At 33.8% G+C, this 115,343-nt stretch carries 113 protein-coding genes (1 of these 113 running past the window's edge); 69 read left to right on the top strand and 44 right to left on the bottom strand.

What is annotated here, in order from left to right; translation table 11 throughout:
• The 11 genes from JJQ60_RS16085 to JJQ60_RS16135 all read left to right on the top strand — a co-directional run.
• Nucleotides 1–584 (top strand): phosphopantetheine-binding protein (locus tag JJQ60_RS16085; protein WP_236669153.1); only part of this gene is annotated, 584 nt, incomplete at its 5' end.
• On the top strand, nt 581–6,211 hold the full coding sequence (locus tag JJQ60_RS16090; protein WP_201922614.1) for a non-ribosomal peptide synthetase: 5,631 nt from the start codon (nt 581–583) through the stop codon (nt 6,209–6,211). The genes JJQ60_RS16085 and JJQ60_RS16090, both read left to right, overlap by 4 nt.
• A 14-nt stretch (nt 6,212–6,225) precedes the next feature.
• A complete protein-coding gene (locus JJQ60_RS16095) occupies nt 6,226–6,963 on the top strand; it encodes a thioesterase II family protein (RefSeq protein WP_201922617.1) in 738 nt (245 codons plus the stop codon).
• 359 nt (nt 6,964–7,322) lie between these two features.
• Nucleotides 7,323–8,672, top strand: coding sequence for a TolC family protein (locus JJQ60_RS16100; RefSeq protein WP_201922621.1), 1,350 nt, complete (start codon nt 7,323–7,325; stop codon nt 8,670–8,672).
• Between the two features lie 8 nt (nt 8,673–8,680).
• Complete coding sequence (locus tag JJQ60_RS16105; RefSeq protein WP_201922624.1) at nt 8,681–9,931, top strand: efflux RND transporter periplasmic adaptor subunit; 1,251 nt, start codon at nt 8,681–8,683, stop codon at nt 9,929–9,931.
• A 13-nt stretch (nt 9,932–9,944) separates the two neighbouring features.
• A complete protein-coding gene (locus JJQ60_RS16110; RefSeq protein WP_201922627.1) occupies nt 9,945–10,667 on the top strand; it encodes an ABC transporter ATP-binding protein in 723 nt (240 codons plus the stop codon).
• 81 nt (nt 10,668–10,748) lie between these two features.
• A complete protein-coding gene (locus JJQ60_RS16115) occupies nt 10,749–13,073 on the top strand; it encodes an ABC transporter permease (RefSeq protein WP_201922630.1) in 2,325 nt (774 codons plus the stop codon).
• Nucleotides 13,074–13,263: 190 nt separating this feature from the next.
• On the top strand, nt 13,264–13,416 hold the full coding sequence (locus JJQ60_RS16120) for a hypothetical protein (RefSeq protein WP_201922633.1): 153 nt from the start codon (nt 13,264–13,266) through the stop codon (nt 13,414–13,416).
• Between the two features lie 461 nt (nt 13,417–13,877).
• Complete coding sequence (locus JJQ60_RS16125; protein WP_201922635.1) at nt 13,878–14,294, top strand: hypothetical protein; 417 nt, start codon at nt 13,878–13,880, stop codon at nt 14,292–14,294.
• 278 nt (nt 14,295–14,572) lie between these two features.
• Nucleotides 14,573–15,280: a 4'-phosphopantetheinyl transferase family protein gene (locus tag JJQ60_RS16130; protein ID WP_201922638.1), complete on the top strand. Its 708-nt coding sequence runs from the start codon at nt 14,573–14,575 to the stop codon at nt 15,278–15,280.
• Between the two features lie 190 nt (nt 15,281–15,470).
• Nucleotides 15,471–16,595: a DUF2652 domain-containing protein gene (locus JJQ60_RS16135; RefSeq protein WP_201922641.1), complete on the top strand. Its 1,125-nt coding sequence runs from the start codon at nt 15,471–15,473 to the stop codon at nt 16,593–16,595.
• Here JJQ60_RS16135 and JJQ60_RS16140 read toward each other — a convergent pair.
• On the bottom strand, nt 16,546–17,829 hold the full coding sequence (locus tag JJQ60_RS16140) for a UDP-N-acetylmuramoyl-tripeptide--D-alanyl-D-alanine ligase (protein WP_201922644.1): 1,284 nt from the start codon (nt 17,827–17,829) through the stop codon (nt 16,546–16,548). The two genes, JJQ60_RS16135 and JJQ60_RS16140, sit on opposite strands and share 50 nt — an antisense overlap.
• Nucleotides 17,830–17,910: 81 nt before the next feature.
• Entirely contained in the window at nt 17,911–19,587 is a 1,677-nt protein-coding gene (gldJ, locus tag JJQ60_RS16145) for a gliding motility lipoprotein GldJ (RefSeq protein WP_201922647.1), read from the bottom strand.
• A gap of 447 nt (nt 19,588–20,034) precedes the next feature.
• Here gldJ and porV point away from each other — a divergent pair, with 447 nt between their 5' ends.
• From porV to JJQ60_RS16175, 6 genes are all read left to right on the top strand, one after another.
• Nucleotides 20,035–21,192 carry a type IX secretion system outer membrane channel protein PorV gene (gene porV, locus JJQ60_RS16150; protein ID WP_201922650.1) on the top strand — a complete coding sequence of 386 codons (1,158 nt, stop codon included), beginning with the start codon at nt 20,035–20,037 and terminating at the stop codon, nt 21,190–21,192.
• 181 nt (nt 21,193–21,373) lie between these two features.
• Nucleotides 21,374–21,856 (top strand): cytidine deaminase, encoded by a 483-nt coding sequence (locus JJQ60_RS16155; RefSeq protein ID WP_201922653.1) that lies wholly within the window; start codon nt 21,374–21,376, stop codon nt 21,854–21,856.
• 150 nt (nt 21,857–22,006) lie between these two features.
• Nucleotides 22,007–23,008: a pyruvate dehydrogenase (acetyl-transferring) E1 component subunit alpha gene (pdhA, locus tag JJQ60_RS16160; RefSeq protein WP_201922656.1), complete on the top strand. Its 1,002-nt coding sequence runs from the start codon at nt 22,007–22,009 to the stop codon at nt 23,006–23,008.
• Nucleotides 23,009–23,011: 3 nt separating this feature from the next.
• Nucleotides 23,012–24,631: a pyruvate dehydrogenase complex dihydrolipoamide acetyltransferase gene (locus JJQ60_RS16165; protein ID WP_201922658.1), complete on the top strand. Its 1,620-nt coding sequence runs from the start codon at nt 23,012–23,014 to the stop codon at nt 24,629–24,631.
• Nucleotides 24,632–24,714: 83 nt separating this feature from the next.
• Nucleotides 24,715–25,689 carry a M20/M25/M40 family metallo-hydrolase gene (locus JJQ60_RS16170; RefSeq protein WP_201922662.1) on the top strand — a complete coding sequence of 325 codons (975 nt, stop codon included), beginning with the start codon at nt 24,715–24,717 and terminating at the stop codon, nt 25,687–25,689.
• Between the two features lie 20 nt (nt 25,690–25,709).
• Nucleotides 25,710–26,390 (top strand): SDR family NAD(P)-dependent oxidoreductase, encoded by a 681-nt coding sequence (locus JJQ60_RS16175; protein ID WP_201922665.1) that lies wholly within the window; start codon nt 25,710–25,712, stop codon nt 26,388–26,390.
• Nucleotides 26,391–26,421: 31 nt separating this feature from the next.
• On the opposite strand, the gene JJQ60_RS16180 is transcribed toward JJQ60_RS16175, so the two are convergent.
• The 3 genes from JJQ60_RS16180 to JJQ60_RS16190 all read right to left on the bottom strand — a co-directional run bounded on the left by JJQ60_RS16180 (nt 26,422) and on the right by JJQ60_RS16190 (nt 28,543).
• Nucleotides 26,422–26,796 (bottom strand): hypothetical protein, encoded by a 375-nt coding sequence (locus JJQ60_RS16180; protein ID WP_201922668.1) that lies wholly within the window; start codon nt 26,794–26,796, stop codon nt 26,422–26,424.
• Between the two features lie 188 nt (nt 26,797–26,984).
• Nucleotides 26,985–27,866 (bottom strand): hypothetical protein, encoded by an 882-nt coding sequence (locus JJQ60_RS16185; RefSeq protein WP_201922671.1) that lies wholly within the window; start codon nt 27,864–27,866, stop codon nt 26,985–26,987.
• Entirely contained in the window at nt 27,863–28,543 is a 681-nt protein-coding gene (locus tag JJQ60_RS16190) for a hypothetical protein (RefSeq protein ID WP_201922674.1), read from the bottom strand. The genes JJQ60_RS16185 and JJQ60_RS16190 overlap by 4 nt, the downstream gene beginning before the upstream one ends.
• A 359-nt stretch (nt 28,544–28,902) precedes the next feature.
• Here JJQ60_RS16190 and JJQ60_RS16195 point away from each other — a divergent pair, with 359 nt between their 5' ends.
• The 8 genes from JJQ60_RS16195 to JJQ60_RS16230 all read left to right on the top strand — a co-directional run bounded on the left by JJQ60_RS16195 (nt 28,903) and on the right by JJQ60_RS16230 (nt 37,107).
• Nucleotides 28,903–29,745 carry a DUF4349 domain-containing protein gene (locus tag JJQ60_RS16195; RefSeq protein WP_201922677.1) on the top strand — a complete coding sequence of 281 codons (843 nt, stop codon included), beginning with the start codon at nt 28,903–28,905 and terminating at the stop codon, nt 29,743–29,745.
• A 54-nt stretch (nt 29,746–29,799) separates the two neighbouring features.
• A complete protein-coding gene (locus JJQ60_RS16200; RefSeq protein WP_201922679.1) occupies nt 29,800–30,396 on the top strand; it encodes a SprT-like domain-containing protein in 597 nt (198 codons plus the stop codon).
• A 2-nt stretch (nt 30,397–30,398) separates the two neighbouring features.
• On the top strand, nt 30,399–31,475 hold the full coding sequence (locus JJQ60_RS16205; protein WP_201922681.1) for a mannose-1-phosphate guanylyltransferase: 1,077 nt from the start codon (nt 30,399–30,401) through the stop codon (nt 31,473–31,475).
• A 5-nt stretch (nt 31,476–31,480) separates the two neighbouring features.
• The gene (locus JJQ60_RS16210) at nt 31,481–32,923 is read left to right on the top strand and encodes a DUF389 domain-containing protein (RefSeq protein ID WP_201922686.1); all 1,443 of its coding nucleotides are present in this window, start codon (nt 31,481–31,483) and stop codon (nt 32,921–32,923) included.
• A 48-nt stretch (nt 32,924–32,971) separates the two neighbouring features.
• Nucleotides 32,972–33,586 (top strand): hypothetical protein, encoded by a 615-nt coding sequence (locus JJQ60_RS16215; RefSeq protein WP_201922688.1) that lies wholly within the window; start codon nt 32,972–32,974, stop codon nt 33,584–33,586.
• A 641-nt stretch (nt 33,587–34,227) separates the two neighbouring features.
• The gene (locus JJQ60_RS16220) at nt 34,228–35,754 is read left to right on the top strand and encodes a right-handed parallel beta-helix repeat-containing protein (protein WP_201922691.1); all 1,527 of its coding nucleotides are present in this window, start codon (nt 34,228–34,230) and stop codon (nt 35,752–35,754) included.
• 105 nt (nt 35,755–35,859) lie between these two features.
• On the top strand, nt 35,860–36,456 hold the full coding sequence (locus tag JJQ60_RS16225; protein WP_201922693.1) for an LURP-one-related/scramblase family protein: 597 nt from the start codon (nt 35,860–35,862) through the stop codon (nt 36,454–36,456).
• A gap of 123 nt (nt 36,457–36,579) precedes the next feature.
• Nucleotides 36,580–37,107 (top strand): hypothetical protein, encoded by a 528-nt coding sequence (locus tag JJQ60_RS16230; protein ID WP_236669155.1) that lies wholly within the window; start codon nt 36,580–36,582, stop codon nt 37,105–37,107.
• A 105-nt stretch (nt 37,108–37,212) separates the two neighbouring features.
• Here the strand turns inward: JJQ60_RS16230 and JJQ60_RS16235 are convergent, their stop codons facing one another.
• Both JJQ60_RS16235 and JJQ60_RS16240 read right to left on the bottom strand, forming a co-directional pair.
• Complete coding sequence (locus tag JJQ60_RS16235; RefSeq protein WP_201922698.1) at nt 37,213–37,977, bottom strand: ABC transporter ATP-binding protein; 765 nt, start codon at nt 37,975–37,977, stop codon at nt 37,213–37,215.
• Entirely contained in the window at nt 37,977–38,714 is a 738-nt protein-coding gene (locus tag JJQ60_RS16240) for an MlaE family ABC transporter permease (protein WP_201922702.1), read from the bottom strand. The genes JJQ60_RS16235 and JJQ60_RS16240 overlap by 1 nt, the downstream gene beginning before the upstream one ends.
• A gap of 115 nt (nt 38,715–38,829) precedes the next feature.
• On the opposite strand from JJQ60_RS16240, the gene pafA reads away from it, so the two are divergent.
• A complete protein-coding gene (pafA, locus tag JJQ60_RS16245) occupies nt 38,830–40,464 on the top strand; it encodes an alkaline phosphatase PafA (protein WP_201923131.1) in 1,635 nt (544 codons plus the stop codon).
• A gap of 114 nt (nt 40,465–40,578) precedes the next feature.
• Here the strand turns inward: pafA and JJQ60_RS16250 are convergent, their stop codons facing one another.
• The 7 genes from JJQ60_RS16250 to gcvP all read right to left on the bottom strand — a co-directional run bounded on the left by JJQ60_RS16250 (nt 40,579) and on the right by gcvP (nt 47,986).
• On the bottom strand, nt 40,579–41,325 hold the full coding sequence (locus JJQ60_RS16250; RefSeq protein WP_201922705.1) for an SDR family NAD(P)-dependent oxidoreductase: 747 nt from the start codon (nt 41,323–41,325) through the stop codon (nt 40,579–40,581).
• A 63-nt stretch (nt 41,326–41,388) separates the two neighbouring features.
• Entirely contained in the window at nt 41,389–41,952 is a 564-nt protein-coding gene (locus JJQ60_RS16255; protein ID WP_201922708.1) for a TetR/AcrR family transcriptional regulator, read from the bottom strand.
• A gap of 82 nt (nt 41,953–42,034) precedes the next feature.
• Nucleotides 42,035–42,886, bottom strand: a complete 852-nt coding sequence (locus JJQ60_RS16260; RefSeq protein ID WP_201922712.1) for a glycosyltransferase — start codon at nt 42,884–42,886, stop codon at nt 42,035–42,037.
• An 18-nt stretch (nt 42,887–42,904) separates the two neighbouring features.
• A complete protein-coding gene (locus JJQ60_RS16265) occupies nt 42,905–43,429 on the bottom strand; it encodes a class I SAM-dependent methyltransferase (RefSeq protein WP_201923133.1) in 525 nt (174 codons plus the stop codon).
• Nucleotides 43,430–43,515: 86 nt separating this feature from the next.
• The gene (locus tag JJQ60_RS16270) at nt 43,516–44,574 is read right to left on the bottom strand and encodes a 3-oxoacyl-ACP synthase III family protein (protein ID WP_201922715.1); all 1,059 of its coding nucleotides are present in this window, start codon (nt 44,572–44,574) and stop codon (nt 43,516–43,518) included.
• A 121-nt stretch (nt 44,575–44,695) separates the two neighbouring features.
• The gene (locus JJQ60_RS16275) at nt 44,696–45,061 is read right to left on the bottom strand and encodes a group III truncated hemoglobin (protein WP_201922719.1); all 366 of its coding nucleotides are present in this window, start codon (nt 45,059–45,061) and stop codon (nt 44,696–44,698) included.
• Nucleotides 45,062–45,130: 69 nt separating this feature from the next.
• Complete coding sequence (gcvP, locus tag JJQ60_RS16280) at nt 45,131–47,986, bottom strand: aminomethyl-transferring glycine dehydrogenase (protein ID WP_201922722.1); 2,856 nt, start codon at nt 47,984–47,986, stop codon at nt 45,131–45,133.
• A gap of 134 nt (nt 47,987–48,120) precedes the next feature.
• Here gcvP and JJQ60_RS16285 point away from each other — a divergent pair, with 134 nt between their 5' ends.
• Nucleotides 48,121–48,948, top strand: a complete 828-nt coding sequence (locus tag JJQ60_RS16285; protein WP_201922723.1) for a UbiA prenyltransferase family protein — start codon at nt 48,121–48,123, stop codon at nt 48,946–48,948.
• Here JJQ60_RS16285 and JJQ60_RS16290 read toward each other — a convergent pair.
• The 8 genes from JJQ60_RS16290 to JJQ60_RS16325 all read right to left on the bottom strand — a co-directional run bounded on the left by JJQ60_RS16290 (nt 48,941) and on the right by JJQ60_RS16325 (nt 53,489).
• The gene (locus JJQ60_RS16290) at nt 48,941–49,192 is read right to left on the bottom strand and encodes a hypothetical protein (protein WP_201922726.1); all 252 of its coding nucleotides are present in this window, start codon (nt 49,190–49,192) and stop codon (nt 48,941–48,943) included. The two genes, JJQ60_RS16285 and JJQ60_RS16290, sit on opposite strands and share 8 nt — an antisense overlap.
• 45 nt (nt 49,193–49,237) lie before the next feature.
• Nucleotides 49,238–49,495 carry a hypothetical protein gene (locus tag JJQ60_RS16295; protein ID WP_201922729.1) on the bottom strand — a complete coding sequence of 86 codons (258 nt, stop codon included), beginning with the start codon at nt 49,493–49,495 and terminating at the stop codon, nt 49,238–49,240.
• Nucleotides 49,496–49,501: 6 nt separating this feature from the next.
• Entirely contained in the window at nt 49,502–50,056 is a 555-nt protein-coding gene (locus JJQ60_RS16300) for a sigma-70 family RNA polymerase sigma factor (RefSeq protein ID WP_201923136.1), read from the bottom strand.
• 126 nt (nt 50,057–50,182) lie between these two features.
• Nucleotides 50,183–50,641, bottom strand: a complete 459-nt coding sequence (locus JJQ60_RS16305) for an SRPBCC family protein (RefSeq protein WP_201922731.1) — start codon at nt 50,639–50,641, stop codon at nt 50,183–50,185.
• A 5-nt stretch (nt 50,642–50,646) separates the two neighbouring features.
• Nucleotides 50,647–51,555, bottom strand: coding sequence for a TIGR01777 family oxidoreductase (locus tag JJQ60_RS16310; protein WP_201922733.1), 909 nt, complete (start codon nt 51,553–51,555; stop codon nt 50,647–50,649).
• A 7-nt stretch (nt 51,556–51,562) separates the two neighbouring features.
• Complete coding sequence (locus JJQ60_RS16315; protein ID WP_201922736.1) at nt 51,563–52,444, bottom strand: methyltransferase domain-containing protein; 882 nt, start codon at nt 52,442–52,444, stop codon at nt 51,563–51,565.
• A 12-nt stretch (nt 52,445–52,456) separates the two neighbouring features.
• A complete protein-coding gene (locus JJQ60_RS16320) occupies nt 52,457–52,897 on the bottom strand; it encodes a hypothetical protein (protein WP_201922739.1) in 441 nt (146 codons plus the stop codon).
• 88 nt (nt 52,898–52,985) lie between these two features.
• Nucleotides 52,986–53,489 (bottom strand): GbsR/MarR family transcriptional regulator, encoded by a 504-nt coding sequence (locus tag JJQ60_RS16325; RefSeq protein ID WP_201922742.1) that lies wholly within the window; start codon nt 53,487–53,489, stop codon nt 52,986–52,988.
• Nucleotides 53,490–53,655: 166 nt separating this feature from the next.
• Between JJQ60_RS16325 and JJQ60_RS16330 the strand changes: the two genes are divergently transcribed.
• Nucleotides 53,656–56,181, top strand: a complete 2,526-nt coding sequence (locus tag JJQ60_RS16330; RefSeq protein ID WP_201922745.1) for a M20/M25/M40 family metallo-hydrolase — start codon at nt 53,656–53,658, stop codon at nt 56,179–56,181.
• Between the two features lie 72 nt (nt 56,182–56,253).
• On the opposite strand, the gene JJQ60_RS16335 is transcribed toward JJQ60_RS16330, so the two are convergent.
• The 3 genes from JJQ60_RS16335 to JJQ60_RS16345 form a co-directional block, all read right to left on the bottom strand.
• Entirely contained in the window at nt 56,254–58,275 is a 2,022-nt protein-coding gene (locus JJQ60_RS16335; RefSeq protein ID WP_201922748.1) for a M3 family metallopeptidase, read from the bottom strand.
• Nucleotides 58,276–58,838: 563 nt separating this feature from the next.
• The gene (gene purE / locus JJQ60_RS16340; RefSeq protein ID WP_201922751.1) at nt 58,839–59,321 is read right to left on the bottom strand and encodes a 5-(carboxyamino)imidazole ribonucleotide mutase; all 483 of its coding nucleotides are present in this window, start codon (nt 59,319–59,321) and stop codon (nt 58,839–58,841) included.
• A gap of 74 nt (nt 59,322–59,395) precedes the next feature.
• Nucleotides 59,396–60,553, bottom strand: a complete 1,158-nt coding sequence (locus tag JJQ60_RS16345; RefSeq protein WP_201922754.1) for a 5-(carboxyamino)imidazole ribonucleotide synthase — start codon at nt 60,551–60,553, stop codon at nt 59,396–59,398.
• Nucleotides 60,554–60,721: 168 nt separating this feature from the next.
• Here JJQ60_RS16345 and JJQ60_RS16350 point away from each other — a divergent pair, with 168 nt between their 5' ends.
• Both JJQ60_RS16350 and obgE read left to right on the top strand, forming a co-directional pair.
• Complete coding sequence (locus JJQ60_RS16350; RefSeq protein WP_201922756.1) at nt 60,722–61,828, top strand: adenylate kinase; 1,107 nt, start codon at nt 60,722–60,724, stop codon at nt 61,826–61,828.
• Nucleotides 61,829–61,869: 41 nt separating this feature from the next.
• A complete protein-coding gene (obgE, locus tag JJQ60_RS16355; RefSeq protein ID WP_201922758.1) occupies nt 61,870–62,868 on the top strand; it encodes a GTPase ObgE in 999 nt (332 codons plus the stop codon).
• Nucleotides 62,869–62,886: 18 nt separating this feature from the next.
• Here obgE and JJQ60_RS16360 read toward each other — a convergent pair whose 3' ends face one another.
• The 5 genes from JJQ60_RS16360 to JJQ60_RS16380 form a co-directional block, all read right to left on the bottom strand.
• The gene (locus tag JJQ60_RS16360; protein WP_201922762.1) at nt 62,887–63,207 is read right to left on the bottom strand and encodes a GNAT family N-acetyltransferase; all 321 of its coding nucleotides are present in this window, start codon (nt 63,205–63,207) and stop codon (nt 62,887–62,889) included.
• Between the two features lie 66 nt (nt 63,208–63,273).
• Nucleotides 63,274–63,702 (bottom strand): DoxX family protein, encoded by a 429-nt coding sequence (locus JJQ60_RS16365; protein WP_201922765.1) that lies wholly within the window; start codon nt 63,700–63,702, stop codon nt 63,274–63,276.
• A 15-nt stretch (nt 63,703–63,717) separates the two neighbouring features.
• Nucleotides 63,718–64,170: a carboxymuconolactone decarboxylase family protein gene (locus tag JJQ60_RS16370; protein ID WP_201922768.1), complete on the bottom strand. Its 453-nt coding sequence runs from the start codon at nt 64,168–64,170 to the stop codon at nt 63,718–63,720.
• A 75-nt stretch (nt 64,171–64,245) separates the two neighbouring features.
• Nucleotides 64,246–64,821: a Crp/Fnr family transcriptional regulator gene (locus JJQ60_RS16375; protein WP_201922770.1), complete on the bottom strand. Its 576-nt coding sequence runs from the start codon at nt 64,819–64,821 to the stop codon at nt 64,246–64,248.
• A gap of 41 nt (nt 64,822–64,862) precedes the next feature.
• Complete coding sequence (locus JJQ60_RS16380) at nt 64,863–65,954, bottom strand: SMP-30/gluconolactonase/LRE family protein (RefSeq protein ID WP_201922773.1); 1,092 nt, start codon at nt 65,952–65,954, stop codon at nt 64,863–64,865.
• Nucleotides 65,955–66,087: 133 nt separating this feature from the next.
• On the opposite strand from JJQ60_RS16380, the gene JJQ60_RS16385 reads away from it, so the two are divergent.
• On the top strand, nt 66,088–66,699 hold the full coding sequence (locus JJQ60_RS16385; RefSeq protein WP_201922776.1) for a fasciclin domain-containing protein: 612 nt from the start codon (nt 66,088–66,090) through the stop codon (nt 66,697–66,699).
• A gap of 57 nt (nt 66,700–66,756) precedes the next feature.
• Here the strand turns inward: JJQ60_RS16385 and JJQ60_RS16390 are convergent, their stop codons facing one another.
• From JJQ60_RS16390 to JJQ60_RS16400, 3 genes are all read right to left on the bottom strand, one after another.
• The gene (locus JJQ60_RS16390) at nt 66,757–68,211 is read right to left on the bottom strand and encodes a hypothetical protein (protein ID WP_201922779.1); all 1,455 of its coding nucleotides are present in this window, start codon (nt 68,209–68,211) and stop codon (nt 66,757–66,759) included.
• 53 nt (nt 68,212–68,264) lie between these two features.
• Complete coding sequence (locus JJQ60_RS16395) at nt 68,265–68,915, bottom strand: TIGR02117 family protein (protein WP_201922784.1); 651 nt, start codon at nt 68,913–68,915, stop codon at nt 68,265–68,267.
• Nucleotides 68,916–69,399: 484 nt separating this feature from the next.
• Complete coding sequence (locus JJQ60_RS16400; protein ID WP_201922788.1) at nt 69,400–75,474, bottom strand: alpha-2-macroglobulin family protein; 6,075 nt, start codon at nt 75,472–75,474, stop codon at nt 69,400–69,402.
• 437 nt (nt 75,475–75,911) lie between these two features.
• Here JJQ60_RS16400 and JJQ60_RS16405 point away from each other — a divergent pair, with 437 nt between their 5' ends.
• Nucleotides 75,912–77,270: a UDP-N-acetylmuramate--L-alanine ligase gene (locus JJQ60_RS16405; RefSeq protein WP_201922791.1), complete on the top strand. Its 1,359-nt coding sequence runs from the start codon at nt 75,912–75,914 to the stop codon at nt 77,268–77,270.
• Here JJQ60_RS16405 and JJQ60_RS16410 read toward each other — a convergent pair.
• From JJQ60_RS16410 to JJQ60_RS16420, 3 genes are all read right to left on the bottom strand, one after another.
• Nucleotides 77,267–77,866: an FMN-binding negative transcriptional regulator gene (locus JJQ60_RS16410; RefSeq protein WP_201922794.1), complete on the bottom strand. Its 600-nt coding sequence runs from the start codon at nt 77,864–77,866 to the stop codon at nt 77,267–77,269. The two genes, JJQ60_RS16405 and JJQ60_RS16410, sit on opposite strands and share 4 nt — an antisense overlap.
• A 3-nt stretch (nt 77,867–77,869) precedes the next feature.
• Entirely contained in the window at nt 77,870–78,313 is a 444-nt protein-coding gene (locus JJQ60_RS16415; RefSeq protein WP_201922797.1) for a DUF1569 domain-containing protein, read from the bottom strand.
• 113 nt (nt 78,314–78,426) lie between these two features.
• Nucleotides 78,427–78,870: a hypothetical protein gene (locus tag JJQ60_RS16420; protein WP_201922800.1), complete on the bottom strand. Its 444-nt coding sequence runs from the start codon at nt 78,868–78,870 to the stop codon at nt 78,427–78,429.
• 228 nt (nt 78,871–79,098) lie between these two features.
• Here JJQ60_RS16420 and radC point away from each other — a divergent pair, with 228 nt between their 5' ends.
• The 4 genes from radC to JJQ60_RS16440 all read left to right on the top strand — a co-directional run bounded on the left by radC (nt 79,099) and on the right by JJQ60_RS16440 (nt 82,802).
• The gene (gene radC / locus JJQ60_RS16425) at nt 79,099–79,797 is read left to right on the top strand and encodes a RadC family protein (RefSeq protein ID WP_201922803.1); all 699 of its coding nucleotides are present in this window, start codon (nt 79,099–79,101) and stop codon (nt 79,795–79,797) included.
• 93 nt (nt 79,798–79,890) lie between these two features.
• Nucleotides 79,891–81,195 carry a polysaccharide deacetylase family protein gene (locus JJQ60_RS16430; RefSeq protein WP_201922806.1) on the top strand — a complete coding sequence of 435 codons (1,305 nt, stop codon included), beginning with the start codon at nt 79,891–79,893 and terminating at the stop codon, nt 81,193–81,195.
• Nucleotides 81,185–81,874: a YjjG family noncanonical pyrimidine nucleotidase gene (locus JJQ60_RS16435; RefSeq protein ID WP_201922808.1), complete on the top strand. Its 690-nt coding sequence runs from the start codon at nt 81,185–81,187 to the stop codon at nt 81,872–81,874. Before JJQ60_RS16430 ends, JJQ60_RS16435 begins: the two co-directional genes overlap by 11 nt.
• 184 nt (nt 81,875–82,058) lie before the next feature.
• Nucleotides 82,059–82,802, top strand: coding sequence for a hypothetical protein (locus JJQ60_RS16440; protein WP_201922812.1), 744 nt, complete (start codon nt 82,059–82,061; stop codon nt 82,800–82,802).
• Between the two features lie 60 nt (nt 82,803–82,862).
• Here the strand turns inward: JJQ60_RS16440 and JJQ60_RS16445 are convergent, their stop codons facing one another.
• Entirely contained in the window at nt 82,863–84,146 is a 1,284-nt protein-coding gene (locus JJQ60_RS16445) for a replication-associated recombination protein A (RefSeq protein ID WP_201922815.1), read from the bottom strand.
• Between the two features lie 141 nt (nt 84,147–84,287).
• On the opposite strand from JJQ60_RS16445, the gene JJQ60_RS16450 reads away from it, so the two are divergent.
• Nucleotides 84,288–85,046: a rhomboid family intramembrane serine protease gene (locus tag JJQ60_RS16450; RefSeq protein ID WP_201922817.1), complete on the top strand. Its 759-nt coding sequence runs from the start codon at nt 84,288–84,290 to the stop codon at nt 85,044–85,046.
• Here the strand turns inward: JJQ60_RS16450 and rlmB are convergent, their stop codons facing one another.
• From rlmB to JJQ60_RS16485, 7 genes are all read right to left on the bottom strand, one after another.
• Nucleotides 85,047–85,781 (bottom strand): 23S rRNA (guanosine(2251)-2'-O)-methyltransferase RlmB, encoded by a 735-nt coding sequence (gene rlmB / locus JJQ60_RS16455; RefSeq protein ID WP_201922820.1) that lies wholly within the window; start codon nt 85,779–85,781, stop codon nt 85,047–85,049. It abuts the gene before it with no gap.
• Between the two features lie 68 nt (nt 85,782–85,849).
• The gene (locus JJQ60_RS16460; RefSeq protein ID WP_201922823.1) at nt 85,850–86,797 is read right to left on the bottom strand and encodes a hypothetical protein; all 948 of its coding nucleotides are present in this window, start codon (nt 86,795–86,797) and stop codon (nt 85,850–85,852) included.
• A gap of 16 nt (nt 86,798–86,813) precedes the next feature.
• Nucleotides 86,814–88,454 (bottom strand): SusD/RagB family nutrient-binding outer membrane lipoprotein, encoded by a 1,641-nt coding sequence (locus JJQ60_RS16465; protein WP_201922826.1) that lies wholly within the window; start codon nt 88,452–88,454, stop codon nt 86,814–86,816.
• 18 nt (nt 88,455–88,472) lie between these two features.
• Nucleotides 88,473–91,694 carry a SusC/RagA family TonB-linked outer membrane protein gene (locus tag JJQ60_RS16470; RefSeq protein WP_201922828.1) on the bottom strand — a complete coding sequence of 1,074 codons (3,222 nt, stop codon included), beginning with the start codon at nt 91,692–91,694 and terminating at the stop codon, nt 88,473–88,475.
• A 330-nt stretch (nt 91,695–92,024) separates the two neighbouring features.
• Nucleotides 92,025–93,065, bottom strand: coding sequence for a hypothetical protein (locus JJQ60_RS16475; RefSeq protein WP_201922830.1), 1,041 nt, complete (start codon nt 93,063–93,065; stop codon nt 92,025–92,027).
• Between the two features lie 50 nt (nt 93,066–93,115).
• A complete protein-coding gene (locus JJQ60_RS16480; RefSeq protein ID WP_201922833.1) occupies nt 93,116–94,843 on the bottom strand; it encodes a SusD/RagB family nutrient-binding outer membrane lipoprotein in 1,728 nt (575 codons plus the stop codon).
• Nucleotides 94,844–94,857: 14 nt separating this feature from the next.
• On the bottom strand, nt 94,858–98,124 hold the full coding sequence (locus JJQ60_RS16485; RefSeq protein ID WP_201922836.1) for a SusC/RagA family TonB-linked outer membrane protein: 3,267 nt from the start codon (nt 98,122–98,124) through the stop codon (nt 94,858–94,860).
• 469 nt (nt 98,125–98,593) lie between these two features.
• Between JJQ60_RS16485 and rpsL the strand changes: the two genes are divergently transcribed.
• The 32 genes from rpsL to rplQ all read left to right on the top strand — a co-directional run.
• Complete coding sequence (gene rpsL, locus JJQ60_RS16490; protein ID WP_024770883.1) at nt 98,594–98,968, top strand: 30S ribosomal protein S12; 375 nt, start codon at nt 98,594–98,596, stop codon at nt 98,966–98,968.
• Between the two features lie 23 nt (nt 98,969–98,991).
• A complete protein-coding gene (gene rpsG / locus JJQ60_RS16495) occupies nt 98,992–99,468 on the top strand; it encodes a 30S ribosomal protein S7 (RefSeq protein WP_201922837.1) in 477 nt (158 codons plus the stop codon).
• A 12-nt stretch (nt 99,469–99,480) separates the two neighbouring features.
• Complete coding sequence (gene fusA / locus JJQ60_RS16500) at nt 99,481–101,607, top strand: elongation factor G (protein ID WP_201922841.1); 2,127 nt, start codon at nt 99,481–99,483, stop codon at nt 101,605–101,607.
• A gap of 11 nt (nt 101,608–101,618) precedes the next feature.
• On the top strand, nt 101,619–101,924 hold the full coding sequence (gene rpsJ, locus JJQ60_RS16505; protein WP_010181931.1) for a 30S ribosomal protein S10: 306 nt from the start codon (nt 101,619–101,621) through the stop codon (nt 101,922–101,924).
• 173 nt (nt 101,925–102,097) lie between these two features.
• Nucleotides 102,098–102,715 (top strand): 50S ribosomal protein L3, encoded by a 618-nt coding sequence (rplC, locus tag JJQ60_RS16510; RefSeq protein WP_201922844.1) that lies wholly within the window; start codon nt 102,098–102,100, stop codon nt 102,713–102,715.
• Entirely contained in the window at nt 102,715–103,344 is a 630-nt protein-coding gene (gene rplD / locus JJQ60_RS16515) for a 50S ribosomal protein L4 (RefSeq protein ID WP_201922847.1), read from the top strand. The genes rplC and rplD overlap by 1 nt, the downstream gene beginning before the upstream one ends.
• A gap of 6 nt (nt 103,345–103,350) precedes the next feature.
• Nucleotides 103,351–103,641, top strand: coding sequence for a 50S ribosomal protein L23 (rplW, locus tag JJQ60_RS16520; protein ID WP_201922850.1), 291 nt, complete (start codon nt 103,351–103,353; stop codon nt 103,639–103,641).
• A gap of 9 nt (nt 103,642–103,650) precedes the next feature.
• Nucleotides 103,651–104,475: a 50S ribosomal protein L2 gene (rplB, locus tag JJQ60_RS16525; protein WP_201922854.1), complete on the top strand. Its 825-nt coding sequence runs from the start codon at nt 103,651–103,653 to the stop codon at nt 104,473–104,475.
• A gap of 6 nt (nt 104,476–104,481) precedes the next feature.
• Entirely contained in the window at nt 104,482–104,760 is a 279-nt protein-coding gene (rpsS, locus tag JJQ60_RS16530; RefSeq protein ID WP_019386271.1) for a 30S ribosomal protein S19, read from the top strand.
• A gap of 8 nt (nt 104,761–104,768) precedes the next feature.
• Nucleotides 104,769–105,176 carry a 50S ribosomal protein L22 gene (gene rplV, locus JJQ60_RS16535; protein ID WP_201922866.1) on the top strand — a complete coding sequence of 136 codons (408 nt, stop codon included), beginning with the start codon at nt 104,769–104,771 and terminating at the stop codon, nt 105,174–105,176.
• Between the two features lie 8 nt (nt 105,177–105,184).
• Nucleotides 105,185–105,910: a 30S ribosomal protein S3 gene (gene rpsC / locus JJQ60_RS16540; RefSeq protein ID WP_201922868.1), complete on the top strand. Its 726-nt coding sequence runs from the start codon at nt 105,185–105,187 to the stop codon at nt 105,908–105,910.
• Nucleotides 105,911–105,930: 20 nt separating this feature from the next.
• Entirely contained in the window at nt 105,931–106,350 is a 420-nt protein-coding gene (rplP, locus tag JJQ60_RS16545; protein ID WP_025666451.1) for a 50S ribosomal protein L16, read from the top strand.
• An 11-nt stretch (nt 106,351–106,361) separates the two neighbouring features.
• The gene (gene rpmC, locus JJQ60_RS16550; protein WP_024770872.1) at nt 106,362–106,556 is read left to right on the top strand and encodes a 50S ribosomal protein L29; all 195 of its coding nucleotides are present in this window, start codon (nt 106,362–106,364) and stop codon (nt 106,554–106,556) included.
• A gap of 12 nt (nt 106,557–106,568) precedes the next feature.
• Nucleotides 106,569–106,826, top strand: coding sequence for a 30S ribosomal protein S17 (gene rpsQ / locus JJQ60_RS16555; protein ID WP_034243856.1), 258 nt, complete (start codon nt 106,569–106,571; stop codon nt 106,824–106,826).
• Between the two features lie 2 nt (nt 106,827–106,828).
• Nucleotides 106,829–107,197: a 50S ribosomal protein L14 gene (gene rplN, locus JJQ60_RS16560; RefSeq protein WP_027411971.1), complete on the top strand. Its 369-nt coding sequence runs from the start codon at nt 106,829–106,831 to the stop codon at nt 107,195–107,197.
• Between the two features lie 13 nt (nt 107,198–107,210).
• Nucleotides 107,211–107,522 (top strand): 50S ribosomal protein L24, encoded by a 312-nt coding sequence (gene rplX, locus JJQ60_RS16565; RefSeq protein WP_201922871.1) that lies wholly within the window; start codon nt 107,211–107,213, stop codon nt 107,520–107,522.
• Between the two features lie 2 nt (nt 107,523–107,524).
• Nucleotides 107,525–108,076 (top strand): 50S ribosomal protein L5, encoded by a 552-nt coding sequence (rplE, locus tag JJQ60_RS16570; protein ID WP_201922875.1) that lies wholly within the window; start codon nt 107,525–107,527, stop codon nt 108,074–108,076.
• Between the two features lie 2 nt (nt 108,077–108,078).
• Nucleotides 108,079–108,348: a 30S ribosomal protein S14 gene (rpsN, locus tag JJQ60_RS16575; protein WP_140597674.1), complete on the top strand. Its 270-nt coding sequence runs from the start codon at nt 108,079–108,081 to the stop codon at nt 108,346–108,348.
• Nucleotides 108,349–108,416: 68 nt separating this feature from the next.
• Nucleotides 108,417–108,815: a 30S ribosomal protein S8 gene (gene rpsH, locus JJQ60_RS16580; protein WP_201922878.1), complete on the top strand. Its 399-nt coding sequence runs from the start codon at nt 108,417–108,419 to the stop codon at nt 108,813–108,815.
• A gap of 20 nt (nt 108,816–108,835) precedes the next feature.
• The gene (gene rplF / locus JJQ60_RS16585) at nt 108,836–109,378 is read left to right on the top strand and encodes a 50S ribosomal protein L6 (RefSeq protein WP_201922880.1); all 543 of its coding nucleotides are present in this window, start codon (nt 108,836–108,838) and stop codon (nt 109,376–109,378) included.
• A gap of 10 nt (nt 109,379–109,388) precedes the next feature.
• Nucleotides 109,389–109,745 carry a 50S ribosomal protein L18 gene (rplR, locus tag JJQ60_RS16590; RefSeq protein WP_201922883.1) on the top strand — a complete coding sequence of 119 codons (357 nt, stop codon included), beginning with the start codon at nt 109,389–109,391 and terminating at the stop codon, nt 109,743–109,745.
• A gap of 6 nt (nt 109,746–109,751) precedes the next feature.
• Nucleotides 109,752–110,276, top strand: a complete 525-nt coding sequence (gene rpsE / locus JJQ60_RS16595) for a 30S ribosomal protein S5 (protein WP_201922886.1) — start codon at nt 109,752–109,754, stop codon at nt 110,274–110,276.
• 10 nt (nt 110,277–110,286) lie between these two features.
• Complete coding sequence (gene rpmD / locus JJQ60_RS16600) at nt 110,287–110,466, top strand: 50S ribosomal protein L30 (RefSeq protein WP_103863696.1); 180 nt, start codon at nt 110,287–110,289, stop codon at nt 110,464–110,466.
• Between the two features lie 9 nt (nt 110,467–110,475).
• A complete protein-coding gene (gene rplO, locus JJQ60_RS16605; protein WP_201922889.1) occupies nt 110,476–110,928 on the top strand; it encodes a 50S ribosomal protein L15 in 453 nt (150 codons plus the stop codon).
• 10 nt (nt 110,929–110,938) lie between these two features.
• Nucleotides 110,939–112,279 (top strand): preprotein translocase subunit SecY, encoded by a 1,341-nt coding sequence (secY, locus tag JJQ60_RS16610; protein ID WP_201922892.1) that lies wholly within the window; start codon nt 110,939–110,941, stop codon nt 112,277–112,279.
• The gene (gene infA, locus JJQ60_RS16615; RefSeq protein WP_008613577.1) at nt 112,279–112,494 is read left to right on the top strand and encodes a translation initiation factor IF-1; all 216 of its coding nucleotides are present in this window, start codon (nt 112,279–112,281) and stop codon (nt 112,492–112,494) included. Before secY ends, infA begins: the two co-directional genes overlap by 1 nt.
• 119 nt (nt 112,495–112,613) lie before the next feature.
• Nucleotides 112,614–112,730, top strand: a complete 117-nt coding sequence (gene ykgO, locus JJQ60_RS16620) for a type B 50S ribosomal protein L36 (RefSeq protein ID WP_073316873.1) — start codon at nt 112,614–112,616, stop codon at nt 112,728–112,730.
• 2 nt (nt 112,731–112,732) lie between these two features.
• Nucleotides 112,733–113,107 carry a 30S ribosomal protein S13 gene (rpsM, locus tag JJQ60_RS16625; protein WP_201922894.1) on the top strand — a complete coding sequence of 125 codons (375 nt, stop codon included), beginning with the start codon at nt 112,733–112,735 and terminating at the stop codon, nt 113,105–113,107.
• A gap of 8 nt (nt 113,108–113,115) precedes the next feature.
• Nucleotides 113,116–113,499 carry a 30S ribosomal protein S11 gene (rpsK, locus tag JJQ60_RS16630; protein ID WP_025666464.1) on the top strand — a complete coding sequence of 128 codons (384 nt, stop codon included), beginning with the start codon at nt 113,116–113,118 and terminating at the stop codon, nt 113,497–113,499.
• A 129-nt stretch (nt 113,500–113,628) separates the two neighbouring features.
• A complete protein-coding gene (gene rpsD / locus JJQ60_RS16635; RefSeq protein ID WP_201922904.1) occupies nt 113,629–114,234 on the top strand; it encodes a 30S ribosomal protein S4 in 606 nt (201 codons plus the stop codon).
• A gap of 24 nt (nt 114,235–114,258) precedes the next feature.
• Complete coding sequence (locus JJQ60_RS16640) at nt 114,259–115,251, top strand: DNA-directed RNA polymerase subunit alpha (RefSeq protein WP_024770856.1); 993 nt, start codon at nt 114,259–114,261, stop codon at nt 115,249–115,251.
• Nucleotides 115,252–115,311: 60 nt separating this feature from the next.
• Nucleotides 115,312–115,343: the start of a 50S ribosomal protein L17 gene (gene rplQ, locus JJQ60_RS16645; protein WP_201922907.1), read on the top strand. It continues 442 nt past the right edge of the window; 32 of the gene's 474 nt are visible here — the first part of the coding sequence; it begins with the start codon at nt 115,312–115,314; the stop codon falls past the right edge of the window.

Raw genomic sequence — 115,343 nt, forward strand, 5'->3', positions numbered from 1 at the left:
GAGGCTTTAGGATAGAGTTAGGAGAGATCGAGAATCAGTTACGCGGGTTTACGGATTTGGATGAGGCGATATTGACAGTTAATGAGAAAGAAGGAGATCAGTATTTAGTGTGTTACTATACAGCTTCAGAGGAGTTAGATACCAAAGATTTGAAGGGTTATTTATCCGATAAGTTACCCGACTATATGATTCCGAATTATTATGTGCACTTAAGCACTATTCCATGTAATTCAAGTGGGAAAATAGATAAAAAGAAGCTACCACAACCAGAGATAAAAGAAGAAAGTGCTTATGTCGCACCTTCTAATGAAGTAGAATATAAATTAACAAAAATATGGTCCAAAATACTAGCACTTAACGAAGAATTTATAAGTGTTGATAAGAGCTTTTTTGAACTCGGAGGTCACTCCCTAAAGGCCATTGCTTTGGTTAACAAAATAGCTAAAGAATTTGAGATAGAAATCACATTACGTGAAATATTTGATAATCCTAATATTATGAATTTGTCTGATTATATAATAACAGTCAAACAAATTGAAATCGGAATCGAAAAAAAAGAAAACATTGTAGAACTTACTATATGAGAATTGATAGATACATCTCCGATTTAAGGAATCATAAAAACATTATCATTAATGTTAAAGACGGAGAACTAAAAATTAAAGCTTCAGAAAATGACCTAACACCAAAGGTTATAAATGAAATAAAGGATCGAAAAGAAGAAATAATTTCTTTTTTTAAATCTGTTACTAAAGAAAGAGCTTTAATAACTCCGGTAAAAGAGCAAGAACATTATGCTATTTCTCATGCGCAAAGAAGATTGTGGATTACGGAGCAGATTAAAGCTGCAAATGGAGTATATAATGTACCATTAGTATATACATTTAAGACGATTGATATAACATCATTTCATAAGGCAGTTGATGCCCTATTAGAAAGACATGAAATATTGAGAACAACCATTCAAATGGTTGAAGGAGAACCTAGGCAATATATACATGAAAGCAAAGAGTTCGCTTTTAAGGTTAATGATAAAAAAGTAGACACTAATGAACTAGAAAGTATATTAGAACAAGAAGCTTTACTGCCGTTTGATTTATCTGTTTCTGCAATACGAGGAACGCTATTACGATCTAATGAAGGTATTACTTTAGTTTTAGTACTTCATCATATCATTACCGATGCCTGGTCGGTTAATGTATTATTGAAGGATTTCTTAGCTCTGTATAATCATTATAGTAATGGCACTGCTCTACATCTTTCAGAATTAAAAATTCAATATAAAGATTACTCTAATTGGCAACATTCGCAATTAAAACATGGAGAATTAAAAGCTTCTAAAGATTATTGGGTAAAAAAGCTATCAGGAGAGATAACAACGTTAAAATTACCACTTGATCATAAAAGGTATGATCATAAAACACATAAAGGCGCTACAGCTTCTTTTTTAATTGATAAAAATACGAGTAATCGACTTACAGCCTTAGGTCACCAACACCAAGCTTCATTGTTTATGGTTATGACCGCAATTGTCAAAGCATTACTATATAGATATACTGGACAAGAAGATATTATTGTAGGAACCCCAGTTAGTGGAAGGAATCATAGAGAGTTAGAAGATCAAGTGGGGTTTTATAGCAATACAATTGTCCTTCGTTCTCATGTAAAAGGAACCTTTGATATTAATCAATTACTGGAAGAAGTAAGCGGAGTGTTATTAGAAGCATACGATCATCAGTTTTATCCATACGACCTCTTAGTAGACGATTTAGGATACGAAAGGGATATAAATAGAAATCCATTGTTTGATGTAATGGTATCTATGGATGATAATAGTACATTAGAAAATGGAGAAAGAGCTTCAGAGATAGAGTATTCTGATAAAATAACTATTACAGATGGAGATGTAAGTAAGTTTGATATTACATTTTCATTTTTAAAACTACAGAATGGATGTTGCAGGGTTGAGATCAATTATAATACATCTTTATTTGAGAAAGAAAAAATTTCTAAAATGGCAGTGCATCTTAGAAACATGATTTCTTCGGTTGTAAAAAATGAAAATCAAAGAATCAACTCCATTGAATATTTATCCCAAGAAGAAAAAGACCAAATCTTATACGACTTCAATACCACAAGAAAGGATTATCATATCAATTCAAGTATTAAAGAGTATATAGAGATCAATGCAGAAAAAAATGCTAATTCGATTGGCGTAGTTTCTTCAAAAGAACAATTAACATTTGATGATATAAATAGTAGAGCTAATCGCCTATCAAATTACCTTAGCAAAACGTACAAAGTGCAAAAAGGTACTCGCATAGGTGTTATGATGGATCAAAAAGTAGATAGAATCATCACACTTTTAAGTATCATTAAGTCGGGAGCGGTTTATGTGCCAATAGACCCAAATGATTCTAATGAGAGAAAGAAATATTGTATTGATGATACTCAACTATCTCTTTTAGTAACAGATGAAAGTTGTGATTCGATAGCTAATGGAGACTTGAAAGTTTTATCTCTAAAAAGCATTGAAAACGATGTTAAGAAAGAATCCAATGCCAACCCAAAAGTATTAATAAGCCCAGAGGATGTATGTGCTGTTTTCTATACCTCGGGATCAACAAATACTCCAAAAGGAGCAAGGATTACGCACAAAAGTATACTTAACAGAGTACACTGGTTATGGCAGACGTATCAATTAAATAGTAAAGATGTTCTGTACCAAAGAACTCCTCTCGCATCTTATGCGTCTATTGAAGAGCTTTTTATACCTTTTTGTTTTTGCACAAAACTTTTGATAGCTAAAGATCGATCAAATACAGAACTTGTAGATATTATTAAAGAGTTCGGGGTTACTTATATTCATTTTTCTCCAACCAGATTGAACAAGTTTTTAGAAATAGAGAAAGAAAGTGCATCTAGGTTATCTTCCTTAAGATTTGTTTTTTGCGGAGGGGAAGAATTATTAAAAGAAACGGTTAATAGATATTATTCGAAGTTCAAAACACCCCTGATTAATCTTTATGGTTCTGCAGAAGTATCTGGAGTGGTGAGCGCTCATCAAATCAAACTTGATGACAAAGCAGTACCTCTAGGAAAACCAATTGCCAATACTAATGTATATATTCTGGATGAGAATAATAAACTTTTACCCTTAGGAGTTCCTGGTGAAATTTGTGTTAGCAGTGTGTGTTTACCTTATACTGATTTAGACCTAGAAGCAAAAGAACACAATTTCGATAACCTAAATAATCAAAGTTTTACCTCTGGAATATATAAAACAGGTGATATTGGGTGTTGGAATAGTAAAGGTGAAATAGAATTTTTAGGGAAGAAGACAGACCAACTTAAAGTTCAGGGAAATAGAATACAACTGAGTGATATTGAGAATGCAATTCTTGAACATCCAGAAATTCAGGATGCTGCGGTCGTAATTAATGAAGACAGCTATAAAAATAATCACTTAGTGGCGTATTATACTAAAAAAACAAAGGAGAAAGAGTTAATAGAGGAGCAATCCAAAGAATTATTAGTAAATTATTCTATAAAAACTCACAAAAGAGTAATACATAAGGAAGTTCATAATGAATCAATATCGCAGCTGACGATTAGTGAAATTTTCGAAAAATCAGTCAAAAAGCATTATGATGATATAGCGTTGATTTATGAAGGAAAAACAATGACTTATGCTGAATTAAGTAGTAAAGTCAATCATCTGGCATATATTCTTAAATCAGACTATCAAATCCAAAATGAAGATTTGGTGGGGATTATTATGAATAGATCAGAAAAGTTAATAATTACTATACTGGCCATCTTAAAAGCAGGAGCTGCATATGTGCCAATAGATGCAGAATATCCCGAAAGTAGAATAGAACAAATAGTAAATGATAGTCCATTAAACCTTTTCGTATTAGATGTAGAGAATCATAATAAAAGCGCAGATTTTAATACCTCTAGGCTTGTTTACGATAGTATTTTAGATTTAAATTTAAACGGAGAAAAGACTTTAGAGAATATCGGAAGTGCAAAGAACCTAGCCTATATCCTTTATACTTCTGGATCTACGGGTGCGCCAAAGGGTGTTATGGTAGAACAATATTCTGTAGTAGATTACATCAATACCTTTACTGAGTATTTTGAATTAAGTAGTGTAGATTCTGTAATTCAACAATCGTCTATTTCGTTTGATACCTCAGTAGAAGAAATTTTTCCTATTCTGTGTGCAGGAGGAAGATTGGTTCTTTTTCCAGAAGGTGGTAGAGATATAGATGCAATGATTGCATCAGTTAATACAAATAAAATAACGGTATTGAGTTCTACACCTTTGGTGATAAATGAACTGAACCAGAGAATCAACGAACTAACCTATCATCCGCGTATATTGATTAGTGGTGGGGATCAATTAAGAGATTCACACTATGATAAAATTCCAGAGAATATTAAACTCTATAATACATATGGTCCTACAGAAGCTACGGTATGTGCTTCGTTTGCCAGGATTACTAAGAACACGAAATGTAACTTAATAGGTACACCTCTAAAAAATCATCGAATTTATGTGCTGGATGATCAAATGAGAGAAGTACCGCCCGGAGCAATAGGTCAAATGTATATTGCAGGTTTAGGAGTTGCAAAGGGATATCTCAATAAAAAAGAAGAAACAAACAAGTGTTTCTTGTCAAATGTTTTGGGAGAACGTGTTTTGTATAAAACTGGGGATCTAGCAAAATGGAATGAACACGGATTACTAGAATTCTATGGTCGAAAAGATAGTCAGGTAAAAATCAGAGGGTACAGAGTTGAACCCGCTGAAGTTAATGCAATGGTACTGTCAAAAAAAGAAATCAAAGATGCTTATACCACAACTAAAACCGATGCCAACGGAAACAAACACCTGGTTACGTATTATACCTCTGAAATAAAAATTGATAACGAAAACTTACGTACTTTCTTAAAGGAAAAATTACCTCATTATATGGTTTCGAGTTATTTTATAAATGTAGAGCATTTTCCAATGACTACAAATGGCAAAGTAAATGTACAAGAACTTCCAATTCCATATATATTAAGTTCAGATAGAAAATTGAACCTGGAACTAGAAACGCTTTTGAAGTCTAAGTTACCTGTACATATGATACCTGATCAATTTACGGTGGTTCACGAATTACCATTAACTATTATGGGTAAGGTTGATAGAAAGATGTTAGCCAATAAAAAAATGTCTTTAACTAAGGATTTGGATATTGTACTTCCCGCAAATACCATTGAAAATAAGATGCTGAAAATATGGCAAGATTGTCTAAACCAAAGAAAAATTAGTACGGATAGTAATTTCTTTGAAATAGGAGGAAATTCATTAAAAGCTACACAAATAGTAAGTCAAGTATTCAAAGAGTTTGGAAAGACTATTACATTAAAAGATATTTACAATAATCTATCCATAATTGAACTTTCTAGATGTATTGAAAACAATGAAAAAGATGATAATTTAATTGTAAAATTAAAAAGTAGTAAAAAAGAATATGAAAATATATTTTTCATTCCACCTATCATAGGTTCTTCAACAATTTTTAAAGATTTAGCAAACTATATAACGGGATATAACTGCTATGGTCTTCAATGTAAAGGGTTTGATAAGGAGACTAATCTAGATACCAGTATCGAAGAAATGGCCACTACTTTTATATCTGAAATTTTAAAAATTCAAAACCATAACAGGCTAACACTAGTTGCCTATTCTATGGGGGTGCCTGTAGCATTTGAAATGTGTAAAATTTTAGAGAGAAAGTCCTACGATGTTAAGTTAGTGTTTATTGATCGAGGTGTAAACGATCATCCTGTTCAGCAAATTCAAGATGAAGAATCAGTTTTGGCAGAATTAGAATCAGAACTAGCATTTTGGTTTAATGACATACCAAACCAAGATAAAAAACGAATAAAAAATCTTGTTTTAAACAACTCTAAAATTCTAGATGCATATAAAGTAAATGGCACCATTAGAAGTAACATAGCTACAATTGAAGCCAGTTGGAACAAACACTTAGCCCAAATGCAGGACTGGAATCAATACACAACAAGACGCATCAGTCATTCTTATATAGAAGCATATCATTATGGTATTTTGAATGTTGAAAACTTAGACATTCTATCTAAGATGATTATGCACGAAATTAAGCATAAGGTAGCCCACAAAGAATTGATATAATAAAGTAAAGAATTATGAGTGAAATAAATTTATTCTGTTTACCCTATGCAGGAGGTTCTGCTGCGATATATAGTTCATGGAAAAGTTCTTTAATGCCCAATGTGGTATTAAAGCCTATTGAGTTATCTGGAAGAGGCAGACGATTTGATGAAGCATTATATAAAAATATTGATCATGCGGTTAATGATGTTTTAAAGATCATACGCAACGAAATATCAAAAACTCCATACGCATTATTCGGACATAGCATGGGAGGTATAATGGTATATGAATTGGCAAGAAAAATAAGAGAAGAGCAATTACGACCTCCTTCACACATTTTTATTTCTGGAAGAAGTGCTCCAAATATCCCAAAGGAAAGAAAAAAGTTTAGCCAAATGCCTATTCATGAATTCAGAAAAGAAGTTCTAAATCTTGGTGGAACTCCAAAAGAGTTTTTTGAACATCCAGAATTACTTGATCTGTTTTTGCCAATTTTGAAAAATGATTTTAGATTAGTAGAAACCTATAATTTTATTGAGCAAAATTCGATTTTAGATAATAACCTTTCAATCCTAATAGGAGAGCATGATGACTTGACAAAAGAACAAGGTGAAGGTTGGAGTATGTTGACGACCAATGCTTGTTCGATACACTACTTTGATGGAGGACATTTTTTTCTAAATGAAAAAACAGAGGAAGTTATCGCAATTCTCAACAAAAAATTAAAACAAAGTAAGCAACAAAGAGCATTCCAAACTGAATTATATTAAGCTCGAATTCAAAACTCCTTGTTGCACATATATTTATTCTTAGCAGAACATTTTTGACATTAAACTCAATCCTAGAATAGCTTTATAAATAATACACAGAAGCTACTAAATATTGGACTGTATTTCACCAAAGAATTAATTGTCATAGTTCCTTTTTTCAGATAAAAACTTATGATGGTTCACTTTAATACCATCTAGGTTATTACAATCAATTAACATAATTATATAGTAAGATCATTATCACAGGTAGTGCTATTCGTAATTGCATACAAGGGTATTAAATAAACACATCAATCAAAGCAAATCGATTGCTCCCTTTTTTTCTCATAACGAGAATAACAAAGTCAAATTAAATTATTATGAATCAAAATATTAAAATCTTAGGTGTCCTATTCTTAATTATGATGAATAGCTCTTTGTTTTCACAACAAAAATGGTCATTAGAAGATTGCATATCATACGCACTAAGTCATAACCTAGAGCTTAATAACTTACAGTATAACATCCAATCCAATAAAGAAACGCATAGACAATCTATGAGGAGTTTGCTGCCAAACATTAACGGTGCAGTAGATTATGGTATTCGTTATGGTAGATCAGCAGATCCAAATACTAATAGTATCGTTGATGCCGATTTTTTTTCGAATAATTATTTATTAGAGTTTGATATGGACTTGTTTAGAGGGTTCCAAAAATTAAATACCATAAAGGCAAGTAAACTAATATATCAAGCCTCCAAAGAAGAATCTGAACAACAAAAATACCTTTTGGGCTTCAGGGTTATGGCTGCTTTTTACGATATTCTTTTTTTTGAAGGAGCCTTAAAAATCTCTCAGGAGCAAGAGTCAATATCTCAATCAAATTATGACCTAGTAAGTAAAAAAGTTACACTAGGAATTAGTGCCAAGTCTGATCTTTATGACTCAGAATCATTATTGCTTGCTGATAAACTAGAGGTTACTAGAAGTGAGAACAATTTAAGAACAGCTAAACTGAAGTTAATTCAAGAAATGAATCTACTGGATAGGACCGATATAGAGATTCAATCTGAAATTCCAAAAAACGATAGTATAACAAATCCTTTAGAGGTACAAACAGATGATGTATACAATAAGGCAATGGATTTTCTACCGATCATTGAGGCCAATAAACTTAAAGTGGAAGCCGCAAAAAAGCAAGTACAAGTCTCCAAAGCGAATTATTATCCCTCATTAACTCTATTTGGTGGTGTTGGATCGGGATATTTCGAAACGAATACCGATGATCTGGGAAATACGATATCATTCAACCAACAATTTGAGAATAACATGTATAAATATGTTGGCCTTTCTCTAAAAATACCTATAACTAATGGATGGACTACAAGATCAGATGTAAAACAGAAAAAAATAGAGCTTTTAAGAGCTAAAAATGACTTAAAAGTACAGGAACAAGAACTTCTTAGAACAATTCAAGATCTGGTTTTAGAACTACAGTCATTAGAAGCCGAATACTCGCAAAGTAATCTGAAAGTAAAATCTCAAAATTTAGCATTCAATACTGCACAAAAAAAATACGAAAAAGGAATGGTAAGTGCCATAGAATTATTTACAGCTAAAAATACATTCGCTCAAGCACAAAACGAAAATTTACAAATAAAACTATCGCTTGAAGTAAATAAAAACACACTTGCCTTCTATCAAGGATTATCAATTTTTAATATAAAATAATAAAAAAAATGGACATACAAATTCAAAAGAAAAGAGGAATTCAAAAAAAGCACATTGGTTACATGGCCCTTGCAGCATTATTGCTGGTTGCTGGATGGAAAATGGTATATGGTAAATCGTCTGGATCATTCAAAACTGAAATGGATAGGATTTCTATAGGAGAAGTCGTTCATGGTAAATTTGATGATTACATAACGATCAATGGAAATGTAGCACCAATTATGACCATTTACATGGATGCTTATGTAGGAGGGCGCGTACAAGAAAAGTTAATAGAAGAGGGCGCGGCAGTAAAAAAAGGAGATGTGATTTTAAAACTCGAAAATCCAAATCTATACGAGCAAATCTTAGCAAGCGAAAGTAATCTAGCATTAAAGCAAAATGATTTACGATCGACAAAGTTAACTTTCGATTCAAGAAGAATAGATGGTCAAAAATCATTAGCAACTTCTGCACATGAACTGCAACGTAATAAACGAAAGTTTGAACAGAATGAAGAGCTGTATAAAGATGAATTGATTTCTAAAGAAACCTATCTAACATCTAAAGAAGATTATATCCTTTCAAAAAAGCAATATGAAATTGTGAAACTTCAAACAGACCAGGATGAACAATTGCGTAGAACATCATTATCAGGGCTTGATACAGATTTAAAGCGAATGAAGCAGGCATTATCGATGGTGTATGAGCGAATTGATCAATTAAATGTTAGAGCTCCGGCTGATGGACAATTAGGATTTTTAGACGCAGAAATAGGACAAAACATAGCTCAAGGAGAACGTATTGGTCAAATTAATGTGCTAACGAATTATAAAATTGAAGCTAGCATAGATGAACATTATATAGATCGTGTTAAAAGAAATTTAACGGCAATATTAGAAAGAAACGGAAAAAAATATGAACTACGATTAAGAAAAGTGTATCCTGAAGTAAGAAATGGAAACTTTAAAGTCGACCTCGTTTTTATAGATGAAAAACCAGAAACAATACGAACCGGTCAAAGTTACAACATTAAGTTACAGTTAGGAGAATCCTCTGAAGCCATTCTTTTACCAAAAGGCAGTCACTTTCAGAGTACAGGTGGGCAATGGATTTTTGTTGTTAATAATGATACACAAGAAGCCGAAAAAAGAAGCATACGTATAGGAAAGCAAAACTCTCAATATTATGAGGTTTTAGATGGATTACAAGCAGGCGAAAAAGTGATTACGTCTAGCTATAATAGTTTTGAAAAAGCAGATAAAATAGTATTAAAATAAAAACAATCTAGAAATGATAAAAATTCAAAATCTTAAAAAAAGTTTTAGAACTGAAGAGTTAGAAACATATGCACTAAATGGAGTGCATTTTGATGTGAAAGAAGGTGATTTTATAGCTATTATGGGGCCTTCGGGATGTGGTAAGTCAACGCTGTTAAATATTATAGGAATGCTAGATAATCCTAATGAAGGGAGTTATCTCTTTGCAGGACATGAAGTAGCTGGACTAACCGAGCGACAAAGAACAGAATTGCGTAAAGGGGTAGTAGGTTTTGTTTTTCAAAGCTTTAACCTTATAGATGAGCTCACTGTTTTTGAAAATGTAGAACTGCCATTAATTTATCTCAATTATAATAAGAGTGAACGAAAAGAACTAGTTCTAAAAGTATTAGAACGAATGGATATAGCACATAGAGAAAAGCACTTTCCTACACAATTATCCGGAGGTCAACAGCAACGTGTTGCTATTGCACGAGCTGTAGTGACAAATCCTAAACTAATTTTAGCGGATGAGCCTACAGGTAATTTAGATTCTAAAAATGGTATTGAAGTCATGAATCTTTTAACAGAATTAAATCAGGAAGGAACTACTATTGTTATGGTTACTCACTCTGATAGAGATTCGAAATATGCGAATAGAGTGATTCATTTACTTGACGGACAAATAGCTACTGAAATCAATAATGAACGAGTTGATATCAAAAGTAAGCTGGAAGAAGAAGTAGCACAATATTAATCTTTTAATAAATACAGCAAAATGTTTAAAAACAATTTAAAAATCTTCCTAAGAAGTATTAAAAAACATAAGGGGATCTTTTTGATAAATCTAATAGGTCTTTCTACTGGATTAGCTTGTGTATTATTAATTACTCTTTGGATTTTCGACGAATTACAATTTGATAAATTCCATGAAAACGATGACCGATTGTACCAGGTATGGAATCAGTTTGAAGAAGCCGATGGTATTTCAGTACGTTCATGGACACCCGACCTGTTAGCAGAAACTATGGTCGATAAGTTTCCTGAAGTTGAACAAGCAGTGGCTCAAACGTTGCCAGAATGGTTTAATAAAACTCCTTTGTTTTCAGATGGTAAAACAATAAAAGCTCCAGGAATATTTGCAAGCGAAGACTATTTTGAGGTCTTTTCGTATGAGATAGAACAGGGTAATAAAACCCAAGTGTTACAGGATGTAAACTCCATTGTAATTTCTAAATCTTTAGCAAACCGTCTTTTTGGTAATACCAGTAATGTTATTGGCAAAGTTATCGAATGCGACATCATGGGTATTAAAGACAAGCATCAAATAACAGGAGTGTTTAAGGATTTGCCTGCTAATTCTACCACGCAGTTTGATTTTGTATTGTCATTTAAGTCCTGGAAAAAGAAGTCAGCCGCAACAGGAAGAGAAATTAGTTGGGTCAATAATGCACCTTCAACATTTATCGTTTTAAGAGAAGGGACAGATGTGGATCAGTTTGCAGCTAAGATTAAGAACTTTTCTAAAATGCAAAGTAGTAATGTAGAGGCTGATTTAATTCTAACTCAGTATTCATCAAACTATTTGTACGGTAATTTTGAAAATGGTATACAAACCAGTGGTCGTATGGATTATGTTTACTTATTTGCGATTATAGCGTTTTTTATCCTATTAATTGCATGCATTAATTATATGAATCTATCTACGGCTAATGCTTCTAGAAGACTTAAAGAAATAGGAACAAAAAAGGCCCTAGGGTCTCAACGAGAAAAATTGATCGCACAATTTTTTGGAGAATCGGTGTTTACGGCCTTAGTAGCATTATTAGTGTCTGTCTTTTTAGTGCTTATCATCATTCCAGAATTTAATCAAATCACTGGAAAAGAATTGAGTCTTACCTTCAGAAATTCAATCATAGGGATTATACTATTGGTTGTCATTTTAACTGGGCTAATTGCAGGAAGTTATCCAGCTTTATATTTGTCACGTTTTAGTCCTACAGCTATATTACGAGGAAGAATGAAAAATTCGTTAAGTGAATTATGGATCCGTAAAGGATTGGTTGTTTTTCAATTTACATTATCGATTATTCTAATTGTAGTAGTATTTGTGGTTTCTCAACAAATAGATTTTATACAGTCTAAAGATTTAGGAATGAACAAAGATAATGTCGTTTATTTCTTAAAAGAAGGAGGGTTACAGGTCAATTCAGAATCTTTCTTAAATGAAATAAAGTCTGTTCCCGGCGTTGTAAATGCGGCAACTACCAACCAAAATATAGTTGGTACAGAAATAAGTACAACTAGTGGTTTATTATGGTCCGGAAACGAAGACGATGCAAACAAGGTTTTTCATAACATCCAGGTGGGCGCCGGTTTTATAGAAACAATGGATATTCAAGTCGAGGAAGGACGTTCCTTTTCGAAAGATTATTCAACAGATAATACTGCCATAGTTTTTAATGAAATGGCTGTAAAAACTATGGGGATTGATGATCCTATAGGAAAAACGGTCCAATATATTGGAAACTCGTATACCATTATAGGTGTACTTAAAGATTTTCACTTTCAATCTCTGCAAGAAGAAGTAAAACCAATGTTTTTTAGACTTAATGATAACCCAAAGATTTCCGAAATTTTAGTACGAATTGAGCAAGGTCGAGAGCGCGAAGTACTGGATAATCTGGAACGTGTCTATCAACGTTTTAATCCTGGATATTTATTTGAGTATACTTTTTTAGATAAAAACTTTCAGGCTCAGTATATAGCCGAGCAACGAGTAGGGGTTTTATCAAAATATTTTGCTGGATTGGCAATTATAGTTTCTTGTCTGGGATTATTTGGATTAGCAACATTTACTGCTGAAAGAAGAAGAAAAGAGATTAGTGTAAGAAAAGTGCTTGGTCAAAGTGCTAAGCAAATTGTAATTATGCTTTCTAGTGAATTTGCAAAACTTGTTCTTTTTGCTATTCTAATTGCACTTCCTGTTGCTTATATCTTAACAAACAACTGGCTCACAACCTTTGCGTATAGAATCCCTCTAAGTTTATTGTATTTCTTAGGTGCTGGTATAATAGCATTATTAGTGGCGTTAATAACCGTAGGTGGGCAAGCTATTATTACCGCTAATAATAACCCAATTAAAGCCCTCAGAGAAGAATAACTACAACTTCTATTATATCAACCCTCAGGTAGTATTATAAAAGGGATATAAACGATCAACATTTTTTAACAACCTATCAATAACATAGCTATTAGGTTATTGATAGATTTTGTATTGCTCAATCATAATTGTCAAGACAAAAATTAATTTAAATTTTAAATAATTAAGTAATCCATTAAAAACAAACAGTATGAAAAATTCACAAAGTAAAAAACAAGAATTAAGATTAGAAAAACTAAAAATTACAACTCTGGATAATCTAGAAACTATTAAAGGAGGAAAACACATGCGAGCATGCACATTTGTTTGGTGTTGTAATGATAAGACGGAGGTCGAAAAATAAGCACTATTTCTAATCAAAACATTGATATGATTCTTGGAATATGAAACCTATAAAAAGTATATGCCCATACTGATTTGACTAAAACAGTAAATCATAGGTGAACTACTCTTATTAACGATTCATGTTAAGTTAAAAAAGGCAAAAATAGATTACTCTTCTCATACCCAGGTATTGGGAAGAGTAACCTTTACTTCCTTAATTTCTGCTAAACGCAGAATATCTTTCAATTAAGATAAATCAAAAACACAACATAATGAGAAAAGAAAATATAAAAAACTCTAGCGCAACTAGGAAAGTTATTTGTAATAGAAAGTTAAACCAAATCAATGAGGCCAACATTACTTCTGAAGCCTTAAATAATAGATGTCCTTGTTATTCGAATAGTTGTTCTAATGGACATGTAGCACAATAAGAAAACTCCTTCCTAATTCCTTTATTAACAGCAATAAAACCTTTGAGATATGAATAGTAATTTAGAATTTTTATCACACCACGTTTTAGAAAAAAACACTTCTGAAATATTAACGATAGAGAAGAATTTGATAAATATTTTGGGTGTTGAGTTCCCAGTGTTGGTTAATGAAAAAGGAAGTTTTATAAAGATTAAGAACATCAAGTTAGACGAAGCTACGTCGTCAAGATTAACGTGCCAGATGTGGAGTTTGAATTTTTTAAATTGGACGCTTCAAAAGTCAAATAATTATTTTGGATTTTCTGATTTAAGGGAAAGAGTTATAAAGCTACTGGTTACAACAATGGGAAATCTTGAAAATAGCGATACATTAGACGATGTCGTTTCTTTAACGACGTATTTGGAAAAGGAAAGAAATTTTATGGAAGATGGTGTGATTAATCAATCTAAAGCAACAGCTAGTTAAGATATCTTCTTTACTATATAGCGATCTCACTTTAATTCTTTTTCATTTTAAATAGATACTCCCATGTTATTGTAAAACATAATAGAGAGTTCGGATAAAAAATAGTACAAAATTAATGATCGTAAATCTATGCTATGCATATACCGCAATATATGTTGATGGCTTAGATAAATTAGAATTTGATCTTTGATCAATATTTTCTAATTGATACATGTTTATTTCTAATTAAAGAAGTAAACACAGAATACTGCTTTCACAATGATTTTAAAACAGTATATATGATTATACAAGATACATATACAAAAGCAATACCTTTTTTGAGAATAGATGAATATCCTCAAATTAAGATACAGGATAAAGAATCTTTTTTATTCCATTATACATTTGACAAACAATTTGGTAATGATCTTTGGCATCATTATCTAAATTTTTTACCATATAATTTTCAGAATGAAGTCTTACGATTTCGAAGATGGCAGGATCGATACAATTGTTTATTGGGCAAGTTAATGGTGTATGTAGGGTTTAAGATTTTTTATAATTCAGAATTATCATTTGAAAATTTCCTGAAGGACTCCTATGGTAAACCATATATAAAGGATTGTAAAATGAACTTCAATATATCTCACAGCGGAAATACCGTAGTGTGTATATTTAGTAAAGAGCCCATTGGAATAGATGTAGAAGAAGCCAAAGATATTGAATATACACTATTCGAAAATGTATTTACAGATCAAGAAATGAAAGAAATTAGTAGCGTTGGTCTCTCTAAATTTTATGAATACTGGACTAAAAAAGAAGCTATTATAAAAGCTATAGGTAAAGGAATGTCAATACCTCTTCTGGATATAGAAGTTAAGGGTGATCATAGTATATATGACGGTATTAAATGGAACATAAAAAGTCTGAAATTAAACAATATGAATTGTGCAATTGCATCTAAATATAATACAAACAATGTCAATTTATTTGAAGTGGTTTTTTAATCAGGAATTTGATAGTTTTTTATGTTCTGATTAGAATATAATTTTAGTTAGAATTATTTTGTTTTTTTATTATTTTCTGTATTGAAAGTCTGTACTTAGTTGTACAGACTTTTTTGTTTTTAAATATATGAACTACAAGTATGAATTTTGTTTAAGCTGCTCTAACAAATTTATTTGCTACTTTTAGAGTATGCCAAATTCATTATTATTTATACCCGATATTTCTGGTTTTACTCATTTTGTACAAAATACAGAGGTCGAGCATAGTCAACATGTGATTTCTGAGTTGTTAGAAGTTCTGATTAATGCAAATACACAAAATCTTCAATTAGCAGAAATAGAAGGAGATGCATTGTTTTTTTATAAAGAAAATGAAGTTCCATCCCAAGAAAAACTTCTCGCTCAGATCGAAACGATGTTTACAGCATTTTATAGTCATCTTAAACTTTTGGAAAAAAACCGGATATGTCCTTGTAATGCCTGTGCTACAGCTCCTAATTTAAAATTAAAGATTATTGCCCACTGTGGAGATTTACAATTTATTACAGTACAAGAAGAACACAAACCTTTTGGTCAATCTGTTATAGAAATCCATAGACTTTTAAAAAATTCTATTGAAAGTGATAATTATGCATTGTTAAGCGAAGAGTTGTTAAAAATAATCGGTCTTTCTTCTACGTATAAGAGCAAACTATATAGTTTTCTTGACAGCAAGGATACATATGATGATAAAGAGATTAGGTATTCATTTTCTGAAATTGATAATAATAAATTGAAGCTTAATCCATTTGAGACGCCCAAGATTGTAGATTTCAATTGTTCGGCAAGTATTATATTACAAAAAAACTTTGAGACTTCGGCATCGCAATTATTAGAATATATCACCAATTATAGTTATAGACATTATTGGGTCAAAGGTGTAGATAAATTTGAATACAATCCAGATGAGGTAACGCGATTAGGAACTGGGCATGTTTGTGTGATCGATGGGAAAAGGTTAAATTTTACTACGGTTACAAAAAAAGCTAATATAGGCGAGATTGTGTATGGAGAGTATACTACCGATGTTCCGATAGATGCAATTTATCAGTTTTTTATAATGACCCCTATTTCTGAAAAAAAATGTAAACTTACAGTAGAAATATACCCTAAAGCAAAATCTTTGCTAAATAAACTTATATTATCTCTATTTATGAAAAGGGCAACTATAAAATCTTTACAAACATCAATTAATAACCTGGAAGCATTCATACTTCAAGGAGGGATTAAAGAAGGTCTAGAATCCGCTCAAGCTTCATCCCACGAGAACCCTTAATAAGAATTGCTCCTTTTTTGTTTTTTAAAGTCCAATTCTTTTCAAGCTCATCGTATGATTCATACTTGTGTACATGAGTATTCATATCATTACAAGTAGTCTTAAAAAAATTAGCTCCGATTAGATAGGCTTCCTGGACATTAACATTATTAATTCTATCTGTTATTTTTTGATGTTCAATAGATGCATCCGCTCCAAGTTCAAACATATCCCCCAAAAAAACAATTTTGGTGTCATAATTAGCTTGGTCAAAATTATCTATTGCGGCTTCCATACTTGTTGGATTGGCATTGTAGGCGTCTAAAACTATAGTATAGTCGCCTTTTTTTATGATTTGAGAACGATTATTCGTTGGAATATACGATTCTATTGCAGCCTTTATTTTTTCAGAGTGTATATTAAAATAGCTTCCAAAAGCTATTGCGGCGGCGATATTTGTAAAATTATATGATCCGATAAGATTACTCTTTATCGTATCGTTTTGATACAAGGTTATAACCGTTGGATTAGCATCCAATAATTGAACACAGACATCACTGGTGTTGGATTGTGAAAAACTGTAAGTATCTAGTCCAGAAGAGGCGTTAAGAAGCTTTTCATCTTCTAGATTAAGTATAATTTTTTTATTATGTTTTTTTAGGTGTCTATAAAGCTCAGTTTTTCCTTTTAACACACCATCAATGCCACCAAAACCTTCTAGGTGTGCTTTTCCTATATTTGTGATATACCCATAATCAGGATTGGCTATAGAGGATAGTAAGTCTATTTCTCCCAAATGGTTTGCGCCCATTTCTACAATGCCAATCTGAGTATCCTTTGTCATGGATAAAAGCGTTAATGGAACTCCGATATGATTGTTTAAGTTACCTTCTGTGGCTTTGGTTTTAAAACTCGTAGAAAGAACACAATTAATTAGTTCTTTTGTGGTTGTTTTTCCATTACTACCTGTTAGTGCTATTATAGGTATATTAAGATATTGTCGATGATACGTTGCTAGTTCTTGTAAAGTTTTTAATACATCATCAACTAGGATATACTTATCCGATTTTTTGTGTTCTACTTCATCAATTACCGCCAACGAAGCTCCAAGTTCTAAAGCTTTTTTCGCATAGGTATTCCCATTAAAGTTTTCTCCTTTCAAAGCAAAAAAAATCGTGTTACTGGTGGTTTTACGAGTATCTGTACACACTCCATCACTTTGTAAAAATAACTGATGTAATTGAGCGATAGTCATATGATGTAATTGTATTAAAAAGCCCTGACAAAAATGTACAGGGCTTTTTTATTTAACGAACTTAATTTATTATAAACTATATTATCTTCTAGGTTTTTGATGTCTAGGTGTTTTTTGCTTTTTAGCTTTTGTACCTACTCTAGACATAGCGTTTCTAAAACCAATATAATCTGTTGCCATATCTTGTGGCAAGAACCTTCTTTGTGCAGGATCTAACCAATATGCTCTATCTTTCCAAGAACCTCCTTTGTATACACGTACATTGTCATCTACAATTGTTGTTCTTTTACTAGATTCGTCATATCTTCTATCAAGTTTTGTGCTATCTTCTGCATCTGGTCCTACATAATGGATAGGAGCATTGTACATTCTTCTGTTTGGCAGGTTTTCATCTTGATAACCTTCAAAATATCTAGAAGAACTTTTATCGCCATCTCTATAGTTTCTATTGTCACTATCTGTGAAATTGGTTCTCATATATGTTTCATTCTCATCGATAGGCACTTGTAAAATTCCACCAGGTAATACTCTTGCAATAATTTTACCATTACTTAAAGTGTCATACACGATAGAATCTGTCATTACGACTTTAACAGATCCATCAGGGTTAATGGCATTTTTTGTATATACATTACCTCTATAGTAGTTAAAGTCATTATACTCATCATCTACAATAGGTCTATATACATCTGCTACCCACTCTGCAACATTTCCAGCCATGTCATATAATCCATAGTCGTTAGGGTCATAAGATTTAACTGGAGCCGTAATATCTGCACCATCATCACTCCAACCTGCTATACCACCATAGTCACCATCACCTTGCTTAAAGTTTGCTAATTGATCACCACGAGTACTTCTTTTTCCAGAACGAGTATATTTTCCACTCCAAGGATATTTTTTTCTACCTCTATAGATGTTATAACTTCTTATTTCAACAAGACCTAAAGCTGCGTATTCCCACTCTGCTTCTGTTGGTAGTCTATATTTTGGAAGAAGTAATCCATCTTTACGTTGGATATATAATCCAGTTGAATCGTTAGTTTTTTCATATTTTTCTGAAGCTCTACCACCTCTAATAGCTTCATCATTACCACCATAAGTTTGAGAAGGAGCATTTAAATAAGTTTCAGTATCAAAAGTACTTTCTGCAGAAACATCTTCAAAAGGTGCATTTTCTTTAATTACTTGTTCTTCTTCAAGAATTCTTTCGTTAACGCGATTTGTTCTCCAATTACTAAATTCTACAGCTTGTATCCAATTTACCCCTACAACAGGATAATTGGCATAAGCAGGGTGACGAAGATAATTGTTAGTCATCATTTCGTTAAACCCTAATCGGTTTCTCCATACTAATGTATCAGGAAGTGCACCGTAATAAATATTTCTATACTTTGGCTCTGTAGGAGGATAAACACCCTTTAACCAATCTAAGTATTCAAGATACATGATGTTGGTAACCTCAGTTTCATCCATATAGAAGGATTGAACATGTTGTTGCGTAGGCGTATTATTCCAATCATGCATAACATCGTCCTGTACGCGTCCCATAGTGAACGTACCTCCTTCAATAAATACTAAACCTGGACCTGTTTCCTGTTCTTTGTAATTTGTGTTTACCTGAAATCCACCATCTTTGGAGTTGTATTTCCATCCTGTGGCTCTGGAACTGTCGCCATAGTTGTTTTTAGAACAACTAAACAGTAAGACACTAGTAAGAAGTGCCATTAGCGATTTAAAAATAAACGCGTTTTTCATAATCTTAAGTTCGTTAAAAGTAGAAATTAGGGCTTGCAATATAATAATAAACGTTAAAAATACCCTAAATTTTTTAAATTATTATCAATTCACAGTTTTTTGTGAATTTATAACGACTTTGGTTTAACGCAATATTTCTAAATTTATTATTTATTTCAAAAGAAAAACTGCAAAATTTGACCTGCTTTAAAAAAAGTCGTCTTTTTCATTAATATAATAGAACGTAACATTTTTTTGTAAACATTCTTAGTAAAGGTACTTTCTGTTAATGTATATAGAGTTTGGTGGATTTTCGAAGAAAAAAATATTAATCCTGGAGAAAATGATACTATATATAAGATATTACAAAAATATACGTTAACAGTTCAGTGGGTAGAAAAAAATAATGGCTCACTATTTTTTAATCGCTAAATAACTATATATTTGTCAAACTCAATTTTTGCAGGTATGAAAAAAACAATTATCCTTGGTCTTGTGTGTTTATCACTATCAAATTTTAATGCAAGAGCACAGGAACAAGACAGAGCAATTACAACAGCTACACCATTCTTATTAATCGCTTCTGATGCCAGAGCAGCAGGTTTGGCTGATCAAGGAGTTGCTACATCTCCAGATGCATTTTCACAACAATGGAATCCAGCTAAGTATGTATTTATAAAGAAAAAACAAGCAGTAGGTGTTAACTACACCCCTTATCTTAGTAATCTGGTTAATGATATCTTTTTAGGTAATGTGAATTACTACAATCGTATTAATGAACGAAGTGCTTTTGCAGCTAGTTTTAGATATTTTAGCCTTGGAGATATAGAGTTTAGACAAACTGGAGATCCAAATGAGGTTGCAAATACGCAAAGACCAAATGAGTTTACCTTTGATGTTTCTTATGCTTTAAAGCTTAATGAACGTTTTTCTATGGCGGTAACTGGTCGTTACCTAAGATCGGACCTTAGGTTACAAGGATTAGGAGGAGATGCTAGTGCAGCAGGTAGTTTTGGAGTTGATATCGCTGGTTTTTATCAAAGTGATGAGATAGCGTTTAGCTCATTTAATGGAAGATGGAGAGCTGGGGCTACCATATCTAATATAGGTCCAAAAATTAGATATGATGATGCGGGTCAAGAAAACTTTATACCAACTAATTTTAGAATTGGTGGTGCTTTTGATTTCATTTTGAATGAAGATAACAGAATATCACCATCTATAGAATTTAGTAAGTTATTAGTGCCTACTCCTAAAGATTTTGATAATGATGGGGATATCGATGCAGAAGACAATAGAGAGTATCAGGATATAAGTGAGTTTGGTGCTATTTTCTCTTCATGGGGTGATGCTCCTGACGGATTTAGTGAAGAACTGAAAGAAATAACATGGTCGTTAGGTGCAGAATATATGTATCGAGATGTATTCGCTTTCAGAGCAGGGTATTTTAATGAAGCTGAAGAAAAAGGAGCACGTAAGTTCTTATCTCTTGGAGCAGGATTTAGATATACTTCTATCAATCTGGATGTGTCATATTTGTTCTCTACCTCTGCTGTGAAGAGTCCACTAGAAGGAACACTTCGTTTTGGTCTTACATTTGCATTTGGGGACGATTATAACGAGTAGAATAAAATATCAATACTATATAAAAAAGTATCAAGCTCTTGTTTGATACTTTTTTTGTTTGTAGTACATTGTGTACATATTACCAGTTGCTGAGGAAGCGGGAACTAAATATGGAATGTATACTGTAATCTATACAGTTTGAAAAAAGATTCCGTCATTACAACAAAAACAAAATCAACAGATGAAAGAAATAGAAATAAAATCTGTTTTACAGGTATTTGACTCCTTTGATGAATTACAGCCTGATATCCAAGAACTAATGCGTCAATCAATATCAATACGGGATAAAGCGTATGCACCATATTCAGAGTTTTTGGTTGGAGCAGCTTTATTATTAGAAAATGGAGAAATAGTTTTAGGAAATAATCAAGAGAATGCATGTTACCCTTCTGGTTTGTGTGCAGAGCGAACGGCAATCTATCATGCAGGTGCTAATTTTCCTGAAGTTTCTATTCTTAAAATGGCACTTTCTGCTAAATCTTTAAAATACCAATTACTTACACCAACACCACCATGTGGAGCTTGCAGGCAGGCTATAGCAGAATATGAAGTAAAACAAAAGCAACCAATCGAGATTTATTTTATGGGAGAAACCGGAAAAGTGGTTAAATCTTCTTCTTTGTCTAATTTATTGCCACTTATTTTTGATAATTCATATTTATAACGTTTTCGTTGATTTAATTAGAAAACTCCTTTTTCCTTAATTTCGAATATGTTATTTTTGTTTTTAGTTCTCTTAATAAATCGGAGGGGAAATTAAAAGAAAATCAGTTTTTTAAACTGATTTTTGTAATACAAATCAGCACAGTTGTAAATGAAAAAAATAACCAAAGAAGTTTACCTTAATTGGTACGAAGAAATGCTTTTCTGGAGAAAATTCGAGGATAAGCTAGCACAAGTCTATATTCAACAGAAAGTAAGAGGTTTTTTGCACTTGTATAATGGTCAAGAAGCTATTTTGGCAGGTGCTTTGCATGCGATGGATCTCACTAAGGATCGCATGATTACTGCATATCGAAATCATGTTCAGCCCATAGGCATGGGGGTAGATCCAAAACGAGTAATGGCAGAATTATATGGTAAAGGAACAGGTACCTCTCAAGGTTTGGGAGGATCAATGCATATCTTTTCTAAAGAATATCGTTTTTATGGAGGGCATGGTATTGTTGGAGGACAGATACCTCTAGGTGCCGGGCTTGCATTTGCAGATAAATACCACAAGAGAGATTCTGTTACATTAACTTTTATGGGTGATGGGGCAACGCGTCAAGGATCACTGCATGAAACATTTAATTTAGCAATGCTTTGGAATTTGCCAGTTGTATTCTGTGTTGAAAATAATGGATACGCAATGGGAACTTCTGTAGAAAGAACGGCTAACCATTCGGATATTTGGAAACTGGGATTAGGGTATGAGATGCCTTGTGGTCCTGTAGATGCAATGAATCCTGTTAAGGTTGCCGAAGCTATGGACGAAGCCATTACTAGGGCAAGAACGGGAGGAGGTCCAACGTTCTTAGAGCTCAAAACATATAGATATAGAGGACACTCTATGAGTGATGCTCAAAAATACCGAACCAAAGAAGAAGTTGCAGAATATCAAAAAATAGATCCAATTACTCAAGTTCTTGATGTAATTAAAGAGAAAAAATATGCTAACGACGACGAAATTGCTATAATAGATAAAAGGGTAAAGGATCGAGTTGCAGAATGTCAAAAATTTGCTGAAGATTCACCTTTTCCAGAAAAGAATGTAATGTATGATGTTGTTTATGAGCAGGATAACTACCCATTTTTGTCACACAAACCACAATAAACTATGGCTACAGTAATAAATATGCCACGATTGAGCGACACCATGGAAGAAGGGGTGGTTGCGAAGTGGCTTGTTAAAAAAGGAGATAAAATTAGTGAAGGAGATATCCTTGCAGAGATAGAAACCGATAAAGCTACTATGGAGTTTGAATCTTTTTATGAAGGAACTTTACTTCATATAGGTATTCAAGAAGGAGAAACGGCTCCTGTGGATCAATTGCTTGCAATTATAGGTGATGAAGGAGAAGATATCTCGGATCTGTTAAACGGAAATGTTACTCCAAAAGCAGAAGCTCCTACTAACGAAAAAGTAGAAGAATCAACAACTGCTTCCCAGGAAACAGCTGATATCCCAGAAGGTGTAGAGGTAATTACGATGCCTCGTCTTAGTGATACTATGGAAGAAGGTACGGTTGCTACCTGGCTTAAAAAAGTTGGAGATGCTGTTGAAGAAGGTGATATCCTAGCTGAAATTGAGACCGATAAAGCGACAATGGAGTTCGAATCATTCTACAATGGAACCCTTTTGTACATCGGCATAAATGAAGGTGAAACGGCACCTGTTGATGCTTTGTTAGCAATAATCGGACCTGCCGGCACAGATATTTCTAAAATTAAAGATGGTGGTGTAGCTACAACATCAGCACCTATAACAAATACAGAAACTCCTAAAGAAGAAGTAAAGCAGCCTGTTGCTGCAGATACTTCTGTTAATAGCGCCGGAGCCAGAGGAGGAAGAATATTTGCTTCGCCATTAGCAAAGAAAATAGCGAATGATAAAGGGATTGATCTGTCTCAGGTAAAAGGTACTGGAGAGAATGGACGTATTATTAAAAAAGATGTGGAGTCATTTACACCATCTGCGTCTACAGCAAGTAGCTCTGCTCCGACAAAAGAAACTAAAGTACCTGTAGCTGTGCAAACATTTACTCCGGCAGGAGAAGAAAGTTTTGAAGAGGTTAAGAATTCGCAAATGCGAAAAGCAATTGCCAGAAGTCTTTCTGCGTCAAAATTTAGTGCACCTCATTATTATCTTACGATTGAAGTGAATATGGATAATGCCATTTCTTCTCGAAAAATCATTAATGAATTGCCAGATACCAAAGTATCATTTAATGATATGGTAGTTAAAGCATGTGCCATGGCATTGCGAAGACATCCTCAGGTTAATACTACCTGGAAAGATGATGTAACTGTATATAATAAACACATCAGTGTAGGGGTTGCAGTCGCGGTTCCTGATGGCTTAGTAGTGCCTGTATTACCGTTTACTGACCATATGAATATTATGGAAATTGACACTAGAGTTCGTGACTTGGCGACAAGAGCAAGAGATAAAAAACTAACTCCTCAAGAGATGAGTGGTAGCACTTTTACAGTATCTAATTTAGGGATGTTTGGTATTCAGGAATTTACATCGATTATCAATCAACCAAATTCTGCCATATTATCGGTAGGAGCTATTGTTAAAAAACCAGTGGTTAAAAATGATCAGGTGGTAGTTGGAAATACAATGAAGGTAACATTAGCTTGTGATCATAGAACAGTTGATGGTGCTACAGGAGCACAATTTTTACAAACCTTAAAACAATATCTTGAGAATCCAGTTACAATGCTGGCTTAAATTAAGTGTTTTAATATTTATATAAAAAAATCCCGCTTCAATTGAGGTGGGATTTTTTTATCTTTATCTCAAAACAAAATTATATGAAAAGATATATAGTCATAATACTAGTTTCATTATTGTGTATTAATTGTAAGCAAAAGACTTCTGCACAAGAGCAAGTTCAAGAAGTAGTTGCTACAACTTTTGCAAAAACAAAGACTTCAGAAGTTGAACGTATTATGAACTTTATGGCAAGTGATGAGTTGGCAGGTAGAGACACCGGAAGTGAAGGATTAGAAAAAGCGGCAAAGTTTATCGAAAAAGAGTTTAAAAAAAACGGCATTCAACCTTTTTTTGAAACCTATAGAGATGTTTTTGATGTAGGAGGAGTAAAAACATATAATGTGGTTGGCTATTTAAAAGGTTTAGATGAGACCTTGGCTAACGAATTTGTTATAATTGGAGCACATTTTGATCATATTGGTACAACAAAAGGAGTGAATGGTGATACAATTGCCAATGGAGCAAATGATAATGCCGCTGGAACTACAGCAGTAATCTCTTTAGCAGAGAAGTTTTCGCAATTGAAAAATAATAAAAGAAGTATTCTTTTTGTATTGTTTGGAGCCGAAGAAAAAGGATTGTTGGGGTCTAAGTATTTGGCAAAAGTGTTAAAGGAGAAGAAAGTGAGTCTTTATACAATGGTGAATTTTGAAATGATAGGAGTGCCTTTGAAAGATAAACCGTACAAGGCATACATTACAGGATTCAATAAATCAAATATGGCCGATAAAATGAATGAGTATTCTGACCTGAATGAATTTATAGGTTTTTTACCAAAAGCTAAAGAATTTCAATTATTCCAAAGAAGTGATAACTATCCGTTCTATAAAGAATTTAATGTGCCTTGTCAGACTATTTCTACGTTCGATTTTACTAATTATGAATATTACCATCATGTCGATGATGAGGTGTCTGAAATGAATTTTGAGTTTATGGCAGAATTGATAGATGACTGTATTCCGGTAATTACAAAAATGGTCACAACTCCTAACAAGGAAATTAAACTCAACTAATTTTCATTCTTTTATAGTATATGAAAAATATTATTATCACAGGAGCTAGCAGAGGTATAGGTTTTGAAATGGTCAAACTTTTTGCAAATGCCGGATATCAGGTATTAGCTTTGTCTCGAAATGAAAAACCTGTTGCCTCAATTCGACATGAAAATATACATACATTTCCATTTGATATATGTGAACAAGATGATTTACAAAAGATGGTAGCTTTTATTTCTCAAGAATGGAAGCGGGTTGATGTTTTAATTAATAATGCAGGTAGGTTATTGAATAAGCCTTTTAGCGAGATTTCTACGCTAGAGTTTGAAGAAGTGTATAAGGTTAATGTGTTTGGTGTAGCTGAAATTACGAAGCAGGTATTACCCTATATGAAATCTGGAGGTCATGTGGTTACAGTAAGTAGTATGGGAGGAATTCAAGGCAGTATGAAGTTTCCTGGTTTAGCTGCGTACAGCTCAAGTAAGGGTGCTGTAATTACATTAAGTGAACTCTTGGCCGAAGAGTATAAAGACAGCGGTATCGCTTTTAATGTATTAGCCTTAGGAGCTGTACAAACCGAAATGCTGGAAGAAGCTTTTCCGGGATATAAAGCGCCCTTAAGCGCATTAGAAATGGCAACCTATATCAAAGATTTCTCTCTAACTGGAAACAAATTCTATAACGGAAAAGTACTTCAGGTATCAAGTAGTACTCCTTGATTTTAAATAATATCAGTGCGCGATAAGGTTTCTAAAAACCTGCCACGTTAACATTTTGCATATTGAGATACTGATAAAATTGATCTACGGTAAGTATTTTCTTTAATTCCTGATTCTGAAAGTATATCAAATTACTAATATTTTTTGATTTTTCTTTTGCTGATACCTTGGATTGCAGGACTTTATTTGCTTTTACAGAATAATCAAATACGATTTTTTGAACTACCTTACTCGCGTTGATAGTTAGATTGAGTTCTTTCTGTAATTCTATTCCTTTCTCTATTGCTAATTTTCGCAAGATTTTTGTTTCTTTTTCTTGCTGTTTTTGTTGTAGTTCTTGCTCTTCAGTTTGTGCTATGGCACTAATGCTAATAAAAAGAACGACTATAGTTATCAATGTTCTCATAATAAATAAACCCTTGCGTTTGTGTTAAAAAAAGTTGAGGTTCTAAAAGTATTAATAATTGATTAACAACGGGTTGAAAAATGAAAATACTCGATAAATGTTAATTTTTTTTCGTCAAAAAGCTGAAATTTGATGGTTTTTTGCGCGATAAAAGGATGTAAAACCGTAAAAATTAATATTGCAATCCGTTATGATTTGCAATTTGCTAATACCAAATTCCTTATGGTTTTCTTTGAAGATAGTTCAGTAAAAGTAAAATCAATATAGTAGGTATATTTGTTCTTTACCTTTGGAGTAGCCTTAGAGGCTTTTAATCGAATTTGGTAATCATCGTTTTGGTATGTTTCTGTCCAAAAACTACCCGGTTTTCGCACTTTGGACCTTGGATTTTTAATTGGGATTACATATTTAGTGGTGTTTTTACCTAGCTGTAGAATTCCATTTTGATTATCCTTAAAACGCCCAAAGTATAACTTCTTATAAGGAGTGTTTATGGCATTTACCATAAATAAACAATCACATGCATTAATTTCTTCCCACGTAAAACTTAGATCCCTTATCGTGAATCTTGCTACATGTTTTGGGTCTTTTATTTTAGGCGAATTCTGATTTGAGATGTTGGGCTTTTCAACGGTTTCAAAAATTACTTTGGTGGTTTTAAAAATTTCTCCATCCATCTTTATATCTGATGTTTTGATAATGGTGGTAAGAGTATCAATTTTAGATTCAAAAGTTACTTTTGTTTTAACGGTTTTAACTGAATCAGAAATAACAACAAAAGGTTCGATAAGCTCTACTTTTTTGACTACGGCGCTATCCTCAAGAAATATTCTGTCTTGACCTGTTTCTATTATGAAATCTGGATATGCTTTTGTTAAGGTTTTTTGATCAATATACTGTTGAAGTTTTTGTGTGATTAATATAGAGTAGGCATCTTCTTTAGAAATAGAAGTGATTTCATCCACTATTTCTGAAGCTTCATTTTCTTTCATATCGATTTCTCTCGAAGGATTTTTTGAGCATCCCAGAAATATGATGATAAGTATGCTATAGACAAGCTTTAGCTTCATGATTTTACTCTAAATTTTAATTTAACAATTTGTCCTTTCGATTTTCTTGATTCGATAATTTCGATATTTTTAAGGTTTTTAGTTGGTGTTGTTAATGTATTAATGAAATTTTCTTTAGTGTATATTTCAATTCCTAATCCATAGGGAAGCACTTGAAAAATAGTGACATCATCAGAAATCATTTTTGATAATTCTTTTCTTCTTTTTTTCCAGTCTTCAACTTTGCCATTAGCATAATAATGTAGCATCAAAGCATAATCATCGGTTTGAATTTTCAAATGCTCATTTGTTTTGGAAGAAGCAATGCGATAGATGGTATCTGTTTTGTGGTAAGGTGATTGTACTACAAAATGAATATAATCATCAGAGGTTTTCCAAGAAAAGCATCCAGTGCTATCACTTTTTATTCTAAAAGGAGATTCTTTATCATTTAGAATAGTAATATCGATTGGCACCCTTGTAATAGGCTGATTTCTATCTTGATCAATAAAGCAAAAGCTAAAGCTGTGCTTTACTGGGATAATAAAGTATGCAATTAACAATACTAAAGAGCCAATGGATATAAACCAAAGCCATTTGGGGATTTCATAACTCCTCTTGGCGGGAGAAGAGTTGGTGTGCTTGACCTTGAAATCATTCCAATTGGTATACCCGCAATATTGGGATAGTATATTCAAAATATCGATTCGCGGTAATTTTTCTGAAGAATTTTTAAAATAACTGTAAAACGATTTTTCACTAATACTGGCTTTAGTCTCTTTTTGTAAATCTTCCTGAAACGTAATAATATCTTGTCCTTTCCATTCAGAAATATCAAAACTTGAAGCAGCATTATGTTTTAAAAACCGTTGGGTAACAGCCTTTTTAAGTAAATCGAATTGTATTTTGTCTTCAGGAGTAATGGTTATATATCTTTAATAATGAGTTGTTTGTAATTTGTAAAATAGTTTACAATGAGTTTACAAAAGTTATACCATCAAAAAAACGCGTCTCTCAATAGGTTTGCTTTCATATTAACAAGATAAAAATAATAAAGATGAAATCGAACAAATTAAATGGTATAAAAGAAATATTACTGATAGGAACATTGATATTGAGTTTTTCTTGCTCCAAACAAGCGAATACATCTGAAATGTTGATGCTGGATGAAACAGGTGAAACCCCAAGCTTAAATACGTACGAAGCTAAACGTACAGAACCTCAAGAAAGAGAACATAGTAATACGACTATTAAAATCATAAAAAATGCTACCTCAAGGATGAAGGTTAAAAGTGTTGAAGAGGCAACTTGGCAGGCTAAGCAAATTGCAGCAGAGTACCAGGGGTATGTTTCTGATGAGCGCTACACAAATACCAATCATACTAAAGAAAATCGATTTACAATAAGGGTGCCTCAGAAACATTTTGATACTGTATTTGAAAAAATATGCAAAACCGCAGAATTTGTAGAGCATAAAAATATATCTACAATTGATGTCACCGAAGAGTACGTTGATTTGAATGCCCGATTAAAAACTAAACTCGAAGTAAAACAACGATATGAAACTATCTTGCGCACTAAGGCTAAAAATGTTGAAGATATTTTAGCCACAGAAGAAAAATTGAAAGATTTACAAGAAGAGATTGAATCTGCTCAGGGGCGATTGAACCATTTAAGTTCTCGAGTTGTTTTTAGTACAATTCAGCTAGATGTATACGAACTTGTTATTCCTAAGGAAGAACCAGAACAATACACACCAGGTTTTTTAGATAAAGCAAAAGTTGGATTATCTTTTGGGTGGTCTTTGATTCAAAATTTTGCACTTATTTTGTTCTACATCTGGCCATTCCTCGTATTAGGGCTGTTAATTTTTGTGTATTTTAAATGGATACGAAAGTGAAAATAATGAATTAGGCGTGCTGCAATGGTACGCTTAATTTTGTATTTTGCGCAGGTGAAGCAGATACTTGCAAGATATATACCCGAACGTGCTGTAGAACCTGCATTTGACTTAATAGTTAAATGTAATGTACATCTTAAGATAGTTAATGAACGAGTTACACGTCATGGTGATTATAGAAAAACTGCAGATGGGAGACATCAGATTACGGTTAATGCTTCACTTAATAAATATCGGTTTCTTATTACATTAATTCATGAGATTGCACATTTAGTTGCTTTTGAAAAATATGGGAGATATATAAAACCCCATGGGATAGAATGGAAAAGAACTTTTCAGCAATTGATGCTGCCATATATTAATCCAGAAGTTTTTCCTTCTAAATTATTGCCGGTTATTGCTCATCATTTTAAAAACCCCAGAGCAAGCAGTGATACTGATGAAAAATTGTCTTTAGTACTTAAACAATATGACCCTGCAAATGATAAAAATTATATCTTTGAATTGCCTTTAGGTAGCACATTTAGGCTGTATAATGGAAAGATTTTTAAAAAAGGTAATAAAAAAGTAAAAAGGTACGAATGTGTCGAGGTAAGTACAGGAAGAACCTATCTTTTTAATCCTAATGCCGAGGTCGAATTATTGAATTAATTATGAATAAAAATTATTATGCCATATTAATGGCAGGTGGAGTTGGGTCTAGATTTTGGCCAGTAAGCACTTCTGATTTTCCGAAGCAGTTTCATGATATGTTAGGAACAGGGCAGACTTTAATACAATGCACGTTTTCTCGTTTATCAAAAATAATTCCTAAAGAAAATATATTTATACTTACTAATGAAAGGTATAATGATTTAGTTCTTCATCAATTACCAGAGGTTGAACAAAGACAAGTGGTTACTGAACCTGCAATGCGTAACACTGCCCCATGTATTTTATATGCGGCAATGAAAATTCAAAAAGAAAACCCGGATGCAGTAATGGTTGTTGCACCAAGTGATCACTGGATCGAAGATGAGCATGCTTTTGTTGAAAATTTACAACAAAGTTTTAAAGCTTGTTCTCAAGACAATATTTTAATGACTCTTGGAATCCAACCCACATTTCCGAATACAGGATATGGGTACATAAAATATCAGAAAGGGGAGAACGCAATTAAAAAAGTAACTCAGTTCACTGAAAAACCAGATTATAAAAAGGCTAAAGAATTTTTAAGTGATGGTACGTATTTATGGAATGCAGGAATCTTCATTTGGAGTGTAAATAGTATTGTAAATGCCTTTGCAGAATTCCAGGAAGAAATGACCGCATTATTCAAAAAAGGACTGGATACGTATAATACTAAAGAAGAAAAAGCTTTTATACAAGCAAATTATGCATTGGCAGAAAATATTTCCATAGATTATGCTATTTTAGAGAATGCTGAGAATGTTTACGTACTTCCAGCAACATTTGACTGGAATGATTTGGGTACATGGGGGTCGTTATATGATAAGCTGGATAAAACAGAATCTAATAATGCTGTGGTTAATGCCCGGGTTCTATTACAGGAAGCATCGGGTAATATGATCAGAACTTCTAAAGATAAAATTGTAGTTGTTGATGGATTAGAAGATTATATTATAGTGGATAAAGAAGAAGTGCTTTTGATTTATCCGAAAAAGAAGGAACAAGACATCAAAGAAGTACTTAAAAAAGTGAAAGAAACATACGGAGAAAAATACGGATAAAACCAATGGAAGAAAATACGAATCAACCCATTTCTCAGGAAGAGGTATCTGAGACTGTAAAAAGAGATGCGAAAGGTCTATTTGCAAGTATAAGCAAGTTTCTTAGAGAGTTATTAAATATTAGAACAGAAACAGATAAAGATCAAACCATTGAGGATGTAAAAAATGATATCCCTTTTAAGGGGCATACTGCCTGGATTCTTGTTTTCTCGGTTTTTGTTGCATCAATTGGGCTTAATGTAAGTTCTACCGCTGTGGTGATAGGTGCGATGTTAATTTCACCATTAATGGGGCCTATTGTTGGGGTTGGACTAGCTATTGCAATTAATGATATTGATACCTTAAGAAGATCGTTGGTTAACTTAGGGGTTATGGTTGGGCTTAGTGTAATAGCAGCGACGTTATACTTTTGGGCTTCTCCTTTAACAGAATTAACTCCAGAACTTGAAGCGAGAACAGCACCAACTATTCTTGATGTACTCGTGGCAGTATTTGGTGGTTTGGCGCTCATTGTGGCCAAATCCAAAAAAGGTACGATGCCTAACGCAATTGCAGGAGTAGCAATTGCTACCGCATTAATGCCGCCGTTGTGTACAGTAGGGTATGGTATTGCAGTATGGGAACCCGATTTTTTCCTTGGTGCATTGTACTTATTTAGTATAAATGCCATTTTTATTGCGCTTTCTACCTTTATTGTGGCAAAATTATTACGTTTTCCAATGCTTAGATATGCTAATTCAGCAAAAAGAAAACGCACAGCGCAATTAGCGTCTTTGCTAGCAGTCTTGGCAATGATACCTGCGAGTTATACATTTTATACAACTTTACAAGAAAGTAATGCTGAACGTGATTATTCTCATTTTTTAGAGGATGAAATCAATACAAATGAGAATCTGTATCTACGCAAAGATTTCTATAATTATAATGAAAAAACCATAAAACTATACTTTGATGGGGAGATCCCTGATGCTGTAGTGAGTGATCTTAAAAATGAAATCAAAAAATATAGTCATATAGGTGATTTCGAATTAAGTGTTAATGGAAATAAAGCACGAGGATTGGACCAAGTATCCAAAGCTTATGATAGAGCAATAGTTGAGTTGGATAGAATTGAAAAAGAGAATGACAAACTCTTAGATGAAATAGAAGATCTTAAAATACAAATCGCCGGATTAGAAACCAACCTTAGAGAAGCCAATAAAGTGGTTCCAGTAGAAGTTTTACCTTATTTTAGTATTTCTAAAGATGCAAAAATTCGTTTTCCAGATTTGGCAGAGTTAGGATATGGTGAGGTATTACGATCTAATTTCTTAAAAGTAGACACCGTAAAAGTAATTTTTCCTAAATGGAAATTTCAGGTATCTGATAGCTTAAATAATATTAGAGTCAATTCACTGCAAGAATGGATCACTAAGGAAATGAAGGCGGATACGTTGTATGTAGAGTAAAATGTTCTAGTGTATATGGGTGTCTATGGAAGTTTATATCCTCTAAATGTGAAAAAGCTGGAAGATAGAATCATTCCGGCAATGAAAACAGGAGATTTTTCTAGGTTACTACTAACGGATAATAAATATACGCCTTCTATTCTTGAAAATCCAGAATTATGGGTGGATAATGCTACGTATTTAGATCAAACATTTCAAAGTATTATACCAGAAGCATGTATTAGTGAAAAACTAAGAGTAAATCAAATGCAAGTATATGGTTATGAAAAGTACGTTGCATTTTTTGAGACCATTATTTCTTCCGAATGTATAGATGAGAATAACGAGTTTTACTATGGAAAAGATCGGCTAACGTTCATGTTTTCTGATAAAAATAAGAATGAGTATACATCAAAATCATATGCTTACGAAACCCTACTTAAACTCGACGGGCCATGTTTTTGGACTCATAATAGCGGAGGATATAGAGAAGGAATACGAGGATGGATCGATACTTTTGAAGCTCAGTTACTACTTGAAGATTTAGATAGTGTGGTTTTAAATTCAGATTTTTATAAGAATCAAGACAAAAAAGAAGAATTTAGAAAATTTTTAGAAAATGTGGTGCGGTGTGGCTATGGGGTTTTGAACGGAGGTGATATTAGATTTGTGAAAATTAAATAATTGGTAAAATATTTAGAGTATGAGGTTAGAGCTTATGCGGGTTATCGAGTTAGATGATAAGATTCTATTTTCAAAAGTTCAATAAGTTTTAGGTATTTGTATATATTAAAAAGTCGAAAATAAATTTCTATCCATATATTTACGCCCTAATATCAATAACTGAGTACTTATATTCATAGTACAACGTTTTGCATTTCAAGTTTACAAAAAACCAAATCTAAATATGAAAGAACTACAATTTCCAGTCAAACTTGTCTTTAACATTACAACACTATCTAATGATTTTACAGCTAAAGATGTTAATGGTAAAAATATTTCCTTATACAAGCATTGCTAAAGATTCAAAAATTCTTTTTCCAGATTTGAAAGAACTCGGTTGTGGAAAAGTATTACACTCTAATTTCTTAAAGGTAGACACGGTTAAGGTACTCTTTCCAAAAAGGAAATTTCAGGTATCAGACAGTTTGGATGCGATTAGGGTAAATTCACTTAGCTAATGGATCACCAAGGAAATGAAGGCGTATACGTTTTATGTAAAGTAACTCATTAAGGAAATAATATTAATCTTGATTTCCTCAAAGAAACATTTTGTTTGGTTATTACATACACTTAAAAATCCTATTATTTATAAAATCATAAACATGAAAAGATATTTTTTACTTTTTTATTTTCCATTTTTAGCCTTTATGGCTTGTTCAGAAGAAGAAAACTTGCCAGAGGAAAACTTTGAAGATCTAAATGTTATTTATGCTTCAAAGGCTCCCTATTTTTTTAAAGCAAGTCCTGATTGTTCTATTAATCGTTTCCAAATTCAGAATCTAATTGATATTGCGTCAGATGAAAATAAGTTATTAGTTATTGAAAAAGATACGTATTGCATCGATAACACAATATATATACCTTCCAATATTGAAATAGATTTTAGTGGTGCCACTATTGAAAGAATGATAAGTGCTTTAGATTCTGTGTATGGAACTGATACAGTTTTTGATATGCTCGCTAACAAGGATTTAGCCGGAAATTCTAATATCGTATTGAAGAATCTGAATATTGAAGGAAATTATTACAAAAAAGATGGTTCGGTACATGAAGACTGGACAATGCATGATGTACATAGAAGATTTTCTGGAATTTTATTGAATAACTCAAGTGATGTTCGATTAGAAAAAATCACAATTACGGAAACAGTTAATGGAGAGCAACATGATATAAAACCTGCTGCAGGTTTGTTTATCAATAATTGTGAAAACATAGTTTGTGAAAACGTTAATACCTATGATAATGTAGGGACCGGAGTTATTTTTAATGATTCGAATTATATAACAATTAATAATAGCCGAACTGAAAATAATTTTGGTAGTGGGATAGGGTCATCTAATTCAAATTATTGCAATTATACCAATATCCAAAGCTCATCTAATGGTTTAGAATATTATAGACAAAGAGATTTGGGTACTCAAAATTTGGGAGGATTTAGATATACAGGCATATCTGTAAATGGAATGTATAGTAAAGTAAATAATATAACCACTTCAAGATCTACTGGTTCAGGACTTAATATTGGTCATAAGAATAATCCATCAGATTTTGCTATCGTTGATAATATTCATTCTTATGAAAATCTATTAGAAGGTATAACCGTTGTTGGTTCTAAACAGATCTTATTGTCCAATATTCATTTGGAAAAAAACGCAAGAAATAACCTTTATATTTATAATGGAGCATCAAAAGTTCAGGTTACTAATGCGATTATTCATGGATATTATAATAGGAATAATATTGTCACAGGAGGTAATGGAATTAAAATTGCATCTGGAGGAGGTCACAGTATTGATAATTCTTTAATTTATGATAACTATAAACATGGGGTCGAGATTTTTAATGTTTCTGGAGGAGTTTCGATAGGATCTGGAACTTATGTGTATAATAACGGAAGAAATACTTCGACAGGTACTGAATTTGCGGGAATACTATTGAATAACTCGCAAAATTGTTATATAAATGGAGCTAAAATATTTTGTGATCAACCACAAGGTTCTAAGACCCAGGACTATGGTGTTAGAGTTGACGTTGGCGGAAATCACAGTTTGATATATGCAGAGGTTTGGGGTAACTTAGTTGAAGATATATATCAAGTAAATGCGTTTAATGTTAGAATAATTAATTAAAAATAAAATAACCTCATATACTATAAGAGGCAATAATATAGTTACACTAGAGGGCAATTATATTTTTATACAGTAATAAATCGTTACAAAAAACCAAATCTAAATATGAAAGAACTACAATTTCCGGTCAAATTTGTCTTTAACATTACAACACTATCTAATGATTTTACAGCTAAAGATGTTAACGGTAAAACTTTTGCATATGTAAAGCAGAAAATGTTTAAACTTAAAGAAGCGATTACGATTTATGAAGACGAGACAAAAGCAAAGGTAAACTTTACCATTAAAGCAGATAAGTGGATCGATTTTTCTGCGGCGTATAGCTTCACTGATAGTAATGGTCAAGAAACTGGTAAAATTGCACGTAAAGGTTGGGCATCACTATGGAAAGCAGAATACGAACTCATAGATCAAAACCAAAAACTTCAGTATCATATCAGAGAAGAAAATGGGTGGGTAAAAGTCTTAGACTCTTTATTAGGGCAAATACCAGTATTAAGTATCCTAACCGGATATTTATTTAACCCATCTTATAAAGTGACTAATCTAAATAATGAAATGGTGGCTAGACTTAAAAAAGAACCTTCATTTTTTGGAAGAAGATTTCAAATATCAAAATTAAAGGACATTGATGCAGATGATCAAGAGAGAGTAATTCTTGGATTAATGATGATGATTTTACTAGAAAGACGAAGAGGATAATACAGCGATTATGGTTTAATACATTGTTTATATTCTATAAAATATGTTCTTATGAAAGGAATGATCATGCTCATATTGTTTTTTAGCTTTACATTAATAGGTTATTGTCAAAACTCAGATACTATGAAGTTACCCTATGAACAGATCCCTGAAGCTCCAGATGATTATACTTCGGGGAATGTTATTGCAAGATTTATTGATGGTCTTGGATATCGTTATTATTGGGCTACCGAAGGTCTTACTGAAAAGGATTTGCAATTTTCTCCTTCTGAAGAAGCGAGAACTACTTTGCAAACGATAGAACATGTGTATGGGTTGTCTATAGGGATTCTTAATGCACCACAAAATCTTCCCAATATAAGAACTACTGATACACTCAATCTTTCTTTTGATGAACTTAGAAAGCAAACGTTACTTAATTTAAAAAAAGCGAGTGCGTTGTTTTCTGGTAAATCGGCAGAAGAAGTATCCAAGTATAAAGTGATTTTTCAGTCTAAAGAGAAAACAAGAGAGTTTCCATACTGGAATATGATAAACGGGCAAATATCTGATGCCATTTATCATGTTGGACAAATTGTTTCTTTTAGAAGATCATCAGGTAACGCCATGAACTCAAAAGTAAGTGTGTTTTTAGGTAAAACCGGAAATTAAAATCACATTCCAAAAATGAAATAATAGTAATCAGGCTAAAGGTTAAGATGTTAGGTTATCAATATTAGGATGCGAAAAAGTTTAGTGGTGTTTAATTCTATATCATTAAAGACCTTTTAATTGTGCATCACGCACTTTTTTGAAGAGATTAGAGGAGTATACAAATTCGGTTACTGCTTTATTGTCAGTTTTAAAGATTTGAGTCTTATCACCTTCCCATTCTAAATACCCGTTTTTAAGGAAAACAATTTTTTCTCCGATTTCCATAACCGAGTTCATATCATGAGTATTGATCACAGTTGTGATGTCATTTTCTTCAGTAATTTCTTTAATTAGATTGTCAATTACAATAGCTGTTCTAGGATCTAATCCAGAGTTTGGTTCATCGCAAAAAAGGTATTTTGGTCGAGTAACAATGGCTCGGGCAATAGCTACACGCTTTTGCATACCTCCACTAATTTCTGAAGGTAATTTCTTTTCTGCATTTTCTAAGTTCACTCTATGGAGTACCTCATGAACTCTTTCCAGCATTTCTTCTTTCTTCTGTTTGGTAAACATCATAAGCGGAAACATTACATTTTCTTCTACAGTCATAGAATCAAACAATGCGCTTCCTTGAAAAACCATGCCCATTTGTTCTCTAAGATCCCTTTGTTGTTGTTCGTTAAGCTCAGAATAAGTAGAGCCATCATAACAAATAGTACCTTGTTCTGGAGTAAATAAGCCAAGCAAACACTTTAGGAATACAGTTTTACCACTACCGCTGGTACCGATAATTAAATTGGTTTTACCACGATCAAAAGTAGTAGTGATACCTTTTAGAATTTCTTCGCCATTAAAACCTTTATGTAGACCTTTTACTTCTATCATTAGCTTAATAGTAATTGAGTGAGTACATAATTAGAAATAATAATGACTACAGTTGTCCATACAAAGGCAGAAGTACTTGCTTTACCTACCTCAAGGGCTCCTCCTCTCATGTAATATCCATGAAAAGATGGTATTGTAGCTAATAAAAACGCAAATAAAAAGGTTTTTATAAAAGCATATACCAGATGATACGGAATAAACTCTTCTCGTAAACCAGTTAAGAAATCAGTACTAGATACAAAACCACCATATACCCCAGCTATATAAGCCCCGAATATTCCTGTAAACATAGCTATAGCAATTACAAAAGGATATGTAAACATTGCTATAATTTTAGGGAAAATCAAGTAATTAAGCGAATTGATTCCCATTACCTCCAGAGCGTCAATTTGCTCAGTAACTCTCATGGTACCAATACTTGATGTGATAAATGACCCCACTTTACCAGCCATAATAACTGAAATAAAAGTCGGAGCAAACTCAAGAATAACCGATTGTCTTGAGGCAAAAGCGATAAGTTTTTTTGGAATCAAAGGATTCGTTAAGTTTAGAGCAGTTTGTATCGCTACTACTGCTCCAATAAAGAATGCTAGAAATACGGTAATTCCTAAAGAACCTATGATTAAGTCATCGATTTCTTTAAATATTAAATTCCTGATTACAGAGCCCTTAGTCATCCTACTAAAAACTCCTTTAAGCATTAAAAAGTAACGACCAATATCGTCTAGATAAAACATTCCTTAAAATTAGAAAGGCTAAAATAGAAAAAAAAATATCCATAACATTTAACCTTGTATTAAAGTTTTACATTTGCACAAATAGCTATTTTACATAAATCCTAAAAAAATAATGATGAAGAAAGTGTTTCTGATTATTGTTAGTATAATCTTTGTTTCAGGTATTGCCCAAGAAAAACGCACAATTAATAGTTCACCAAAACTCGTGGTAGGTATCGTAGTAGATCAGATGCGATATGATTATATAACACGTTTCTATAATCGATTTGGAGAAGGAGGGTTTAAGCGAATGATAAATGAAGGGTTTAATTGTAAAAACAATCATTTTAATTATGTGCCAACGTATACAGGACCTGGGCATGCATCGGTATATACAGGAACAACTCCTAGAAATCACGGTATAATTTCTAATCATTGGTATGATAAATTTAGTAAAGAAACGGTGTATTGTGCTAGCGATTCGTCTGTTAAAGCGGTGGGATCTGATAACGACATGGAAAGAATGTCTCCTCACCGAATGAAGACGACAACTGTAGCAGATCAAAATAGATTACATACACAACTAAAAGGAAAAACCATCGGAATTGCAATTAAGGACCGTGGAGCAATCCTTCCGGCAGGGCATACTGCAAATGGCGCGTATTGGTTTAGAGGTAAGGATGAAGGAAAATGGATTACCAGTACATATTATAGAAATGAATTACCAGATTGGGTTAAAAAATTTAACGAATCGGGTAAGGCAAAATCGTATTTCAAAGAGTGGAATACATTGTATGATATAAATTCCTATTCTGAAAGTGGTGCAGATAAAAATAATTTTGAGGCGGGGTATAAAGGAAAGGAAATGGCTACTTTTCCTTACGACCTGGCAAAATTAAAGGATCAGAACTCCGGATACGATATTATTAAATCATCTGCATATGGAAATAGTTTGACCGCAGATTTTGCTATCGAAGCAATTACAGGTGAGCAATTAGGGGCTGATGAGGTTACGGATTTTCTAACTGTAAGTTTTTCTAGTACCGATTATGTGGGGCATAATTTTGGGGTAAATTCTAAAGAAATTCAAGATACATATTTACGTTTAGATCTAGATTTAGAACGATTTTTAAGCGCGCTTGATCAGAAAGTGGGTAAGGGGCAGTATACCATTTTCTTGACAGCGGATCATGGGGCGGTACATGTGCCATCCTATTTGAAATCACTTAAAATTCCGGCTGGGTATTTTAAATTTGATGTATTTAAAGCTAAGGTTGAAACATTTGTGAAAAATACATTTAAGGTTGATGGCTTGATTGAAGATATATCCAATAATCAGGTGTTTTTTAATTATGCCACTTTGATGAAAAATTCAATAAGTGCTGAGGATTTACAAGACGCAATTGCACATTTTGTATTGCAAGAAAATCAAATAGATAAGGTGTTTACCAGAAAACAACTTGAGTCTACCAATTATACTTCGGGTATTGAGGCCCTAATACAAAAGGGATATAACCAAAAAAGGAGTGGAGATGTAGTTGTAGTTTTGGATCCAGCAACAATATCATATTCTCGAACAGGTTCTACTCATGGTAGCGGGTTAACATATGACACGCATGCTCCATTATTGTTTTTTGGATATGGAATTAAAAAAGGGAGTACTACTCAAAAAACGTACATTACCGATATTGCTCCTACAATTTCGGCTTTGTTAGGGATCACTTTTCCTAATGGAGCAACAGGGGATGTGTTGCCTTTTGTATTAGACTAATGGTGAATTGAGTCAAATTTTTAATAATTAGATATTTACCAATCTGAACCTGTCAAAGATTATTTGTTTTTGAACGGTTAAAAACTTTGACAAGCTCAGTTTGACAGCTTTTGTTTAATTTCTTCCTGCTAGTACACCACCGTCGGTATCCCAAATGGCACCGGTTACCCATGAGGCTTGATCAGATAAAAGAAAAGTAATACTATTTGCTACATCCTGTGCAGTACCATTTCTTCCTATGGGATGAAAATTATTAAACCCTACCAATGCTTTTTTTGCTTCTTCGGCAGTACCAAAAACATTATCATAAACCGGGGTTTCTACCACTGCAGGTGATACTGCATTAACACGAATGCCATGATCTGCTAGCTCCATTGCTAAGTGCTGAGTGAGTGAGTGTAGCCCAGCTTTTTGCATAGAATATGCCGAAGAAGGAGTGGCTTTTACAGCTTGTTTTGCCCACATCGATCCAACATTTACGATTGATCCACTATTGTTTTCTTTCATCTTTTTGGCTGCTGCCTGTGTGATAAAAAAGAACCCTCTATTAAGATCCTGATACGAATCATAGTCTTCTACGGTGTGATCTAAAAATGCCTTCGGGCCAAAAATTCCTGATGCATTTACAAGATAATCAAGATGATCTAATTGAGCGATATTGTCAATTAGTTCTTTCACACTTTCAGAGTCTGTAATATCTGCTTGATATTTAATAATATTATTTGCATCTGGTATTTTAGATATGTTCCTTCCTACTACGTGTACTGTAGCTCCGCCTTCGAGTAAAGTATTTACGGTAGCTCTACCTATTCCACTAGTGCCACCTATTACTAATGCTGTTTTGTTGTTAAATGTATTCATTTTTGTAGTTTTAAATTATTAATAAACGAACAGACAAGTCTGTCTTTATTTGATTAAATTTTTTTATTGCAATATGTTTTTGCATATGGTTAAACCTGCATTTATAGGCCATTTGCTTTGATGCAGTTTGCTTTCAGAAATTGAGCCTTCGTATATTAAATAAATCTGTCTGGCGAGCTCTTCATTTTTTTGATCGGAATTTTGATTGTGATTTTTTTCTACAATGCTTTTTATGAAGGATACGAACTCTTCTTTCTGATTTTGAATCTCTTTTCTGATTTTCTTATTTTCTTGAGGAATTTCTACAATAGTATTAAGGCACCAACAACCATTAAAATCTTTTTGATCGAAGAACTCTTTTAGAAAATTAAACAATGCATAGAGTTGGGCTTTTCCTTTTTCGGTATTATTTACGAAGTTTTTAATGTCTTGTGTAAATATATCGTTACGATATTTAAGGTACGCTAAACAAATATCTTCTTTAGAAGCAAAATGATTATATAAAGTTGCCTTTGCGATTCCGGCTTCTTTAATAATTTCATTGATACCGGTAAGGTTATATCCTTTTCTGTAGAATAAATCGGAAGCCGTTTCAATTACATGTTGTCTTACTAAAGAATGTTTCATGAGGTAAAAATAATAAAAAAACACAAAAACAGACAAGTCTGTCTGTTTTTAAAATTACTTTAACATTAAACGATATAATACCTTACTTAAATAGTCTGTTTTTTATGTTATTCCAGCGTAGTTTTCGAATAAAAACACCTTCGTCTTTAGAAACAAGAAAAGATTGTTTTTCTTTTTTGGCTTTAAAAAAACCAGCTAAATAGTCTAATATAAGCCGCGGTTGCTTTTTAAGTAACGCTAATTTGATCGAAGCAATTAAAGTAATCCAAAAGCCATAACGTATGCGGTAGAAGGCTTCTCCTTGTTTGTATTTGGCTTTTGGGTTATAGGTGTCACCTGTTGGTTTTAGATGTTTTACATGTAGAGATGCATCAGTTTTAATTTTCCAATTGTGATATTGAGCAAGTAATTCATCCACAGTATCCCAGCCCATAGCTGGTTTTAAACCATTGATATCATTAAAACAATCTTTCCGATACGCTTTTAGAGCTCCACGAATATGATCTTTATTGGTTAGACTCTCTAATACCCATTTTTTATTTTTCTCTATATAACAAAACCCACCAACCATTCCTATATTAATATCCTTTTGAAAATGATTTACTATTTTTTCTAAATAGTCCAAAGGAAAAATAAGATCTGCATCAAACTTACATATGATATCATAGTCCGTATCCAGAATTTGATATCCTTGATAGAAAGCGTTAATCACTTTGCTACCAGGCATATGATCCTTTGAAGAGTTTGTTTTTATTTGCGTTATAAAAGTATAGTTACTAGCAAATTTATTGATGATGTTTTCGGTATTATCTGTAGAATTATCATTAACCACAATGATCTTTTTTGGAATACATGTTTGCGAAGCAAGAGATTGGAGTGTTTGAGAAATAAAACGCTCTTCATTATGTGCTGGTATGATAATAGCTACTTTCAAGATTGCACCAAATTGGTTTTACTGTTTTCTTTCTGCATATACAATATAGTACCTAGGGGTAAAAAGCCGTAATAATGGTCTAAGTCCAATTTTCTTAACTGGGTGTGTCCATTTTTGACGATCTTTAATTTCCCAACCGGCTTTTTCCAACAGCCAATCAAATTGCCAATCTTCAAATTCATGATAATGTCTATCCCAAGGATCTGTTTTGCTTCGATATGCTGGAGAAAACCATAATTTGAGTGGGATTGAAGCTACTAATTTATTAGCTTTTATGTCTCTTAGTACATTAAAAGGAGCAATTAAGTGTTCAAAAATTTCAAATGCTGTAACAATGTCAGCATCACTGTTTTTAACAGTGTTAGCATCAAGATCTAGATCTTCTCCAGAAGTGTTGGATACCGTATATCCTTCTTTTTCCATAAATTCGACAAAAGGGTTTCTTACACCCAAGTCAAGTATTTTTGATGGCGTATTGGTGTTTTTTCTAAGAAATTCTAATGTGTTTTTATATCTTTTATGCGGAAAAGTTCCTTCGTACATAGTAGTTAGATCAATAATTACGGTTGTAAAAATAGACAATTACAAAGATTACCTTCAGCTAAACGTATAGAATTTTATATGGGATCTTAGTTTTGATAAAGAAAGGCGTTAATATTCATGCCTGCTCCCACACTAGCAAACAATAAAAGATCACCTTTGTTAATAGATTGGTTTTGTATTTTATTATTTAAAATGAGATCATATAATGTAGGAATGGTCGCAACACTGCTGTTTCCAAGTTTTTGAATACTCATAGGCATAACACCTTCAGGAACTTCTTGGTCATAGAGTCCGTAGAATCGTTTTACAATAGCTTCATCCATTTTTTCGTTGGCTTGATGGATAAGTATTTTCTTTACATCGGTAATATCAAAATTGGTTTTGTCTAGGCAAGCTTTCATTGCTAGAGGTACGTGGTTTAAAGCAAATTCGTAGATTTTTCGTCCATGCATTTTGATATACTTATTATTGTCATCAGAAGTGTTGTTGTATGTTTTTCCAAAGAATAGAAAATTACTTTCTTCTAACGTGTAGGATGCACTTATAGTAGAAATTATACCTCCTGTATCTTTGGTAACTTCAAGAACTGATGCTCCGGCACCATCGGAATAGATCATAGAATCCCGGTCGTGTCTATCTACTACACGAGAAAGCGTCTCTGCGCCAATTACTAGACACTTTTTGGCCATATCGCTTTTAATAAAGGATTGTGCTTGTATTACTCCTTCTATCCATCCAGGACATCCAAATAATACATCATAAGCTACACAATATGGATTTTTTATTTTGAGTTTATGTTTTACTCTGGCGGCTAGACTTGGTACTGTATCAGCTTGAGAAGAGTTTTTGTCTACATCACCAAAATTATGAGCGACTATAATATAGTCCAAAGTTTCCGGGTCAATTTTAGCATCTTCGATTGCTTTTTCTGCAGAAAAAAATGCTAAATCAGAAGTATTTTGTTGGTTAGAAGCGTATCTACGCTCTTCAATACCAGTTATTTTCTTGAATTTCTCTATAATTACGTCTGTAGAGTGCTGTATTTGGTCACCGTTTTCACTAAGAAATAAATGATTTTCAAAATCCTCATTCTTCTCAATCCCTCTGGGAATATAGCTTCCCGTGCCAGTTATTTTGATACCCATCACTTTTAATTTTGTTTTCTATGATAAGGTACGAATTAAAAAATCATATGTTATGCGCGCATAGTATAATTTACGATGCCTAACACGATTTTTAAAAATTAGAAAAGGGTTTGGATAAGGGTTATTTTATCTTTATTTGCATAACAGTTGCAATAGAAAGGGCTCTTGTTTTGATAAGATTTGCTTTTTCTCCTTGAAAATGTGTGTCTACAGTAGTATTGAATAGTGATAACCAAGCCTCATAATGAATTTTTTGTAGCTTTTTTTTAACACTTAGATTTTTATGAATTTGAAGAACATTCTTTTTGTAATTTCCTTTTCTGAATATCTGCTGTTCCCAAAAGTCAGTAATTTGAGGAAGATGATTTTTTAGATCTATTTTTGCTATTTCCGTAAAGAATACTCCGATCAGAGGATCTGCGAATGCTTCATTATAAAAAGCTTTCATTAAAAACTCAATATCTTTTCTGGAAGTAATGTCTTTCACAATGTAATAGGTATGAATAAAAAGAGGCAACCTTTACAGTTACCTCTTTTTTATTTTATAAATAATTAATTAGGCTTCTGCTTCCATATATTCTTCAATAGGAGCACAGGTACATATTAAATTTCTATCTCCATAGGCATCATCTACACGACGAACAGAGGGCCAAAATTTATTTTCGGCAATATAGGATAGAGGGTATGCTGCCTGCTCTCTAGAGTATGGAAAATCCCAATCATCAGATGTTAGCATTGCTAATGTGTGAGGTGCATTTTTCATCACATTATTTGGGTTATCTGTATTAGCATTCGCAATTTCTTCACGAATTGAAATCATAGCATCACAAAATCGATCCAACTCGGCTTTACTTTCACTTTCAGTAGGTTCTATCATAATAGTACCTGCTACCGGAAACGAAACAGTTGGAGCATGAAATCCATAATCCATAAGTCGTTTTGCAATGTCCGTTACTTCGATTCCATTGGCTTTAAATGGTCTACAGTCTATAATCATTTCATGCGCCGCTCTTCCTCTTTCTCCTGTGTATAAAACGCTATAGTGTCCATCCAAACGCTCTTTAATATAATTAGCGTTTAGTATTGCATATTCAGTAGCTTCTTTGAGACCTTTTGCTCCAAGCATAGTAATATATCCATAAGAAATAAGACAGGCTAAGGCAGATCCCCATGGTGCAGCAGAAATTGCTGTAATCGATTGATCTCCACCAGTAGAAATTACAGGATTTCCTGGTAAAAATGGAACTAGTTGCTTAGCGACACAAATTGGTCCAACACCTGGACCACCACCACCATGTGGTATGGCAAAGGTCTTATGTAGGTTAAGGTGACAAACATCTGCACCAATGGCTCCTGGATTAGTTAATCCAACCTGTGCATTCATATTTGCTCCATCCATATATACTTGTCCGCCATTATCATGGATAATCTTGGTTATTTCTTTGATTGCCGATTCGTAAACTCCATGAGTAGAAGGATAGGTAACCATCAAAGCAGCAAGATTATCTTTGTATTTTAATGCTTTTTCTCTAAGATCATCAACATCGATATTCCCTTCTTCTGTAGATTTTGTAACTACAACCTTCATTCCGGCCATAACTGCGGAAGCAGGATTGGTTCCGTGGGCTGATGAAGGAATTAAACAAATATTACGATGATGATCTCCTCGAGATTCATGATATGCGCGTATTACCATTAACCCGGCAAACTCGCCTTGTGCCCCAGAATTTGGTTGTAGCGAAGTAGCTGCAAAGCCTGTAATTTCGGTAAGTTGATCTTCAAGTTTTTTAAGAATTTCTTGATACCCCTGAGTTTGTTCTACAGGAACAAAAGGATGGATGTTGCCCCATTGTGGATCACTAAGTGGTAACATTTCTGAAGCCGCATTTAGTTTCATAGTACATGATCCTAATGGAATCATAGAATGATTTAAAGAAAGGTCTTTGCGCTCTAACTTTTTGATATAGCGCATAAGTTCGGTTTCAGAATGATATGTATTGAAAACATCATTGGTAAGAAACTCGGTATTTCGCCTAAGATTCCTATCAATAGTACTGATATTTTGAATTTCTTTAATCTGAATCGCCTCTTTTCCAATAGATTTTGCAAAAATGGAAATAATACCATTTAGATCTTCTATAGTGGTTGCTTCATTTAAAGATATTGAAACGGTGTTAGTATCCGGATAATAGAAATTTACCTCATGTGTTTCTGCGATTTCTTTTATTTTGAGAGCATCAGTTTTGATACGCAAGGTATCAAAAAATGCAGTGTTAAGTTGCTCGAAACCTAAACTTTGTAAAGCTTTGCTTAACTCTTCGGCAGATGCATTAACTTTTGAGGCTATATATTTAAGTCCTTCTGATCCGTGATATACTGCATACATTCCGGCCATAACTGCCAAAAGCACTTGAGCTGTACAAATATTCGAAGTTGCTTTGTCACGTTTTATATGCTGTTCTCTAGTTTGAAGTGCCATACGTAACGCACGATCTCCATTCAAGTCTTGAGTGACTCCAATAATTCTACCGGGGATATTTCTTTTGTATTGTTCTCTTGTTGCAAAATACGCTGCATGCGGCCCCCCATACCCTAACGGAATTCCAAAGCGTTGTGTGGTACCTACCACTACATCTGCATCAAAACTTCCGGGAGACTTTAGTGATACCAAGCTCAAAATATCTGCAGCAACGGCCACTTTTATTTCTGAATCATGTGCTTTCTTAACAAAATCAGCATAGTCATATACTTGTCCTGATTTCCCTGGGTATTGTAAAATAGCTCCATAAAACTCTTTAGAGAAATAAAATTGTTGGTGATCACCAACTACTAATTCGATATCAAGAGGTATTGCCCTTGTTTTAAGTAATGAAAGTGTTTGAGGTAAAACCTCTTCAGAGACAAAAAACTTATTGACATTCTTTTTTTTCTGATCTCTAGAGCGCACTGCAAAAAGCATAGTCATTGCTTCTGCTGCTGCTGTACTTTCATCTAATAATGAAGCATTGGCAAGCTCCATACCTGTAAGATCACAAATCATCGTCTGGTAATTCAATAAAGCCTCTAATCTACCTTGAGCGATTTCTGCCTGATAAGGTGTATAAGCAGTATACCAACCCGGGTTTTCCAAAATATTACGTTGTATAACGGCAGGCAAACAAGACTCATGGTATCCAAGCCCTATATACGTTTTGAATGCTTTGTTTTTGGTAGACAATTTTTGAATATGTGCTGAATATTCTTGTTCGCTCATTGCAGAAGCAAGATTAAGCGGTTTCTTCAGAAGAATGTCATCAGGAACGGTTTCAAAAACGAGTTGATCAATAGATTCTACTTTGATCGTATCTAACATGCTGCCCAGATTCTTTTCTGATGGGCCTATATGACGCAGTTTAAATGAGTCAGTTTTCATAGCGAAAAACAGTTGAAATTGAGACCGCAAAAGTACACATTTAATTGCGATTAATTTCACAATTAATTAACCCTATGGTATCAAGTTTTTAACCATTTTCGGGTGTTATTAACAGATAAGCCTAAATTTGCAGCGTGGAAACCTTAAAAAGTATATTCAAGTTTTATGTCAATAGCAGTATTCATGTTGCTCTAGCTATTTGTGCCCTGGTACAAATTACCTTTCTTAAGTTGGGAACAACTGATAGATATGCCTTTCTTCTTTTTAGTTTTTTGGGCTCTATTGCAGCGTATAATTTTGTTAAGTATTCTAAAGTTTCTAAACTTCACCATAGAAAGTTGACCAGGTCTATGAAGGGGATTCGTGTATTGACAATTCTTTGCAGTGTGTTTTTTGTATATCTCGCTTTTAAGGTACCTTATGATACATTGATGTATATGCTTCCATTTGCTGCGTTAACAGTTTTATATGCTGTTCCTGTTTTTCCTAATAAAAGGAATTTAAGAAGTGTAGCTGGGATTAAAATTTTTATAATAGGGTTAGTTTGGGCGGGAGCCACGGTATTAGTACCTGTGGTCTATGTTAATGGTACTTTTGATTTTGACTTTTTAATTGAAATAATCCAGCGATTCTTATTTGTTGTAGTATTGATGTTGCCTTTTGAAATTAGGGATCTACAGTTTGATGCTGAGACCTTGGAAACTATACCTCAGAAAATCGGAGTAACAAGAACCAAGGTTTTTGGGAGTATTTTGGTGGTTACATTTTTGTTATTAACCGCTGTGAAGGATACGCTTTCTTTGATAGAAATTTTAAGCACTATCCTGGTGGCAACGATTACTCTCTTATTTTTATGGGGAACCGAACGACAGCAATCAAAATACTATTGTTCATTTTGGGTAGAAAGTGTACCTATAATGTGGTTATTTATTATACTTATATTACAGCGTTTATTTAGTTAATTTCTTTCTGTAACTTTTTTTTCATAGATTCTTTTTGAGAAGGACTAATAGTATGAACATCAGATTTTTTAATAATTTTTGTAAGCTTAGTGTTTCTTTTTGAATATGCTCGAGTTACTCTGCAATACACTAATCGAATATTTAATTTAATAACCTCTAAAAATGAAGCTTCACCATATTGGTTTTTATCACAAATATGTTTTGCTTCTTCGCAGGATACAAATAACTTATTAGTAGTTTTCATTACACTTTTTAATGCTTCTTTTGTTTGGGGATTATATGTTTTGTCTTATTGTTCAGACATTTTTTGTTTTAGTCGTTCTTTCATTGCATTTTTTTCATACTCATTAATGCTAATAACTTTAGGGTCTTTAACTAGTTTAGTTAATTTACCGTTATTTGAAGAGTATTTTCTACACGCTCTGCAATATATCAGATGTACATTTAATTTTACTTTTTCCCAAAAAGATGCTTCCTTATATTGATTCTTATCACAAAAGTGATTAGCATCTGAACAGCTTACAAAAATTCCTTTTCCTTTACTCATTATTTCTTAAAACCAATTTTTTTCTAGACACTCAGCCATTGCTGTACGTGCTCGGTGGATAATAACCCATAGATTAGACGCAGTAATATCAAATTCATTACAAATAGCTTCTGTATCAAATCCTTGAATCGTTTTCATTTTAAAAATAAGGGCTTGTTTTTCTGGTAATTTACCAATGCAATCATGAATTGCTACTCCTAGTTCTTCATTTTCAATATCGCCTTCAGCATTCTTGTCAAAGGGATCTGCCACTCTTTCTTCTAGCCAATCTCCTTCAGTTTCAGAATCACTGGAATAGTTTATTCTTACTTCTGCTTTGCCCTTGTTACTATTTATTTTGCGATAATGATCTATGATTTTTCTTTTTAGAATTGAGATAAGCCACGTTCGTTCACTGGCTTCACCTTTAAAATTTTTCATGGATTTAAGGCCGGCAAAGAATGTTTCTTGCACAAGATCCTGCGCAATTTCTTTATCATCAACTCTAACAATGGTATAGTTAAATAAGTAATCACTGTATTTATCCACCCATGTATTGGGGTCTATGGTGTTTGTTGGCATTGCTGATTTAATTGTTGTGTTCACCAAAAATAGGATAAAAAGTTGAATCTTACTGTATGTTTTAACTATTGTGTACTAAGTAGAATTTGTTTTTAAATCCTTACAACTAATTTTTGATGTAGTACTTTATGGTCTACACATTTCTAAATGTGATTTTATAAATTGATTTCGAGAAATAAGAAAATGCGTAAGGTATTTTTTTAAAAATACATGGTTAAATGCCTTGCCAAAGATCCCATAAGGAGTTTCATACCGGAGAATATCTATCATTTCTGTTCCTTTTGATGTTCTATGAAAAATATGCTCATGCTTAAAGTATTTAAAATGCCCCTGGATCATTTCGTCGGTAAATCGATTTGGAGAATCAAATGATGTGATTTTACTTCGATGCGTTAAGTAAAGGCCAAAGTGTTTACCTCTCCATGTCACTGTTTCGTCTAAACCTATTAAACCCGATATAGTACCTTCAATTGCTTGCTCTTTTGTTTTGCTTGCAGTATATACATGAAAATCAATATTTCTACTTAGATCAAATACTTTTTTTATTGAACTATTAATTATCGTTTTTAAATGAATTGTAGTCATCGTTTTTAAATCAGGTCTTTTAATGCTTTTGTTAGGTTAGGATACTCAAATTTAAATCCATTTTCTTCTAATTTTGCAGGAATAAGATTTCGACTTTTAAGTATTAATTCGGTTTCAGTATTAATGATTTTAGCTCCAATTTCTAATAAAGGTTTGGATAATGGAATTCCAAAAGGTGCATTTATGGTAGTTCTAAGTGTTTTCATGAATATGGCATTTGTTGAAGGATTACGAGAAACAATATTTATTGGACCATCTATAGTAGAGTTATTTATGATGAAATCAATACTTTTGGCAAAATCGAGCTCATGTATCCAGCTTATTTTTTGATTTCCAGAGCCTTGTTTTCCTCCAAATCCAATTTTAGCCAAATTATGCATGGGGCCTAAAGCTCCACCTTTTTTACCCAAAACAATCGATGTTCTTAGTGCTACTTTTCTGGTGTTAGGGGTTTTTTGAGAGAAAAATGCTTCTTCCCAGGATGTGGCTACATGTACCGAGAACCCCTTGCCTATATCACCATTAGTTTCATTCATTTTTTTGTTCAAAGAGTGTCGATAAATGGTTCCCGTGGATGAGTTTAACCATGTTTTTGGAGGAGTATGGCATGCTTTCACAGCTTTGCCTAAAACATGAGTTGATTCTAACCTGGAGCTTAAAATCAGATCTTTGTTTTGTTGGGTATATCTACAATCAACAGACTTTCCGGTCATATTAATTAGTGCATCGGCTTGATTGAGTTCGGTTTGCCAATTTCCAAGATTTTTGGCATCCCAATGTACCCATTGAATGTTATTTTCAGTTTTACTTTTTCCTCTGGTAAGGATGATGATTTTTTCTACCTTGTCTTTAAAGTATTCTGTGATTACGTTTCCTAAGAATCCGCTTCCACCTGCGATGACTATTTTTTTCATAACTGATTTATTTTTCTGCAGTAATTAAATAATATCCAAAGCTTTTCATGTGTAAACCTGAAAGCAATGCAAACAGAGAGCCTTTAAGGTTTTTCCAACTTTGAGGTTTAAGATGTTCTTTTTTAAAAAGCTTTTTAAGAATAAATCCTATAATAGCAAAAGGAACGTGAAGTACAGATGGAGCCACTCTGAAAGAAACATCTTCGATTTTAATATTTTTAAAACCTAGCAGTTCTAAATCTTTTTCTACTTCATCAATACTTCCGAGCCCTTCGAGGCTCCATCCTTTGCATAGATTTTCATAACAATAACGACTTCCAATACAGAGTTGATTTTCGTTTTTTTTCAGAAATGCATCGGCAATGACTAATTTCGCATTTGGTTTTAATATTCGATACGTTTCTCGTAGCGCTTCCTTGCTATGTCCAGAATGGCAAAAGCTTTCTATAGCATATGCGCCATTTACACTGTTGGATGCAAAAGAAGTGTTACAATAATTTTCTTCGAGAATCAATCCATTTTTATGTTTCAATCTTTTATTTCCTTCATATACCTGAAACGTTGATAATGTAACTCCAATGATATTTACTAATGGATATTTTCGTAAACCATATTGCATGGCTCCACCAATTCCACACCCCAAATCTGCAATCAAAGAATTTTTTTTAGGTACATTAAGTCTATTAAAAACTTGCTGTGTCATCTCATTGAGCATAGAATCTCTTTTAAAGAGGTTGGTTTTAAACGGAATATAATACCCAAAATGCATATTAAAATCCTTACTCCAGAATTCATAATCTTCTGTAGCTTCATCATAAAATTGAATAATATTACGTTTTGTAGCAGATTTCTTTAGCCTTAGTTTGTGTAATATGGTAAGTGTGCTCATAATAATGAAGTGTTATATGTTGAAAAAACCAATACTGTTGTATAGTACTAATAAAGTATACACTACAGCAAAGAGCGTGAACAGGCAATTCATAAAATAACTGCCGATTTTGAATATTTTCTTTTTTGGAATTTCATACATTGGATAATATGCGATTTGGGTAGCTACTTTGCCAATCCAATAGGCAGCAATTAGCCCTGTTATTGCAATAGCCAAAGCTGATTGCTCTTTTAGTTGAGTAGGTAAAACAATTGCAATTAAACCAAATGAGAAGTTAAGTCCTTGAATATATCTGCCGTAAGTCTTAGCTATTTCCTGATTAAGAGGTTTAAGTTGCTTCACATCAGTATACCAATCAAATACTCTATGTCTTATATATGGGTATATAAGTGCAGTAAATATTTGGCCAATGCCGCCAATAATAATGAGCCAGTTAGGGATGTTAAATTTCATGTTTCTTATAATTTAAAAGTTTCAGAAAAAATTGAAATAATAATTGAAAATTAAAAGGAGATTTCCTCCTTTCTTATGTATGTTACTTTTACTTAATTAATTTAACTAGTGCTTTTGTGATCCAATTATGGTCTTGACCAATTACTTTGTTCATCATAATATCAAGTGTATCCGCCATCTCATGCAATGCTTTAGTCTGCTTTATTAGTTCTTTAGTCTTGGCAGTTCCATCTTCTTGAATATTCGAAACGTCATTTAAAACCTTAATAGTGGGTTTTAATTCTCTTCTGCTTCGTTCTTTTGCTATTTGTCTTGCGAGTTCTTGAATATCTTTTTCAGAAGTGAAGTATTCTCTACGTTCTCCCATTTTATTTTCTTTAAAAACTATACCCCAATCCATCAATTGACGTAAGTTCATGCTTGTGTTTCCTCTGGAAATATGTAACTCCTCCATAATGTCTTCCATAGAAAGAGGCTCAGGTGATATTAGTAATAGAGCATGGATCTGTGCCATGGCTTTATTAATTCCCCATAAAGTACCAAGAGAACCCCATGTAGAAATAAATTTATTTTTTGCTTCGTCGTAATTCATAGTACAAATATATTAAAAATTTTAAACTTTCAAAAAATATTGAAATTTAATTATGCTTTTAACCTATTAGATAAGTGGGGCAATCCAGTTATTATTTTGTGGGGGATCCATTTTTGTTAATGTTTGATTTTATGTAAGTTACAATCTAACACAAACTCACATTATAATGAAAAAATTAAATTTAATTATTTCTGTAGGCTTACTATGCTTATTCTTTAGTTATAGCTATGCACAGGAGCAAAAGAAAATGTTTTACGCTACTATGCAAACTAGGGATGCCCAAGGACTCAAAATTGATCATCCTGAGGATATTAAAATTATTAGTTCCAATAATGGCTATAGTGCAGTTATGCTGAGTCATAATGCTGCAGAAGAATTACATCATAAGGTATTGGTTCATGGACCAGGATTTATCTATGAGGCTTCAGAAAAGAATGCCCTTTCTTCTATCGGAAACATTAATAAAAAATCTTCAAAGGCGCAAAGAGCTGTTTTTTCAATTACGCAAGATGCTCTCGTAAGACAAAGTCTTGATTTGGTAAATAATTTTAATATAGCCAATCAAATTCAGGAATTAGAAAACTATGGATCCCGATATCATACTACTAATAGTGCAAGACAAGCCGTTTTGGACCTAAAAACTAAATGGGAAGGTTTAGCAGCTGGTCGTAGCGATGTATCGGTAAGAATTGTAAATCATACAAGTACTAATATGCCATCACTAGTAATGACTATAACTGGGACTGAAGAGCCAGATGAATTTGTAATTATTGGTGGCCATATTGATTCTACCGCTAGAGGCGGTAACAGTAATAATGCTCCAGGAGCAGATGATAATGCATCGGGTATAGCCACTATAACAGAGGCGGCCAGAGTATTGTTTTCAATGAATTTCAAGCCTAAGCGAACTGTAGAATTTATGGCCTTTGCAGCAGAAGAAGTAGGACTTAGAGGATCAAAAGAAATTGCTGAAGATTATAAGAGACTTAATGTAAACGTTGTGAGTTATATGCAATTAGATATGACTAATTATAAAGGATCTTCTAACGATATTTATGTATCTACAGATTCTTATAACGATGATACGTTAAATGATTTTTTAATAGAATTAATGAACTATTATAATGCCTCAGGAACACATAGATTGACTTATGGGACTTCGCAATGTAATTATGGTTGTTCTGATCACTATAGTTGGGCACAACAGGGATATGATGTAGCCTTTCCTTTTGAGGCTAGGTTTAATGAAAGTAATCCCAATATACATACAACCAGAGATACCTTTGATCGTTCACCAACACCTAATGCTACACATGCGGCTAAATTTGCAAAGTTAGCATTGGAGTATTTGATTGAAATCTCAAATGGAGTAACCGGCGGACCTGGACCAACACCTAATGAGTGTACAACCGCTATTTCTATTTTTCCTTATAAGCAAGGTTTTGAGGGATCTATAGGTGCCTGGAACCAGGCAACAAACGATGATTTAAATTGGACTATAGATTCAAACGGAACTCCGTCAAATGGTACCGGACCAAGCAGTGCTGCAGAAGGTTCTTCTTATATTTATGTTGAAGCGTCTGGCAACGGAAGTGGATTCCCTAATAAAAGGGCAATTCTAAACTCTCCTTGTTTTGATCTTAGTAGTTTATCTACAGCTAGTTTAGGATTTAAATATCATATGCAAGGAGATGCAGTAGGTAATTTATCTGTTGAAGCAAGTACAGATAATGGAGCTACTTGGACTAATATTTTTAGTAAATCAGGATCACAAGGAAGCAGTTGGAATACAGCCAATGTTGACCTTTCTTCTTATCTTGGAACTCCAGTGCAACTTAGATTTAATGCCGTTACCGGAAATAGTTGGCAAGGAGATATTACTATTGATGATGTTAGCGTAGGAGAGTCTGTTGTAGATCCAGGACCTGGTAATTGCGATTCATTAAATTTTGAAAACTTGACAATTTCGTCTTTTTCTAATCAGGACAATGCCGGGGATTATTCTGTTGTAAATGCAGGAGTAGGGCTATCATTACAAAATAATACCTGGAAATCTATATCGCTAAACTATACAGTAACGGCTTCAACTGTTATTGAATTTGATTTCAGTAGTTCTTCTCAAGGAGAAATTCATGGTATTGGTTTTGAAAATGATAATACCTTAACCGCTAATAGATATTTTAAAGTACATGGTACTCAAAACTATGGAATAACGACTTATGATAATTATACAAATGGTACGGTACGATATGTAATCCCTGTTGGAGATTCTTATACTGGTAGTATGAACCGACTTGTATTTATTAATGATAATGATGCTGGAAGTGGTAATACTTCCGTTTTTTCTAATGTAAAAATTTATGAAGGCTCATGTGGAAGATCTGAAAAAACTGTAGGTTTAGGAACTGTTGTGCCAACATTTGGAAACACAAAAGAAGGTATTTTATCCACCGTTACTATAAGCCCAAATCCAACTGCAAATAGTTTTGTAATTGATATAGCAAATAAAAATGCAAATGCAGTTACGGCATCAGTCTTTTCAATTTCTGGTAGAAGAATTTCTAAAATTCAATTGAGTAATGGAGCAAATAGATTGTCTGCTAAAAAGATGTCTTTAACACCAGGGATTTATCTTATAGAATTTGAAACTAAAGGCGAAGAAACTATAACAAAAAGAATAGTGATTCAATAAATTCAAATTTTTTAAAAATTATAAAGGTGCTTCAGTATAACTGAAGCACCTTTTTTTATTCATTTTTTAGAATTACTTTATCAACCCTGCTCGTTTTAATAAAGCTTCTGGTTTAGGTTCTTGCCCTCTAAAACGCTTATACAATGTCATAGGGTTTTCTGTACCTCCTTGTGATAATACATTTTCTTTAAATTTTGTAGCTATTTCTTTATTAAAGATCCCATTTTCTTTGAAATATTCGAAAGCATCTGCGTCTAATACTTCTGCCCATTTATAAGAATAATAACCGGCAGAATATCCTCCTTGAAATATATGAGAAAAAGCAGTGCTCATACAATTCTCTTTAACATTTGGATATAATGATGTTTTTGCAAATATCCTTTCTTCATGCTCCTTAACGTCTTTGATATAACCAGGATCCTGATCATGCCATGACATATCTAATAAACCAAAACTCAATTGACGTAAGGTTGCCATACCTTCCATAAACGTCGAAGATTCTTTGATTTTTTTAATTAGCTCCATAGGGATCACTTCACCTGTTTCATAATGTTTAGCAAACAATTCTAAAGCTTCTTTTTCATAACACCAGTTCTCCAACACTTGACTCGGAAGTTCTACAAAATCCCAGTATACACTGGTTCCTGATAGTCCAGGGTATGTAGTGTTGGCTAGCATTCCATGCAAAGCATGTCCAAACTCATGGAATAATGTAGTAACTTCATTAAATGTAAGTAATGACGGTTTGCTTGGTGTTGGTTTTGTGAAATTACAAACAATAGAAACATGAGGTCTAATATTTTTATCACTTTTTTTCATTTGCGACTTATAAGAAGTCATCCATGCACCATTACGCTTACCAGGCCTTGGATGAAAATCTGCATAGAATAGGGATATAAAATTACCTTCTAGATCTGTAACATTATATGTTTTTACTTCATCATGATATTTATCGACCTCATTAATTTCTTCAAATTGAAGTCCAAACAGCGTAGAAGCAATTTTAAATACTCCGTCAATCACATTTTCGAGTTTGAAGTATGGTTTTAATTTTTCATCATCTAAATCAAAAAGTTCTTGCTTCAGTTTTTCTGTATAATATGCACTGTCCCATTTCTGAAGTTGATCAATATTGTCTAGGTTTTTGGCAAAAGCTTCAAGTTGTTTGAATTCTCTTTCTGCAGCAGGTTTTGCTTTGTCAAGAATATCATTTAAAAACGAAAATACTTTATCGGGTGTTTTGGCCATTCTTTCTTCTAGAATATAATGTGCATGTGATTTATATCCTAAAAGCTGTGCTCGTTGATACCTTAAATTGGTAATTTTTAAAATAATTTCCTGGTTATCTAAATCATTATTATTAAAACCTCGGGACCCAAATGCAAGAGCTAATTTTTTTCGCAATTGTCGATTATCGGCATAGGTCATAAATGGGATGTAACTAGGATAATCTAAAGTGATTAACCATCCTTCTTTGCCTTTTGAGTCGGCCATGGCTTTAGCAGCTTCTTTTGCACCATCAGGAAGTCCTGCCAGATCAGACTCATCTGTCAGTAGCATTTCAAACGCATTAGTTTCTGCTAATACATTTTCTCCAAATTTTAGACTAAGCTTGGATCGTTCTTTGTCAATTTCTCTAAGCTTTTCTTTCTTATCATCTTCAAGATTAGCTCCATTCCTTGAAAAAGACTTATACTTTTTTTCTAGGAGTGTATATTGTTCGGCGTTGAGGTTTAAATTATCTCTTTGAGCATATACAAATTTTATTCTTTTAAATAGTTCCTGATTTAGGTTAATATCGTTTAAATGCTCGGCAATAAGAGGGGAGACCTCTTGAGCTATTTTTTGAATTTCTTCATTGGTTTCGGCACTATTCAAATTAAAAAATACGCTAGTAACTCTGTCCAATAATTCTCCACTATATTCTAAAGCTTCTATGGTATTAGAAAATGTAGGTTCCTCTGAATTATTTACTATAGTATCGATCTCTTTTTTTGCAAGAGATATCGCATTCTTAATGGCAGGTAAATAATGTGCTGGTTTTATTTTTGAAAAAGGAGCAGCATCAAAAGGTTTTAATAATAAATTGTTCATTTTAAAAATGATTTTCTTTTTTAATGATTTCAATTGCGTTATATCGAAAAAAAATGCTTTTCATCGAAAAACACTATGTGTATTATGTCTATTTATGACTCGACTAATATTAATACTAATACATTTGATACGGTTTATTAGTGATGGTCTTGCAATGAGAGTCTAAGTCATTATTTTTATCTGGGGTATGGATAAATATATGTTTTCAGCGTAAAGACCAAATATATTGAAAGAGCTGCAAATAATGTGGCTCTTTTTTTCTTCTTTATTGAAACAAGGCAATCTTGTCTCTTTTTTTTGATAAAAAAATACTTTTTTAAAATCAAAATGTGTATTTCGTCGAAAAAACACACATTTTAACGAAAATTGTTAATAACTTTCTGTTACTTTTATTGTGTAATTAAAGTAAGGTTTTACCTTTGTTTCAGGTTTTAAGAGTATGGTCTTATATTGAATTTTTTGTGTAATATATTTAAGTTGGTTAATAAATATTGTTATATTCTTTTATAAGGCCAGATATTTAAAAGAGTCACTTCACGGTGACTCTTTTTTTTATGAAATTATCACCTTATTTTTTTAGCTCCCTCAATAACTTTCTGTTTTAACCCTTCCTTATATACGATAACTTTATCCAAGACACAACTATCACTTGCTCCTATAATTTGGGCTGCCAAAATTCCTGCATTAAGAGCACCATCAAGTGCAACCGTAGCCACTGGAACTCCTCCTGGCATTTGTAATATAGATAATACCGAATCCCAGCCATCTATTGAGTTACTTGATTTAACAGGAACACCTATTACCGGCAGAGGAGATAAAGAAGCTACCATGCCTGGTAAATGAGCCGCACCACCAGCGCCAGCAATAATTACTTTTATGCCTCTTGTATGTGCATTTTTTGCGTAATCAAATAATTTTTCTGGAGTACGATGTGCCGAAACGATATCAACCTCTATTTCAATATCAAACCCCTGTAATACTTCTATGGCTTTTTCCATGATAGGCATATCACTTGTACTGCCCATTATAATTCCCACCTTGCTCATTATACGTATATTATTATTTTAAATGTTTAAAACTGGTAATGATTCAATTATGTTTTGTAAAAGAAATTTAATTGCTATTTGCTAACTACTTTAATGATATTCTTTACTTTTTCAGCAATTTTTCTCGCTTCATCAATGTTTTCATTAATTATGGTTACATGTCCCATTTTTCTAAAAGACCTGGTTTGTTTTTTTCCATAGATATGAGGTGTAACACCTTTCATTTTCATTATTTCCTCAATATTCTTATATACTACATCACCCGTATGCCCTTCGGCACCAACTAGATTAACCATAATACCACCAACTTTACTTTCGGTTGCTCCCAATGGCAAATCCAGAATAGCTCTGATATGTTGTTCGAATTGATTAGTATAGCTTGCTTCTATACTATAGTGTCCACTGTTATGTGGTCTTGGAGCGACTTCATTGACCAGGATTTCATCATTTTGCGTTAAAAACATCTCTACAGCCAATATACCAACATGTTTAAAGGCTTTAGATACTTTTTCTGCGATTTTAACTGCTTTTTCTGCGATTTTATCTTCAATCCGTGCCGGGCATATTACATATTCTACCTGATTAGCTTCTGGATGAAATTCCATTTCAACCACTGGATATGTCTTAATTTCTCCTTTTGGACTTCGGGCAACAATAACGGCCAGTTCATTTTTAAAATTGACCAACTCTTCAGCAATACATTCAACATCAGGTAATTTAACAAGATCGGCTCCAGATTTTACGATAGATACCCCTTTGCCATCATATCCTCCTTGTGTACTTTTCCACACAAAAGGTAATTTCATCCGATTATTTGTGATGCCTTCTGTAAGGTGGGCTTTATTAGAAAAACGTATGAAATTTGCAGTTGGGATTTTGTTTTCTTTATAAAATAGCTTTTGCTTTCCTTTATTCTGTATATTTTCCAAGGTTTTCGAACTTGGATATACTTTTTTTCCTTCTTTTTCAAGTTGTGCTAAGGCTTTTACATTTACAGTTTCAATTTCAAAAGTAATTAGATCTACTTTTTTTCCGAAGTTGTAAACTGTTTCATAATCCATAAGATTACCCAATTGAAAATGATCACAGGCTATTTTACATGGGGCATTTGGATTGGGATCAAGAACATAAGTTTGTATATCATATTTTCGGGTGTCATATAGCATCATCTTGCCTAGTTGCCCTCCTCCTAAGATTCCTAACTTAAAGTTTGACGAGAAAAAATTTGTCATTATCGGGGATTTCAGATTTACCTTAAAACACAAAAATAATTTTTTAAAAAGGAATAACCATAATATTACAAGGTAAATGCAGTGACTAAACTGTGATAAGTCTTATTTGTAATCACTATCTTTGCCGCTTTAAACTAAAAAAGGCTAGTATAAGCGAGTAATAATGTAATGATAAAACTGCACGATTTACAGTTTGTTCCTTTTATCTCTGAAGATAAAATATCAGCGGCAATTGATGATATTTCTGTTCGGTTAAATAATGACCTGGCAGATAAAAATCCTTTGTTTATCGGGGTGTTGAATGGCGCTTTTATGTTTGCTTCAGAATTACTAAAGCGGTTTCATCATGATTGTGAAGTAAGTTTTATAAAATTATCTTCGTATCAAGGAACCGAAACCACCCAAGAGGTTAAAGAATTAGTAGGATTAAATGAAGATGTTTCTGGAAGAACAATTGTTATCATTGAAGATATCGTAGATACAGGCAATACTATTGAAGTATTGTCAGAATTATTGAAAAGTAAAGGATGCAAGGATTTTAAAATTGCAACTTTGTTTTTTAAGCCTGAAGCATATACAAAACAAATTAATATAGAGTATTGTGGGATCGAAATCCCTAATCGATTTATCGTAGGATACGGTTTAGATTATAATGGATTGGGTCGTAACCTTACTGATGTTTACCAATTAAAATCAAGCAACATGACAAATTTAGTGTTATTCGGCCCTCCGGGAGCAGGAAAAGGGACACAAGCAGAAGTTTTAAAAACGAAATATAATCTTGTACATATCTCTACCGGAGATGTGTTTAGATACAACATAAAGAATGCTACAGAACTTGGTATGTTGGCAAAGTCGTTTATAGATAAAGGTCAATTAGTGCCTGATGAAGTAACTATCAACATGCTTAATGCTGAAGTCGATAAAAATCCAGATGCAAAAGGGTTTATTTTTGATGGGTTTCCAAGAACCGAAGCACAGGCAGATTCTTTAGCAGAACTATTATCTTCAAAAGGAACAGAGGTAAGTGCTATGGTAGCCTTAGAGGTTGATGATGAGGTGTTAGTACAGCGATTACTAGAAAGAGGAAAAACATCGGGAAGGCCTGATGATGCAGATGAAAACGTAATACGTAACCGAATCAAAGTCTACTATAATGAGACCGCAATACTAAAAAACTACTACCAAAAACAGGATAAATATTTTGGAGTAGATGGAGTAGGAGCGATTGATGAGATTACTGAACGATTGAGTGCGGTAATAGACAAACTATAATTAAAATCCTTGCTTTAAACTAGGATAACAGAAAACGAATTATGACAGAAGGAAATTTTGTAGATTATGTAAAGTTACATGTAACTTCTGGTAACGGAGGAAAAGGCTCTGCACACTTGCATAGAGAAAAGTATATCAGCAAAGGTGGACCTGATGGTGGAGATGGTGGCCGTGGCGGGCATGTTATTATTAGGGGAAACCCTAATATGTGGACTTTATATCATCTTAAATTTAAACGTCATTTAAAAGCAGGACATGGGGCACACGGAAGCAAAAGTAGAAGTACCGGAGCCGATGGAGAAGATGTTTATGTCGATGTGCCTTTAGGAACTGTAATTCGTGATACTGAGACACAAAGTATAATTAAAGAAATCACAGAAGAAGGACAAGAATATATTGCTGCAGAAGGAGGTATGGGAGGCCGCGGAAATTGGCATTTTAAAAGCCCAACAAACCAAACTCCACGATATGCACAACCTGGAATAGAAGGACAAGAATGTGATATTACTTTAGAGCTTAAAGTTTTGGCTGATGTTGGCTTGGTTGGATTCCCGAATGCTGGAAAATCTACACTTTTATCAGTAGTTACAGCCGCAAAGCCAAAAATTGCCGATTATGAGTTTACAACACTAAAACCTAACCTGGGTATAGTCGAATATCGCAATTTTCAAACTTTTGTGATGGCAGATATACCTGGTATTATCGAAGGTGCTGCCGAAGGAAAAGGTATTGGACATCGTTTTTTACGTCATATAGAGCGTAATTCAACATTATTGTTTTTAATCCCTGCAGATGCGCCAGATATAGTTGAGCAATATGAAATTCTTCTAGATGAATTACGTCGCTATAATCCAGATCTTTTGGATAAAGAACGACTTATAGCGATCTCAAAATGTGATATGCTGGATGATGAATTAAAAGAAGAGCTAAAAACGGAACTGGATCAACAACTTAATGTATCTTATGTATTTATTTCTTCTGTAGCTCAACAAGGATTGCAAGAACTAAAAGATAGACTCTGGAAAATGCTGAATGTATAATTTACCTATAGATAATTATTATACAGAGTATCCTTGTTTTAATAGTCCTTCTCCAGCTTCAGGATGTCTTTTCAGGTATACAGCTACAAAAGGGCAAAGAGGAACCAGTTGATATTTTTTTTCTCGAATATATTCTAGTGCTTTTTTTATCATAGCACTCCCCAGTCCTTTACCTTCTAAAGATCTGGGGACTTCGGTGTGTGTTAGGTATATTGAATTTTCTTTAGCTAGAATATACTCTATAAATGCAATTTCATTTTCAACATGAAGCTCAAAACGTTTTTTAGGACTCTCTGTGTTATTGATCAATTGCAATTTTGACCAGTCTTTTTTTTCCATATGAAAAAGTATATGTCTAAATATAAATTATTCGCTAATTTTTATACCTTAAAAGAAGGTTAAAGTTCACCTATTATCATTGAATAAAACATCAATCTCAAGATATTTTTGTTTGATCAAACTTAAACCAAATCCAGCTGCAGAAGCTGTAAATACCGAATAATCAAATGGAGCTTTAATGCCTATGGTAAATGTCATTGCTAATCCAAAAAGCAGTAATATATATCCACTTAACCGTGCAAAAAGTGATGTTTTAAAGCCAATAATCAAAAATATTGCTAATAAAACTTCTATAAATGTAACAACAATTCCAATCGGGTTAATAAAACTATCTGGAAACCAGGGGTTAAGTAATTTTGTATACACCAGAAAATTTGCCCAGTTTCCCCAGGCAGAGATTTCTTCTGGCCATAATCCTAATCGATCTGCAACCGCCGATAAAAAGCTAAAAGCTATGCTTGCTCTAAGAAAGAGTTTATAATAAATTATCTTCATCCGCTGGGTTGTTTATTAATCTTGAGAAGGGATTGGTGTTAACAATGTGGCTCGTCCAATTCTGTTCCAAACATTAATACAGCAAATTGCCATGATAATATCTGATACCTTTTCTTTACCAAAAAGTGTAATAGCCTTTTGGTATAGTTCATCTTGTAACCCTGAAATAGTAATATTAGTTATCTGTTCGGTCATTTCTAGAATGATTTGTTCTTCATTGGAAAAAAAAGGAGATTCTCTCCACACAGAAAGGGCATGTATTCGATATTGTTTTTCTCCTTTTTCTACTGCTTCTTTAATATGCATTTGTATACAATACGCGCAACCATTAATTTGTGAAGCTCTTATCTGAAGTAATAAAAACTCTGTTGACGTTAATGAGCTATTTTTAATCGTATTGTAGAGGTCATAAATAGGTTTATAGGCATTAGGATTGACCTCGTTGATACTTATTCTTTTTGTATTCATGTCTTATTTTTTAATTGTTTAAGACAAAATTCTACATTAAGAACTAGTAAAAAGTTAATCTAGATTAAGAAATAGTCACTGTTTTTTTTTGCGCCTAATTTTGCTAAGAAATTCTGGAGTAAATCCTAAGTAAGATGCCAACATATATTGTGGCACACGCTGTACAAAATCGGGATTATGTTCATTAAAAACAGTGTAGAGTTCTTCGCCTGATAAATTATACATAAACTGAATTCTGCGTTGATCAGCAATTCTAACTTTTTCTAATATAATTCTAAAGTAGCGATTTAACTCTAAAGAATCTCGCAAGATATGATCAAGGTTTGATTTGCTGATTTTTAAGACTTTTGAATCCTCTGCTGCTTGAATATTTAACTCTGAAATTGTTTGATTGATGAAGCTGTCAAAATTAGTGAGCCACCAATCTTCAATTCCAAAATTAACGACTTTTTCTACCCCTTTTCTATCGATAAAAAACGATCTAAAACAACCTTTTAAGATAAAATATTGGTATTTGCAATAGTGTCCTTCTTTTAAAAGATAATCTCTGTTTTTAATATCTTCGAGCTCCATTAAATTTAGAAAAGACTGAAGCTCGTTATCAGGAGGAGTAACAAATTTTAGAATATGATTTTTGAGCTGGTCTGTCATTGTTCTAAAGGAAAGTATTTAGAGTAATAATTATGACAAAGTTATTTTTCTTTTTTTAAGATTAAAAATTCATCATCCATAACATTGCCTGTTAAAATTAAATCTTCAAATATTGCTGCACTACTAGAGCCAGACATCACATTTCCATCTTCAACATAAATTTTCTGAACTAAATAATCATTTTTGCCATGATATTGTACTTTAATTACTTCTGAAGGTGCAGTGGGTTTTTTTCCTTGTGCATATGCTTTAAATCGTAATAGGTTTGGATGTGCGCCACTCCACAAGTTTCCTTCCGAGTCAATTTCAATATTATCTACTCCTGTACCACAAGGTATATCCTCTATAAATTCTAATAATCCATCTGCATTTCTTGAGAATACTTTAATTTCAAACCCTCGGGGTGAGGCTACATAGAGTAAATTTCGTTTGGGGTCAAAATTGATTCCGTTTGCATAAGCGATACCTTTTGCAGCTTCAGTGAATTTTTCGCCATCAAAATAAACTACATTAGATACCGATAGGCCACCATACTCTTCAAAGAATTTGCCGATTCCTTTAGTATATCCATGATCATTGGTAACATAAAACTTGTTTTCATCGATTAAAACAATATCATTTGGACTTATTAATGAAGGATCGGTTATAGATTTTTCAAAAATTAGAGTATTATCATCTAGTGTAAATACTTCAATAGAATGACCATTAAGGGTATGATTGATAGCCATTATTCTGTAGGTACTATCCTTTTTTATCATAGAAATGCCATGAGGAGCGAAGGGTTTTTTAAAAGAACTGGTAAGATGTGTGATATCAAAGTTTCCATTCTTCAATTCAATAGTGTATAGCCCTCCTTTTTCTTCTTCTTTAGGAGGATAAACCAATCTTTTTGTAGAGGATATTAATGCAAAACCATCGCTGTTGCTAACAGTAATATCTTCAGCACCCGGAAGGGCTATTTTTTTTACAATTTTACCATCAAATTGATATTCAATTGTTCTAAAAAAACCTGTTGAAATAACGGTATGGGAAACAAAGAGAATAATTAAGACTAAAATAAGAAGAGCGATTCTTTTAGCTAAGCGCATAAGTGTTTTGTTGAATTCGTATCTAAGATACCAAATTAATCCCATTTAAAAGGAGGTTTGATTTGCAAGAGGTTAAAGCTATATATTGACTTTTTGTTAACATTTTTTAACCAAAAGTTACCATAGGAAAATAGATTTCTTGCGTTACTATTATCTAAAGACTGAAAAACCCTCAAAAATGAAAATTAGAACTGTATTAGCTGCTTTTTCTTTGTCTGTATTTGTCCTTGTTACATCATGTAATGACAGCGATAAATATATTGTTACTAAGGATGAAAATGGAAAATTAATAGCACAGAAAATACCCGAAAATGGAGTTGTTGAAAAGGCTGAAGAAAAGGTTCCTACCATAACCGAATTTATATCAACCGATAAAGGATTTTCTAAATTTACCGAAGCGCTAAAAGTATCAGAGGTATACGATGCTTTAAACGAAGAAGGACCATATACCATATTTGCTCCAATAAATTCGGCCTTTGAAAGTTCTTCTCGTGCATCGTTAGAAAAGTTGTTAAAGCCAGAACATAAGGAACAACTTGTTGATGTTCTAAAATATCACATTATTCCAAGTAGGATTACAAAAGAGGATATTATCACGGCTATTAATGAAGGAAGAGGAAGTGTTCCATTAAAAACGTTAGGAGGAAACTTACTTACGGCTTCTTTAAAAGGAGGTAGCGTGTTTTTGATTGATGAAATGGGTAATGGAGGTAGATTGATCACCACAGATGTTGAAGCATCGAATGGGTATATTAATACTATCGATAATGTGATGATCCCTAAGAAATAACGATATTTATCTATTGAAACAAAAAACGGAAGTAAAAGCGCTTCCGTTTTTTGTTTTTTATAGTTTTAAAGTATTGGTTTTTATAAAAAAAGTTTTTTGTGTTTTGGAGTAAAAAATAGATCTAATAGAACGAGATGAAAAAGCAACAGAAGCATGTTTAGAATCTCTATTCTTTTCAATTATTTTCAAGTAAAAATCTTTATCTACCTCTTTTCTTTTTGTTTCTGTTTTTGCATCTTTTAGGGGAGTAAAATTTTCGTCAAAAACCAAGTCTATTGAAATGTCCTCTTTTTTTAGATCTAAAAATGCAAGATCCTCATAAAAATCAGGATTAGGACCAAACCTAGGCATGTTATTGATATTTTGGTTCATTAATTGCTGTTGTTGCATCATTTGGTTTTGCCACATCCAATGATGAAACCACCAATCATGATGATAATTGTAGGTGTTGACATTAATAAAATCAAATCGCACCACCATTTTGTCTTCAATAGATTTGTTTACTGTAATAGTTGCGCGGTTCTGAGACCATGAAACTTTTTGAGAAAGTTTATTAAGATTTTCCGAGCCAATAAAATCTTTTAAGTCTTCTTGAAGAGATGCATGATATTGTTTCTCTCCTGTTACTATATCAAAAACTTCAAGAGACATTCCATTTTTATCTTTTAAGACAATGAATATTTTCTTGTCATATATAAATGTGTTGATATTCTTTATTTTATGATCACTTAAATTTCCAAACGTAGTAAACTTCAATTTTCCAAGATCCATGAGATCTATGGTCATCATGTCTACTATTTGATTTTTTTTATCTACAGTATCAAAGAACAGAAGATTATCATCAAAATATAATTTGGTAGCCGCTACAGAACCATTTTTAACATATTCGTTGGTATTTACATATTGAACATTATCTGAGAAAATTGAATTAAAAAGTTCTAGTTCTTCTTTTTTTGCCTCAATCTTTAACTCTTCGATATTTTGAGAATTCTTTAACTGAGAAATCTCCAATTTAGCATCATGTTTATGTAAAATAATAGTTTTATTCGGTAATCGTATTATAGTGCTAGAATCATCAAAACCTTCAATTATTTTTTGAGTAGACTTTTTTGTGACGAGATCAAAATCAATAATGACAAGTTCTTTTAACGGTTTTGTTCTACTTTTTTGATAAGGTTTGTAAAATTTCTTAAGAAGGACTAAAGTCAAGGTATTATCATTGCGATGAAATGAAATCACTGAAGGAGCAGAGAACTCAAACAGTACATATTCAAACTCAATAATAGAGTCGTCTTTATCTATAAAAAAAGGTTTAAGACCGAATTTCTTTAATGATTTATCTTTAAACGTAATAAGATGAATTGATGACTCCTGATTTATGTCACCAGAGAATGTACTTTCGATTTTTTGACTCTTTTCAGGTTTGAAAGAGATTTCTCCTGCAAAACTAGTTCCAGAAAGGAACGAGAAAACAGCGAATAATAAACATATTTGTTTGAATATAGGATTCATCAATAGTATAATTTAAATATAGATGCAAGAATAATAAAATATATCGAAATGATCTATTTTGTATGTATACTAAGTAACCCAAAATCAAAAGGTGTCCATACACAAGCTTTAATGTCACTTTCTTTTAGTGCTGTATTTACCCAGGTATTACATGTTCTAAAACAATGATAATTTCCGATAGCTTCATAGAAGTCGTCACTTTTGTAATACCCTAATCCAGGAAGTAGTATTTTTTTTCCTTTATCATCTAAACGAAATGCAGTATCGATATACGTATTTATTTTATCAAGTTGAGCCTGGCTAACTTGTATTTCTACCCAATCCTTTTGAATCTCTCGATATCTTGTTACATGAAGTAGTGTTGAACTATTAATAAATAAGGCGCGAAATCCATTAACAAAGGTAAGATCGGCCCATGTTGGCGTCTCTACATAAAAGTTTTTGTCTCCCCAGCCAAAAGAAAAAAACTGTGCTTCGGGATTGTATACTTGTCCTTTAAGAATACTACTATTTAATTCGTCTTTATGAAGAATGATTTCTAAATGAACACCATTGGAACTTAAATAGATATTATATTTTTTCTCGGTAAGATCCTGATCATTATTCACAGTAATGTAGGTTAACATCATAGAAAATACAAAATAAGTAACCGGGATAAAAAGGATGATGATTAGAGGTCTTACTATTTTCTTTATAATCTGCATGATTGAGAATGAATTTATGTTCTAAAATACTAAAAACTATTTTTTATTTTGATGAAAAATTGATGGTGCAGGTACTTTGGAAGTCCAGGGGGGGTACTTACATAAGTACCCCCCTGGACTTCATGAAGTGGGTACTCCCACTAAATTTGTTAAAAAACCCGGTAGATTACTGGGTAGGGGTACTTCAATTGTTAAAGTTTCCTGTAAGTTCGTCAGTTGGCCCGGTAGATTTGCGAGTCGTCGTGGTAACTTTGTCAGTTTACCCACTTCGTTTGCAAGTCGATGCCCTAGATTTGCAGGTTAGTCTACAATTTTCGGAGGTTTATGTGTTTTTTTGAGCATATACCATCTTAATCAGTTATGCGTTTTGATGTTTTTAATCTAAAACCCTATTCTCGATAGTTCTACTGAGCTTGTCGAAGTACATTTTTCCTAAGGTCGAAATACTCGAATTGACGGGTTTTAGATTAAAAAAACATGGATATTATTTAATCGTTATTCTAACCCCTTCAGAATGGCTAGTAAACTCTGGAGCATACATGCTTTGTATCGTTGTTATTCCGTTAGAGAAATCTCCTTTATTATTTACTCTAAGATCATACTCAAATACATAAATACCTTTTGGTAAATAATCAAAGAAAAAATTAGTTGCAGCATCTTTTGTGCTTTCGTAATATCCTAAACCATCTTGCCATTTGTATTGTGAGATTACATTAACAGGTTCTAACCCAGAAGCACGCATATCTTTCATATGTACAAATTCCATAGCGCGGTCTGATCGTAATTCTATTCGCACTCTTACAAGATCACCCAGTTGCAAATTGGTTTTATCTGTGATTTCGGTGATTTCTTCACCGGTATCCGTATTCTTTTTTACAAATAGTTTTTTCTTTAGCTTCAGAGGTGTCTCTGTAGTAGTAATTTTATCAAGGTCTTCAAAATATTGCCAGTACAAAGCTCCCCAGGCAATACCTTTTCCTTTTTTCGTGATTTTAGCAGTGGCCATATCTGATTGTATCTCATTGCCATTCCAAGATGTTTTAAAATATCCTGTTCCGGCTTCAACTTTAACATCCTCTATTGCAGAAGGATCTATCTTCTGATTGCCTAATACGATTTCAACCATATCGGTTACCGATAACCAGTCGCTACCTTGTAATAATAAAGCATATACTGCATCTGATGTGGCTTTGGTGGTTTTCCAACGATTGGTTTGCTTATTTTTTAGTAACCACACCTTTAGATTGTCTACAATTTCAGTACGTTTTGGCTCTTGTTCAATTTCAGAAAATACTTCAATCATCAAAGATTGAGTTTCTATTGGTGCCTGATACCAAAACCAACTAGCCGTATTAGATTTCCAGTACATACCTAGTTCTTCACTAGTAATACTTTTCTGATCTAATGATCTGATAATTTTTGTAGCAGTGATACTGTCATTATTTCTATATAATGTTAGTGATAGTAATCCTTGTGCATATAAGCTTTTGTCTAGCCAGTATTTTTTGGATTGCCCAAAATAGTACTCCCATGCTTCATTCGTATTTTTAGCTCTTCTAACATCTGCAAAGAAGCTACGCATATACAGATAATGAATCTGAGTATAACTCAAGTGATTCTCATTGATATCTATCTTATTTCGTTTACAATACCTCTTTAGTTCTTCATATTCTTTTACAAATTCTCGATCCAGAAAACGAATTGCGCTTTTAAGCATGTTAGAAGTCTGATTATCATATTGAGTTGCTCCTAATTTTTTTAGATGACCAAATCCGGTAACAATATGCTGCGTGATGTATCGGTTTTCGCGACCACCTTTAAACCAAGGAAATCCGCCAGAACCGTATTGCATTTGTCTTAGCTTATTTAATGCAGCTTGCAATTCGTTATTCATTTTATTGAGATCAAAAAGTAATGCGATTCTCTTTTTTTGTTCAGTTTCGCTTTGCGCATCTCTAAGCCATGGTGTTTCCTGAATAATAAGAGATTTTAGTTCTTGATTTTTTTCGAGATTACTCAATAAGGCATCAGTAGATTTCCATTGATTAAAAACCTCTTGGATTCTAGGATTAGAATTCGCAATATGACTGGCCAATGTATTCGCATAATATCTAGAGAATGTCTGCTCAGAACATTCATAAGGATATTCCATAAGATAGGGTAGTGCTTGTACAGCATACCAAGCTGGGTTAGAGGTCATCTCTAATGTAAGCTTGTGATGTTTTAAGGTATTAGAAGTATTACTTTTTAGCTTGTCGAGTGTAAACGTTTTTGTTTGATTAGAACGAATCCACATGGGTAACGTCTCGGTAACCATCATACGATTGCTAAGTACTGGAAGTGCATTTTGTTCTCCATCAGAAAATTCTCCTGCTTTTGCAATGATTTTGTATTGTACGGTCTGCACATTATCTGGAATTTGTAATTCCCAGGATACATTAGTATTTCCTTTGGCGTTAATTTCAAAATTTTGACGCGCATTCGTATTTTGTAGCTCAACATCAATTTTAGAATTAGTAAGTGCATCAAATAGTTGAAGCTCTGCAAGTCCGCTTAGATTTTTAGCGGTTAGATTGGATATTTTAGAACTTAATACAATTTTATCACCTTGTCTTAAAAACCTTGGAGGATTTGGCAGAACCATTAACTCTTTTTGGGTTACGGTTTCAAGCATTTTTGTACTTGAATTTAAATCTTTGGTATGAGCCAGAAGTTGAAGTTTCCATCTTGTAAGTGCCTCTGGAGCTGTAAAATTAAAGCTCACGTTGCCGTTGGCATCTGTAGTTAGCTTTGGAAAGAAAAATGCAGTTTCCTGAAGGTTTTTTCGAATTTTAACACCTTCTAAAGAGGTTTCTTTTTTTGAATCTATTGATTTGTTTTCTTCTTCACTTTTTTGTTCAAGTCCAGCCACCATTCCATCTGCTGCTTCAGTTTCATCATCACTAATTGAACTTCGATCTTTGGCCATTTCAGACATCATAGGTGCAGCTGCTATTTCAGCAGATTTCATCATTCGATTTCTTCCACCAAAATAGTTTTGTCCAAAATACAATCCAAACCAATTTAATTGATCATATCCTTGTGAATCATAATATCTGCTTGGTGTTTGGTTATTTTGAAGTCTAAAAGCATTGGTGCCAAAACTTTGTGTACTTTGCCTTTTGCTTTGTGTGTAGTATGATGGTCGGTGTATTGGGTCAAAATACCATTGATGATCTTTAAATTGATCTAATGATGCATCATACATACTGGCAAGTACTTCTGCAGTTACTTTATCTCCTTTTGGTCCTTTAATTGTAAAACTCCATGTCTCTTCCTGGCCGGGTGATAATTTATCTCTGAATGTTTTGGTCTCTATGCTTAGTGCTGTAGGCTCGTAGGGTACAGGGATTGGTATTACTCCATTTTGATAACCATTGTAATTGACAAAGCTGTAGGATACCGAGAATCCACCAAGATCTTCTTTAGTAACCGGTATTTTTATGGTTTCACTGTCTTTGGAAAGCTTGATCAAGCGTGTTTCAATAATTTTATAGTTCTTTTCTATATCTATGGTAACTGTAATATCCTCTGAAGCAGAACTTAATTTTAAAATCACTTCATCATTGATTTTGTATGAAGTTTTATTCAAAGAGGCTTCAAATAACTGTTGATCACTAATTACATCATCATCTTGGCTGTATAATGTGATATATTGTATATCTTTTACTTCTTGCCCAAATCGATCTTTACTATTAAGTTCGATAGCATATTTTCCTGATTCCCATTTTTTAATTGCACCTAGTTTTATTTTTTGGGTCCCTTTTTCGTTTTCTTTTGAAGTATTAGTGTTAAAAGAGGTGTTTAGTACTAATTTTCCTTTTTTCCATGCTCTATAATCATCCTCATCTTTAAATGCATCATGAGGAAATAGTCTTTTAAATTCATCCTCTGTAAAGCCTTCATAATCTGGAGATTTCCATGGTCTAAGGCGCATAGGTTTACTTGGGGCTAATAGTTTAAATATTTTTATTGTTCCCTCTGCAGCAATAGCTTCATTGTTTAGGTTTATAGTGGTAATTGTGGCGGTATGATCCTTTTGGTTTTTATCAATATTGTTATCTATAGAAATGGTTGCAGTCATGGCATGATATCCTACATTTACAATAGTTGTTGTACTACGTGTTTCGCCATTGATATCGGTAACATCTGCAATAACTTCATAATTAAAAATGGGCAAATTTTCTTTAGAAACACTTTTGTCGGCAAGTGCTGCAAAATTAATTTTATATTCACCGTTTTGATCGGTTTTGGTTTCTCCATGAGTGATTTCTTGTGGCTCTGATGTATATCTGGGATACCAATAACACCATCTTGGATATTGCACTTTGCGATGTACCCGATATACTACTTTAGCATCTGTGATATTGCTTCCTGCATATGCAGTTGCAACACCAGTAAGTTTAATAGTATCATTGATTCTGTAGGTTTCTGTTACTGGATTGAACTTAGTTTCAAATTTAGGGCGCTTGTATTCTTCAACAGAAATAGAGGTGCTGTCATAGTTGTCGGTTTGAATTGTGTATATTCCTGTCAAACCAGAGGACGGAAGTATAAATTCACCACTAAATGATCCGTATTCATTGGTTTTGAAATTTAAAGTTTTTATTTCCTGACCATTTACGTCTTTAAGGGTTGCATAAGTGAGTTGATTTGAAAGTACTTCAAAATTTTCTTTCCCGTTAGAAGACATTGAAATTCCTTTAAAATATACTGTTTGTCCAGGTCTGTAAATACTTCGGTCTGTAAAAAGAAAAGTCTTAAGTTGAATCATATTATCCACTCTAGGAGCATATGATTCGTTTAAATAATACCCCTCAAAGCGAGCTGAGTCTTTTTTATATGATACAGTGATTGTAACATCATAATAATAAGAGTTTAGCGCTAAAGATGCTTGTCCTTTTTGGTCTGTTGTGATGGTTTTGTTTAGTTTTTCTCGGTATCCACGAGCATTATCTGTTTTTAAATGTATTTTGGCATTAGCAATAGGTGTTCCTGTATTTCGATCTAAAACCTGAAAAATAGTAGCTGTAGGAGTTTTATTTTCTATTAATGAAAGATTGGTTATTTGCAGGTTTCCATACGAAAACATAGTTTCAGAAGAAAGGTCTTTAGATGTTGTGGCCAAAATCAAATATGATCCTTGCTCTAATTCCGGTAATAATACTTCGGTATTATGGGTTTGATAGTCATTTTCATTTCGTATGGCGGCTTCCCAGGTCTTGTGCGTTGATAGTGAGTTTAAAAATTTAATCTGATCACTTATTTTATATAATCTTTTGAGCGCTTTTTGCTGTTTAACATCTATTTTTAAGGCTTTGAAATATAACTTATCTAAATTTTTATATGTGATTAACAATCGCCCTGGAGTTTGTATAGGGACATATTTTTCGGTTTTGATATCAAGGGCTTCGCTAAGTATCTGTTCTTTTAATGTGGTACATTTTTTTGCTCCTCTAGAATCTGGGAATCTTTTAAGTACTGCATTGCAAATCTTTATGGCCTCCTTTAGTCTCCATCTATGGATTTCATTTTCTTTTGGTTTATAAGATGAAGCTTGCTCTTTGTAAAGGTTTGCAATCTCAAAGTCATATAATGCTGAAGCTGCTTTGGACGGGTGTTTTTCTTTTTCTATACGTAATGTCTCTAATAGAACATCTTCTTTATTAGCAAAGACGGCATTTTCATAAACAAATTGTATACGTTCAATATTCACCTCAGTTAATGCATCTAACCTCTTATTTCTGGAATGAAATTTGATGAGGTTTTGATATAGTTTTAGAGCATTTAGCTGTAAGGATAAAGAGTCTTTTGCTTCTATTTGTATAGTGCTAAATGTAGAATGTTCTTGTAGATATTTTACATCATCAATCGAAAAAGCATAAGCCGGTTTAGTGATATTGGTTTCAGAGGTTTTGTAAAATTCTAAAGCATTATGTATTAAGAAATCATACAGCGTTGGTCTATATTTTTTTGAGTTTTCTGCTGTATATAAAATTTGGTCAAACTTTGTAAGGTCTGTTTGTTGGGCCAACACTCCATTTTCAATCGATTTTTGATAATGTAAGTGTACTTCTGCAAATAGTGTTTCTAAATCCCAGGTTCTAAAATCTTCTTGATCAACTTTTTCTGAAGTTTCAGTTCTGTTGTAGAATTTCCATCTATTGGTTTTAAAATATTGCCAATATAAATTAGCCAATATACTTTCTAAAACATTCTTTTTCGGAAATTTACTTTGTTCAATTTCCTCTTTTATTTCTTTAATTATAGTAAGTTGTGCGTTTTCCTCTAAGGTGATCAAATATTTTGCCTTATAAAGCAAAGCCTTTGCAACCTGGTTGTCGTTGTTTTGCTTTTTAGCTTTGTTGTATATATTTTCTACAATTTCTAAAGCAGATTTAGGCAATCCTTTCTGGTCAAAAGCTTCTACTTCTTTCCAATCGTTTTGATAATCATTCTGACCAGTCATATAGTTTGCGTTTAGTATACAGATTATGATAAGGATGATATATTTTTTCATCGTAAAGGTTTTAGGTTGTTAACTAAATATAAGCAAGAGATGTACCAAATTCGTTTAGCACTTTACCTATGTTTTGTAAATAACATCATAAAGCTACGGAATACATATGATAAATGAGTGAAATAGAGGTTTTGATTAGCGTGGTGGTTGTATTATTGAGTTTGTATAATACATGCTGTGTTAAAATGTTGAGGTTGTCAACCCTTCTTAAGCCTTAAAATTATTGTGTTCTTTCAAAAAGGGGAGAACTAAGGATATGTTTTTGATCTAAAGATCTTATTACCCTAACCCTATCGTTTCATTTTTTAGTGGTGGAATAAGGGATTCAAAATATATAGTAAAAAGCAGCTTAAACCGAAGTAATTTAGTTTTTCGCTTTCTCATTCTTTTATTATTCATTGTAGATTGTATCTTTACTTTCGATTTAAGAATTAACTATGCGCGTACATTTTATTGCAATAGGAGGGAGTGCAATGCATAATCTTGCTATTGCCTTACATAAGAAAGGGTATCAGGTCACCGGAAGCGATGATACAATTTTTGAACCTTCAAAATCAAGATTAGATACTCATGGATTGCTACCTGAAGAATTTGGTTGGTATTCTGAAAAAATCACCAATGATCTTGATGCTATTATTTTAGGAATGCATGCCAAAGAAGATAATCCTGAGCTTCTTAAGGCGCAAGAATTGGAGTTAAAAATATATTCATATCCAGAGTTTTTATTTGAACAATCAAAAAATAAAACACGAGTAGTAATTGGAGGTTCTCATGGTAAAACGACCATTACTTCAATGATTTTGCATGTGCTGCATTATCATGATAAGCAGGTAGACTATATGGTAGGTGCACAACTTGAGGGGTTTGATACCATGGTTCATCTTACTGAAGAAAATGATTTTATAGTGCTAGAAGGGGATGAGTATTTATCTTCTCCGATTGATCGCAGACCAAAATTTCATTTGTATCAACCTAATATTGCTTTAGTTAGTGGTATAGCATGGGATCATATCAATGTATTTCCAACTTTTGATAATTATGTTGATCAATTCAGGGTTTTTATGAGTTCTATTATCAATGGAGGTGCATTAGTGTATAATGAAGAAGATACCGTTGTGAAAGAATTGGCAGAAGCTGCAGAAAACCCTATTCGGAAATTTGCCTATACTACTCCTGATTATAGAGTAGAGGAAGGGAAAACATTATTAGATACGCCAGAAGGAGAGATGCCTATTGAAGTATTTGGAGGGCATAATTTAAGTAATTTGGCAGGTGCTAAATGGATTTGTCAACATATGGGGATTGATGAAGATGATTTCTATGAGGCCATTGCTTCTTTTAAAGGAGCATCAAAACGCCTCGAAAAAATTGCTGAAGGATCTACAAGTATAGCCTATAAAGATTTTGCTCATAGTCCATCAAAAGTAAGTGCAACTACAACAGCCGTAAAAGAACAATACAGCAATAAACATGTAGTGGCATGCCTGGAATTGCATACCTATAGCAGCCTTAACTCAGAGTTTTTGAAAGAATATGAAGGTGCCTTAAAATCTGCCGATGAAGCTGTGGTATTCTACTCTCCTGATGCTGTAAAAATTAAAAAACTCGAAGAGGTTTCAGCAGCTCAAATAGAAGAAGCATTTAATCGAAATGATTTAATTATTTATACCAATCCAGAAGAATTTCAAGAGTATTTAAAACAAAAGAATTTTTCAAATTCTGTACTACTTTTAATGAGTAGCGGTAATTATGGTGGGTTAAATTTTGATGAGGTAAAAGAGTGGATTGAACATTAAAAATGTAACTCGAATATAGTATTTACAAAATCTTTTACATTTTTTTGATTGTTTAGAATGAGCTCTTGTTTTGCATTCTCAATATCTGCTGGAACTTTATCCTGACTTAGTTTAAATTTCCCTTCCCATTCTTTGACGTTAATTTCAAAACAATGAATATAAGGTACTAAACGATCCATTCTTTTATCATCAAAATCTAATATAAATTTTTGATCGGGAGCTTCTAGAAACTCGGTCATAGCTAAAATAGACTTTTTAACCCTAACGGGATCAAGTATTTCTTTTACCGTTCCTTTGGCGTGAGCTATGATATAGTTCCATGTCGGGAGTTGTTTGGTTGTGTAAATGGATGGTGAGATATAGGTTTGTGGTCCCTGAAAAATTGCTGTAATAGGATAATCTTCTTTTAATAGCGCTATATGAGGATTGTGTATATCAATATGTGCAACTAAGGTGTCTCCATGAAAAATTAAAGGAGCATGAGTTATAAATGGTGTTTTATCTTTTGCCGAAACTAGAGTGGCAAAAGGATATGTTCTAGCAACTTCTTTGATCGTGCTGGTATTGTAATCTTGATGGTGTTTTGGTGGATACACAGATTATACGTTAAATTGTTTTAAATGATGATCAAGGTGTTTGTATTGCATCTTTCCCCATTGTTCAGGGGTAAATTTTCCAAACATTGGATGAGGATCCCATTCTTTTTTATCTCTTTGGTTTGAAAACTCTGAAACAAGACTAAGAAGTGTTACTTTTTCTTTTTCAAACTCTTTTTGATCGACAACTTTTAATTTTGAATGAGTTGGCAAATTTTTCTTCCATGGTTTATCATTGTACATTGCTTTTTTGAAGAACAATTTAGCCAATAAATTGGGTTTTAGCTGTGGATGTTCTTTTTGTAAAGCAATCTTTAAAGGGAATTGACAGTGAAATAACATTTGTGAAACATTCATCTTGCCCCATTCAGGTATACTATTGTTAGAAAGGCTTTGAATACGATCTTCGATTTCATTTTGTGTGGTGTGCTCAAACAAAGATTTCATGTAAGTTAGATTTTGTTGGATAAAACAACTATATCCAAAAATAGTATATTAATTGAAAAAAATAAAGGCTAATCATACGATTAGCCTTTATGCATATTTTTTTTATATCTTTATTAACCTACTTCATCGAAGAATAAGCTTAAAAATCCATCGAGATCATCACTTTTAGTAATGTCTTTAGGAGTTCCTAAATTGATCATTAAAGGTTGGTCTTTAATAGTACCCATCAAAAAATATTGAAAAGTGGTACCCATTTTAAATTTATATCCTTTTAACTGTCCTCCAAAAGAGGTAAAAGTAACTTCAGTCTTAGAACTGTTACCTTCTGCAAATGCACTAATAGTAGCATTAAATACTTCATTGAGCATATCTGTGCTATAATAGTCCCACTTAATAGAAGTTCCATTGCAGGCCTGTAATTCATATACAGACTGAGCTTCACATCCTCTAGGAACTTGTATGTTATTTCCTACTAGATCTAAAAAGGAAATTTTCTTGTCCTGGCCATAAAAACTAAGTGTAGCAAAAAGTAAAACAATAGTAAAAATATTCTTCATAAATAGGTTAATTTGAAGTTGTTAAATTATTCATTTTAGAAATAAGGGTGCCCAAATATAGTAAAACTTTCATTTTCAAACAAATATATGTATTAAATATTGAGGAGTATTTAAAAAAACGAAATACAATTTTATAGATAAAATGCATAATAATACGTTGTAATTGAGATAAATAGTTTATACTTATAGGTAGAAATATACGTCGTTTTTTAACTATAAATTTTTAAAATGAGTGAACCAAATTCTTCATTTTCTATCAAAGAATGGAGTGAGAATGATCGTCCAAGAGAAAAATTAATCGCTAAAGGGAAAAATACATTAACAGATGCCGAATTAATAGCTATACTTATTGGTTCAGGAAATCGAAATGAAAGTGCCGTCACCTTGAGCAAACGAATACTTGCTAGCGTCGATCATAAAATAGATGCCTTGAGCAAGCTTTCAGTAAAACAGTTAATGGGCTTTAAAGGTATTGGTGAAGCAAAAGCAATAGCGATTGTAGCAGGATTGGAGTTGGGTAGAAGAAGGCGAGAAGAAGATAGTTTGATTGTGCCAAAAATTACTAGTAGTAAAGATGCTTTTAATGTTTTTTACCCAATGCTTGGAGATCTTGATCATGAAGAGTTTTGGGTATTGTTTCTAAATAATGCTAAAAAGGTAATCCAAAAAAAGCAGATTAGTCTTGGTGGGAAAACTAGTACAGTTGTAGACCCTCGAATTATTTTTAGATCTGCATTAGAATGTGGCGCTACTTCAATTATCTTAGGACATAATCATCCTGGTGGATCAATAGATCCAAGTCTATCGGATAAAAATATAACTCAAAAACTAAAACAAGCAGGTTTTAGTTTAGATATTATTGTTTTGGATCACCTTATTATTACCGAAAAGAATTATTTTAGCTTTGCAGACGAATCAATCTTATAAATATAGGCTGACTATAAATAAAAATTTGATTTAAATATTTAGAGTACAGCCGTAATTTAAAACCTCAATAATTCTTAATTTGTAATTAGAACTATGTTACTAATTCATGTACAAAAAGTTACACCAAGAGTTTCTTATACATTTAAACAAATCTGTAAACGAATTTTGGGGTTAGAAGTAAATTTGACCTCTAAAATAGAAACATTTATTGCGCACGACGGCCCTAAATTTTCATACGGAAAAAAGCCCTTAAGCAAAGAACTATATTTCCAAAGCGTTGATTTACTCTTTGAACATGGATTAAACGATACAGAGATACAAGTATTCGACTGGGAAAACACAAAATGCTTTTTTGAGATAAAGCACGCTAGTTCAGCATTGCCTTTTGATATTTTTGCTGCAACTTTTTATTTATTGACACGTTATGAGGAGTATTTACCACATGTAAAAGATGAGTATGGCCGTTTCCCAGCAGTAGAGAGTATTGCCTATACTCATGATTTTTTACAAGAACCAGTCATAGATATATGGGCATATAAATTCAAAGATGTTCTTTTAGAAAAATATCCCGAGCTTCAATTTGTAGATAAAAAGTTTGCAGTAATACCCGTTATTTCTGTGGATCAAACTTTTGCTTATAAAAATAAAGGAGTTTTAAGATCTATTGGAGGAGGGATTAGAGATTTATGGAATTTAAAATTTGATCAGTTTACCGATAGAATAAGAGTGAATCTGGGTATGAAAAAAGACCCTTATAATACATTTGATTTCATAATTGATCTGCAAAAACTGAAAAAAAGGAAAGCAAAGGTGTTGTTTGGATTGGGGGATTATTCGAAATACGAAAAAAATATTGGATATAATAATCCGCGACACCAATCCATAATCAAGCATATTGCAGACTATATAGATGTAGGCCTTAAGGTCTCGTATGATGCTATTAGTAATGCATCTGTATTAAATAAAGAAAAGCAACGCATTGAAAGTATTCTAAATAGAAGATTGTTATACTCGCTATGTTCTTTTTTTAAATTAAAATTACCAGAGGCGTATCGCAATTTCATTGAATTAGAAATACAAGAAGATTATTCTATGGGATATGCCGGATTTTCTGGTTTTAGAGCTGGTACATGCACGCCATTTATGTTTTATGATCTTGATTATGAGGTGCAAACCCCTTTGATTGTGTATTCTTTTTGTTTTACTAGCCTGACTGACGATGATGGTTCGAAAAATGAAGGATCGATAAGAAAAGAAATAATATCATACATAGAAAAAATAAAAAAAGTTAAAGGAGCTTTTATTCCTATCTTTAGTAATGTTACTTTTAGTGAATTAGAAGATCAGTCATATTGGAAATCAATACTAGAATTTATCTGGAATATAGATGATGAATAATATAATCAAACACATTTTTTTTGACCTGGATCATACGCTTTGGGACTTTGACAAAAATTCTTCATTGGCTTTTGAGATGCTTTTTGAGAAGTTTAATGTAAATCTTCAAATAGATGATTTTATAGAGAAATATCAACCTATTAATATGAAGTACTGGAAGCTTTATAGAGAAGAAAGAGTAAGTAAAAAGCATTTAAGAAGAAATAGACTTATTGAAGCTTTCACAGCTTTTGGTATCGAATTTCATATAGATACAATAGACACTATGTCTGATGACTATATTGATTTTTTACCGCTCAATAATTATCTCATAGACGGTACCAAAGAGCTGTTAGAGTATCTAAAGCCAAAATATGAAATGCATATCATAACAAATGGTTTCAAAGAAGTACAGAACAATAAGTTGGCTAGCTCAGGGATAAAACATTATTTCAAAACCATAACTAATAGTGAAGAGGTTGGAGTAAAAAAACCTAATCCATTTATTTTTGAACATGCTATAAGGGTATCAGGTGCAGATATTACCAATAGTGTTATGATTGGAGATAATTATGAAGCCGATATTTTAGGCGCCCAAGCTTTTGGCTTAAAAACCATATGTTTTAATTATCATAAAGAAAAACTACCAAAGCAGAATATTCAGGTTTCGGAACTTAAACAAATAAAAAAACTTCTATAGTTAGTCGGTACAACCTATCTGAAGATGCACGATGTAATTTGAAATGTGCAAAATAATTTCTTAGATAATTTAATAATTATCCAGATTATTATCATCTTGCAATCAGTTTAATAATATACCTTGTAATTTTAATGTAAAGAATATGCAGCGTTTTTTGTTTTTTGTAATTTTTATAATGTGTGGTGTGAATATATATTCACAAAAAAGTGTAAATGACTATAAGTATGTTGTAGTTCCTGAAAGATTTGGTTTTTTTAATGATAAAGATGCATATCAGTTGAACTCAATGACAAAGTTCTTATTCAATAAATATGGATTTAATGCATTGATGAATACTGATGAATTTCCAGAGGATCTTAAGGATAATGGTTGTAAAAAATTGTTGGCCGACGTTGTAAAAGGTAATGGGCTTTTTGTAACCAAATTAGCGATCCAGCTAACCGATTGTAATGGAATTGTTGTTTATACTTCGCCAGAAGGGACTAGTAGAGAAAAGGAATATAGAAAAGGGTTTCAAGAAGCGCTTAGAAATGCATTTAAAAACGTAGCCAGGCTTAATTATAAATATAATGAGGCAAATGAAACGAGTGAGGATGTAAAAAGCGTGCCATCAGATAAAAAACCGGAAACTTCAAAAGAGAAGAAACCTGAAGTTGTAGTGCCATCAGAGAATACACTCGATTTTACTTGGAATAACAAAACATATGTGTTTAAAAAGCAAGAATACGGTTATGAACTTTTGTCTAAGCAAGAAGAGACTCTGCTTTCTGAGGGGAAGATATATAAAATGAGCAAAGATAACAGCTATTTGGTTGATGCTAATGATTTAAGTGGCGCTGGATATTTTGACGGGTATGGAAATTTTATTCTTGAAAGAATTAACCCAGCAACGAATAAACTAATTACCGATACATTAGCTAGGCAGTAATCAAACTTTGATAGACTTCTTCTATAATTAATAATTAATTATAGAAAGTTATATAAGGACCTAGTAATTGTATTTATCACCCCATCGCGATTTTAGAAAAGTTCTAAATGAATTTTCGCGTTGATTATCACCGGGTTCATATAGTTTAGTGTTCTTAATCTCTTCTGGAAGAAATTCTTGATGGGCAAAGTTGCCTTTATAATCATGCGAATATTTATAATCTTCGCCATAACCGAGTTCCTTCATCAGTTTTGTTGGTGCATTTCTAATATGTAAAGGGATAGATAAATCACCAGTTTGTTTGACTAATTGTTGTGCCTTATTTATAGCCATATAAGAAGCATTACTTTTTGCAGAAGTAGCGAGATAAACAGCACATTGGCTTAATATTATTCTAGCTTCTGGATAACCAATGGTGTTCACTGCCTGAAACGTATTATTAGCCATGATCAGGGCTGTGGGATTTGCATTTCCAATATCTTCAGAAGCAAGTATGATCATTCTTCGAGCAATAAATTTAAGATCTTCTCCTCCCTCAATCATGCGAGCTAACCAATATACCGATGCATTTGGATCACTACCCCGTACAGATTTAATGAATGCAGAAATGATATCATAATGTTGTTCTCCAGTCTTGTCATATCTAACTGTATTTTGTTGTACAAGCTTAAGTACGAGGTCATTGGTAATTACAACCGGATCTTGATCTTGACTCATAACAATTAACTCAAAAATATTAAGTAATTTTCGGGCATCTCCACCACTAAGTCTTAGTAATGATTCAGTTTCTTTTAATTCTATCTTTTTTGTTTTTAGAAACTCATCTTCTAACATAGCTCTATTTAGCAATGCTTCTAATTCTTCCTTCCCAAAGGGATTCAGAACGTATACCTGGCAACGGGATAAGAGTGCGGGAATCACTTCAAAGCTGGGGTTTTCTGTTGTAGCTCCAACAAGGGTAATCCAACCTTTCTCTACAGCACCTAGTAAAGAATCTTGCTGAGATTTACTAAATCGATGAATTTCATCAATAAATAAGATAGGATTTTTAGCAGTAAATAACCCTCCACTATTTTTAGCCTTATCTATAACTTCTCTCACTTCTTTTACTCCACTATTGATTGCGCTTAATGTATAAAAAGGTCTTTGAGATTCTGTTGCAATAATATTTGCCAACGTAGTTTTTCCTACTCCGGGTGGTCCCCATAATATTAAAGAAGGAATGATTCCTTTTTTTATTTGCTGTGTTAGAGAACCATCATCTCCGATCAAATGTTCTTGGCTAAGATATGCTGATAATGATTTTGGACGTATTCGTTCTGCTAAAGGTTGATTTGTATTCATAATAACAAAGTTACAAAGCTTTATAAAATTTGAAATGAGAAAATGAATATATAAAGTCTTAATACTCTTAATCCGTAATAAAGACTGCCAATTTATCTGGTATTGGCATTTTGGACTTTTTTTTGATATCTTCTTCATATAATGAAAGGAAGAAATGATCATTTTAAGTTTAGTACTGGGGTAATAGGGTATCCTTTATTATTTGTACTACTCATCTGGATTGTATATTGGTTTGAAGTTCGGTTTGGCTTTGATTTTAATCATTTTGGCGTATATCCTAGATCTATTGTGGGATTACGCGGTGTCCTATTATCACCATTTATTCATTCAGATATTTCACATTTATGGCATAATACCCTGCCATTACTTATTTTATCTGCAGCTCTTTTCTATTTTTATCGCCCCAATGCCTGGAAAGTGTTGTTTATTGGCGTTTTTGTTACCGGAGTTTGCACTTGGTTGCTTGGCCGTCCTGCTAATCATATCGGTGCGAGTGGTGTAGTATATATGCTTTTTGGTTTTCTTTTTTTTAAAGGTATAATTGCAAAACATTTTCGGCTAACGGCATTATCTTTTGTTGTCGTTTTTATATACGGAAGTATGATTTGGTATATTCTGCCAATTGATCCCAAAATCTCTTGGGAAGGACATTTGTCGGGTTTGTTAACGGGTTCGGTGCTTGCATTTCTTATCAAAAGAGGAGTGGCCAAACCAATATTATATACATGGGAATCGCCAGAGTATAAACCAGAAGAAGATGAGTTTTTAAAGCACTTTGATGAAAATGGTAATTTTATAGAGCAATTGCCAGAAGAAGAACAGGTTGATGAAGAAATAAAAATAGTATATCAGTATAAGCCTGATAGTACTGATCAGAATAAGACAGAAGAAGAGCGTTAATTATAATCGTTGTCTTATCACTTCATATAAAAATACACCACAAGCAACAGATACGTTTAGCGAGCCAATCTCTCCATACAGTGGTAATTTTGCCAGATGATCTACCAATTTTAAAACCGAACTTGATATGCCTTTACCTTCACTACCCATAATGATTGCTGTAGGATTTTTTAGATTTATGTCATAAATAGAACCAGAAGCTTTTTCTGTAGCGGCTATGACGTTTATACCAGAACCTTGCAAATAAAACATGGCATCTTTGATGTGGTCTACTTTACAAATTGGTATTTTGAATACTGCCCCGGCAGATGTTTTAACGGTATCCGCACTTACTGGTGCTCCTCCCTTTTTTTGTATAATGATACCATGCACACCTGTACATTCTGCAGTTCTGATAATAGCTCCAAAATTGCGAACATCTGATAGTTGATCTAAGATTAAGAACAATGGAGTTTCTCCAGATTCTATAACTTGCATTACAAGGTTTTCAAGATCGTAAAAGTCAATAGGGGAGGCATAGGCAACTACACCCTGGTGGTTTTTTCGAGTAAGTCGGTTTAATTTTTCTATTGGAACGTATGAGAATGAAATGTTTTCCTTTTTCAATACACTCATAAGTTCTCTGGCAAGGTCGCCCTGTAATCCTTTTTGGACAAAAAGCTTGTCTATTGTTTTGCCTGCAGATATCGCCTCAATAACTGCTCTAATACCAAATATTTGGGATTCATTTTTCATAATATTCTTTTAATAAAAAATCACCTCCGTTAAGAGGTGATTTTTAAATTATTTGTGATCAATAATAATTATTGAGATAGTACCATTGTAAATGTTCCACCACAACAAGTAAGCGTTATTGGTAACGTTATTGTTTTAGGAGTAACACATGGAACAGCAAGACCACCAGCTCCAGCAAGGTCACCAAAATCAGAAGCAAATCCAATTATTGAAGCAGGGAAGGCTAAACCTTCTCCGCCAGTAAGACCACCAAAAGAAGGATCTATATCAACAGTTAAATCACCTCCACCGGCAAATCCAACAGAACCACCAACGATAGTAATTTGATTATCACCAGGGCCAGCGATTACCTCTCTTGTAGGGTCTGGATCGGTTAATCCTAGTGCCGTTGCAAGACCATTAGATGCTACATTGTAAGTACCTACAACATCATCAATTGGGAAAGCAGGACATGCTATAGTAAACTGGAATAAGTATGCTTGTCTATACCCAGCTTCGTTTCTAAGCTCATCAATGAAATCACCTGTCAACTCATAAGTCTGGGGATCATCATCATCAAGGTCATCAAATCCTAAAGCTACATTTTGATCATATGTATTACCGTCATCACCTGTTACAGAGGCAACGAAGAAAAAAGTATCTCCAAAAGTTACATCAGCTGCAGTAAGACCAAGTGGTGTAAAAAGATCTGAAGATGAGAAACTAATATCAGCAGGGAAATTAGTAAATGATGCTAAAGCAACTGTGTCTGTTTGAGTGCCGCCTAGATTAGCAGCAATTCTTAAGTCATAAGATGCTATATTGTTATTGGCATCTAATACTCTGAAACTAAATGATACATCATTTACATCGTCAACACCTACAATAGGAATTGGAGTCTCATCAAATCGTGCAAACGGAGCGCTTTTAGTTATAGAATTGCCTATAAAGTCTTTATCTTCATCCTCGCAAGATACTACCAAGATAATAGATAATAATAGCGCGAAATAGGCTAAATATTTATTTGTTATTTTCATCTTTCTTATTTTTTTATTAATCTAAATTATCAGGGTTTGTGTCCCAGAATGTTCTAACATCAATTGTTTTTTGATTGATATTAGAGTTAGCATTTACCTCTGCAGCAGGGTACAAGAAAGTTCTTGGGAAAAGACCAGGTACTTGTACATGAGTTTCTAAATCACTTGGGAAACTAGTTCTTCTGTAATTGTTCCAAGCTTCATACCCATTACCCCATAATGCAAGGTAATATTCTTTGATGATAACATCTAATCTTTCATTATCAGTAGTTGCAGCATCATAAAGAGCTAATGCTTCAGTTACATATGCATCTACATCAGCAGTTGTAGCTGCAAAAGCAGGATTAACCTGACTAGGTGCAAAGTTTAATACTTTGTCCATAGATCCTCTAATACCTTCTTCTAATAAAGTTCTTGGATCACCTGTAGTACCACTCATCAAAGCAGATTCTGCCGTCATGAATTTAGTATAAAACGATAGCATGAAAGGATAGATTCCTGCTCCACCAGCTCCAGCTCCCGCAGAAACAGATGTAAAATCATCGGCATCAAACTTACCACCGATAGGATATAAACCATAAGTAGCTCTTTCTATACCATCATTAGGCACACCAAGATTATCACCATGATCTCTACCAATATAACCATCGCCTATATAACAAAAGTTAAACCCAGGCAGACCTTCACATGGTAAATCATCACCAGTTGGATCATCATCTGTTTGTCTGTAGAAATAATAACGCAATCTTGGATCCGGAGTTCCTGACTTACCATCTTTAAATTGAGTCATATAATAGTTGTTCATGTAATCTCCGGCACCATCATTATCATAAGTAACAGCATAATAAGGGTGTCTACTATCTGTAGGACTTAATACTGTAGAGTATTGGAATTGAAAATCTTCTGAAGGATCATCAATTATTCCTGCAGCAAGAAGTGCATTAATCTCAGCAGAGAAATCTCCTATTCGACGCATTTGTAGATACATTTTGAACTTTAAGGTTCTAGCTAATGTTAACCATTTTGCTCTACGCATGTCAACACTACCAGGAAAGAAAAGTTCATCGTCTGGCATAATTGATTCTGGAGTACTGATATTAGCGATTGCCTCATCAAGAAGTAGTAACATGGCGTTGTAAATGTCCTGACCACTATCAACTCTTGGGCTAGGGAAATCAGTAGCATTTAAAGCTTCTGTGAATGGAACATCTCCCCAAGTGTCTACAAGAGTTACATAAGTATAGGCTTTTAATATTTTCGCCACACCGGCAACACCTAATATTCCTCTTTCTTCTGCAATCGGTAATAAAGTCTCTATATCTTTTAGAGTTTCTCTATAAAAAGATTGCCAAAGGTTTCTGTTTATATTTCCAGAAGTTAATGAGAATGGACCTGCATAAGGACCAAATAAATGTTGCATTCTCATAGTTTCTGAAGCCCTAACATTAAGTCCGTCTTCGTTTCCTTCGTTGAAGGCAAAGGCATTCGCAAATTGCAATGCAGCATTGTTTAGAAGCAAACTTGGATCAGCACTTTCTGGTACTTCTCTACTTGGATCATTTAATTGTTCCAGATCGGTTGTCTCACAACTTGTGACAATTGTAATAAGTAGCAGTGAAGCTAATATTACATTGAGTCTATTTTTTACTGTTTTCATTTCTAATTTTTTAATATTTTAAAAAGAAGCTTTTAAGCTAAACCCATATTTCTTAGATGATGGTGCAGTCTGGAAATCCAAACCTAAACCATTTCCTACTCCAGTACTAATTACTTCTGGGTCGAAGTTTGTACCATCTGGTACATTAGGAGCCCAATACCATAGATTTTGACCTAAAACACTAAATGAAAGTGAACCAAATGGTGTATTGTCTAAGAACTTCTTTGGTAAACTGTAAGTCAATGAAACTTCTCTCAATCTCCATACAGAACCATCATAGATTCCTTGTTCAGCTGGGTCAATTAAGTTTAAGAAATATACTTCATTTGCTCCCAATTGAATATTATTTGGGATTTTATTTCCTTGAGCATCTAATAGTGGTGTTCCTGTTCCAGGATCAGCCAAAACTCCAGGAATAACGAAAGTTCCTTCTCTGTCTTCTGTATCTGTAGTAACCCCTCTTCTTAATAAGTTGTTTATCGTATTAGATGAGAAATCACCACCATGTGTATACTCTACTTGTGCCATAAGGCTAAACCCTTTGTAAGAGAATGTGTTGATAGAAGTTGCTCTCCAGTCTGGGTTTGGATCACCAATGATTTCATCATCTAATCCTAAATCCGTACTTGCAATAATAGTTCCATCGTTTGGATCAATAATTAAGTTACCTTCATTATCTCTTACCGCAAAACTACCTCTAAGTACTCCTAAAGGCTCTCCTTCAATTGCGTAGTTACCTAAGTTAGAAAAACCAGCGATAAATACATCATCACCTCCAGGCAAGTCTACTACAGTACTTTCGGCAGCTGTAAAGTTGAAGTTAGATACCCACTGGAATCCATCATCAGAACTTTTGAATGGAGTTACTGATAAATCAACCTCAATACCTTCAGTTTCAATTTTACCAGCGTTGATAAATTGGAAAGTATTACCTGTAGATGGTCCTAATGTCTTTTGTAGAATTTGATCTTTAGAGTCTCTTTGGTATACACTTAATTCAAGATTTACTCTGTTGTTGAATAAATTAGTTTCAACACCAGCTTCAAGCTCTCTGTGTAATTCTGCTTTTAAGTCAGGATTTGGAGCCGTATTCAAGTTAGAGTTAGTATTTATAATACTACCTGATCCAGTTGTAAATTGAGAAGTTGCAATGTTAATAGCAGCTCTCGTATTATACGCTCCAGGGAAACCTGCAGAAGTACCATATCCAAATCGAACTTTCATGAAGTTTAAGATATCAGATTTAAATCCAGGTATTGCAGTTGTTGGTACAAAAGCAACCGATGCACTTGGGTAAAATAGCGAACGATTGTCTTGCTCTATAGTAGAAGACCAGTCATTACGAGCAGCAAGTGTTAAATATAATGAGCTGTCATAATCAAATTCTAACTGTCCATATAATCCAATAGTATTCTCTTTTACTATTTGACTTAATCTACTTCCAAAAGGATCTATATTACTCTGAGTTTGGTAGTTTGTATGATCAATGAAATCAAATACTAACTGTCCAGTACTAAATACACCAAACTTTTCAAAAGTTTCAGCATTAGAGTTAAATCCTAAAGTACCATTCAATCCTAACTTTTCAGTTAGAGATACACTTTTAATGTTGAATAATAAACTGTGATCCCAAATAGTATTTGTTGCAGATGTTGTTTTTAGGAAACCATTTTGCGCTTCTAAACGACCAACACCACCTTTATTAACGTAAAACTCTTGTTCTTCAACATAAGTATCCAAACCAACTCTGTACGTTAATGAATAGTTATCATTGAAATCATAAGTAGTACTTAAGTTATTATAGAAACGATTAACATTAATTGTTTCTTTTGCATTTTCTGCTAACCAACGAGGGTTATTTTGATCAGTTCTATAATATACATTTGCTCCTGTAACAGGATCTTGAAATGGTAATCCATTAAGATCTAAGTTTCTTGGGATAAATAATGTTCTTGTAAATAAAGAAAAGTTTCCTGTACCATTATTAGCCGAAACTGGAGGAGTAGTAAATTCACTTGTTGCAAAGTTGAAAGCACCTGCTACCGTAAACTTGTTGCTTAATTTTGCAGAACCACCAAGACCAAAATTAGTTCTAGTAATATTATTACCTGGTACATAACCATCTTCATCAGTATGTCCAAAATTAATATTGTAAGATACGTTTTCAGAGCTTTTATTTGCGTTTAATGAAGTTGTATAACCAAAACCTTGTCTAAAGAAATCTTTTACGTTATCTTCAAATGGTCGGTATTGAACAGTTTGTCCCTGAAATTCAGGGAATACATTTGCAAAACGAGCTTGATCGTAATGTGCAGGAACAGTGATGTTTCTATCAAATCTGTCTCCCCAGTTACCTACGAAAGCAACGTTTGCAGATTGATTTGCCCCTTGCCCATATGTGTTTTGATAATCAGGTAAACCAGCAATTTCGTTTACAAATACAGATTGGTTAAATGTAACTTCGAAACCTTTGTTTACTAAAGCTGTTGATCCAGTTTTTGTAGTAATTAGGATTACCCCGTTTCTACCTGCATCTCCATATAGTACAGTTGCACTTAAACCTTTAAGTACACTTACATTAGTAATACTGTTAGGGTCGATGTCTAAAAATCTACTTGATGCAGACACAGAACCGTTACCCGTTGTAACATTACTTTCAGCATTAGTACTAGTGTTAAAAGGAATACCGTTTACCACAAAAAGAGGTTGGTTATCACCTGTAATAGATACATTACCTCTAATTCGGATGTTAGTACCACTACCTGCAACACCACCTGATTGTACCACGTTTACACCGGATACTTTACCTGTTAATACTCTACCTATATCAGCTTCAGGTCTGCTCTCAATAGCATCATTTTTAAGTGTACTAACGGCATATCCAAGAGATTTCTTTTGTCTTGATATACCTTGCGCTGTTACTACAACTTCTTCTAGTTCAGAAGCAGAAGCTTCTAATTGAATGTTGATACTGTCATCATCAGCAACAACAACTTCTTTTGTTGTAAAACCTACATAACTATAGGTAAGCACAGCACCTCTATTAACATTAATGGTATAGTTACCATCAAAATCGGTCTGTGTACCTGTAGCAGTACCTTTTACAACGATGTTTACTCCGGGTAATGGAAGTCCGCTATTGTCGGATACATTACCAGAGATCGTTTTTTCTTGTGCAAACGATAGTTGCACTACAAACGCCAGAATTAGCGTTAGAATTCCACTAAACTTTGTTCTCATTTTATAGATTTATTTGAATTAGCCAATGCCAAAAATGATAATAAAATCTTAATAAACCAATTTTTTAGTATTAAAATTTAAATTATGCTTTACGTTGTATGCATAGTAAATAGGAGAGTTTAGTTAAAAGAAATGAATATGTTGAAATGAAACTTATGAATTGTTTTGTACTTGATGTTATATCTTTATATGTAGTACTTGGATCTTTTTTTTGAGTTAATGTTTTTGAAATTCAATAGATTATCTGTAATTGTTGTTTCTAATGAATGAAAAAAAGGCTTCTTAATATTTTAAGAAGCCTTTGATTTAATTCAAATTATGTTTCTGGTTTTATCTTTGAAGAAGTACTGGCCATTCGCTGCCTCCAGATCTTGTTAAGATAACGGTTCCTTGGTCTCCTTTAGAGTTACCAAATTCTATAGTCATGTCTGATCCTGATGTAGCTGTAATGGTGTATACATATGAAAACTCATCTTCTTTATCGGTGTCGACCTCAACAGTTTCAATTTTTCCTTCTGCGACTAAATTGGTGCAGTCCCATGTGACAAGGATGTGATCGAATGTAATTGCAGAAAACACATCAACATAACAAGCGTCAAATTGCCCGAAGCTTATATCTGAAGTAGAATATTCTCCTGGAGTATTGGTATCTTCCCAGGTTACCTCGCCGGTTAATGGGCCTGCCGGGCAATTACTCGTTCCTCCTGGAGCTGATACCAATGATGTGATTTGATAAGTGTACGTTCCTGCTAAACTCTCAGTGATAGCACACCCAATAGTGGTTCTGTATGTATAGGGGGAAGAAAAATAAGATCCTCCTGATACATTACCGCTTGCATCATCAACAGAAAAAGATCTTCCGTCTGTAAGTTTAAGTACAAATCTTAATGCGAAATCATCTTTTCCTTGAATTTTGCTTTCATCAACTCCGGTAAAAGAAACTAATTCCTCTGCGGTAAAATTAATTGTAGAAATAGGAACTCCTCTATCTCCGGGTTCAAAATCACTCGCGGTAAGTGTTCTTATTAAACCTTCTTCTGTAGAAAGATCATCATCATTTTCATCAACTACAAGATCTCCATTGGTATCTATTCTTGTGTTTTCTACAAAACGAGCATAAATTTCTACTTCACTTAATAGATCTCCATTACTAGCATCTTGTTCTTCAATAATTAATGTATAATCAGAGTCAGCTTCAAAAGATGTTGTTATATCGTTATAGATAAGTTTATTATCGATATCTATGGTTCTTAATATAGCTCCATTAGTCACTCCATCTAGTACTTGATCTACAGTTTTGTCATCACCACTACAGCCAAGTAAAAAAATGGAAGCTAATAATGTGCTATAGTATTTAAATATTTTTTTCATGTTCTTTAATTTTTTGTTTTAAACTACCAAGTTTTAAATATAGCTAACCATTAATTCGCGATTGGAAATGCTGGTGAGTCGGGATTGTTATCCCAAAAAACTTTTTGATTCACATCGGGTTTAGGATCAACTGATGAGTTGTTGGTGGTTAAATCTGCTGGATACGGAAAAGATCGTATGAAATTTCCAGTTGCAGGAAATGGCTCTATGTTTGGTTGTAATGTAGTTGGAAAACCGGTTCTTCTATAAAAATTATAAGCATCGATTCCATTACCGAATAATGCTATCCAATATTGTTCTGCAATAACATCCATTTTATCATCCATAGTTACGGCGGCATCAAAAATAGCTAGGCGATCCGCAATAAAAGAGTTAATGGCTGTTCCATCAGGTTCAAAGCTTAAGTCGCCAGATGGATCAAGAGCGCCAAATGTTCCTACTTTAGCAATTGATTTAGTTAATCCATTGCTTAATGAAGTTCTTGCTGCTGTTGTATTCATTTCTTCCATAGCTACTTCAGCAATCATAAAATCTACCCATGAAGATAGTAATACGGGTGTGATTCCTGCTCCCTGGGCACCATCTCCTTGAGATGTACCTTCAAAACTACTATCGTCAAAACGACCAGCAGCTGGGTACACTCCAAATGTTGTTCTTAAAAATCCATCTGGTGGGATCCCATCATCATCACCATGATCTCTACCCCAATATCCTTTATTTAGGTAGCAGAATGTAAATCCACCATCTATATAATGTTGTGGAGGGCTTTCTAAAGAACAGTTTAGCGTTTCTTCGTTAGGAGCAGCCTCGGCACCTGGTACTACGTTACTTTGTCTGTAGTAATAGTATCTGATTCTTGGATCGTCAGATTCAGACATTAAATTCATTAACCAATTAGACATGTATTCGTCGGCTCCATCAGCTTCATAGTTATTCGCGTATCTTGGATGACGATTATCCGGCTGAATTGCATTGGTTCCCCAAGAAAATTGGAAATCTTCACTTGAATTTTGAATATAATTACCGTCGGTTACAATCTCATTAAATCTATTAATTGCTTCGCTGTCAACTAATCTTCTTTGTAAATAGATTTTCATCTTAAGGGTATTCGCTGCTTTGATCCATTTATCCCAATCCTTATTATAGAATAGATCAAGGTTTGGTTCTGCAGATGAATCCTTGTCAAAATTGATTATGGCATCATCTAGTAGTGATAAGGCGGCTTCATAAATAGATGCTCCGTCATCAACTGATGGATTTAAGTTGCTGCTCCCTTGTAATGCTTCGCTATATGGTACATCTCCAAAAAAGTCGACCAATGTTACAATAATATAGGCTTCTAATACTTGCGACATGGCAAGATGTTGGTATAATTCTTCTTCTAATGTAAGAGGTTCTAATGCTCTCACATCGGCAAGAATACCACTGAAAGTTTGATTATGTAGATTTTGATCTTCAAAAACTTCACCTGTGGATTGATATGACCCACTCCAAACATCGTTAAAATCGGTTGGTGCATATACATTCTGATAATCTCTACCATTCATATTGTCTATACGGACAACTTGTGCTGCAATTGCTCCAAATCGTTCAACCGTTTTTCCAAAATCAACCTGAATTGAATTTAAGAATAAATCAGGATCCGATTGGTCACGACTTAACTGGTTTGGGTTATCTGAAAGGTCTAATTCTGTGGTTTCGCATGATGTTAATAGCAATCCTAGACAAAGGAGTGTTATCATGGAAACTTTATATGATATTGATTTTATTATTTTCATGATTTAATTTTTTTTTAGAATGAAGCTTTAATACTTAAACCATATCTTCTTGAGCTAGGTCCATTTAAGAAGTCGAATCCACGACCGTTACCTACACCAAGTCCTGCAACATTAGGATCAAAGTTTGTTCCGTCAGGAATATTGAAAGCGTCGAACCATAAATTATATCCCGTTAGGTTCATGCTTACAGATCCAAAAGGAGTTTTGTCTAAGAATTTTGATGGTAAACTGTATCCTAATGATAATTCTTGAAGTCTTAACACTGTACCGTCAAATACGCCTAATTCATCTGGGCCAAATAATACATTTGAGAAATAAAACGTAGAATTGTTTATTTGGATGTTGTTTTGAGAACCATCGTCACGTACTCCAGGAAGTATAAAACTGTTTTCACGATCTACGGTATCTGTTGTGAGACCACGACCTAATAATGTAGAAACTGTTCTTGAATAGATGTCTCCTCCTTTTACAAAAGTAAATAGGAAACTTAAGTTGAAATTTTTATAAGAAAATGAATTGTTGATGTTTAATAGGTAATCTGGATTGGGGTCGCCTATTATAAACGTTCCTTCTTCTTCTCTGAAGTTTCCGGCATCATTAATTATTGCATTTCCATTTGCGTCTCTTTGTATGCGACTTCCGACAATAACACCTAAAGGTTCTCCTTCGATTGCTGCGTTACCTAAATTTGAAAATCCTGAATATACTATGATGTCGGTATCAGCACCTAAGTCTTCAACAATAGTTTCATTAGTTGTGAAATTAATATTGGCATTCCATAGGAATCCATTTTGTTCTGGTGACTTTAGTATATCTGCACCCAGATCAAGTTCAAATCCATCACTCTTTATTTCTCCAATATTTTCGTTTCTAATAGCAAAACCTGTAGAAGGGTCTAGTGGTCGGTCAATGATTAGATCTTCGGTAATACGGCTATAATAAGAAACGTTTAAACTTATTCTGTTTCTGAAAAAACGCGATTCGATACCAAACTCTATTTCATTTAAACGTTCTGGTTTCAGATCGGGGTTTTCTTGTCTGGTTGGAATAGAATTTGTTACAATGTCTAATCCAGTGTCAGAGTTTTGAAAATACTGTGTGTCAAGATCTAAAGTTGCAGCAACTGGAAATCCTGTTGGGAAATTGGCAGAAGTACCATAACCAGCTCTTATTTTTAGATAGTTGATGCCATTTTCAGACTTAATGCCAGAAAAAGCTGTCGATGGAAGAAAAGATACACTTGCACTTGGGTAGAATATAGATCGATTATCAACTGTTAAGTTGGATACCCAGTCATTTCTTCCTGCTAAGGTTAAATAAAGCATTCTTTTATAGTCAAAATCTGCTTGACCATAAACACCAACGATGTTTCTCTCTTGCTTAAATTCAATTTCGTTTTGATTAAGGAAGTTAACGTGTCTAAATACATCAAATTCTACCTGACTACTACTTGCAACTCCATTACGTTCAAAGATTTCTCTTCGGGTAGTTGCTCCTAGGTTGAATGTCATTCCGATTTCATCTGTTAATGTGTAATCTCCATTAATGATAAAGTTGTGATCAAAAATAGTATTGATATTTGTCCAGGTTTGATACACACCACTACGAAGAGCTGCGTCATCACTTACCCCTCCTTTGTTTTGTTGATTGGTGTTTGCTTCAGTGTAATTATCTAGACCAAATCGATACACTAAATTAAGATTTTCGTTAAGGTCGTATTGCAATGTTCCGTTACCAAATACACGATTCGTTTTTTGTCTGTTCTGAGCATTGTTAACTGTCCATAGTGGATGCTGTATACTGTTATTTTGTCGATAGTATACACTAGATCCATTAATTGGATTTTGAAAGGGTAACCCAATTAGATCCACGCTACGCGGAGTGAAAAATAGCTCTCCAAATACAGAAGATCCAGTACCAAAAGCTCCATTACCTCTACTTGCAGATACAGGTGGAGTTCTAAAATCAGTTCTAGAATAGTTTAATGTATTAGAGATTGTAATTTTGTTAGTTAGCGTAGCTCTTCCTCCAAAACCTAATGTGTTTCTTCGTAATTTATTTCCTGGAGTAAATCCTTCATCCTCAAGATAACTGTAATTTGCATTGTAGCTTAATGTGTTATCTGGAGTTGTTCCTTTGAAGTTAATAGCTGTACTAGCTACAGTTCCTGTTCTAAAGAAGTCTTCTACACTATCATAAGGTCTCCAGTCATAGCGGGTACCGGCAAACTCCGGAAACGCAGCTGGAATCCCTGTTGCAGCAGCAGCAGTACTGTATGGATGAGCTAAAGTACCATCTGCATTGAATCCTCTGTTGGGATCTGAATTTATACCATTACCCCATCCGGCAACACCTTCTTCGTCAAAACTTGGTCCCCAGTTACTAAAGAACCATCCAAAGGCTTGGTCAAAACCATTACCATATTGATTTTGATAATCAGGCAAAGATGCAATCTCATTAAAGAAGAATGAAGAAGTAATAGTTACTTCATTTTTTTTAATTGCATTTCCGGCCGAACCATTTTTAGTAGTAATTAATATTACTCCATTACGTCCCGCAGTTCCGTATAAGGTGGCAGCGGCAAGACCTTTTAAAACGTTAACGCTTTCAATACTGTTTGGGTCAAGATCCAAAAATCTACTCGATCCCGAGTTTCCGTCAATAAAGTCATTTTGACTATTTCCGTCATTTGAACCTTGTGAATTAGTATCGCTGCTAAAAGGAACGCCGTCAACAATAAATAAGGGTTGGTTACTTCCGCTAAAAGAACTGAGACCTCGAATTACAATATTGGTACCGGATCCCGATAGACCGTTTTGTTGTGTGATGTTTACACCCGAAGCTTTCCCGAATAAAACCCGACCTATGTCACCTTCTGCTCTTTGCTCTAGTTGGTCGTCTTTAACTTCGGCTACTGCGTATCCCAGGGCTTGCTTTTCGCGTTTAATACCTTGTGCAGTAACAATTACTTCTTCTAATTCGGAAGTAGCTGCTGACAATTGAATGTTAATAGTGTTGCTCGGACCTACAACTGTCTCCTTATTGGTAAAGCCTAAAAAGCTATACGTTAGGATACTTCCTTCAGAAGCTTCGATGGAATAATTTCCGTCAAAATCAGACTGAGTTCCTGAGCTTGTTCCTTTAATAATGATGTTAACACCCGGAAGAGGTGAGCCATCATCGTCTGTTATTTTACCAGTTATGGTTTTTTCTTGCGCAAAAGAAATGTGCGCAACTAATGCCATGAACAGCATTAGAATCTGCTTAGTTAGTGATTTCATGTATTTTAATTATTAGAATTAGCCAGGCATAAAATTGTGGAAAAGAAATAACTATTTTATGGTTTTTTTGATTAATTTAACTTAATTACCTGCAAATGATTAGTTAAATTAACATAATTTAACAATTGTAATTAAATCTGCACAAGAAGTGATTTTTGTTTCTTTTTCCTGAAAAAATCTCATCCTGATCTCAGGGTTTTCTCTGGTAATTCTTTGGTTTTTCTTAAGAATTTTTTGTTTTAGGCAATGTGTTTTTGGGTTTAATTGAATGGTTTTTTAGATAATTTTTGTGCTTCAGTGAATTAGTTGGAGATTTGATTTTATGTTTGGATTCTTGTTATTCGACTTTATTTTCAACTTATTTGAAAATTAATCTCTTAGGATTTGATTTGCTGAAAAATATTTCTACCTTTGCAGCCCTTTAAAAAGGGATATTATAAAATATATTAATAATAGTGTAAAGCAAATTATGCCAACAATTTCACAATTAGTAAGAAAAGGTAGAGCCAAAATAACTAAGAAGAGTAAATCGGCTGCTTTGGATTCGTGCCCGCAACGCCGCGGTGTTTGTACGCGTGTTTATACTACTACTCCTAAGAAACCAAACTCTGCGATGCGTAAAGTAGCGCGTGTTAGGTTGACTAATGGTAAAGAAGTAAATGCGTACATCGGTGGTGAAGGACACAATCTTCAAGAGCACTCGATAGTATTAGTTAGAGGTGGAAGGGTAAAAGATTTACCAGGAGTTAGATATCATATCGTTCGTGGAGCTTTAGACACCGCTGGTGTTGAAGGTAGAACACAGCGTAGATCTAAGTATGGTGCAAAACGCCCTAAGAAGTAATTAAAAAACTTTAAGAAGAAGACATGAGAAAAAGAAAGGCTAAAAAAAGACCTATTTTGCCAGATCCACGTTTTAACGATCAATTAGTGACTCGTTTTGTAAATATGATGATGTGGGATGGTAAAAAGTCAACTGCTTTTAGAATTTTTTACGATGCAATAGATATCGTAGATGAGAAAAAACAAAACGATGAGAAAACTGCACTAGAAATGTGGAAAGATGCACTTTCTAATGTAATGCCTCACGTAGAAGTAAGAAGCCGTAGAGTAGGTGGAGCTACTTTTCAGATTCCTAATCCAATCAGACCAGACCGTAAAATATCTACTGCTATGAAGTGGTTGATTCAATTTGCGCGTAAAAGAAATGAGAAATCTATGGCTCAGAAACTTGCTGCAGAAATAATTGCTGCAGAAAAAGAAGAAGGAGCTGCTGTTAAGAAAAGAGTAGATACTCATAAAATGGCTGAAGCAAATAAAGCATTCTCACACTTTAGATTTTAATCAATAACAGAAATGGCTAGAGATTTAAAATATACTAGAAACATAGGAATTGCTGCGCATATCGACGCAGGGAAAACTACAACGACTGAGCGTATACTATATTATACAGGTGTTAGTCATAAAATAGGTGAGGTGCATGATGGTGCAGCTACTATGGATTGGATGGAGCAAGAGCAGGAGCGTGGTATCACGATCACATCTGCTGCTACAACATGTACATGGAACTTCCCTACAGAAAATGGTAAACCAACTGCTGATGCAAAAGGATATCATTTTAATATTATTGATACTCCAGGTCACGTTGACTTTACAGTTGAGGTAAACCGTTCTTTAAGAGTATTAGACGGGTTAGTGTTCTTGTTTAGTGCTGTTGATGGTGTTGAACCACAATCAGAAACTAACTGGAGACTTGCTGATAATTACAAAGTTCCAAGAATGGGATTTGTAAATAAAATGGACCGTCAGGGATCTAATTTCTTGGCAGTGTGTAATCAGGTTAAAGAAATGTTAGGTTCTAATGCAGTGCCTATCGTATTAAATATTGGTGACGAAGCTGATTTTAAAGGTATTGTTGATCTTGTAAAAAACCGTGCTATTGTATGGCATGATGAAACTCAAGGAGCTACCTTTGATGTTATTGATATTCCTGAAGATCTTAAAGCAGAGGCTAAAGAACTTCGTGGTAAACTTATTGAAGAGGTTGCTGCGTATGATGAAAACCTTCTTGAGAAGTATATGGAAGATGAGGATTCAATTACTGAAGACGAAGTGCACGCTGCACTTAGAGCTGCTGTAATGGATATGTCTATTATACCAATGGTATGCGGATCTGCTTTCAAAAATAAAGGAGTGCAGTTCTTATTAGATGCTGTATGCCGTTACTTACCTTCTCCTACAGATAAGGATGCAATTGTAGGTACTGATCCTAACACAGACGAAGAGATTTCTCGTAAGCCTGATGTTAAGGAGCCATTTTCTGCATTAGCATTTAAAATTGCTACAGATCCATTTGTAGGTCGTTTAGCATTCTTCCGTGCATATTCAGGAAGATTAGATGCAGGTTCTTATGTGTTGAATAACCGTTCTGGAAAGAAAGAACGTATTTCACGTATTTACCAAATGCATTCTAACAAACAAAATGCAATCGATTATATAGAAGCTGGAGATATTGGTGCAGCTGTAGGTTTTAAAGATATTAAAACTGGAGACACATTATCTGATGAGAAACATCCTATTGTTTTAGAATCGATGGATTTCCCTGATCCGGTGATTGGTATCGCTGTAGAGCCAAAAACTAAAGCTGATGTAGATAAGTTAGGTATGGCTTTAGCTAAATTGGCTGAAGAAGATCCTACATTTACTGTAAGAACAGATGAGGCTTCAGGTCAGACTATTATTTCTGGTATGGGAGAGCTTCACTTAGATATTATTGTTGATCGTTTAAAGCGTGAATTCAAAGTAGAAGTAAACCAAGGTCAGCCTCAGGTTGAGTACAAGGAAGCTATTACTGCTCGTGCAGATCATAGAGAGGTGTATAAGAAGCAGTCTGGTGGTCGTGGTAAATTCGCAGATATTGTATTTACTATGGAGCCTGCTGAAGAAGGTAAAACCGGACTTGAGTTTGTTTCTGAGATTAAAGGTGGTAACGTTCCTAAAGAATTTGTTCCTTCTGTTGAGAAAGGATTTAAAATGGCTATGAAGAATGGACCTTTAGCAGGATACGAAATGGATTCTATGAAAGTTACGCTTACAGATGGATCTTACCATGACGTAGATTCTGATCAGTTATCATTCGAATTGGCTGCTAAGCTAGGTTACAAAGCTGCTGCTAAAGCCGCAAGAGCTGTAATCATGGAGCCAATCATGAAACTAGAGGTATTAACTCCAGAAGAAAACATGGGTGATATCGTAGGTGATTTAAATAGACGTAGAGGTCAGGTTAATGACATGAGTGACCGTTCAGGATCAAAAGTTGTTAGAGCAATTGTTCCTCTTTCAGAAATGTTTGGATATGTAACATCATTAAGAACATTGTCATCTGGTAGAGCAACCTCTACAATGGAATTTTCTCACTATGCTGAGACTCCTTCTAATATTTCAGAAGAAGTAATTGCAGCTGCAAAAGGAGTTAACGCTTAATTATTACAGAAATGAGTCAAAAAATTAGAATAAAACTAAAATCTTACGATCATAATTTAGTAGATAAATCTGCTGAGAAAATCGTTAAGACGGTAAAGAGTACAGGTGCTGTAGTAACTGGGCCAATTCCTTTGCCAACACATAAGAAGATTTTTACTGTGCTTCGTTCTCCGCACGTAAACAAAAAATCCAGAGAGCAATTCCAATTAAGTTCTTATAAAAGACTTTTGGATATCTATAGCTCTTCTTCAAAAACGATTGATGCGTTGATGAAGTTGGAATTACCAAGTGGAGTTGAAGTTGAGATCAAAGTATAATTAGCTTCAGGTTTTGTTCAGTGATCCAAAAGATCACTGAGCAAAGTCGAAGTGACATGTCCCAAGCTGCGTGCAAGGGAAAAACGGCAAAAAATACATTTCAGGGTTGAACGTATTTTAGCCCTGTTTTTTTGCAAAAATCAAAAGAGAATACTAATTAATAATTAATAAATATGTCTGGGTTAATAGGAAAAAAGATCGGTATGACCAGCATCTTCGACGAGAATGGAAAGAACATTCCATGTACTGTGATCGAAGCTGGGCCATGCGTGGTTACCCAAGTCAGAACTGAAGAAGTTGACGGTTATGAAGCTGTTCAGCTAGGTTTCGATGACAAAGCAGACAAAAATGCTACTAAAGCGGCTCTAGGGCACTTTAAGAAAGCAGGAACTGTTGCTAAACGTAAAGTTGTCGAATTCAAAGGTTTTGATGAGGAGTACAAATTAGGAGATACGGTAACTGTTGAGCATTTTACTGAAGGAGAATTTGTTGACGTTTCAGCAACTTCAAAAGGTAAAGGTTTTCAAGGGGTTGTAAAAAGACACAATTTTGGTGGTGTTGGACAAGCAACTCATGGTCAGCATAACCGTTTAAGAGCTCCTGGTTCGATAGGTGCTGCATCTTATCCTGCAAGAGTTTTCAAAGGAATGAAAATGGCAGGAAGAATGGGTGGAGAAAAAGTAAAAGTTCAAAACTTAAGAGTGTTAAAAGTAGTTCCGGAAAAGAACTTACTTGTTGTTAAAGGATGTGTTCCTGGACATAAAAACGCTTATGTAACGATTCAGAAGTAATGAAAGTAGCGGTAATTGATATAAACGGAAAAGAAACAGGAAGAAAGGCAGACCTTTCAGACGCTGTTTTCGGTATTGAGCCTAATGATCATGCGGTATACTTAGATGTAAAGCAGTACTTGGCTAATCAACGTCAAGGAACTCACAAAGCTAAGGAGCGTGCAGAGATTGTTGGTAGTACCAGAAAGATCAAGAAGCAAAAAGGAACAGGTACGGCCAGAGCAGGTAGTATCAAGTCTCCAATTTTTAAAGGAGGAGGAAGAGTTTTTGGTCCTAGACCACGTAACTACTCTTTTAAATTAAATAAGAACTTAAAGAGATTAGCACGTAAATCTGCGTTAAGTATTAAAGCAAATGACAAAGCAATTACGGTTGTAGAGGACTTTACTTTTGATACTATAAAAACGAAGAATTTTACTGCAGTTTTAAAGTCATTAGGACTTGAAAACAAAAAATCTTTGTTTGTGTTGGCTGAGTCAAATAAAAATGTATATTTGTCGTCACGCAATTTTAAAGGTTCAGAAGTTATAACTGCTTCAGAATTAAGTACTTATAAAATACTTAATGCAAATAGTGTTATACTTTTGGAAGGTTCTTTGAAAGGAATTGAAATGAATTTAAGTAAATAAGAAGCCATGAGTATCTTAATAAAACCTATTATTACGGAAAAGGCTACTGCTGATAGTGAGGTGTTTAACCGCTATGGTTTTGTAGTTGATAAGAAAGCGAATAAGGTAGAGATCAAAAAAGCAGTTGAAGCTGCTTATGGTGTATCTGTTACTAAAGTTCGTACAATAAATGTTCGCCCAGATCGCAAAACTCGTTATACAAAAACGGGAATGATCACTGGTAAAACAAGTGCTTATAAAAAAGCAATTGTACAGGTGGCGGAAGGTGATGTAATTGATTTATATAGTAATCTTTAAGACTAAAAAATGTCAGTAAGAAAATTAAAACCAATTACCCCAGGTCAGCGTTTTAGAGTAGTTAATGGGTTTGACGCCATTACTACTGATAAGCCGGAAAAAAGCCTATTGGCTCCGAAAAAGAGATCTGGAGGTAGAAACAGTCAAGGAAAAATGACCATGCGCTATAAAGGTGGTGGTCATAAGAGAAGGTATCGTATTATTGATTTTAAACGTGATAAGCAGGGGGTTCCTGCTACCGTTGCAACAATAGAATACGATCCAAACAGAACTGCATTTATAGCGCTTGTAAATTACCAAGATGGTGAAAAGCGTTATGTTATCGCTCAAAATGGTTTACAAGTTGGTCAAAATATCGTTTCTGGTAGCGGTGTCGCTCCAGAAATTGGTAATGCTATGCCGCTTAGTGATATTCCATTAGGAACTATTATTTCTTGTATCGAATTAAGACCAGGTCAAGGTGCTGTTATGGCGCGTAGTGCTGGATCTTTTGCTCAGCTTATGGCTAGAGATGGTAAATTTGCTACGGTAAAATTACCTTCTGGAGAAGTTAGAATGATACTAGTTAACTGTATGGCTACCATTGGAGCTATATCTAACAGTGATCACCAGTTGATCGTTGGAGGTAAAGCGGGTAGAACAAGATGGCTAGGTCGTCGTCCACGTACAAGACCAGTAGCGATGAACCCTGTTGATCATCCAATGGGTGGTGGTGAAGGACGTTCTTCTGGAGGTCACCCACGTTCTAGAAAAGGTCTTCCTGCAAAAGGATTTAGAACCCGTTCTAAGACGAAAGCGAGTAATAAGTATATTGTAGAACGTAGAAAGAAATAATAAGATATGGCACGTTCATTAAAAAAAGGACCTTACGTTCACTATAAGTTAGAGAAAAAAGTAGCTGCAAATGTAGAAGCTAATAAAAAGTCTGTGATTAAGACTTGGTCTAGAGCATCTATGATTACTCCTGACTTTGTAGGGCAAACAATCGCAGTTCATAATGGTCGCCAATTCGTACCGGTATATGTTACCGAGAATATGGTAGGTCATAAATTAGGAGAATTTTCGCCAACACGTTCATTTAGAGGACACGCTGGTGCTAAAAATAAAGGTAAAAAATAATTTAAGTCATGGGAGTTCGTAAAAGAGAAATGGCAGAAAGAATTAAGGAAGAGAAAAAGCAAATTGCTTTTGCTAAACTTAATAACTGTCCTACGTCACCTCGTAAAATGCGTTTAGTTGCAGATTTAGTTCGTGGTGAGAAAGTTGAAAAAGCGCTTCAGATTCTTAGATTTAATCCTAAAGAAGCATCGCGTCGTTTAGAAAAGTTATTGCTTTCTGCAATTGCTAACTGGCAGGCGAAAAATGAAGACGCTAGCATCGAAGATGCAGATCTTTTTGTAAAAGAGATTCGTGTAGATGGAGGAAGTATGTTAAAAAGACTTCGTCCTGCTCCACAGGGTCGTGCACACAGAATAAGAAAACGCTCTAATCACGTTACTATAGTGGTTGCAGCAAAAAATAATACACAAAGCTAATATAAACTATGGGACAGAAGACAAATCCAATCGGAAATCGCCTTGGTATCATCAGAGGATGGGAGTCCAACTGGTATGGAGGTAATGACTACGGTGATAAACTTGCCGAAGACGATAAGATTAGAAAGTACGTACACGCACGTTTATCAAAGGCTAGTGTATCTAGAGTAATTATTGAGCGTACGCTTAAACTTGTAACCGTTACTATCACCACTGCCAGACCCGGTATTATTATCGGAAAAGGTGGTCAGGAGGTAGACAAGTTAAAAGAAGAGCTTAAGAAGATTACTGAAAAGGAAGTTCAGATCAATATTTTTGAAATCAAAAGACCAGAACTTGACGCATTTTTGGTAGGTTCTAGTGTAGCAAGACAGATTGAAAGTCGTATTTCATATCGTCGTGCTATCAAGATGGCTATCGCGGCTGCGATGAGAATGAATGCAGAAGGTATCAAAATCCAGATTTCAGGGCGTTTGAATGGAGCTGAAATGGCACGTTCAGAGTCTTATAAAGAAGGTCGTATTCCTTTATCAACATTTAGAGCTGACATAGATTATGCTTTAGTAGAAGCTCATACTACTTATGGTAGGCTGGGTGTGAAAGTATGGATCATGAAAGGCGAAGTATATGGTAAAAGAGAGCTTTCTCCTTTAGTTGGTTTATCCAAAAAACAAGGAAAAGGTGACAGAGGTGGACGAAGTGGTGGAAATAATAAATCACGTCGTAGAAAGTAATTTTTTAAAGTAAATTAACAATGTTACAGCCTAAAAGAACAAAATTCCGTAAACAACAAAAAGGACGTATGAAGGGTCTTTCTCAAAGAGGACATACCCTTTCTAACGGTACTTTCGGAATCAAATCATTAGATTCAAGTTTTGTTACAGCTAGACAAATTGAAGCAGCTCGTATTTCTGCAACTCGTTATATGAAAAGAGAAGGTTCTCTGTGGATTAAAATTTTCCCGGACAAGCCTATTACAAAGAAACCTCTTGAAGTACGTATGGGTAAAGGAAAAGGTGCTGTTGAGTATTGGGCAGCAGTAGTAAAACCAGGAAGAATATTATTCGAAATAAGTGGCGTGCCTTATGACGTAGCTAAAGAAGCTTTACGTCTGGCAGCACAAAAGCTTCCTGTTAAAACTAAGTTTATCGTAGCTAGAGATTATCAAGCTTAAAATTGAGAATTATGAAGCAATCAGAAGTTAAAGAATTATCTACAGCTGAATTACAAGAAGAACTTGGTAAAACGCAAAAAGCGTATTCAGATTTAAGAATGGCTCACGCTATGTCTCCATTAGAAAACCCTTTACAATTACGTAAAGTAAGAAGATCTATTGCAAGAATGGCTACAGAGCTAACAAAAAGAGAATTAAACGGTTAATTCTGCTGAAAGATGGAAAAAAGAAACTTAAGAAAAGAACGTATAGGAGTTGTTACTAGTAACAAAATGCAGAAATCAATCGTGGTTTCTGAAGTTAAAAAAGTGAAACATCCTATGTACGGAAAATTCGTGTTAAAAACGAAAAAATACGTTGCACACGACGAGAAAAATGACTGCAATATTGGTGATACTGTAAAGATCATGGAAACAAGACCTATGAGTAAAACCAAATGCTGGAGATTAGTAGAAGTAATTGAAAGAGCGAAGTAATTATGGTACAACAAGAGTCTAGATTAAAAGTAGCCGATAACACAGGTGGTAAAGAAGTTTTAGTTATCCGTGTTTTAGGTGGTACAGGAAGAAGATACGCCTCTGTAGGAGACAAAATCGTTGTCAGTGTAAAGGAAGCAACTCCTAATGGAAACATTAAAAAAGGAGCTGTTTCAACTGCAGTTGTTGTTCGTACTAAAAAAGAAGTGCGCAGACCAGATGGTTCATATATTCGTTTCGACGATAATGCATGTGTGTTATTGAATCCTGCGGGAGAAATGAGAGGTACACGTGTATTTGGTCCTGTTGCAAGAGAACTTCGTGATAAGCAATTCATGAAGATTGTTTCACTAGCGCCAGAAGTGCTTTAAAACATTTGAGAAGATGACAAAGCTAAAAATTAAATCAGGAGATACAGTACGAGTTATCGCTGGAGACAATAAAGGTCAAGAAGGTACGGTGCAAAAAGTATTGAAAGATAAAAACAAGGCGATCGTAGAAGGTGTTAACCTCGTGTCTAAACACCAGAAGCCTAGTGCTACTAATCCACAAGGTGGAATTGTAAAGCAAGAAGCTCCTATTCATATTTCTAACCTATCATTGTTAACTTCTAAAGGAGAAACAACTAGAGTTGGATATAGAGTAGAAGGAGATAAGAAAGTGAGATTTTCTAAAAAATCTAATGAAGTAATATAGTTATGGCTTATATCCCAAGATTAAAACAAGAGTATAAAGACAGAGTAGTGTCAGCTCTTACAGAAGAATTCAGCTATAGTAATGTAATGCAAGTGCCAAAGCTTAAAAAAATTGTTTTAAGTAGAGGTATAGGTGCAGCGGTAGCTGACAAAAAGTTAATTGACTACGCAGTAGATGAATTGACAACAATCACTGGTCAGAAAGCTATACCAACGATTTCTAAGAAGGATGTTGCTTCTTTTAAATTACGTAAAGGAATGCCAATTGGTGCTAAAGTTACGTTAAGAGGAGAAAGAATGTACGAATTTTTAGATCGTTTGATTACTTCTGCATTACCACGTGTAAGAGATTTTAGCGGAATTAAAGCTACAGGTTTTGATGGTAGAGGTAATTACTCTTTAGGAATTACTGAACAGATTATTTTCCCAGAAATTGATATTGATAAAGTAAATAAGATCTCTGGAATGAATATCACATTCGAAACTTCGGCAAATACCGATAAAGAAGCAAAATCATTGTTAACCGAACTAGGATTACCTTTTAAAAAGAATTAATTATGGCTAAAGAATCAATGAAAGCCCGTGAGGTGAAGAGAGCAAAAACTGTAGCTAAATATGCAGAAAAACGCAAAGCTTTAAAAGAAGCTGGTGATTATGAAGCATTACAAAAGTTGCCAAAAAATGCTTCTCCTATCCGTATGCACAATCGCTGTAAACTTACAGGAAGACCAAAAGGATATATGCGTCAGTTTGGAATTTCTCGTGTAACGTTCAGAGAGATGGCTAACAAAGGATTAATTCCAGGAGTAACAAAAGCTAGTTGGTAAGAATAAAAAATTAATTGGTTTAAGGTTCGACTAAAGAAGTCGAAAACCAAGACCATAAATTATATATAATGAATACAGATCCTATAGCAGATTATTTAACCAGAATTCGTAATGCAAATAGTGCTCAACACAGAGTAGTTGAGATCCCTGCATCAAAGGTTAAAAAAGAGATCACAAAAATATTATTCGATCAAGGATATATTTTAAGTTATAAGTTTGAAGATAACACAGTACAAGGTACTATCAAAATCGCACTTAAGTACGATAAAATGACAAAAGAGCCTGTAATTAAAGAATTACAAAGAATCAGTAAACCTGGTTTACGTAAATATGCAGGATCTAATGACATTCCTAGAATCCTTAACGGATTAGGGATCGCTATCGTGTCTACTTCTCACGGTGTTATGACCGGTAAGCAGGCAAGACAAGAGAATGTAGGTGGAGAAGTACTTTGCTACGTATATTAACAGTATAAAAGACAAAAGAAATGTCAAGAATAGGAAAAAATCCAGTAACTATTCCGTCTGGTGTCACTGTTGAAGTGACAGGTAATGTTGTTACTGTTAAAGGAAAATTAGGAGAGCTTTCTCAGGAAATCGACAGTGTTGGTGTAAAAGTTGAGGAAGGCCAGGTAGTTCTAGAAAGACCTAGTGATGCCAAAGATCATAAAGCAAAGCACGGTTTATACAGAGCTTTGATCCAAAATATGGTAGTTGGAGTTTCTGAAGGTTTTACCAAAGAATTAGAATTGGTAGGAGTAGGTTATAGAGCTTCTAATCAAGGTCAAAAATTAGATTTGGCTTTAGGATTCTCTCATAACATAGTATTAGACTTAGCACCAGAGGTAAAAGTTGAAACTATTTCAGAAAAAGGTAAAAACCCTATCGTAAAATTAACTTCTCATGATAAGCAATTAGTTGGACAGGTAGCTGCTAAGATCAGAAGCTTCCGTAAGCCAGAGCCTTACAAAGGGAAGGGAATTAAATTCGTAGGAGAACAATTAAGAAGAAAAGCAGGTAAATCTGCATAATAACGAAGTTATGGCATTCTCAAAAGATTTAAGAAGATTAAAGATAAGAAAGCGTATCCGCGGTAGTGTTAGCGGAACAGAACAACGTCCTAGATTATCTGTTTTTAGAAGTAATAAAGAAATCTATGCGCAAATCATAGATGATGTAACTGGTAAAACTATCAGTGCAGCTTCTTCAAGAGATAAAGACATTGCTTCAGCAACTGGAAACAAAGTAGAAATTGCAGGGCTAGTAGGAAAAGCTCTTGCAGAAAAAGCTAAAAAAGCAGGTGTTGAAACCGTATCCTTTGATAGAGGAGGATATTTATATCACGGAAGAGTAAAATCATTAGCAGACGGTGCTAGAGAAGCAGGACTAAAATTCTAAGAAATTATGTATCAGAAATATAAAAACGCAGAATTAGTAAAACCAAGTGGACTAGAACTTAAAGATCGTTTAGTTGGTGTACAACGTGTTACTAAAGTAACAAAAGGTGGTAGAGCATTTGGTTTCTCTGCAATCGTAGTTGTAGGTGATGAAAACGGTGTTGTAGGACACGGTTTAGGAAAGTCTAAAGAGGTAGCAGAAGCTATCGCTAAGGCAGTAGAAGATGCAAAAAAGAATTTGGTTCGTATTCCATTACATAAAGGTACATTGCCACATGAGCAAAAAGGGAAGTATGGAGGAGCAAGAGTATTGCTTATGCCTGCCGCAACTGGTACCGGAGTAATCGCTGGTGGTGCTATCCGTGCAGTACTAGAATCTGTAGGAGTGCATGATGTACTATCTAAGAACCAAGGATCGTCTAACCCACACAATGTGGTGAAAGCAACGTTTGATGCTTTATTGCAAATGCGTAGTGCACAGCAAGTAGCAAAACAACGTGGAGTTTCACTTGAAAAAGTGTTTAAAGGATAAATAGGAAACGATGGCAAAGATTAAAATTACTAAAGTAAAAAGTGCAATTAATCGCACTCAAAGACAAAAGAGAACCTTAGAGGCTCTAGGTCTTAAAAAGATCGGCCAGGTTGTGGAGCACGATGATACTCCTAATATCCTTGGGATGGTAAATAAAGTTAAACATTTAGTTTCAATAGAAACAAAATAATATAAGCACATGGATTTAAGTAACTTAAAACCTGCTGCAGGTTCAGTAAAAAATAACAGTAAGCGAGTAGGTCGTGGACAAGGTTCTGGAAAAGGCGGAACTGCTACTCGTGGTCATAAAGGAGCGAAATCACGTTCTGGGTATTCTAAAAAGATCGGTTTTGAAGGTGGTCAGATGCCACTTCAAAGACGTGTGCCTAAGTTTGGTTTCAAAAACATTAATAGAAAAGAGTATCAAGGAATTAACCTAGACACCCTACAAAAATTAGTAGATGATGGGAAGATTACAGATACTGTAGATCTTGATGTAATTTTAGCTACACGCCTTGCTGGAAAAAATGATTTGGTTAAGATACTGGGAAGAGGTGAATTGAAGGCGAAGTTGAAAGTCTCAGCTCACAAATTTACAGCCACAGCAAAAGCAGCAATAGAAGCGGCAGGTGGTGAAGCAGTAACCTTATAATAGACAATTCATGAAATTTATTGATACAATAAAAAACATTTGGAAAATCGAAGAGCTAAAAAATAGGATCTTAGTTACTCTAGGACTACTTTTAGTATATCGTTTTGGAGCACAAGTTGTACTTCCAGGAGTAGATGCAGCACAATTAGCCGAATTGGGTACTCAAACTCAAGATGGTATTTTAGGACTGCTTAATGCATTTACAGGAGGAGCTTTTGCTAATGCCTCAGTATTTGCTTTAGGTATTATGCCATATATATCTGCTTCTATTGTTGTGCAGTTGATGGGAATTGCTATTCCTTATCTGCAAAAATTACAAAAAGAAGGAGAAAGTGGTAGAAAAAAGATTAACCAAATAACACGTTGGTTAACTATCGCTATTACACTGGTTCAAGGACCTGGTTATATCTATAATTTATTTGCAACATTACCGGCAGAAGCTTTTGTTATTCCAAACCAAACCGTTTTTGTTGTGTCTTCTGTAATTATTATATCAACAGGTTGTATTTTTGCAATGTGGCTTGGTGAAAAAATCACGGATAAAGGTATAGGTAATGGTATCTCATTATTAATTATGGTGGGTATTATTGCTACTTTACCGCAGTCATTTGTGCAAAACTTCATTTCTAGAACATCGGGTGAAGGTGGTGATATAATTATGGTATTGATCGAATTAGTAATATGGTTTGTGATTATACTGGCATCAGTATTGTTAGTAATGGCCGTGCGTCAAATACCAGTTCAATATGCAAGAAGAACCGCCGGTGGTGGTTATGAAAAGAATGTTTTCGGATCAAGACAATATATTCCTTTAAAGCTTAATGCATCAGGTGTTATGCCAATTATATTTGCTCAGGCAATTATGTTTGTTCCTGGTTTTGTGGCTGCAAGTATGTCTGATTCTGAAGCAGCTCAAGGGGTAACTGCAGCGTTTAGTGATATTTTTGGATTGTGGTATAATTTGGTGTTTGCATTGTTAATTATAGTGTTTACATATTTCTATACGGCTATTACGGTTCCAACGAACAAAATGGCTGATGACCTGAAGCGAAGTGGAGGTTTTATTCCGGGTATTAGACCAGGAACAGAAACTGCTGAGTATTTGGATAAAATTATGTCGCAGATCACCTTACCAGGATCAATTTTTCTAGCGTTAATTGCAATATTTCCGGCAATCGCAGTAAAGTTGTTAGATGTGCAACAAGGATGGGCGTTGTTTTTTGGAGGGACATCACTACTGATTATGGTAGGTGTAGCAATAGATACTATGCAACAGGTTAATTCTTACTTGTTAAATAGACATTATGATGGATTAATGAAAACCGGTAAAAACCGTAAAGCAGTAGCATAATGGCAAAGCAACCAGCAATAGAACAAGACGGAAGTATTATCGAGGCATTATCTAATGCAATGTTTCGTGTAGAACTAGAAAACGGTCATGTTGTAACAGCTCATATCTCTGGAAAAATGCGTATGCATTATATAAAATTATTACCAGGAGATAAAGTAAAATTAGAAATGAGTCCTTACGATTTAACTAAGGCTCGTATAACATATAGATACTAATAATTTAATAAATATTGTTATTTAAGATTTTTTCTGTAATTTTGCAGGCTGAAAAAATCTTGTTAATGATACCTTCTTAAAAACGGTATTGATCGTTTTCAAGAATTAAATACAAAGAGATGAAAGTAAGAGCATCATTAAAAAAGAGAAGTGCCGAGTGCAAGATTGTGCGTAGAAAAGGCCGACTTTACGTAATTAATAAAAAGAATCCTAGATTTAAACAAAGACAAGGGTAATTATGGCAAGAATTGCAGGGGTAGATATACCTAAACAAAAGCGAGGAGTTATAGCATTAACCTATATCTTCGGAATTGGTAGAAGTAGAGCTAAAGAGATTTTAGCCAATGCCAAAGTAGATGAAAGTATAAAAGTTTCTGATTGGGATGATGATCAAATTGGTCGTATCCGTGAAGCTGTAGGAGCCTATACCATAGAAGGAGAATTACGTTCTGAAGTACAGTTAAATATCAAGCGTCTTATGGATATAGGATGTTATAGGGGTATACGTCACAGAGCTGGTTTACCACTTAGAGGGCAACGTACTAAGAATAACTCTAGAACACGTAAAGGAAGAAGAAAAACAGTTGCTAACAAGAAAAAAGCAACTAAATAATAAGTAGTATGGCAAAGTCAACTTCAAAAAAACGTAAAGTAATTGTTGAGTCTGTAGGTGAAGCACACGTTACAGCTTCTTTCAACAACATTATTATTTCGTTAACCAATAAAAAAGGAGACGTGATTTCTTGGTCTTCTGCCGGTAAAATGGGATTCAGAGGTTCTAAAAAGAACACTCCATATGCTGCGCAGCTAGCTGCCGAAGATGCTTCTAAAGTAGCTATCGAAGCAGGACTTAAGAAAGTAAAAGTATACGTTAAAGGTCCTGGTAATGGTAGAGAATCAGCAATACGTTCTCTTCACAACTCAGGAATAGAGGTTTCAGAGATTATCGATGTAACTCCTATGCCTCATAACGGTTGTCGTCCTCCTAAAAGACGTAGAGTATAATTTTTATCCCGAACCTTGAGTTCGGGATCTCTTTATATTAAAACAATAAGTAATCTAAAAGAGGAAAAATGATTATCGAAGGAAAGAGACCTTAATTCATAATCACCTCTTAAAACTAAATTATTAATAATGGCAAGATATACTGGTCCAAAAACTAAAATCGCTCGTAAATTTGGAGAAGCGATATTCGGAGACGATAAGTCATTCGAAAGAAGAAATTACCCTCCTGGTCAACACGGAAACAACAGACGTAGAGGTAAGAAAAGTGAATATGCTATCCAGTTAATGGAAAAGCAAAAAGCCAAGTACACTTATGGAGTACTTGAACGTCAATTCCGTAATATGTTTGAAAAAGCAACTCGTGCCCAAGGTATTACCGGTGAAGTATTACTTCAATTATGTGAATCTCGTTTGGATAATGTAGTATTCAGAATGGGATTAGCAAATTCTCGTAGAGGAGCAAGACAATTAGTTTCTCATAGACATATCACCGTTAATGGACAACAGGTAAATATCCCTTCTTATCAATTAAAAGCAGGAGATGTTGTTGGAGTAAGAGAAAAATCAAAATCATTAGAAGTAATCCAGAATTCACTTGCTAATAATAGCAAAGTATATGAGTGGATTACATTTAATAACGATACAAAGCAAGGTACTTTTGTGTCTGTTCCGGCTAGAATTCAAATTCCGGAAAACATTAATGAACAATTCATTGTCGAATTATACTCTAAGTAATAACGCTAAAGAAGAAACAACAATATGGCAATATTAAATTTTCAGAAGCCCGATAAAGTTATCATGATCGACTCAACCGAGTTCGATGGTAAGTTTGAATTTAGACCATTAGAACCGGGATATGGATTGACAGTTGGTAACGCTTTACGAAGAGTTTTGCTATCTTCTTTAGAGGGATTCGCTATAACTTCTCTTAGAATAGAAGGTGTTGATCACGAATTTTCTACAATCTCTGGAGTAGTAGAAGATGTTACAGAAATTATCTTAAACCTTAAGCAAGTACGTTTTAAGCGTCAGATTGAGGATATAGATAACGAATCTGTTACAATATCTATTTCTGGTCAAGAGCAATTAACTGCTGGTGATTTCCAAAAGTTTATTTCTGGATTCCAGGTACTAAATCCTGATTTGGTTATCTGTAATATGGATAAAAAAGTAGCACTTAACCTTGAAATTACTATCGAAAAAGGTAGAGGTTATGTTCCTGCTGAAGAAAATAAGAAAGCTAACGCTCCTATCGGAACAATCTTTACAGATTCTATTTACACGCCGATAAAAAATGTTAAGTATAGCATTGAAAATTATCGTGTAGAGCAAAAAACGGATTACGAAAAATTAGTTTTCGAAATCGTAACAGATGGTTCTATCCATCCTAAAGATGCGTTAACCGAAGCTGCAAAAATATTAATCCATCACTTCATGTTATTCTCTGATGAGCGTATTACATTAGAGGCTGATGAGATTGCTCAAACAGAAACTTATGATGAAGAATCACTTCACATGAGACAGTTGTTAAAAACTAAATTGATCGACATGGATCTTTCTGTACGTGCACTTAATTGTTTAAAAGCGGCAGAAGTGGATACATTAGGAGATCTAGTATCTTATAATAAAAATGATTTAATGAAGTTCCGTAACTTTGGAAAGAAATCTTTAACTGAGCTTGAAGAGCTGGTAAATGTTAAAGGACTTAACTTTGGTATGGATCTTTCTAAATACAAGTTAGATAAAGACTAATCCATCATAATTTGCTCCTCAAAGTGGGTTGTAGCAAGATGATGATTAAAATTAAATGTCATGAGACACGGAAAAAAAGTAAATCACCTAGG

Source organism: Aquimarina mytili, assembly GCF_016735115.1.
In the GTDB taxonomy this organism is placed as follows: Bacteria; Bacteroidota; Bacteroidia; order Flavobacteriales; family Flavobacteriaceae; genus Aquimarina; species Aquimarina mytili.

Coding starts and splice junctions, on each gene's coding strand:
- JJQ60_RS16090 (WP_201922614.1), top strand. CDS start 581: ATGAGAATTGATAGATACATCTCCGATTTAAGGAATCATAAAAACATT.
- JJQ60_RS16095 (WP_201922617.1), top strand. CDS start 6,226: ATGAGTGAAATAAATTTATTCTGTTTACCCTATGCAGGAGGTTCTGCT.
- JJQ60_RS16100 (WP_201922621.1), top strand. CDS start 7,323: ATGAATCAAAATATTAAAATCTTAGGTGTCCTATTCTTAATTATGATG.
- JJQ60_RS16105 (WP_201922624.1), top strand. CDS start 8,681: ATGGACATACAAATTCAAAAGAAAAGAGGAATTCAAAAAAAGCACATT.
- JJQ60_RS16110 (WP_201922627.1), top strand. CDS start 9,945: ATGATAAAAATTCAAAATCTTAAAAAAAGTTTTAGAACTGAAGAGTTA.
- JJQ60_RS16120 (WP_201922633.1), top strand. CDS start 13,264: ATGAAAAATTCACAAAGTAAAAAACAAGAATTAAGATTAGAAAAACTA.
- JJQ60_RS16125 (WP_201922635.1), top strand. CDS start 13,878: ATGAATAGTAATTTAGAATTTTTATCACACCACGTTTTAGAAAAAAAC.
- JJQ60_RS16130 (WP_201922638.1), top strand. CDS start 14,573: ATGATTATACAAGATACATATACAAAAGCAATACCTTTTTTGAGAATA.
- JJQ60_RS16135 (WP_201922641.1), top strand. CDS start 15,471: ATGCCAAATTCATTATTATTTATACCCGATATTTCTGGTTTTACTCAT.
- JJQ60_RS16140 (WP_201922644.1), bottom strand. CDS start 17,829: ATGACTATCGCTCAATTACATCAGTTATTTTTACAAAGTGATGGAGTG.
- gldJ (WP_201922647.1), bottom strand. CDS start 19,587: ATGAAAAACGCGTTTATTTTTAAATCGCTAATGGCACTTCTTACTAGT.
- porV (WP_201922650.1), top strand. CDS start 20,035: ATGAAAAAAACAATTATCCTTGGTCTTGTGTGTTTATCACTATCAAAT.
- JJQ60_RS16155 (WP_201922653.1), top strand. CDS start 21,374: ATGAAAGAAATAGAAATAAAATCTGTTTTACAGGTATTTGACTCCTTT.
- pdhA (WP_201922656.1), top strand. CDS start 22,007: ATGAAAAAAATAACCAAAGAAGTTTACCTTAATTGGTACGAAGAAATG.
- JJQ60_RS16165 (WP_201922658.1), top strand. CDS start 23,012: ATGGCTACAGTAATAAATATGCCACGATTGAGCGACACCATGGAAGAA.
- JJQ60_RS16170 (WP_201922662.1), top strand. CDS start 24,715: ATGAAAAGATATATAGTCATAATACTAGTTTCATTATTGTGTATTAAT.
- JJQ60_RS16175 (WP_201922665.1), top strand. CDS start 25,710: ATGAAAAATATTATTATCACAGGAGCTAGCAGAGGTATAGGTTTTGAA.
- JJQ60_RS16180 (WP_201922668.1), bottom strand. CDS start 26,796: ATGAGAACATTGATAACTATAGTCGTTCTTTTTATTAGCATTAGTGCC.
- JJQ60_RS16185 (WP_201922671.1), bottom strand. CDS start 27,866: ATGAAGCTAAAGCTTGTCTATAGCATACTTATCATCATATTTCTGGGA.
- JJQ60_RS16195 (WP_201922677.1), top strand. CDS start 28,903: ATGAAATCGAACAAATTAAATGGTATAAAAGAAATATTACTGATAGGA.
- JJQ60_RS16205 (WP_201922681.1), top strand. CDS start 30,399: ATGAATAAAAATTATTATGCCATATTAATGGCAGGTGGAGTTGGGTCT.
- JJQ60_RS16210 (WP_201922686.1), top strand. CDS start 31,481: ATGGAAGAAAATACGAATCAACCCATTTCTCAGGAAGAGGTATCTGAG.
- JJQ60_RS16220 (WP_201922691.1), top strand. CDS start 34,228: ATGAAAAGATATTTTTTACTTTTTTATTTTCCATTTTTAGCCTTTATG.
- JJQ60_RS16225 (WP_201922693.1), top strand. CDS start 35,860: ATGAAAGAACTACAATTTCCGGTCAAATTTGTCTTTAACATTACAACA.
- JJQ60_RS16230 (WP_236669155.1), top strand. CDS start 36,580: ATGAAGTTACCCTATGAACAGATCCCTGAAGCTCCAGATGATTATACT.
- JJQ60_RS16235 (WP_201922698.1), bottom strand. CDS start 37,977: ATGATAGAAGTAAAAGGTCTACATAAAGGTTTTAATGGCGAAGAAATT.
- JJQ60_RS16240 (WP_201922702.1), bottom strand. CDS start 38,714: ATGTTTTATCTAGACGATATTGGTCGTTACTTTTTAATGCTTAAAGGA.
- pafA (WP_201923131.1), top strand. CDS start 38,830: ATGAAGAAAGTGTTTCTGATTATTGTTAGTATAATCTTTGTTTCAGGT.
- JJQ60_RS16250 (WP_201922705.1), bottom strand. CDS start 41,325: ATGAATACATTTAACAACAAAACAGCATTAGTAATAGGTGGCACTAGT.
- JJQ60_RS16255 (WP_201922708.1), bottom strand. CDS start 41,952: ATGAAACATTCTTTAGTAAGACAACATGTAATTGAAACGGCTTCCGAT.
- JJQ60_RS16265 (WP_201923133.1), bottom strand. CDS start 43,429: ATGTACGAAGGAACTTTTCCGCATAAAAGATATAAAAACACATTAGAA.
- JJQ60_RS16270 (WP_201922715.1), bottom strand. CDS start 44,574: ATGGGTATCAAAATAACTGGCACGGGAAGCTATATTCCCAGAGGGATT.
- gcvP (WP_201922722.1), bottom strand. CDS start 47,986: ATGAAAACTGACTCATTTAAACTGCGTCATATAGGCCCATCAGAAAAG.
- JJQ60_RS16290 (WP_201922726.1), bottom strand. CDS start 49,192: ATGAAAACTACTAATAAGTTATTTGTATCCTGCGAAGAAGCAAAACAT.
- JJQ60_RS16295 (WP_201922729.1), bottom strand. CDS start 49,495: ATGAGTAAAGGAAAAGGAATTTTTGTAAGCTGTTCAGATGCTAATCAC.
- JJQ60_RS16300 (WP_201923136.1), bottom strand. CDS start 50,056: ATGCCAACAAACACCATAGACCCCAATACATGGGTGGATAAATACAGT.
- JJQ60_RS16305 (WP_201922731.1), bottom strand. CDS start 50,641: ATGACTACAATTCATTTAAAAACGATAATTAATAGTTCAATAAAAAAA.
- JJQ60_RS16310 (WP_201922733.1), bottom strand. CDS start 51,555: ATGAAAAAAATAGTCATCGCAGGTGGAAGCGGATTCTTAGGAAACGTA.
- JJQ60_RS16315 (WP_201922736.1), bottom strand. CDS start 52,444: ATGAGCACACTTACCATATTACACAAACTAAGGCTAAAGAAATCTGCT.
- JJQ60_RS16320 (WP_201922739.1), bottom strand. CDS start 52,897: ATGAAATTTAACATCCCTAACTGGCTCATTATTATTGGCGGCATTGGC.
- JJQ60_RS16325 (WP_201922742.1), bottom strand. CDS start 53,489: ATGAATTACGACGAAGCAAAAAATAAATTTATTTCTACATGGGGTTCT.
- JJQ60_RS16330 (WP_201922745.1), top strand. CDS start 53,656: ATGAAAAAATTAAATTTAATTATTTCTGTAGGCTTACTATGCTTATTC.
- JJQ60_RS16335 (WP_201922748.1), bottom strand. CDS start 58,275: ATGAACAATTTATTATTAAAACCTTTTGATGCTGCTCCTTTTTCAAAA.
- purE (WP_201922751.1), bottom strand. CDS start 59,321: ATGAGCAAGGTGGGAATTATAATGGGCAGTACAAGTGATATGCCTATC.
- JJQ60_RS16345 (WP_201922754.1), bottom strand. CDS start 60,553: ATGACAAATTTTTTCTCGTCAAACTTTAAGTTAGGAATCTTAGGAGGA.
- JJQ60_RS16350 (WP_201922756.1), top strand. CDS start 60,722: ATGATAAAACTGCACGATTTACAGTTTGTTCCTTTTATCTCTGAAGAT.
- obgE (WP_201922758.1), top strand. CDS start 61,870: ATGACAGAAGGAAATTTTGTAGATTATGTAAAGTTACATGTAACTTCT.
- JJQ60_RS16360 (WP_201922762.1), bottom strand. CDS start 63,207: ATGGAAAAAAAAGACTGGTCAAAATTGCAATTGATCAATAACACAGAG.
- JJQ60_RS16365 (WP_201922765.1), bottom strand. CDS start 63,702: ATGAAGATAATTTATTATAAACTCTTTCTTAGAGCAAGCATAGCTTTT.
- JJQ60_RS16370 (WP_201922768.1), bottom strand. CDS start 64,170: ATGAATACAAAAAGAATAAGTATCAACGAGGTCAATCCTAATGCCTAT.
- JJQ60_RS16375 (WP_201922770.1), bottom strand. CDS start 64,821: ATGACAGACCAGCTCAAAAATCATATTCTAAAATTTGTTACTCCTCCT.
- JJQ60_RS16380 (WP_201922773.1), bottom strand. CDS start 65,954: ATGGGATTAATTTGGTATCTTAGATACGAATTCAACAAAACACTTATG.
- JJQ60_RS16385 (WP_201922776.1), top strand. CDS start 66,088: ATGAAAATTAGAACTGTATTAGCTGCTTTTTCTTTGTCTGTATTTGTC.
- JJQ60_RS16390 (WP_201922779.1), bottom strand. CDS start 68,211: ATGAATCCTATATTCAAACAAATATGTTTATTATTCGCTGTTTTCTCG.
- JJQ60_RS16395 (WP_201922784.1), bottom strand. CDS start 68,915: ATGCAGATTATAAAGAAAATAGTAAGACCTCTAATCATCATCCTTTTT.
- JJQ60_RS16400 (WP_201922788.1), bottom strand. CDS start 75,474: ATGAAAAAATATATCATCCTTATCATAATCTGTATACTAAACGCAAAC.
- JJQ60_RS16405 (WP_201922791.1), top strand. CDS start 75,912: ATGCGCGTACATTTTATTGCAATAGGAGGGAGTGCAATGCATAATCTT.
- JJQ60_RS16415 (WP_201922797.1), bottom strand. CDS start 78,313: ATGAAATCTTTGTTTGAGCACACCACACAAAATGAAATCGAAGATCGT.
- JJQ60_RS16420 (WP_201922800.1), bottom strand. CDS start 78,870: ATGAAGAATATTTTTACTATTGTTTTACTTTTTGCTACACTTAGTTTT.
- radC (WP_201922803.1), top strand. CDS start 79,099: ATGAGTGAACCAAATTCTTCATTTTCTATCAAAGAATGGAGTGAGAAT.
- JJQ60_RS16430 (WP_201922806.1), top strand. CDS start 79,891: ATGTTACTAATTCATGTACAAAAAGTTACACCAAGAGTTTCTTATACA.
- JJQ60_RS16435 (WP_201922808.1), top strand. CDS start 81,185: ATGATGAATAATATAATCAAACACATTTTTTTTGACCTGGATCATACG.
- JJQ60_RS16445 (WP_201922815.1), bottom strand. CDS start 84,146: ATGAATACAAATCAACCTTTAGCAGAACGAATACGTCCAAAATCATTA.
- JJQ60_RS16450 (WP_201922817.1), top strand. CDS start 84,288: ATGAAAGGAAGAAATGATCATTTTAAGTTTAGTACTGGGGTAATAGGG.
- rlmB (WP_201922820.1), bottom strand. CDS start 85,781: ATGAAAAATGAATCCCAAATATTTGGTATTAGAGCAGTTATTGAGGCG.
- JJQ60_RS16460 (WP_201922823.1), bottom strand. CDS start 86,797: ATGAAAATAACAAATAAATATTTAGCCTATTTCGCGCTATTATTATCT.
- JJQ60_RS16465 (WP_201922826.1), bottom strand. CDS start 88,454: ATGAAAACAGTAAAAAATAGACTCAATGTAATATTAGCTTCACTGCTA.
- JJQ60_RS16470 (WP_201922828.1), bottom strand. CDS start 91,694: ATGAGAACAAAGTTTAGTGGAATTCTAACGCTAATTCTGGCGTTTGTA.
- JJQ60_RS16475 (WP_201922830.1), bottom strand. CDS start 93,065: ATGAAAAAAATATTTAAATACTATAGCACATTATTAGCTTCCATTTTT.
- JJQ60_RS16480 (WP_201922833.1), bottom strand. CDS start 94,843: ATGAAAATAATAAAATCAATATCATATAAAGTTTCCATGATAACACTC.
- JJQ60_RS16485 (WP_201922836.1), bottom strand. CDS start 98,124: ATGAAATCACTAACTAAGCAGATTCTAATGCTGTTCATGGCATTAGTT.
- rpsL (WP_024770883.1), top strand. CDS start 98,594: ATGCCAACAATTTCACAATTAGTAAGAAAAGGTAGAGCCAAAATAACT.
- rpsG (WP_201922837.1), top strand. CDS start 98,992: ATGAGAAAAAGAAAGGCTAAAAAAAGACCTATTTTGCCAGATCCACGT.
- fusA (WP_201922841.1), top strand. CDS start 99,481: ATGGCTAGAGATTTAAAATATACTAGAAACATAGGAATTGCTGCGCAT.
- rpsJ (WP_010181931.1), top strand. CDS start 101,619: ATGAGTCAAAAAATTAGAATAAAACTAAAATCTTACGATCATAATTTA.
- rplC (WP_201922844.1), top strand. CDS start 102,098: ATGTCTGGGTTAATAGGAAAAAAGATCGGTATGACCAGCATCTTCGAC.
- rplD (WP_201922847.1), top strand. CDS start 102,715: ATGAAAGTAGCGGTAATTGATATAAACGGAAAAGAAACAGGAAGAAAG.
- rplW (WP_201922850.1), top strand. CDS start 103,351: ATGAGTATCTTAATAAAACCTATTATTACGGAAAAGGCTACTGCTGAT.
- rplB (WP_201922854.1), top strand. CDS start 103,651: ATGTCAGTAAGAAAATTAAAACCAATTACCCCAGGTCAGCGTTTTAGA.
- rpsS (WP_019386271.1), top strand. CDS start 104,482: ATGGCACGTTCATTAAAAAAAGGACCTTACGTTCACTATAAGTTAGAG.
- rplV (WP_201922866.1), top strand. CDS start 104,769: ATGGGAGTTCGTAAAAGAGAAATGGCAGAAAGAATTAAGGAAGAGAAA.
- rpsC (WP_201922868.1), top strand. CDS start 105,185: ATGGGACAGAAGACAAATCCAATCGGAAATCGCCTTGGTATCATCAGA.
- rplP (WP_025666451.1), top strand. CDS start 105,931: ATGTTACAGCCTAAAAGAACAAAATTCCGTAAACAACAAAAAGGACGT.
- rpmC (WP_024770872.1), top strand. CDS start 106,362: ATGAAGCAATCAGAAGTTAAAGAATTATCTACAGCTGAATTACAAGAA.
- rpsQ (WP_034243856.1), top strand. CDS start 106,569: ATGGAAAAAAGAAACTTAAGAAAAGAACGTATAGGAGTTGTTACTAGT.
- rplN (WP_027411971.1), top strand. CDS start 106,829: ATGGTACAACAAGAGTCTAGATTAAAAGTAGCCGATAACACAGGTGGT.
- rplX (WP_201922871.1), top strand. CDS start 107,211: ATGACAAAGCTAAAAATTAAATCAGGAGATACAGTACGAGTTATCGCT.
- rplE (WP_201922875.1), top strand. CDS start 107,525: ATGGCTTATATCCCAAGATTAAAACAAGAGTATAAAGACAGAGTAGTG.
- rpsN (WP_140597674.1), top strand. CDS start 108,079: ATGGCTAAAGAATCAATGAAAGCCCGTGAGGTGAAGAGAGCAAAAACT.
- rpsH (WP_201922878.1), top strand. CDS start 108,417: ATGAATACAGATCCTATAGCAGATTATTTAACCAGAATTCGTAATGCA.
- rplF (WP_201922880.1), top strand. CDS start 108,836: ATGTCAAGAATAGGAAAAAATCCAGTAACTATTCCGTCTGGTGTCACT.
- rplR (WP_201922883.1), top strand. CDS start 109,389: ATGGCATTCTCAAAAGATTTAAGAAGATTAAAGATAAGAAAGCGTATC.
- rpsE (WP_201922886.1), top strand. CDS start 109,752: ATGTATCAGAAATATAAAAACGCAGAATTAGTAAAACCAAGTGGACTA.
- rpmD (WP_103863696.1), top strand. CDS start 110,287: ATGGCAAAGATTAAAATTACTAAAGTAAAAAGTGCAATTAATCGCACT.
- rplO (WP_201922889.1), top strand. CDS start 110,476: ATGGATTTAAGTAACTTAAAACCTGCTGCAGGTTCAGTAAAAAATAAC.
- secY (WP_201922892.1), top strand. CDS start 110,939: ATGAAATTTATTGATACAATAAAAAACATTTGGAAAATCGAAGAGCTA.
- infA (WP_008613577.1), top strand. CDS start 112,279: ATGGCAAAGCAACCAGCAATAGAACAAGACGGAAGTATTATCGAGGCA.
- ykgO (WP_073316873.1), top strand. CDS start 112,614: ATGAAAGTAAGAGCATCATTAAAAAAGAGAAGTGCCGAGTGCAAGATT.
- rpsM (WP_201922894.1), top strand. CDS start 112,733: ATGGCAAGAATTGCAGGGGTAGATATACCTAAACAAAAGCGAGGAGTT.
- rpsK (WP_025666464.1), top strand. CDS start 113,116: ATGGCAAAGTCAACTTCAAAAAAACGTAAAGTAATTGTTGAGTCTGTA.
- rpsD (WP_201922904.1), top strand. CDS start 113,629: ATGGCAAGATATACTGGTCCAAAAACTAAAATCGCTCGTAAATTTGGA.
- JJQ60_RS16640 (WP_024770856.1), top strand. CDS start 114,259: ATGGCAATATTAAATTTTCAGAAGCCCGATAAAGTTATCATGATCGAC.